We start from the raw sequence: 94135 nt of genomic DNA, 5'->3' as shown, positions 1-94135 counted from the left end.
CTATCAATGTACTCAATATTCATAACCTCACCATTAACACCCTTAACTTTAACGTCATCAAGAATCTCATAAGGATAAATGTTTGTATTTGTAAGTTTACTACACTTAATACAGGTTCTCAGTTTTGCATAATCTTCTCTAGTTATAATGTAAATTTCATTGAATTGGGCTAATTGTTCAGTTAATCCACCAAATATTTGGCAATTTTGGCATTCGATAAAAATATTGTGACTAATTTTTGTTACTACTATTAACAAAGCGAAGAAAACAATCAGGATGAACCAAGAAAAAACCACCCAAAAGACAATATCTCCTCCCACTTTTTGGATTATAAGGAGAAAGCTTGTAATACCTAAAAATTCTATAGGTAAAACAAACATAAACGGAACTAGTGTAACCAACATATTGATAAATTTTAGAAAACCAGTTAGAGACATGCTGCCATGCTTCCCTACAGATTGATTTGTTTTCCTTGGATCAACAATTGGTTTAACAAGTACGTAATATGAAATTATTGTTAATACAGTAAAAAATAAAACCGAAATGGAGTAGATGATAATAAAAAAGTCAGGCTTATTACCTGTAAGGGCAAATGATGCAAGAGAAATAAAGGCAAGCAGCCACATGTAAACTACATATCCAAAGTGCAAAAATTCTCTGACATCCTCATTGACAGAGGACATGGTTTTTTTAGAAAAATCAGCTCCAACTTTCGGTATACTAAGGAAAAAAGAAAATACATATTTATGCAATTTAGCAACAAACATCGCGTAACTCCGTATAAACCACATCAATTAAACAAACTTTACTTAAGTCAGAATTTCTCAAGATTAACAAATTAGACTGACCCCTATTTGTCAGAGGATAGGGAATTAACATGCTTAATCTTGGGTTCTTCGAAATGCACCTTACTGTTTGCCAGTTTACTATTTCCACTCGATTTACAGGGTTGTGGCTTTGGATCTTTCGGACTAGATGTTTTTGGATTGCCACTCCAATCATTTGGGCATGGGGGGCTAGACGGGTTTGGGTTGTTATCAGCAAAAACAGTACCAATACCAACACAGAAAAAAATTGCAAACAACCCTGTCCTCAGTATCATCAGCAAAAAACTTCGATCTTTACACACACCCAACCCGCCCATATTTTTCTGAAAGTTTCAAAAGTTTTAGTTTAATCTCCGGTGTGATTTGCCCCCAATCGAAACGCCACCGCCAGTTACGCCATTTTGACACACCCGGTATGTTCATTCGGTTTTCATTCCCTTCCAGTTCTAAAATATCTTGCATGGGTAAGATAACGAGTTTGGCTGGAGAAGCATACAACCTGTCAATAATTCGGTGTAAAGTATCCCGACAAGTAACATCAGTTGCAAGGTCAAGATAACGCAACATATTGATTTTTCTGGTTTGTTTTTCTAGCAGAGCAAAACGCTTTAGCCATTCCATTGTCGTTTGGCTGTCATGTGTCCCGGTATAAACAACATCAGAAGCATGGTGCTGGTGGGGATAATGAGGGTTGCCCATGTCCAAATCAAAAGCAAGTTGCAATACTTTGATCTCAGGTAAATTTGATTTTCTCAATAGAATATCTGTTTTTTCTGCATCAAGTCCTGGTGCTTGAATATTTTCTGCGACCAGAGTAGAACGTTGTCCTTGTTGGTTGTTGAGCATGGAAAACAGCAACATATCAGGAGTATCTTCCCAATGTCCCTCTTCCGTGAGACAATGGGCATAATCATCAGAACGAGGAACTGCCCAGCATTCTCTGTAGCCGCGAAAATGGGTAAGGCGAACAATATCGAATAGCCGACTCATTGTATTTAACCGCTCACGCCACCATGAAAATCCAGATTCTTGTAGAGTTTCCCAGTTGTAAAGCGGATTGCCCCAGCATTGCCCCTTGTTTGGACGGGCATAGTCATTCTGTGGTGGAGAACCTGCGACAAACTTTGCCCGTCCCTCCTCATCGGTAAGAAAATAGTCGCGTTTTGACCACATCTCCACACTGTCTTCAGCCACAAAAAAAGGCATGTCACCAAATAACTGCACACCTTTCTGACTGGCATAATCCCTAACTTCTTGCCATTGCTCAAAAAATACAAATTGCTCAAAACAATAAAATCTGATTTCCTGAGCATAATGGTCACGAGCATGTGCAATGGCATTAGATTCGTAGTTACGCAAACCTAAATTACGCCATGTCCACCATGGACCCATTTCTGCGTGGCGAATAGCACGAAACAAGGCGTAGTCATCCAACCAAAATTGGTTTTTTTCAATAAAGTCCTCGAAATTCAGCAGAACACCGTGTTTGGCAGACTGTTTGAATCCTTCAAAAGCCTCTCTAAGCGCAGATCGGCGATATTTTGCCACTTCGTTGATATATACCAATTTTTTCAGAGTCGTATAATAATACTTTTCAAATAGGAGAGAATAATGAACAAAAGATATGAAGATTTAGAAGAATTAATGTCAACAGGTGAAGCGAGAGAAGTGAAGCGAGCGATGGCAGTAAGAATGTCTTTGCTTGGTTTTGTGCGTGCGGAAGCGGCTTTAGCGTGTTGTGTCAGTGTGCAATTTGTGGATAAATGGAAAGCCATTTATTTAGCGTCAGGGGTTGAAGGATTAAAGTTAGCGTATAAAGGCTCACCAGGGTATTTAAAGCCGCGTGAACGAGAAGATGTGATTAATTGGATACAAGAAAAGAAGACAATAACAATAGAGGAACTAAAGAGATACTTAAAAGAGGAGTATGATGTTTTCTATTCTTCAAATACTTCTTATACTAAATTATTAGAAGAAGCGAATTTAAGTTATAAGAAGACACACAAAGAGAATTCGGCAAAAGATGAGGTAAAAGTGGAAGCTAAAAAAAAAGAGATTAAGGATTTAATAGATAAGGAGCGTGAACAGATAGAAAGTGGAGAGGTAATGTACTGGATGCAAGACGAAAGCCATCAGTTGTGGGGAGATATTTGTGGTTATGTTTGGTCGAAAAAAGGAGAAAGAACGTCAATAAAGATGAGTAATTATCGCACTTCTCAAACGTGGTATGGAGCGGTGAATATTTATACGGGAGAATTTATTTTAGATAGGGCAAAGAAAGCTGATACAAAATATACGATAGACTTTATTAACTGGCTCATTTACAGATATAAAGAAGCCCGTCATGTGATTATTTGGGATGGTGCAAGTTATCATCGTTCTGAAGGTTTAAGAACTTATTTAGAGAAATTAAATGGGGGACTTCCAGAATCAGAATGGAAAGTCCGTTTATTAAGATTTGCACCTAATGCCCCAGAGCAAAATCCAGTCGAGGATATTTGGCTTCAAGGTAAGAATTGGGTCAGAAAGAATTTTCATCGCCTATCAAGCTTTAAAGAAGTCACTAGTATGTTTGAGACCTTTTTGTCAGGTAAAGTGTTTAAGTTTAATAAAATTAAACAGTATCTTATACCTAATATCTAGGTAGATATTAAAACTTAATTTGTTTTTATATCTCACATAATTTTGGTATAGGATGAACTTGTATGGGAAAGTGTTTCAAGTGAATCAGGTTTTTTAGGCAAACGAGACAACCATCCCTTGCCCATTAACCACTCTAAATTAATCAGGGCAGGATTCCCTGCATGGACACACTGTGGTTGATAGGGAGAAAGGAGATTACGTTGGGGATAACCGATGGGGAGATATTGTGGAGGATGAATAGGCAACATTTGCCACACAGACAATCCACATTCTTTCATAAAATCAATGAAATCGTATGCTTCATTGTGCAAATCACCACTACCCAATGTGATTGGTAGAGAGGTAATGTGCAGCAGAACGCCTGCTCGTCGATCAGGAATAACTGGACAAGGTGGGGCTTGTCTTCTAAGTGTTTCATTGTCTTGCTCTAACCGCCGAATATAATTCCGTTGAGCAGGAGTCAAAGAGTCAAAATCTGGGCATGTTCCTCTCACTTTGGTTTCTCCACATGATTGCCAGATCAAAAATACTTTTGTGGGGGTAAAAACAAGACACATTCCCTGTTATTCAGGGATTACGATATAACTTTCTGCGATCTATTTTGTGTATCTGTTTTACGATTAGTTATAGTGTAATTAAAAATAAACCATTTGTACAGAAAATTAACAAATATAATCCATAAAAAATTAATATGGATTTTTGAAAAAAATTAAAATAACATTAATGATAACTAATTTTTAAGTTAAAAAATCTCATCCCTGAGAAGTTTTTTATTCCTTAGATAAAGGACAATGACCCCCTATAGCATTAGCATCTTTGCATTGCACATAATGCCATTGTAACCACTCGCGTTCTTTTGCTTTTAATAAGCAGTACATTTTTTCAGCTTCTCTTCTGGTAATGCCTTCTAATACCCAAGGCGTGGCTAAGGGTTTATTAGTTTCCCCATTGATGTTGTGATGCTTGATGAATTTCAACTCGAGAGTCGCACTAAAGAAACTCTTTGTTAAATGCACAGATGCCAGTTGACTCCAGTATTTATCGCTGTATTCAGAAACTTGAAAAAACGTAGAATGCAGCAAAATAGCCCGCTGAGAAGTCACTACTAAAGTCTGACTTTTCCAAAAACCATCATCCGTAATATAATCTTCCAGATTTTCGCCTTGAACCAACCAGGCTTGAATTGTGTTTTCATCCACATTGTGTCTCCAATAGTTGATAAAACCAAATTTATGACAGAGTTACTGCTGTCTTTTTGTGATCATTTGCTGCGCAAAGCCGCAATTTTAGGCCACAAAAAACATGATCCATTTCCATGCAGACCTTTATGGATCATTGGGTTAAAATTAAAGTGGAGAGTAATATTGGAATTAGTGCCTACATTGACGTACTGTTGCGGACAGTTTTTGTATGTTATTTTTTCGCAAAAATAACAAAAACCACACAATAGTCATGATTTGTAGTGTAGTTTACGTTTTTGAATTTGGCAATATTGATCTTGGAATTTGAATCACTTCATTTTGCTATAATGATTTACAATTGGCCTTTCCCAAAAAAGGACACCCCATGACCCCCCAAGCTTTCATCGAAAAATGGCAGGCCGCACAATTACGAGAGCGTGCCTCGGTACAAGAGCATTTTATTGATTTATGTCGCTTAATCGGCGAGCCGACTCCCGCCGAAGCAGACCCTGATGGCACGTGGTTTACTTTTGAACGCGGCGCAAATAAAACCACTGGCGGAAAAGGCTGGGCGGATGTCTGGCGACGCGGTTGTTTTGGTTGGGAATATAAAAGTAAAGGGAAAGATTTAACCAAAGCCTTCGCCCAATTACAACAATATGCCATTGCTTTAGAAAATCCACCTTTATTAGTCGTGTCCGATATTGATCAGATTATTATTCACACGAATTTCACCAATACCGTTGCCGAAATTCACACCCTTACTTTAGCCGATATTGCCACGGAAAAAGGGTTAAAATATCTGCGTTGGTTATTTCAAAGTCCTGAGCAATTTAAACCCGGTAAAACTTGTGAAGATGTCACGAAAGAAGTGGCCGCGCAATTTGTGGAATTAGCGTATCAATTACGTGAACGCGGTTATGAATCGCAGCGTGTGGCGCATTTTATTAATAAATTAATTTTTTGCTTATTTGCTGAAGATATTGGCATTTTACCGCCTGATTTATTTACTCGTCTTTTAACCCAAGGTGAGCGTAGGCCAGCAAGTTTTGAAAGCATGTGTGGACAATTATTTACTGCCATGCAAAAAGGGGGATTGTTTGGTTTTGAAATAATTGAATGGTTTAATGGCGGTTTATTTAATGATGCCGATGTGATTCCTTTAAAACGTCAAGAATTAAAATTAGCCGTGGATGCAACAAAACAAGATTGGAGTCATATTGAACCCGCTATTTTCGGCACTTTATTTGAACGTGGATTAGACCCCGATAAACGCTCACAATTAGGCGCGCATTATACGGATTCTCAAGCTATTATGCGGCTGATTGAACCTGTTATTTTAACGCCATTACGCACGCATTGGGATACTTTAAAAAATGAATTGGCTCATTTAATGGATAAAGCCAATCATTCCAAAAGAAAAACAGAAGCCAATAACGCAGTAAATAACGCTAAAACTTTATTTACTGAATTCTTACAAATGTTGCGTTCTTTGCGCATATTAGACCCTGCTTGTGGATCGGGAAATTTTTTATATTTGGCTTTATTAGGACTTAAAGATTTAGAACATCAAGCCTTAATTGAAGCCGAAGCATTAGGCCTGCCTAAGCAATTTCCTGATGTCGGGCCGCAGCAATTTTTAGGTATTGAATTAAGCACTTACGCCGCAGAATTAGCACGGGTTACGGTTTGGATTGGGCATATTCAATGGATGATTCAACATGGTTATAATATTAAACGCGATCCGATTTTAGAACCACTTTTTACCATTGAATGCCGCGATGCTTTATTAACCCCAACAGGAGAATGGGCGAATTGGCCAGATGCGGATTTTATTGTGGGAAATCCACCGTTTTTGGGTAATAAACGTTTATTGTCCGAATTAGGCGAGGACTATGTCACGGCATTGCGGGCGGCTTATCACGGAAAAGTGTCTGATGGGGCGGATTTGGTGATGTATTGGTTTGTGCGAGCGGGAGAGCAATTGAAAGCAGGGAAAACGCAAGCCGTCGGTTTTGTTTCGACGAATTCAATTCGCGGCGGTGCGAATCGCAAAGCCTTACAATTCGCTATAGAAGGCAATAAAATTTTCTCCGCTTGGAGTGATGAAGAATGGGTGAATGAAGGCGCGGCCGTGCGCGTATCTTTGGTGTGTTTTGGCGCGATTAAATCGCCTTTTTCTGCTGTGTTAAATGGGCAAATCGTCAGTGAAATTTATGCGGATTTAACTGCGCCTTCTAATGAGCATAATTTGGATTTAACCAAAGCCAAAAGATTAAAAGAAAATATCGGATTTGACTTTATGGGAGTGGCAAGAGTAGGCGATTTTGATATTGCTGGAGATTTGGCAAGAGAATGGCTTAAATTACCTAAAAATCCTAATGGAAAACCCAATAGCGATGTGTTAAAACCATTAACTAATGCAAAATCTATTACAGATAGAGCATTGGATAAATGGGTTATTGATTTTGTAGATATGACAGAAAGAGAAGCAGCTCTTTATGAAGCTCCTTTTGAATATATTTTTGAACGTGTTAAACCTTTTCGAGAAAAAAATAAAAGAAAGGTTTATAAAGAACTATGGTGGATACACGCAGAATCAAGACCAGCAATGAGAAAAGCCTATAAAAGTATTTCTCGTTATATTGCCACACCAAGAACAGCAAAATATCGCCTTTTTGTTTGGTTAAGCACCAGTATATTACCCGACACCGCGGTAATTTCAATTGCAAAAGATGATGATGTCACTTTTGGCATTTTACATTCTCGTTTTCATGAAATATGGTCATTGCGAATGGGAACAAGTTTGGAAGATCGTCCTCGCTACACCCACACAACGACTTTTGAAACCTTCCCTTTTCCCGAAGGATTAACGCCCAATATTCCCGCAAATGAATACGCAAATAATCCGCACGCTCAAGCGATAGCCGAAGCAGCGCGTTATTTAGACCAATTGCGTCAACAGTGGTTAAATCCCGAAGAGTTGATTACGCGGCAACCCGAAGTCGTCGCGGGCTATCCCGACCGTATTTTGCCAAAAGACGAGGCCGCCGCTCACGTTTTAAAACAACGTACTTTAACTCATCTTTATAATCAACGCCCAAAATGGCTTATTCACGCGCATCAAGAATTAGATCGTGCTGTGGCTAAAGCCTACGGTTGGGATAATCATCAATTGAGTGATGAAGAGGCGTTAATGCGGTTATTTCGCTTGAATAGGGAGCGAGAAGAGGCATAAAAAAAAACACCAAAAAAATCATATCACCCCCGTTCCGTCCGAATCCAAGCGGCTTTTTTACGGGCGGTTTGCAACACGCGGGGCAATAAAGCCAATTTCCATAAAATATAAAATGGCACTAGAGCTAAAATAAGCACATCACGCCAATTCCCCCCGCCTACCATAATTCCCGCCAACACATGAAACGCCACCAATAACAAAGCAAATAATGCATAATAAAAGGCAAAAGAAAACGGCAACAATAATAATATCAATAACAACATCGTATGCCATGCCAAAGGCAATAATAACAGCTCTAATAACGGTTCTAATAAAGCGTGTTGCTTATCTCGAATCACGGCATAAATTAAGGTCGGAATAAATTCCCGCATCATGCGAAAACGCCCCCCTTCCCAACGGGCGCGTTGTGTTTTTGCGCCGTGGCCGCCAGTGGGCATATCGCCATATACCGCGGTTTCGGCTAAAAAAATCACCCGTTTACCCGCACGCACCAACGCCAAATGGTATTCTAAATCCTCCACCACAGAGCGAGCCGTATAAGGCACAGTCTGCAAAGTGGTCATCGTCACCCCCCAACCATTTCCCGCAATCCCCACAGAACTGCCCCAAAATGCCCGCCCCCGCATACGCAACACATTAAACGCCATCAACGCCACATTCATTAAACGACTGCGCATTGAGCGTTCGGGCTGATTTACCGTATAACGACACTGCACCGCATCCGCACCCGACGCAAACGCCTGTTCACTGATCACCAAAAACTGACGATCCACCACCGTATCCGCATCGACCACCAACACCGCTTGTTGTGCGGCTTCGTGGGCTAAACGTGTAAAAGCCATCGCCAACGCATAACCTTTGCCGCGTAACTGCTCATCAGTTCGCTCCCAGACTTCAGCTCCCGCACGGCGGGCTTGTTCAGCCGTGTCATCGGTGCAATTGTCAGCAATGACAATCAAACGCCACGGCGCACGCGGCGACTCACACGCCTGTAAATGGCGCACTGTAGTTGCAATACTCGCCGATTCATTGTGTGCGGGAACGATCACGGCTAATGGCACGGCCTTATCGGTTATGGGCAAACGTCGCGCTGGAAATAATCCCCCGATAGTCCAAAACAATAAAGCCAATGTTCCCGGTAACGTTATCGCCACCAATCCGATTGCCAATATCGCCAACATTAGGCTAAACCACAGCATTTTTTACTCTCTTTTTTCTCAATTAATTCGCAGGAAAAACACCCGTCGATAAATAACGATCTCCCCGATCACAAATAATGCACACAATAATGGCATCATTCACTTCTATGGATAATTGCAACGCCGCGGCCACCGATCCTCCCGAAGAAATCCCCGCAAAAATCCCCTCCCGACGGGCCAATAAGCGCGTGGTTTCTTCTGCACTCGCTTGATCCACATCAATAATCCGATCCACCGCGCTGGGATCGTAAATTTTTGGCAAATACTCCACTGGCCAACGTCGAATGCCGGGGATACTCGCGCCTTCACTGGGTTGTACGCCAACAATTTGAATGGCTGAATTTTGCGCTTTTAAATAACGCGACGTTCCCATAATCGTTCCCGTCGTTCCCATGCTGGAGACAAAATGAGTTACTTTACCTGCGGTATCTTGCCAAATTTCCTCGCCTGTTCCACGATAATGTGCCAAGGGATTATCCATATTATCGAATTGATTCAAAACCTTACCCACACCTTCTCGCTCTAATTTAAACGCCAAATCTCGTGCGCCTTCCATGCTTTCGGCTTTGGTGACTAAGCGAATTTCCGCGCCATAAGCGGCCATCGACATGCGACGTTCTACGCTCATATTGTCGGGCATAATTAAAATTAAACGATAACCTTTGATGGCTGCGGCCATGGCTAAGGCAATTCCTGTATTTCCGCTGGTGGCTTCAATCAAAGTGTCACCGGGGCGAATGCTACCGCGTCTTTCAGCCTCAACAATCATGCTTAATGCAGGACGATCTTTGACCGATCCCGCGGGATTATTGCCTTCCAATTTGGCCAGAATAATATTACTGGTGTCGCCCGGTAAACGCTGTAAACGCACCAACGGCGTATGGCCGATAAAGGCTTCAATGGTCGGAAAATCCATATTTTTATCCTGTCACGTGAGCGGTAGTGATTGGCACAATCTCTACGCGATTAATGTGTTGAAATCCACGCGGCAATTTATGCCCACGTTGTTCCCGCTTGCTGGTAAAACTTTTTATTTCGTCTACTTTTAAAGTCAAATGACGATGTTCTGAATGCAGAATAATCTGTTCAATGTGCGTTAAGGGAAAGGCTTTTAAAATAGCCACATATTCCTCTGCATTTTTACTGGGAATATTAAGCAGTTTCACGCCTTTTCCTTTTGGCAATAACGGCAATTCATCTAATGCAACAATACTCATATAACCCGCACTGGTAATGACCAGATAATGGGTCATTTGCGGCGTTAATAATAAAGGTGGCCATAAATGGGAATCTTCAGGCAGATTAAAAATCGCTTTACCTGCTTTATTTTTCGACAATAAATCAGCCGTATTGATCATAAAACCAAAACCAGAACTACTGGCTAATAACCAATCACTATTTGCATCACTTAATAACACGTAAAGAAATTGTCGATTCGCAGGTAAAGTAAAGCGACTGGTTAAAGGCTCACCCAAACCCCGCGCCGACGGTAATAAATTGGCTAATGTGGAATAAGCCCGGCCGCTGTCATCAAGAAAAATAGCCTGTTGATTGCTATAACCGCGAGCGGCATGGCTGAGACCATCTCCTGCGCGATAATTGACGTTATTGGGATCAATATCATGTCCTTTTGCGGCACGCACCCAACCTTTATTAGACAAAATAACCGTGATCGGTTCGGCGGGCGTTAAACTTTGACTGTCTAACACTTGCGCTTGCTGGCGTTTCACCAAAGGCGAACGACGCGCATCACCAAACGTTTTCGCATCTTGTCGCAATTCATCAATAATTAAATCGCGCAAACGGTGATCAGAGTGCAAAATAGCCGTTAATGTTTCACTTTCTTGGGTTAATTGATCTTGTTCCGTGCGCAATTGCGTTTCTTCTAATTTTGCCAATTGGCGCAAACGCAATTCTAAAATCGCATCGGCTTGAATCTCACTGAGATGAAAACGCGCCATTAATTCCATTTTCGGCTTATCGGCTTCTCGAATAATGGCAATGACCGCATCAATATTGAGATAGGCAATCAGTAAGCCTTGTAAAATATGCAGCCGCTTGGTGATTTTATCCAAACGATACGATAAACGACGTTTAACCGTTTCTCGTCTAAATACCAACCATTCACTGAGTAATTGTTGTAAATTTTTAACTTGTGGCCGGCCATCTAAACCGATAATATTTAAATTCACCCGATAACTGCGTTCTAAATCAGTCGTGGCGAATAAATGCGCCATTAAGCTGTCAATTTCGACTTTATTCGAGCGCAATTCTAAAACTAAACGCACAGGATTCTCATGATCCGATTCGTCGCGTACATCTTCAACCATAGGCAATTTTTTAGCCGTCATTTGGGCAGCAATTTGCGTAATGACTTTAGCCCCTGAGGTTTGATAAGGTAATGCGGTAATAATAATGTCATTATTTTCGCTTAAATATAAAGCCCGCATCCGAATAGAACCATGACCCGTGTGATAAATTTTCTCAATGTCTTCGGCAGGCGTAATAATTTCTGCTTCGGTAGGAAAATCAGGCGCACGCAAAATCTGACACAAATCACTGACACTGGCTTCTGGGTGTTGTAATAAATAAATACACGCTTCCACCACTTCGTTGAGATGATGCGGTGGAATATCCGTTGCCATTCCCACCGCAATACCCGACGCGCCGTTGAGTAAAATATTCGGTAAACGCGCAGGTAACACTAAAGGTTCAGACAAGGTCCCGTCAAAATTCGCCCCCCAATCGACCGTACCTTGTTCCAATTCGTCTAACAAAAGTTGGCTAAATGGAGACAAACGTGCTTCAGTATAACGCATGGCCGCAAAAGATTTGGGATCGTCCAGCGATCCCCAATTGCCTTGACCATCAACCAAAGGATAGCGATAAGAAAAAGGCTGCGCCATCAATACCATCGCTTCATAACAGGCACTGTCGCCATGTGGATGATATTTACCGAGAACATCACCAATCGTTCGGGCAGATTTCTTATATTTATTGCTGGCACTTAAACCCAATTCAGACATGGCATACACAATACGCCGTTGTACAGGTTTCAAGCCATCCCCAATGTGCGGCAAAGCCCGATCAAGAATGACATACATAGCGTAATCTAAATACGCTTGTTCGGTGAAATGGTGCAGCGGTTGTCGTTCAATATCGTGTTCAAGTTCAAGTTGCATAATCGTTAGAAAATAAATCGCAATAAAAAAATAGTGTTATCGTCGGGGAGAATGAATTTATATCACAATTAAATCCACAGAAAATCAATCCATCACTTCTCACTATTCACCACACATTCTTCCTCAGTTGGATGACAAGCCACTCGATGCACGTCCACAGATGCGTCAAAACCAATAAAATCGCCAATTTTCTGAATTAAAGGCAAATCAGTAGGGTCTAATTGTAAAAATTCGCAGCCAATACAACTGAGACGAGGATTTAAATTAGGCTGTATCCAACGCACTTGAATCGTGGCTTTAATACAAAGCTGATTAAATTCATCATTCTGCGGTAAACGAATCGCAATCTCTAAGGTGTCTCCCACCTGAAAAGTCTGGAGCGCAACAAACATCATGCCTCGCGCAGAAATATCCCCCAAATGCCCCAGTAATTCGTGAGAAGGCAAAGCCAATACGTCCAAGTATAACACCAAAGGTTTACGCTGACACTGTCTGCTATACATTTTATGTCTCCCTGATGCGTGCCATGTCTATTTCATCAATGCAGCGCGTTTTTTTAAAGCACTTTTTAAAAAGCAACTTAACGAAGTTGTTCAAATAATCGCCGTTGTTCTTCACAGGTGCCCGCAATGGGTAAAGATTCGCCCGTGACGGCATTGGATAAATCGGGAGAATAGCCCGCAGGAAAAAAAGCCAAATCCACACGGCGATTACGTTGCCGATCTTCGGGACACGCATTACTCCCTGTTGGGCGTTGCTCACCAAAAGCGCGTGTGACAATACGGTGAGAAGGGATGCCTTTGCGTTGCAAGAAATCAGAAACGGTTTTCATTCGTCTTTCACTGAGACGACGATTGTAAGCGGCATCACCTGTATTATCAGCATGTCCGGTGATCAAAATATTGATGTCTGGGTAACGCTGTAGCGTATCCACAAGACCTTGTAAAGTGGGATGAAAACGTTTTTCCAAATGCGCCTTGTTGAAGGGAAACAACACCGCATCCTGCCACCCCCAACGCAAGCCTTGTGGTGGGTTGGGATAAACCTGTGTCGGATTCGTCACCGCGGGCGATGGAGTCACCACAGGTTGTACCACAGGGACAGGATTGGGCGCGCTGGAATAATTCGGATAACGTTGTACGGGTTGAGTCGTACAAGCGGAAATGCCAATAAATCCCAGTACCCAAAAAACACGATGCGATCCTTTCATAACAAGTATTCCTCTTTAGTCTTACTTAGATTGTGCGTCGGGATGGGCAAATTGTTCTGGATTGACGGCTTCGGGAATTGAGCTGGCTGCGGTGGGTAATTGCCCGCGGTGTTTTTCCGCAGAATAATGTACTAAACTGCCATTTACTTCCGCGCCCATTGCCATTTCAATTAAGTTATAATAAACATTACCTTTAATGCGCGCATTAACCGCCAATTCTAAATGTTCCATCACATAAACATCACCCACAATTTGACCATTTAAAATCGCATTGTCGGTGCGAACATTGCCTTCAATACAACCATCCACACTCAAAGTCAGAATGCACTGACACCCTTCTTTGCCCAAAACATTCCCCTTAATCCGACCATCTACGTGTAACCCACCTTCAAAGTAAATATTACCGTTCACTTCGGTTTCTTTAGCGATCAGAGAATTAATGGTTGTTTTTTTCTCTTTAGTGTTGCGTCCCCACATTATCGTCATTACTCCTAGCTAATGTTACATCATGAGGCGATTTAATTATGGCAATAATCCCACGTGATTTAAACCTGATTTTTCAGGAAAACCAAGCATAATATTCATATTTTGAATGGCTTGTCCGGCCGCGCCTTTCACCAAATTGTCGATGACACTGAGGATTACGAGTTGTTTACCTTGTTGGGGGCGATGCACGGCTAATTGACATCGGTTTGTCCCCCGAACGCTGCGTGTTTCTGGATGTCCCGCAAACGGCAATACGTCTATAAAAGCCTCGTCCGCATAACGCTGTGTGAATACTTCTTGTAATTCTTCATTGGAGACTTCTTTCACTAAAGTCGCATACAAAGTGGCGTGAATGCCGCGAATCATCGGCAATAAATGTGGCACAAAAGTCAAGTGAACAGGGCGATCCACCACACGATTCAATTCTTGACAAATTTCAGGTAAATGTCGGTGTCCATGCACGTTATAGGCCTTAAAACTTTCGCCCACTTCGCCCATCAACATGCCCACACTGGCTTTACGTCCAGCACCGCTTACGCCTGATTTGGCATCGGCGATTAGGCTGTCTGTATCGACCAAACCCGCTGACAGTAAAGGCAATAATCCCAATTGCACGGCTGTGGGATAACAGCCCGGGTTTGCCACGACACGCGCTTGGGCAATGGCTTCGCGGTGCCATTCTGGCAAGCCATACACGGCTTCGCTTAATAATTCGGGACAAGTGTGCGGTATCTCGTACCATTTTTGCCAACTATGGGGGTCTTGCAAACGAAAATCAGCCGCCAAGTCAATCACCCGCACACCCGCCGCGAGTAAATCAGGCGTTAATTGCATGGCTGTGCCGTTTGGTGTGGCAAAAAAAACCAAATCACAAGCACTTAACTGTTCTAAATTCGGCTCGGTAAAAGAAAGATCGAGGTGTCCGCGTAAATTCGGATATAAATCAGCAATGCGTGTACCCGCTTCGGCGCGAGAAGTCACCGCATGAAGCTGTACATGGGGATGTCCCACTAATAAGCGCAGCAATTCTACGCCCGTGTAACCAGTGCCACCGACAATACCTATCTTAGTCATAAAAATAATTACTCTTTACGCATTGGGTTGGGTTAAAAAAAGTTTTTACAGGGTTTTTATGCCATTGTGCATAGCAAAATCAACGTTATTCTAACATTTTTCCTTTTGTGTGAATCAGGATTCCTCTGTTCAGCGTGGTGATTGGGTATTAATATGCAGGGCTTGACTAAAAAACACCTTGTTCAAATAGTATTCAATCGCTACACTTTGAAATTTTTTCCAAGCAGTCTTTAGGGGACTGCTTTTTCAGTTTTTGGAGACTGCCGTGGCAACTTTAATGTCGAATTATTCGCGCCTGCCCGTGACGTTTACACGGGGTCAAGGCGCATGGCTGTGGGACAGCAATGATGTGCGTTATTTAGATGCGGTGTCTGGCGTGGCGGTGTGTAGTCTTGGACACGCACATCCCGCGATTGCTCAGGCTCTCTGTGAACAAGCCCATACCTTAATACATACGTCCAATTTATACGGAATCGCCCATCAGCAAACTTTAGCCGATGCGCTGATTGAACGCAGTCAAATGGACAGTGTTTTTTTCTGCAATTCGGGTGCAGAAGCCAATGAAGCCGCGATTAAAATTTCTCGTTTATACGCGAGAAAACAGGGCATTGCACAACCTAAAATCGTGGTGGCTGAAGGATCATTTCACGGCCGCACCATGGCTACATTGACGGCAACTGGTAACGCCAAAATTCGAGACGGTTTTGATCCGTTTTTACCGGGCTTTATTCGTGTGCCTTACAATGACATTGCGGCATTGCAACAATTGGCAGCGACGGAAACAGAGATTGTCGCTGTCTTACTCGAACCCGTGCAAGGGGAAGGGGGCGTTATCGTTCCTGCGTTGGATTACTTGCGTCAGGTGCGGGCTTTGTGCGATGCACAAGGCTGGTTAATGATGCTCGATGAAATTCAAACCGGAATGGGACGCACGGGCTATTGGTTTGCGCATCAAGAACAAGGCATTTTGCCCGATGTGATGACTTTAGCCAAAGCCTTGGGCAATGGAATGCCGATTGGTGCGTGTTTGGCGCGAGGCGCGGCTAATTTATTTCAACCCGGTCAACACGGTTCAACCTTCGGAGGAAATCCATTAGCCTGTCGTGTGGGATTGGCGGTGGTAGAGACCTTGAGCGAACAACGGTTGTGGGAACGCGCTGCGTATTTGGGACAGTATTTGCTCAATGGCTTTCGGGAGCGTTTAGGCCATCGGGACGGCGTGCGGGCAATTCGCGGTAAAGGGCTTATGATTGGTATTGAATTAAGCCAAGATTGCACCGCGTTGCCTAAAGCGGCATTAGCCAAACAATTGTTGATCAATGTCACTGCGGGGCGTGCGGTGCGTTTATTGCCGCCGCTCATTATTAGCGATGCTGAAGCGGATTTAATCATTGAAGGTGTCAGTGAATTAATTGATACGTTTCTCACTGCCCCTACCACATTATAATTTATTGATTAATCGATGATAAAAACATTATCAAATCGATATTTTTACACAAAGGAGCGTAAGGAATGGCATGTCGTCATTTTTTAACCCTGTTGGATTTTTCAGCCTCAGAATTACAGGCATTAATTCAACGTGCTATTGTTTTAAAAGCCAACTTAAAAGCGGGCGAATTATACGAGCCTTTGCGTGGGCGCGTATTGGGAATGATTTTTGAGAAATCATCAACGCGCACGCGAGTCTCTTTTGAAACGGCCATGTATCATTTTGGTGGCAATGCCATCTTTTTGTCACCGCGTGATACTCAATTGGGACGCGGTGAACCCATTGAAGACAGTGCGCGAGTGCTGTCTAGCATGGTGGATTGTGTGATGATTCGCACGTTTGCCCATGAGAATGTAGAGCGTTTTGCGGAATATTCCAAAGTTCCCGTGATCAATGCCTTGACCGATGAACATCATCCTTGCCAATTGTTAGCGGATATGCAGACTTTTTACGAATTACGCGGATCGATTGCGGGTAAAAAAGTCGCGTGGATTGGCGATGGGAATAATATGTGTCACTCGTATATTCATGCGGCGGCACAATTTGATTTTGAATTGGTGGTGGCTTCGCCATCGGGTTATTGCCCTTCTGCGGAATTGGTGGAAAAATTTGCAGATCGGGTACAAGTGGTGAGTGATCCTCGTGCGGCGGTGTTGGGCGCGGATTTGGTGACGACGGATGTTTGGGCGAGTATGGGACAAGAAGAAGAGCAGCGGGTGCGGGAGCGGGCATTTGCCCATTATCAAGTGAATGCGGAATTGATGAGCTTGGCGCAATCTAACGCGATTTTTCTACACTGTTTGCCTGCGCATCGCGGAGAAGAAGTGTGTGGCAGTGTTATTGACGGCCCACAAAGCGCAGTATGGCAACAAGCTGAAAATCGGCTACATTCACAAAAGGCCTTGTTAGAATTTTTATTAGTCGATACGATTGGTTAAGTATTCGGAGTGTCAAGCATGGGTTTGGCACTCTGTTTGATGTGTGGTGACTTGCTTTTGTTTCTCCGAATCCCGATCCGTAATGCCAATTATCCACCTAAGTGAGGCGTGCGCTTATCATGTTACAACTTTCATCGCAAACCAGTCATTCATGTATTCCTGCTCATCAAGCGAGTTTTATCGATTTGTTGTTGCAATTTCAACCCGTCGCACAAGATGCGCCACGTAAACGCCGACCGCTTAATTTAAGCATTGTCATTGATCGGTCGGGTTCTATGGCAGGGCAGCCGTTAAAACAAGCGGTGAATGCGGCGCGTTTATTGGTAGAACAACTGAGTGCAGAAGATATTGTTTCTGTGGTGATTTATGATGATGATGTGGAAACGATTTTTGAGCCACAAGCGGTTAAAAATAAAGATATTATTTACACGGTGTTGAGCAAAATCACGGCGGGTGGTTGTACCAATTTAAGTGGAGGTTGGCTTAAAGGTTGTGAGCATGTTCAAGCCCATTATGCCGCGGATAAGATTAATCGGGTGCTGCTGCTCACCGACGGTCAAGCCAATGTGGGCGTGACAGACAGTAAAGTGTTGATCAATACGGCACAGCAAAAGTCTCAAAATGCCCATATTAGTACGACAACGCTGGGATTCGGCAGCCATTTTAATGAAGATTTGTTGATCGGCATGGCGAAAAATGCCAACGGGAATTTTTATTTTATTCAAACACCTGAAGATTTAATTGAAGTTTTTCGGATTGAATTAGAAAGCCTCAGTTCTTTAGTCGCACAAGATTTAGTCGTGACCTTGACTCCACACCACGGCGCACAAGTGGAGCAGATTCTTAACCATTATCGACATAAAGACAAAGCCGATGGTGTGGAAATTTTGCTGGGCGATGTGTATGAAGTGGAAGCGAAACAATTGGCTTTAGTCGTGAGTATTCCTGCTCAAGCGGTGGGAACACAACCGATGTTTACCGTACATTATCGCTATCAAACGGTGGTTAATGAAGCCATTGAACAAACCACCGCCGACAGCACATTGACTATTCCCGTCGTGACTCCTGAAGCCTTTGCCAACACCTCTCCCCAACAAAGCGTATTAGATCAAACCCATCGCCTGCGCATTGCTCACGCTAAAGAAAATGCTGTGGATTTAGCCGATCAAGGCGAGCTGGATCATGCCGCGCAAACCTTGCACAACATATTGGATTTTCTCACGCAACAGCATATTGAAGAAACCTTTGAATGGGCAGAAGAATTTGAACAATTACGCTTTTTTATCAAGCAATTAGAAGCCAGACGTTACGATCCAGAAACACGTAAGGAACTTAAAGATCAGTCTTATCAATCGGCTTTGCGTAATCGTGGCGATTTAAGTTTACGTGGTGTGTCCATATCGGATGCGGTTTACGATTTGCCTGTGGTAAGTTCTGCGGATCAAGGGGTGGTGTTGCAGTGTGTGCGCGAAGGCGGAAAATTGAGAATGCGTGTAATTTCAGAAGGTTACAATCCTGATTTTAACGTTCAATTTCCGCGTCATATTCGAGAAGAAGGCGCGAGTTATTTGGTGGATGCGGTGGAATTGGCCAGCAGTGGTACGTTTTACCGTACCGTGGGAGAGATTCGTCGTCTCGTTGCGCCCGGACAAGAGCAGCATTATCAACAACGTAAGCATTCTCGTCATGTGCCGCGTTCGGGTAAACCGCCCAAAGCCGCGACTGCGCCCGCCACGGCAGCCGATTTGGAAACGACGGATTCTATTGGCACCGGCGTATTGGTGCAATGCGTGCCAGAGGGGAAAAAATTACGCGCTCGCGTGGTTTCTGATGGCTATCGCCCAGATTATAATATTCGTTTTCCCCGTAGTATCAGAGAGTTAGGGATATTATACGTGGTGGATGAAGTCATTGAACATCCACAAGGCGGGTCTTATATTGCATGTGGTAAAATTAAGCGGCTGATTCAGTGAGGAATTATTTATTTTTGTCAGAATCAGAATTTAAAGAGTAATCTGAAATTCTGATTCTGAATTTATTATTGATTAAACAAATCATTAAACGGAAAAAAAATGCTTGATTTAAGCACTTTAACAAAAGCATTAGACAGTTTAGAACGCGCTATTGAACGCTCGAAAAGCGTACCCGAAGATACGGAAATACGAGATAGTGTTATTCAACGTTTTGAATATTCCTATGAACTTTCTTGGAAAATGATGAAGCGTCAACTGGAAATAGACTCACCGACTCCGGTTGATGTGATGGGTTTTAAAGATATACCAAAATTAAGTCATTCATAAAATTTTTCTGTCAGAATCAGAATTTACAGAATTTTAGGATTTTCAGAATTAAAGAATAAAAAATCTGTTTAAAATAAATGACTTGCAAGAATAAATTTTGAAAATTATTTAATTCTGTAAATTCTGATTCTGACAAAATAAAGGTTTTATAAATCACATCATCTTGCTATATGATGAGAGCGGCGGCTGAACGCGATTTAATCAGTGATCCAGAAGCATGGTTTGAATACAGAAGACAACGCAATATTACCGCGCATACTTATGACGAAACCAAAGCCATCCAAGTTTACAAAACGGCAGTCCTATTTATTGATGATGCCAAGCAGTTATTACAAAATTTGCAGCAAAGAAATTCATGATACACTTAGATGCGAAGTATTTAGACGAAGTGCGCACCATATTGCAGCAACAAGTGCCAGAATATGAAGTCTGGGCTTTTGGTTCGCGGGTGCATCAACGTGGATTAAAACCATTTTCGGATTTAGATTTAGTATTAATCACAGAGCAACCCATAGACAGCTCTTTATATGGCTTATTAAAAGAAGCATTTAGCGAATCCGATTTACCTATTCGCGTAGATATTGCAGATTGGTCATTACTTTCTGACTCGTTTAAAAATATCATCCTGCAAGCGTATCAAAAAATTCAGTAATTATTTTTGAAATAATTAGGTTATTTAAGAACTTTATGCAAAAGGATATAAAAATGAATTTTGATTTGACAAATAAGCACAAAACCCAATCCCTATTTTTATACTGACCAAAACTCATCGCTTAATTTGTCGTAACCTCTGTATTTATAAAATTTCTCGAACTCTTGATTTTCAGTAGTAGGAAACTCTATTTTGATTTCTTGATTCAGAATATCCAAAATTTTTTCACCAAGGAGATGACTATGGACGCTGCGCAACGCTTTTTCATACCAATTGAGCAAGTCAGTTTCAGTGACAATAGCCTGTATTTTTGATTTCCAACCAATTTGATTGAGCAGTGACACAATTACTTTCTGTTCTGCACTTTTACAAACAATCACAATTCGATCTGCTGTAATAGAACCTATAATATCTTCTGCTAATTCTTCACTTAATGAAAGGTGTTTGATTTGGATAGCCAAGCCGAAATTCGCCCACATATCCAAACCCTTATCAGCCGCATTAGTTACGCCCATTCGATAAATTCTTGCCTTAGTTTTAAAACGATTTATATCCTTGCTCAAATTCAAAATATTTTCTGCAAAATCCTGAAACTCGGTTAATATGCTTACTTTTTCAGGATTATATGAAACTTCAACGCTCAATTCCATGGCTTCTGTAATGGCTGAGAACAGCGAAAAAATAACGATTTCATAAATCTTATCTATGCTTCGTCTTAAACCTGCTTCTGCCCGAAATAAAGCAAGGAATTCGCTGAGTTGAAAATTGTTTTTATTATGCTCAGTGCAATAAGCCAAAGCACTCGACATTTGTGAAAAACGCGCCGCAAAACGTCTGTAAATATAGGCCTCTACAATGCCATTCTTTTGCCTATTTTCTTGCCCTAAATAGGCCAAAACATTCGGCGGAATGGCGTTTTCATTAAAAACATCATCCTGATAACGAGCAGAAGAAGTGCTTGTTCTACCTAAAAATTGCAAACAAATGATGTCTCGCCATTTTTTAGACGGATTACGATAGGTTTCTAAATCAGTCAATGTGATGTCTTTTTGAGTTCTGTCTCGGTGCAAAATTTCGGCGATTTGTATGGGTTTATACAGATGAACCCTTGATTTATTAATTACTTTGTCTAAAGACTGCTTGGCTTGTTGTAGATTCATCTTTGGCGGTCAAACAGGAGTCAAAATAGAAAGTTGCTCAGGTTCTTGCGTGATTTTTGGGTGTTGCATCGCCTTGATCATTTGTTTGGCTACGGCTTTGAAAACAGGAACGGCTACGCTATTGCCCGCTAATTTTCGCATTGCTGCGTAATTGACATTGATGATAAAATTTTCTGGAAAACCCTGTAATCTTAACATTTCTCTTTCAGTTGGTCGGCGTTTTCCGTTGACTAACAGATAGTTATAAGACCCTCCCGCCCGCAAAGCACAAGAAAAAGGCAGTACCGAAATATTGCCTCCCTTATTTTCGTGCCAAATAGAAGGATAAAAAGGCTCACTTTTCAGATGATTAAGCCGCTTTTGGATAATATATTCTGAAGCAAAATATTTTTTATCTACTTGACAATCAGGCTCTACTATTTCAGCCAGTGAAATAAACTTACCTGTCGGTTTGGGAAATGAAAAATTAATATTTTCTTTAAAACCAACAATGATTGTTCTTTCTCTTTTTTGAGGCAGACCAAAATCCAAGGCATTAAGCACAGTATAATGTACGAAATAACCTAATGATTTTAATTGACTCAAGATAATTTTAAAAGTTCTACCATTATCATGCGTGCGAAGTTGCTTTACATTTTCTAATAAGAAAGCATAGGGCATTTTTATTCTCAAAATTTCTTCGATATTAAAAAATAAAGTCCCGCGAGTATCCGTAAAACCTTGTCTATTTCCAATAATAGAAAAAGGTTGACAAGGAAACCCTGCCAATAAAATATCATGATCGGGTATATTGTGGGGAATAATTTGTGTAATATCACCAAGTGGTTTTTCTCCAAAATTCGCCTCGTACATGGCTTGAGCATCTTTATCCCACTCAGAAGTAAACACATTTTCACATCCACAAGCCTCAAATCCCAACCGTATCCCTCCAATACCTGCAAATAAATCTATGGTTTTAAATATTTTCATTCCTGTTTTTTAAGTCAATTCGTTGATTTTATATTTTTGTTTAATAATTAAATAGGATTTTTTTAAGTTTCCTAAATCTTCGCTTTTTGTTTATCCTTTTATATTATAACAGTTTTAGTGGAAATAACGATATAATTAGTCTATACTGACAAAACTCTTTTTACCCTGTTATCGGTAAAAATACTAATATTTCAAATTATTTTATTCAGACATTGACCATGATTAAACCTGAATTACTTTCCCCTGCGGGAACATTAAAAAATATGCGTTATGCGTTTGCTTATGGTGCGGATGCGGTTTATGCGGGGCAGCCGCGTTATAGTTTGCGCGTGCGCAATAATGATTTTAATCGTTTAGAAACATTAGCCGCGGCCATTAGCGAGGCGCATCAACAAAAGAAAAAATTTTATTTAGCCACCAATATTTTACCGCATAACAGTAAAATTAAAACTTTTTTACACGATATGGCTGAAGTCATTGCATTAAAACCTGATGCACTGATTATGGCGGATCCAGGTCTTATTGATTTAATTCGAGAACGTTGGCCAGAAATGCCTGTTCATTTATCCGTTCAAGCCAATGCGGTGAATTATGCAGCGGTTAAATTTTGGCAAAAAGTGGGATTAACACGAGTGATATTGTCACGGGAATTGTCTTTAGAAGAAATTGAAGAAATTCGCCAACAATGTCCTGAAATGGAATTAGAAGTTTTTGTGCATGGTGCGCTGTGTATTGCGTATTCAGGACGATGTTTACTGTCAGGTTACATGAATCACCGCGATCCCAATCAAGGCACGTGTACCAATGCCTGTCGTTGGGATTATGCCGCGCAGCCCGCGCAGGAAACCGATAGCGGCGATATTCAAGCCCTCGCCAAGCCTTTGCCCCAATTGGGCGCGGGAGAAACCACCGATCAAATGTTTTTGCTAGCCGAACGCACGCGCCCCGATGAATGGATGCCCGCCTTTGAAGATGAACATGGCACTTATATTATGAATTCCAAAGACTTACGTGCGGTACAACATGTTCAACGTTTGGCAGAAATTGGTGTGGACAGTCTAAAAATCGAAGGACGCACGAAATCATTTTACTACGTAGCACGCACAGCCCAAGTGTATCGCCAAGCCATTGATGATGCCGTCGCAGGACGGGAGTTTAATCGAGAATTAATGTTAGAATTAGAAAAATTAGCCAGTCGCGGCTATACCGAAGGCTTTTATCGTCGCCATGTTCACGACGAATATCAGAATTATTTACAAGGCAGTTCTAGCAGTGAACAACAACAATTTGTTGGTGAAATTGTTGAGTATCAAACGGATAAAAATCGCCTTAAAATTGATGTAAAAAATCGTTTTGCGGTAGGGGATAATTTAGAATTAATGTCACCATACGGAAATGTGCGTTTTACTTTAACCCAGTTGGAAAATGAACGCGGAGAAACGATAGAAGTCGCACCGGGGTCAGGGCATTGGGTTTATTGTAAAAATCCGTTGTCTGTGGGAGAGCATGGCGTTAAAAATGCGTTATTAGTACGTTATTTTGATAAAAATTAATAATTCGCGCCAAATTCTCTATTTCCCAATACAAAAACTAGAAAATATCTCTCCCAATAAATCATCGGCTGTAAAAGCTCCTGTAATTTCGCTTAATGCCAATTGCGCTAAACGCAATTCTTCAGCCAATAACTCGCTATGGCGCAATTGCACATAATTTAAGCTATTATTTAAAGCTTCTTTTGCCGTAGATAAAGCGGTTAAATGACGGCGACGCGCCATAAAATGCCCTTCACTTTGCACACTCAAGCCCATTTGTCGCCGTAAATAATCTTTTAATTCGGCGATGCCTTCTCCCGTTTTGGCAGAAAGATATAAAACCCCTTCCGGAGTTAAACCCGCTGCATGTCCGCTTAAATCGATTTTATTACGCACCAATAACGGTTTTATTTTTAATTGTTGTAATAATTCCGTTTCGGCCACATCTTCAGGATGACGGTCGTCGAGTAAAACAATCACTAAATCCGCTTCGGACATGACGCGCCGAGTGCGTTCAATGCCTTGTTTTTCCACAATATCTTCTGTTTCGCGTAGTCCAGCGGTGTCAATAATATGCAAGGGCATCCCGTCTAACAAAATTTGATCGCGCACTAAATCCCGTGTTGTTCCTGCGATGGGCGTGACAATTGCGGTTTCTCGCCCAGCCAACCTATTTAATAAACTTGATTTGCCCACATTCGGCGCACCCACTAATACCAAGTGCATTCCTTCTTTTAATAAAAAACCTTGTTGCGCTTGAGAAAAAATAAGTTCTATTTGTTGTAATAAAGCGTTTATTTTTTGCGCAACCATTCCATCTGATAATAAATCAATTTCCTCTTCAACAAAATCAATTCCCGCTTCAATATAAGTGCGCAATTCAATTAATAATTGCACCAATTCATTAATATGTTGCGAAAAAACACCCTGCAAAGAACGCAACGCACAACGCGCCGCTTGCACCGAAGCACTGTCAATTAAATCAGCAATCGCTTCTGCTTGCGCCAAATCTAATTTGCCATTTAAAAAAGCGCGTTCGGAAAATTCGCCCGGCCGCGCCACTCGTGCGCCACATTCCAAAGTGGCTTGTAACAATTGATCCATCACCACAAGTCCACCATGTCCTTGCAATTCAAGCACATGCTCGCCTGTAAAAGAATGAGGTGCGGGAAAAAATAACGCAATCCCTTGATCCAACAATTCACCATTGCCTGCACGAAAATCGCTATACAGAGCTTGACGCGGCGGCGGCGTTTTCCCCAATAATTTCTGTGCAATCTGTGGCACTGCTGAACCCGACACCCGCACCACCCCAATTCCCCCCCGTCCCAACGGCGTAGCAATCGCGGCAATGGTATCTAATGCCGCCTCTAATTCATCCAATGTATCGCTGGTCAGTGACATATTAATTCGCCAAAGCACGCGCCCGACTACGGGCTTCCATTGTGCATTCCATATTGGACATCGCCTCACACGCCAAAGCAATTAACACCCAATTACGCACCCGCAACCATTTGTTATCACTGGCTAAAGAATTGGATTTAGCCGCTAAATTAGCCGCACGCATCCAATCTTCTTGTTGCAAACGCACACCTGCTAAATTATGCCATAAAGCTGGATTACGCGGATCAATGCGCAAAGCCCGCTCTAATGCCGCTGCGGCTTGTTCATTTTGTCCTTGTTCGTAAGCGGCCTTAGCCTCGTTGAGCAAGGTAATGACTGCGGCTCTGGAATCAGGAGCGGCTGTTTGTGCAAAAGCCAATTGCAGGGATAACAGCAATAACAAATTTATGCCTATTATGAAGAATCGCATCGTTTTTCACTCCATCGTCAATCAAATATAAACCTCAAGGACACAACGGCGCAATATTCGGTAAAGAACGACGCACCGCAGCCCAACCCATCCCCAAATTGGCTTTTTTATCCGTGATTAATACCAATAAGGCAGAAGGTTTTTCAGGAACAATCGCCATAAAATGATAAGTATTTTCAGTGGTCATTTGAATTTCTTTAATCATACGAGAGGCTTCATGACCGCGAATATTAGACAACATTTGTTCTACTGCCATAATCGTACGCCCACGAAACATATCCACCGCAGCGGCTGCCACGCTGTCTAAATACGATTGGGTTAAATAATTGACGCGGTGATGCACCCCCAGCAGTAAACCGCTTTCCAAATCCACCACGGCACAGCCTAATGCAGAAGGCACATCAGCCAATACATCCGCACAAATTTTATTAATATCCATACTAACTCCAATAAAAAACCATTTTGATAGTTACGATTTACATAGAAAAGAATTCTCTATGCTCCTCTAAACGCTTCAACGCAGATAGCTTTGACGGATTAAACCGCTAAAGTCTGACATCCGCTCGGCGTTCGTATAGCATTGATAACTCTCAATGCTTCGTTTAACACGTTTTTGCTTGCGTTTGAATCTCTATCGATTTCTAATCCGCACGCTTTGCAAGTAAAGGTTCTATCCGATGATTGGGCAGTCTAAAACTTTGAAGGCCGTCTTTAGTTTTGAATTGAGGACGACCTATTTTTTTCTTTCTATTTTTTGAAAAGTAATTCTTTTTAAAAGATTTAAAATCCATTTCTTTTTGTTGTAAAGCTGCCGCACTCACTTCACCCATCCACTCATATTTCTTTCTCAATAAAGTAGAAGTTAAAGGCGATTCTTGCTCTGTCTTGTTCTTATCAAATTTATTAAAGATTTCTACATTGTAATTCCACACCACTCGCACACAACCAAAGGTCTTATTCAACTGTATAAGCTGTTGTTTTGTCGGATATATCCGACATTTAAACGCTTTAAGAGTGATCATCATCTTTATCCAATTGCTTAATAAGTTCTTCGGTTTTACGGCGACTTCTCCGTCTTCCGTACAATCTAGCAGTAAAAGACGTGACCAATGAGACAAAATCTTGCATTAAATCCTTTTCATCATCAGCAACCTCATTAATGATAACGATCTCACCGTGCCATAAATCTTTAAAGTAGTTGAAACCAAACCGCGTTAATCTGTCTTTATGCTCTACCACTAATCGTATAATACCGTAAAATCACGTCATTTTTATCTCTATTTCATTCCCAAGCCGCTGACAGCCAACACTTGGGAATGAGAAAAGCCACCATTTATCCCTAAACCAAACGAATGCCCTCGTCATCGGTAGAATTATTTTCTTCATCTCCCGTGCTTTTGCGAAATTCATGGGGATCGATGCGGTGCTGTTTCAATAAGCTGGTAAGAGCCTCTTGATCGCAACCCGCAATGCCTGCGGCTTCTTTGACATTTCCCGCCACCATACGCAATACACGGTGCAAATAATTCCGATCAAATTCTGCCCGTGCCTCTTCTAAGGTTTGGAATTTGCTTTCAGGCTCGCGTAACGCCCGCTTAACCAAACTCAAGGGAATAATTTGTGAAATGGATAAAACACTGCACCGCTCCACCACATTTTGCAATTGACGCACATTCCCCGGCCACGGCAGAGAAGTCAAGTATTCCAAAGCCTCTGGTGCAAAACGAGGGGATTCTTCTAAACCTTCTTGTTTGGCACGTTGAGCGAGAAAATAATTGATTAATAAGGGAATATCCTCGCGGCGTTCGTTCAACGCAGGCATGTACAACGGAATGACATTGAGACGATAAAACAAATCCTCTCGAAACTCTCCCCGTTTCACCGCCAATTCCAAATCATGGTGTGTCGCACAAATAATGCGCACATCAATTGACACCGTATCCACCGCGCCTACGGGTTTCACCTGTCCTTCTTGTAAAACGCGTAACAGTTTTACTTGTAAACTCGGCGGCATATCGCCCACTTCGTCTAAGAACAAAGTGCCACCGCTGGCCGCTTGAAATAAACCCGCATGTTTACGCACTGCCCCCGTAAATGCCCCTTTTTCATGGCCAAACAGTTCCGATTCCAACAATTGTTCTGACAGCGCGCCACAATTAATCCCTAAAAAAACCGCATTCGCCCGCGGGCTGGCGCGGTGAATGGCTTGGGCTAATAATTCCTTCCCTGTTCCCGTCGCACCACCAATAAAAATACTGCTGCGACTTTTGGCCACGCGCTCGGCTTGTTTTAATAAATTGGACATTAATATACTTTGGTGAATAATCTCCGGCGCAAAACTATTGTCCATTTGTCCGCGGTGATGCCCCGCGTAAGTCAATGCAGAACGCACACAGCGCAATAATTCTTCAGGTTCAATCGGTTTGGTCAAAAATTCAAAAATACCCTGATGCGTTGCCCGCACCGCATCGGAAATCTGCGCACTGCCGCTTAACATAATGACGGGTAAGATAGAACTGTACACTTGAATTTGATTCAACAACGCAATCCCATCCATGCCCTCCATACGCAAATCAGTAATCACCACGTGCGGCAAAAATTTGGGCAATAAGGCAATCGCCGCGTCGCCACTTTCGGTTGTGCGTACTTCGTAGCCTTCGTTTTCCAGCCACGCAGACAACAGCGTTAAAATAAAGCTGTCATCATCGACAACTAAGATACGGCTGGGACATTTGTTCTCTGGCCTTGTTAATTCATCAGTGGTAGAGGGAGTCGTTGTTTTAGACATACTTGGTTCTTCTCAAAGTCAAGCGCGGTAGGGACAAGTTTCTTCAGAAACACCAACGTTAATTTTCTGATGTTAAACTCTGGCTGATTACTTTAACATAACTTGGCAGAGGCTTTAATTAATTCTATCAGTTTCTGAAGTCAGGATTGACAAAACTCTTTGTTTCGTCAGGGATTATCTCTTTTAAAATTTTCTTAGGAAATGGGTATCATGAGTACAGTGGAAAAGCCATGGAGCGGTCGTTTTACCGAGCCAACCGATGTGTTTGTCGAAGCGTTTACGGCTTCAGTGGGATTTGATCAGCGATTGTATGCGTATGATATTCAAGGTTCAATCGCGCACGCGCAAATGTTGGCGCACGTGGGAGTGTTAACCCACGAAGAATCCGCGCAAATCGTACAAGGTTTACGTGAGATTGAACAGGATATTCGTGAGGGACGCTGGCAATGGTCGATTGCTTTGGAAGATGTCCACATGAATATTGAGCATCGTTTGACGGAAAAAATAGGTCTGGTGGGTAAAAAATTACATACAGGACGCTCCCGCAATGATCAAGTGGCCACCGATATTCGTTTATATCTGCGTGATGCAATAGATGAAATTGGGCGGGAGTTGCGGCGATTTTTGGAACAATTGGCGCAATTGGCCGAAACCGAAGCCGAAACCATTTTACCGGGCTTTACCCATTTGCAAAGTGCGCAACCGGTGACTTTTGGTCATCATTTGTTGGCGTGGTGTGAAATGTTGTTGCGGGATCAGGCACGTTTACGCGAATGCCGCCGTCGGGTGAATGTCATGCCTTTGGGTGCGGCTGCTTTGGCGGGTACCAGTTATCCGATTGATCGCGCTTATACGGCGACCTTACTTGGTTTTGAGTCGGTGGCGGAAAATTCGTTGGATGCGGTGAGTGATCGGGATTTTGCCATTGAATTTGCGGCCGTTTCGGCGACGTTGATGATGCACTTATCGCGTTTTTCTGAAGAATTAATTTTGTGGTCATCAGCACAGTTTCAATTTATCGAACTCAGTGACGCATTTTGTACGGGTTCTTCTATTATGCCGCAAAAGAAAAATCCTGATGTGCCTGAATTGGTACGCGGTAAAACAGGACGGGTGTATGGGCATTTATTCAGTCTGTTGACGCTCATGAAAGCACAACCATTGGCTTACAATAAAGACAATCAGGAAGATAAAGAGCCGATTTTTGATGTGATTGATACGGTGCGCGGTTGTTTAAAAGTGTACGCGGACATGATCCCTGCGATTCGTGTTAATCGGGAAAAAATGCGCGCTGCGGCGTTGGCAGGTTTTACCACGGCGACGGATTTGGCTGATTATTTGGTGCGCAAAGGTTTGGCGTTTCGAGATGCGCATGAGGTGGTGGGGCAGGTGGTGCGTTATTGTGTGGTGAATGCCTATCATTTGGAAGCCTTACCGCTTGAGGTTTTTAAACAATTCTCGGCGGAGATTGAAGCGGATATTTATGCGGTGTTGACTTTGGAAGGCTCTGTGGCAGCACGGAATCATTTTGGCGGGACGGCACCGCAGCAAGTGCGTGAGGCAATTATTCGTTTGCGGGAACGCTGGTAGAATGAATGAGGAGGGGAAATCACGGCTTATTTTTGTTGTTAAAATTTAACAAGATAAGCGGGTCGTTTTCTCCCTCCTATACCAAAAAGATAGGGTTCTATGTGGTTTTGATTGAATCTAAGTATAGCGTGTCAGGGCAGATGTCTTGCTCATGTGGCCATACAACTGTGCCGTCTAAAACTTTGGCTTGTTTAAAATAGTTAATATCTTTCAATTCTTTGAATACACCAAAATCGAGTAGGTGTAAACAATCATAGATACCTTCTTCACCATTATTAAACTGAATTTTCAATTTATAATTTGAATTTGCGGTGACAGTTTTAACTCTTGGGTTCATCATTATTATCTTAATGGTTCAATTTTGTAAGGCTGTTCCCCAGAAACGGTAAGTTCCCAATCTGCAATGAGTTCTTCTTTGTGTAACTCTATCCATGCTTGGAGTAATTTCATTTTTGAACTGGGAATGCTTCCTTCAAGGACTGTGCCTTCTGGGATTTGTACGATTACTTCGTTGTTTTGGTATTTAACATGGATGTGAGGTAATTTGTGCTGTTTATTATCCATGAAGTACATATAAACAATCAGTCCGTAAAACATCGATATTGAAGGCATACAGTATGCTCATTAGACAGGGGAAGTTATGAGGTTGATTTTCTCACTTGAGTTTTCAATGCAACCGTTTCTCGATTGCTTACCATGCTATTATGGAGTTGTTGGCTCAAAATTCAACCGTTTTTAAAAGGCTGGGATTTTTTTATTTGTCTGAATCAGAATTTACAGAATTTTATGATTTTTTGATAGGAACAAGCCAGTATGAATAAGCTATTGTTGGGCGATAATTTGTCGATTTTACAGCAAATGGAAAGCGAATCTGTGGATTTGATTTATCTTGATCCGCCGTTTTTTTCTAATCGTAATTATGAGCTGATCTGGGGTGATGCGGGAGAAAGGCGTAGTTTTGAAGATCGCTGGTCGGGAGGTGTCGATCATTATATCGCTTGGCTAAAAGAGCGAGTTGCACAGATACACCGTATTTTAAAGCCGACGGGGTCTATTTTTCTGCATTGTGATTGGCACGCGAATGCTGAGATAAAAGTGCTTATCTTAAATCGGATTTTTGGTGAAGATAATTTTAGAGGTGAAATTATTTGGCAACGGCATAATGCCCATAATGATGCTAAAAAGAAAATAGCTGTTTTAACAGACACTATTTGGTATTATTCCAAATCAAATAAATGCACTTATAATCCAGTTTATGGCAAACATTCCGAAGCCTATACCAAAATTATGTGAGATATAAAAACAAATTAAGTTTTAATATCTACCTAGATATTAGGTATAAGATACTGTTTAATTTTATTAAACTTAAACACTTTACCTGACAAAAAGGTCTCAAACATACTAGTGACTTCTTTAAAGCTTGATAGGCGATGAAAATTCTTTCTGACCCAATTCTTACCTTGAAGCCAAATATCCTCGACTGGATTTTGCTCTGGGGCATTAGGTGCAAATCTTAATAAACGAACTTTCCATTCTGATTCTGGAAGTCCCCCATTTAATTTCTCTAAATAAGTTCTTAAACCTTCAGAACGATGATAACTTGCACCATCCCAAATAATCACATGACGGGCTTCTTTATATCTGTAAATGAGCCAGTTAATAAAGTCTATCGTATATTTTGTATCAGCTTTCTTTGCCCTATCTAAAATAAATTCTCCCGTATAAATATTCACCGCTCCATACCACGTTTGAGAAGTGCGATAATTACTCATCTTTATTGACGTTCTTTCTCCTTTTTTCGACCAAACATAACCACAAATATCTCCCCACAACTGATGGCTTTCGTCTTGCATCCAGTACATTACCTCTCCACTTTCTATCTGTTCACGCTCCTTATCTATTAAATCCTTAATCTCTTTTTTTTTAGCTTCCACTTTTACCTCATCTTTTGCCGAATTCTCTTTGTGTGTCTTCTTATAACTTAAATTCGCTTCTTCTAATAATTTAGTATAAGAAGTATTTGAAGAATAGAAAACATCATACTCCTCTTTTAAGTATCTCTTTAGTTCCTCTATTGTTATTGTCTTCTTTTCTTGTATCCAATTAATCACATCTTCTCGTTCACGCGGCTTTAAATACCCTGGTGAGCCTTTATACGCTAACTTTAATCCTTCAACCCCTGACGCTAAATAAATGGCTTTCCATTTATCCACAAATTGCACACTGACACAACACGCTAAAGCCGCTTCCGCACGCACAAAACCAAGCAAAGACATTCTTACTGCCATCGCTCGCTTCACTTCTCTCGCTTCACCTGTTGACATTAATTCTTCTAAATCTTCATATCTTTTGTTCATTATTCTCTCCTATTTGAAAAGTATTATTATACGACTCTGAAAAAATTGGTATATAAAGATAGTTTTTATAAATATGATGATAATGATGGCAGAGGAAAATATAGATTAGCAGATATGACCAGCCCAAATCCACGCCCTAATATGATGTATGAATGGATGGGTTATGGATTTCCAGAAAAAGGATGGCGTTATGAAAAAGAAACCATGCAAAAATTACATGATGAGGGAAGAATTCACTACCCAAAAAATAAAGCAGGTCATCCTGATTATTCTAAACGATTGGCTTTAAAACGTTATTTAAATGAGCAACAGGGTGAAATTTTAGGAAATTTCTGGGGAGATATTCAAAATGTCCAAGCTCATGCAAAAGAACGCATCGGCTACCCCACGCAAAAACCCGAAGCCTTATTAGAACGCATTATCAACATGGCCAGCAACGAAGGCGATACGGTGCTTGATCCTTTTGTCGGCGGTGGCACAACCGTCGCCGTTGCAGAACGCTTAAAACGAAATTGGATTGGTATTGATCAATCCGTTCAAGCGATCAAGGTTTCCGAATTGCGCCTCGAAAAACAACGCAATTTATTCTCTGCGCCGTTTATTGTCCAATTGCACAAATACGACTATGATACTTTGCGTTATTCTAATGCGTTTGAATTTGAGCAATGGATTATCCAACAATACGGCGGCATTCCCAACATCAAACAAAAGGGTGATTTAGGACTAGACGGCAAAAGCAAAGACGGTATTCCTATTCAAGTTAAACGCTCCGACGGTATCGGTCGCAATATCATCGACAATTTCTTTTCCGCCATTCAACGCTTCGATAAAACCCTATTTGAGCAAAATAAAGCCGATAATAAACCCGTTGGCGTATTAATCGCTTTTAGTTTTGGTAAAGGTGCGATTCAAGAAGTGGCGCGGTTGCGCAATCATGAAGGCGTAATTATTGAGCTATTGCCTGTGGATCAGGTGGTGCCGATGGCGAAAAAGCCGACTTTGCGCATTGAATTTACAGACTTAGGTGCAGACAAAAAAGGCTTACGTGAAATTGAGTTTCAGGCTTTTGGCGAGTCTCCAGTTGGGATTGAGTTTTATGCCTGGGATTTTAATTATGAGGCTGAACCAGGGTTTTAAAGCCTCAATTATCATTGATAAAGACGGCAAACAACGCTTTAAGTTTAAAGCAGGAACGCATCAAGTGGCTGTTAAAGTCGTCGATAATGAAGGCTTAGAAAGTGTGGAAGTGGTGAAGTTAAAGGTGAATGGGGTTGTGGCGGCGGGGTAATTTTGCGGCTATAAAAAATTATAAGTCGTTAAATAGAAATATTCCAGCGACTAAAACCATTTAGAATATCAAGATTTCTACCGCCCCCTACCTCCTCCTGCTATACCAAAAAGATATGATTCATAGAATCCTTATTTTGTCAGAATCAGAATTTACAGAATTAAAGAATTTTCAAAATTGACTCTTGCAACTCGTTTATTTTAAAACTTTTTTTATTCTTTAATTCTGAAAATCCTGAAATTCTGTAAATTCTGATTCTGACAGAAAAATTTTATGAATGGCTTAATTTGGTATAGGAGGGGCAATAATGAGTTATTTTTACTGTTAAAATCTAACAAGATAACCTCATCTCTTTCCCCTCCTAACAGGAAAGATAGGGGGCAATAGAAACAAATGCGGATAGTCCAGATTATTTTCGTTTAAATACTTAGTCACTTTTTTTATCATGACAAAAGTGGAGAAAAAATGTCATCTTTATTTGTTGCAAGTGGGATCATGCTGATAATTTTTGCCGTATTGGCCAAGATCGGCGGCAGCACTCTTAAAAGCAATTTACGCCATCTAAAAGACAGCGATCCTGATAAAATTATTGACATGATTCAACTGTGTCACAAAGCACATTTTTCTTTGGGGGAAGGAAATTTTGCCATGACTTTTGAAGGGCAAACCAAAATCACCGCAGATAAAAAATGCCTTTCTCCTCTGGGCAAAACACCTTGCATTTACTACAAAGCCCAAATTCATCGCCTTGTGGGTAAAGCAAAAATTAAGGAAAAAGTCTTTGAAAAAGAAGAATTTACTGATTTTTACATTGAAGATGATACAGGAAAGATTTTGGTACAATACCGTGATTTAAAAGAACAATTACAAAAAATGGCGAAAAGTCATTTTGATGAATTTCGCCAAAATTTTCACGAATTTGAATTGCCAATCGCACAAAATCATGAAACGGTGATCGGCTATCAATTACAAGAACACATTATTCCCGTTGGACAACCTTTATATATTTACGGACAAGCCACTGATCGCAACGGTGAATTAATGTTGGCACGATTTTTACAGGGCGATCAACCGTTTATTATTTCCGATTTATCCAAACGAGAATATGTGAGCGCGTTACAAAAAGAAGTAAAATCGATTGATTATGGTGTGCCGCTGATGTTTTTTGTGGGATTGGCTTTGGTAATTTATGGTTATTTGGGCGAATAAAAGGGCGTTAAAAAAATGATTAAATGGGCTTTATGGATTGCATTATTATTATGGGTTAATGGATTAAATGCGGCCAGTTATTCGGGCTTTACTGAACCGAATCGAGAAATTGCGTTAGCCGCGCCTGAAATGGATATTTTAGCCAGCTTAAACGTACAAGAAGGCGCACAAGTGAAACAAGGCGATGTGGTCGCCAGTTTGGACAATCGCGTATTAGAAGCCGCGTTGGAAGTGGCTAAAGCCCGAAAAAACGCCGCAGGACGTTTAAAAGCCGCACAAACCATTGCTAAACTGCATCAAGAGCGTTTAGATCGACTCACACCTTTGTTGGCCAAAGGCCATGCCCAAGCCCACGAAATCTCAGAAGCTCGCATTGCTTTAGAATCCGCCCAAGCCGAAGTACAAGCCGCCCGCGATGCCATTCAAGAAAGCAGTTTGGAGTATAATCGCTTACGCGCCCAAATTGAACGCCGTCGTTTGCGCAGTCCATTCAACGGGATGGTGACGCAAATTATCCGACAACCCGCTGAATGGGTTGGTGGGCAGCAAGCCGATATTATGCGCATTGCCAGTGTAGACCCTTTGCGTGTCACTTTACATTTACCAACAGCGGCGGCTTTGGCACTGAAAAAAGATCAAATGGTAAAAGTTCATTTTCCCGGACTTGATTTTGCCAGCCAATCGGCCAAAGTGACGTTTATCGCGCCCATTACCGATGCCAGTAGTGATACGGTAAAAATACACGTACAGTTTCCCAATCCCAAATACAGTATTCGCAGCGGTGTTAAATGTACCGTTGAGATTGACTAAGTGATTCCACTTTTACGCAGAATTCCCTATGAAAGACAACAAAAGCAACGACAACCCTTCTCCCCGTCAAGTGCGCGTGCGCTACGAGCAAACGCAAGCCTTGTATGCCTCCCAATTCGTGTTAAACGTCACGGGAGAAGAGGTGATTATTAATTTTTCTTCTGGAAGTTTGCCCGATCCAACCACGGGCGATATGCACTTGCCCATCCATTCTCGTATTGCTTTATCTCAGCAAGGGGTGCGTCAATTGGTACAACTGCTGAATCAAGCCCTCGCCAGTCAACAACAAGAAACCGCTAATACAGCGCGTTTGCCTTCTTTGCAATAAATGCCTTCACCTGAATTAACTCCCTCTGCCGTCGTCGATATTCCCACTTTGTCGCTCACGACATTGGGGGAAGAGTTGCGTGTATTATCAGAAAATCGCGCTTCATCGCAAGAAAAGCAATTACATTTATTGCGTATTCTTTTAGGATTAAGCCATGCGGCTGGGGCTGCTTTTGTAGAAAAAAATACGGTTGGACAGTTTGCGTTGGGTTTGCGTATTCTATCTGCACAAGCCTTGACGTGGCATCCTGAATTAGAAAATGTGTTACTTCAACACGCCCAACATGCCCAGCAGCAACAGCAATTAGTTTACACTCCCCTAGACGACACGCGCCAACATTGGCTATTGACAGTACCGTTATCGTCTACAGCGGCGGCATTGTGCTTAGTGTTACGCACGGGAAAACAGCCGCTAGAATTTTTTGCTACAGTATTGCAGTTGTTAGCGGGTTATGTTCCCCTGCTGGGACATGAAACGGCACAGAGCGATTGGTTATTAAACGCCCAAGCGCGTTGGTTACAGATGACTTCTGCACCTGATTTGTTGCAAAGAATCTGTGATGAATTGGCAGATTATTATGGGGGTGAACGGGTGTGGTTGGGGCGATGTCGGGGGTTTCACTGCCGTTTACAAGCGGGCGTTGATCTCAAAACGATACAACGCCAAGCCGATTGGGTACACGCCTTAGAACAATTAATGGATTTTACTCGCACCCAAGCCACTCCCCTTTATTCTTCTGAACACGCCGCTTTAAAAAAAGTTTTAATAATCAGTGGATTGAAACATATTATTAGTATTCCATTGCAATTTTCTGGACACACGCATTGGGTTTTGGTAATAGGTTGGCAAGAAAAGACCGCCCCGCCACCAGAATTATTACAACCTTTAATTCCGATCTTAACCAGTGTTTTATTATTAACGCAAGGCGGCCATCTTAGTTTATGGCAAAAAATACGTAAACGGTGGCGTGGTGGGGTTTTATTCGGTGTTCTATTGTTTATCCTGTCTCTTATTTTGACCATTCCTGTCACACACTATATCGAAGGACAAGCCACATTACAATCCAGTGTACGCCGTTTTGTCACCGCGCCTTTTCCCAGTGTGTTGAAAACGTCTCTGCGCGAACCGGGGGATGTGGTTGCCGCGGGTGACATTTTGGCTGTTTTAGACGGGCAAGAAGTGGCGTGGACGGTAGCGGGTTTAACGGCTGAAAAAAATCGCTTGTTAAAACAAAAAGATATAAGTGCAGCTTCGCGTGACACTGCCGCAGTACAAGTAGCTGAATTAGAAATTGAGCGCGTCGAAGCGCAATTGGCTTTGCAAGATTATCGTATGGAACACTTAGATATTCGCAGTCCAATAAGTGGTGTCATATTAAGCGGTGATTTAAAGCGCGTACAAGGCAGTCCTTTGGATGCGGGACAGAGTTTATTCGAGATTGCGCCGTTAGCAGAAATGGTGGTGGAAGTGGCTGTGCCAGTGACGGAATGGGCTTATATTGCGTTGAATTTACCGATGACCGTCAAATTGACTGCTTATCCCAATGAAACGTGGTCGTTGCACGTGCAACGTATTCACCCCAAAATCACTGTACAAGACGGTGCGACGGTGGTGATTGTTGAGGGGAAATTATCCAATCAAAACAATCAATTGCGCCCTGGAATGCGCGGCAAAGCACAAATAGAGATCGGTCAACGGGCATTGGCGTGGGTGTTATTCTATCGGGCGTGGGCAGATGTGCGACGTTGGTTGATGTTTTGATGCGTTTCTAAGACGGAGTCGTGTTCACTTACACGCCTTAGAAACGCCAAACCTATTACGGTTGACGTGGCGGTTTAACGAGTCCGCGTGGGTGAGGGGTGCGTTCGGTGTTGTTTGATCTGTCCTCTTGAGACATGGGCAAAATAGTTGAGATGGAGTGTTTATAAATCATTTGGCGATTGTTGTTGCTTTCCAAAATCACGACGTATTGGTCGAATCCCCCTACATAGCCGTTTAAGCGAATTCCATTGATGAGATATATCGACACCATGGTCTGTTTGTTTTAATATTCTTGCAGATTTTGATCTTGTAGTGACATGGTAATAACCGTTGGTCTAAGCGATTTATTTTTGTTATCCAATGCCTGAGTGAGAGTATTGACTGTGGCATTGTATAGTCCTTGTGATGCCAACCGTTTAAACGGTCTGATCGATTCCAGCACTTTATCTGGTTGTGTCCTATCTTACCAGAGCCATTTGTTAAAAATGATGAATCGGCTTTTAAAAAATGCAACCTTCTCCGCATGGTTCTCACCTCGTTTATCTCGTTCCCACAGGTCGAGGCTGTAAAAGCACCCAATCCCAGCTACCCTGTACAATACAAAAAAAATAGGGTTCGTAGAATCCTTATTTTGTCAGAATCAGAATTTACAGACACAAGAATTTTCAAAATTTATTCTTGCAAATCATTTATTTTAAACAAATTTTTTATTCTTTAATTCTGTAAATCCTAAAATTCTGTAAATTCTGATTCTGACAGATTGAACATCAAATCACTTTCATCACCGCAGGCAGGGTAAAATAAAATAAACTGCCCTGTCCTTCTTGACTTTCTATCCCCGTTTGACCGTGCAGCTTATCAATAATTTGCCGCACAATCGATAAACCTAAACCATGTCCTTCAATGCCACCTTGTTGATTTAGACGAGTAAACGGCGTAAATAACTGCGCACAAGCCTCTGGCGATAATCCCGCCCCATTATCGCGCACCCAAAAACGCACCATACTCTCTTGCTCAATCACCTCAGCCCCCAATGTCACCTCTGGCGGTTGGCCGCCGTATTTGATGGCGTTACTGAGATAATTCACCCACACTTCTTCCACCCACGGCGCGTAACCGCTGGCATCTGGCCACGTTTCGGGTAAATTTACCTTAACTTGATGCCGATCAATCATGCTCGCCAAACGCTCGCTTAATGACGTATGAATAATATCCGTCATATCTAGCGGACTCATTGGCACTTTATCGCGTTGTGCGACACCAGAAAGCAACAACAAGGCATCAATAATACTTAACATTTTCTGACTGGCTTGTCCCACTTGAGCGACTGTTTCAAGTACATCTGGTTTTGGTGGCTCGTGAGGAGATAATTCCAACAACAACATTTCTGTATAACCCATAATCACGTTCAGCGGATTTTTTAAATCATGCGCCACCGTGCGCGCAAACGCATCTAATTCGATATTGCGCTGTTCTAATTCTTTGCTTCTTTGTTCTAATTCGGTTTGGAGGCGGCGCACTTGTAAATGGGTGTGAATTCGCGCCAACACTTCATCATGTTGAAATGGTTTAGTAATATAATCCACCGCGCCCAAAGAAAAACCTTTGACTTTGTCCACGGTATCTGCCAACGCGGTCATGAAAATAACGGGAATATCTTTGGTGTCTTGAGCTTCTTTTAACCGCTGGCAGGCTTCAAAACCGTCCATCTCAGGCATCATAATGTCTAATAAAATCAAATCAGGATGTGCATGTCCTGCTTTTTGAATGGCACCCTTGCCATTTTTAGCCACTAAAACCTTGAATCCCTCATCAGTGAGGAAATCAAATAAAACACTAATGTTGGCGGGCGTATCATCGACAATCAGTAGTGTGCCTTGTTTGTGTTCAGGATTCATTCCCATGTCATCACATTAGAAAAAATAACGGTAAAATCAGGTAAAATAGCCAAACCACCGTGCAGCATGACTGCACAGCATCTGTGTGCTGGATGAGGTAACAAATACCCATCATCCCGTGTTAAGCAGAGTAGTATAATGAAAAAAAATTATTTTGGGGCATTTCTTTAACGTAGTTTTAAACATGATGATAACGTTGGCCGAACAGAATTTTTTACGACGATTTTTTTTACAACAGTTTGATAAAGATGAAATTAAAGGTTTTTATTTTGCTTTACAAATAGAAATTGATCATTTAGAAGCCAGTAGTCGTGAAAAATTAATGGCCGATTTACTCCACCATTTACAACGACAATCTCGTTTACCCGAATTATTGACGCAAGCCATGCTTCTGCGGCCAAATGCAGCGGCGGTGCTGCGGCCGTTTTTAGAACGTTTAGACAATTTACCAATAAACGCAGAAACGGAGACATTACCGCCGCCGACATTATTTAATGCCGCTTCTGCTGACGAAACCACGAGCGAATCCTTAATTTTCATCAGTTACAGCTCTCGAGATGTGGCATGGTGTCAGCGTTTACAAACTCACCTTGAGCGATGGTTATCGCGCAATCGTCTCAGTGCTTGGGACGATCACACAGAACACAGTCACACCTATCAGACCATGCAGCACGCCATGCAGCGCAGTCATGTGGCTATTTTACTGATTTCATCTCATTTTTTAAGTTCAGACTTTATTTTGACAGAACACATTCCACCCTTATTCTCGCTGCAAAGTCGCGGCCAACTGCGTTTATATCCAATGATTATTAAACCGTGTACGTGGCAATTGGTGGAATGGTTACAAGGCCTTGAGGTGTATCCTGCACATCAACAAGCCTTGTCCATGCACAGCGACAGTCAAATTGATACGCTTTTGGTTCAAATCGCTTCGGAAATTATTCAACATTTACCATAGGATAACTTTGCTATGCAACAGCCGTTACGCATTATTGTCACTGGGGGAGCGGGATTTATTGGCTCTGCTGTGATTCGTTATTTGATTGAACACACGGATGCACAGGTGTGTAATGTGGATAAATTGACTTATGCGGGTAATTTAGACTCTTTACTGACGGTGTCAAATTCACCGCGTTACCATTTTGCCCAACATGACATTGGCGATGTGGAAGCCATGCGCCACGTCATGGCCGATTTTCGCCCTAATGCCATCATGCACTTAGCCGCGGAGTCGCATGTGGATCGTTCCATTGATGGCCCGAAGCCGTTTATTGACACCAATATTGTGGGGACTTATCACTTGTTAGAAGTGACGCGAGCGTATTGGAACAGTTTAGAGGCGACGCAACAGGCACAATTCCGTTTTCACCATATTTCCACCGATGAAGTCTATGGCAGTTTGGGCGAAACGGGATTGTTTACCGAAACCACCGCGTATCAACCCAATTCGCCGTATTCAGCCAGTAAAGCGGCTTCTGATCACTTAGTGCGGGCGTGGCATCATACGTTTAAATTACCTGTGGTCACCACCAATTGTTCTAATAATTATGGCCCGTATCAATTCCCTGAAAAACTCATTCCTTTAATGATTTTAAATGGTTTAGCGGGCAAGCCATTACCGATTTATGGTCGTGGGGAAAATATTCGAGATTGGTTATTTGTCGATGATCATGCGCGTGCTTTATACTGCGTTTTAACGCAAGGGCAATTGGGCGAAACTTATAATATTGGTGGCCATAATGAGAAAACCAATTTACAAGTGGTTCATGCTTTATGCGATATTTTAGATGAATTATTGCCAAATTCTCCGCACCGTCCGCACCGTCAATTAATCCATTATGTCACGGATCGGCCGGGGCATGATTTGCGTTATGCCATTGATGCCAGCAAGATTCAACGGGAATTAGGCTGGAAACCACAAGAAACTTTTGAAACAGGATTGCGCAAAACAGTACAGTGGTATTTAACGCATCAAGAATGGTGGCAACGCATTCAAAATGGCAGTTATCAAGGGCAACGATTAGGAATGTTATAAATGAAAGGAATTATTCTTGCGGGGGGATCTGGGACTCGTTTGCATCCGATTACTCAAGCGATGTCTAAGCAATTATTACCCATTTACGATAAACCGATGATTTATTATCCGTTGACCACATTAATGTTAGCGGGCATTCGGGATATTTTAATTATTTCTACGCCTCACGATACGCCTCGTTTTCAAGAGCTATTAAAGACGGGGGAACAATGGGGCATTCAATTGAGTTATGCGGTGCAACCGTCGCCTGATGGATTAGCACAAGCGTTTATTATTGGAAAATCATTTATTGGCGCGGATCATTGTGCGTTAATTCTGGGTGATAATATTTTTTACGGCCAATCATTCCAACGCCAATTACAAGCCGCCGCGGAACAGCGCACAGGCGCAACGGTTTTCGCCTATCCGGTGCGCGATCCGGAGCGTTATGGTGTGGTGGAATTTGATAAAGAAGGGCGTGCATTAAGTCTGGCTGAAAAACCCGCACAACCTAAGTCACATTATGCCGTGACGGGCTTATATTTTTATGACAATCAAGTGGTCGATATTGCGCATAATATTAAGCCATCGGCACGCGGTGAATTAGAAATTACGGATGTGAATATTGCTTATCTCCATCGTCAGCAATTAACGGTGGAGCGTTTAGGGCGTGGTTTTGCGTGGTTGGATACGGGAACACATGAATCTTTATTAGAAGCGGCGTTGTTTGTGCAGACGGTAGAAAAACGTCAGGGTTTAAAAATCGCTTGTCCTGAAGAAATTGCGTGGCGTAAAGGTTTTATTACCAATGAACAATTGCTGGCTTTAGCGCAGCCATTAAGTAAAAGCGGATATGGTGAATATTTAAAATATTTACTGGATTATGAGCAATCTTTTTAAGATTATTTTGAGTATAAGAGTATTATCATGAAAGTGATTTCTACCCCGCTACCGGGTGTCGTATTAATTCAACCCAAAGTATTTGGGGATGAGCGCGGTTTTTTCTTAGAAAATTACCAAGCGCAACGTTACCGTGAATACGGTTTGCCTGATCAATTCGTGCAAGACAATCATTCGCGTTCGGCTAAAAATGTATTGCGTGGTTTACATTTTCAGAAAAATTACCCGCAAGGCAAATTGGTGTATGTCACCAGTGGTATTGTGTTTGATGTGGCAGTAGATATTCGTGTGGGATCAGCCACTTATGGGCGTTGGGTGGGAGTCACGTTGACGGCGGAGAGTCATCAACAATTTTATGTGCCACCGGGGTTTGCGCATGGTTTTTGTGTTTTATCTGATGTGGCTGATTTTCATTACAAATGCACAGAATATTACCATCCTGAAGATGAAGGATGTTTACGTTGGGATGATCCCGATGTGGGGATTACTTGGCCTATCGCTCAACCGATTTTGTCGGCTAAAGATGCGGCGGCAGGGAGTTTGGCTGCATTAAAAAATGACCCCCAGCGTCCTTCTTAAACAAAGAAATACATTTTTAAGGCTTGAAAACCTCTCGACAGTCCTTACAAAGTAGACGTTAATTTGACCCATAAAGAATACTTTTTATGGGTTTATTTTTTCATACCCAGAGAGAAAACAGACACAATGCACACCCTTATAGAAATACAAAAACTGCGAAAACAGTTTGGAAACTTAGTGGCAGTGGATGACATTTCCTTCCAAGTTGATCGGGGCGAGGTGTTAGGATTTCTCGGCCCTAATGGTGCGGGAAAATCGACCACCATGAAAATGATCACGGGATTTTTAACGCCTAGCGCGGGAAAAATTCGCATTGCAGGCGATGATATTACTGCGAATCCGCTGGCGGCCAAGCGTCGTTTAGGCTATTTACCCGAAGGCGCGCCCGCGTATCCTGACATGACCGTGTGGGAATTTTTGCGGTTTATTGCCGACGTGCGTGAGTTGAAAGGCACACTGCGACAACAGCGTTTGGATTACGTTATTCAACGAGTCAACCTTGCTCAAGTGTTACATCAGCCGATTGACACCTTATCCAAAGGCTTTAAACGTCGTGTGGGTTTAGCCCAAGCAATATTACACGATCCAGAAGTGCTGATTTTAGACGAGCCAACGGATGGCTTAGACCCTAATCAGAAATACGAAGTACGTGGCTTAATTCGAGAAATGGCGCAGGAGAAAGTTATTGTATTATCCACGCACATTTTAGAGGAAGTTCATGCGGTTTGTTCGCGTGCCATTATTATCGCACAAGGGCGTTTGGTGGCTGATGGAACACCCAGTGAATTAGAAGCGCAATCGGCAGATTATAATGCCATCACGTTAACCGTCGATGCACCCAGCGAACAAGCAGAAAACATTCGCCAAACATTAACCGCAATTCATGGTGTAGAAAAGCTGATTATTTTAGAAGAACAAGCGCATCAATTGCGTTATCAATTACTGCCAAAACAACGACAAACCATTGTTGCAGAAGTGAGTCAGACTCTACGGGAAAAACAATGGTCAGTCAGTGAGTTACATGTAGATCGCGGTCAATTAGATAGCGTGTTTCGTCAATTAACCACAGCGCATTAATTCACAGCTACTTTGGAGTTTGTTATGAATCCAGCGATTGGTGTTATTTTTCGGCGAGAATTATACAGTTATTTTTCTACGCCGATAGCTTATGTATTTATTGTTATTTTTCTGCTATTAAGTGGAATATTTACTTTTTATTTAGGGAATTTTTTCCTGCGCGGGCAAGCTGATCTAATGCCGTTTTTTATGTTCCATCCTTGGCTTTATTTATTTCTTATTCCGGCCTTGTCGATGCGTTTATGGGCAGAGGAAAGAAAAAGCGGTTCTATTGAATTACTGCTGACTTTGCCGATTACAGTCACCTCGGCCGTGATTGGGAAATACCTCGCGGCATGGGCATTTACGGCGATTGCGCTATTTTTAACCTTTCCCATTTGGATCACTGTTAATTATTTAGGCAATCCCGACAATATGATTATATTAGCGGGTTATTTTGGCAGTTTATTAATGGCAGGCGCGTTTTTAGCGATTGGCTCTTGCATCTCTGCCATCACGAAAAATCAAGTGATTGCCTTTATTATCACTGTCGTGGTTTGCTTGGCTTTTATCCTGAGTGGTTATCCTTTGGTATTGGATTTTTTTAGCAGTTGGACACCGGCAATCATTGTCGATACCATTAGCTCTTTTAGTTTCTTGACCCATTTCGATGCCATTGGTAAAGGTGTTATTGATGTACGTAATTTGATTTATTTTGCGTCATTAATTGCATTTTGGTTATTTGCCACTGTGGTCTTAATTGAAATGAAGAAAGCCGATTAACATTCATGAATAATTTGGATTTAACCGCTTATGAATAAACTACTGACTAGCACGGGTTTAATAGTGGGTGTGGTTTTATTATTGGCCATTAATATTGTCAGTAATGCCAGCTTAAAAACCGCCCGCTTAGATTTAACCGAAAATCGTATTTATACCTTATCTCAAGGTTCTAAAAATATTTTACAGAACCTGCCAGAACCAGTCACATTGCGCTTATATTTATCAGAGCAATTAGTGCGTGATTTTCCTGCTATTAGCACTTATGCGTTACGGGTTAAAGAATTGCTGCACGAATATCAGCGATTGGCTGGAGATAAACTGGAATTGCAGATTATTGATCCAGAGCCTTTCTCAGAAGCCGAAGATCGCGCTGTGGGCTATGGTTTACAAGGCGTTCCGATTGATGCCAGCAATACCATGTTTTATTTTGGTTTGGCAGGAACGAATCGAATTGGGGAAAAAGAAATTATTACTTTTTTCCAACCCGATAAAGAAGAATCATTGGAATATGATGTCACGCAATTAATTTATCGTTTAGCTCATCCTAAACAGAAAAAAATAGGCATTATTAGCACATTGCCTGTACAGGGAGAAACAGCAATGCCCGCTTTAGGGCGTGCCAATACATCGGCATGGGTTTTTATGGAGCAATTAAAACCCTTATTTGATGTGCAAAATTTGGATAAAGCCGTTAAAGAAATTCCTAATGATTTAGCGGTATTAATGCTGATTCATCCTAAAGAATTGACGGATCAAACATGGTATGCGATTGATCAATTTGTATTAAAAGGCGGGCGTGTGCTGGCTTTTATTGATCCCTTTTCTGAAGCGGATCGCCCTGACAGCAGTAATCCAGCCGCTGCGGCCGCGCATGTACGTCATTCTGATTTAGGGCCATTGGCGGCGACTTGGGGCGTTGAACTGGTGGCGGATAAAGTGGTGGGCGATTTGAAGGGCGCAAAACAGGTGCAAATTGAGCGACAAGGGCGCGCAGTGGTATCCCCCTACCCTGTTTGGATTGACATCGACACAAGCGGTTTTAACACGCAAGACGTGATTACCAACGGCTTAGACACCGTCACTTTTGCCTCTGTCGGCTCGCTGTCGCCCAAAGCAGACGCGGGAACGGAGTTTGTGCCGTTAATCCAAAGTAGCACAGAAGCGATGTTGTTGGAAGCCAACCAGTTATTGGGTTTGACTGATCCGCAGACTTTATTAAAGGATTTTAAAGGGGAAAATCAATTTACATTAGCAGCTAGAATTAGCGGCCAATTTAAAACAGCATTTCCCAATGGCGCACCTGTTTCTGAGGAAGAAAACGCGGAAACCCCGCGTGATCCCTCACCTGAACATGTGAATCAAGCCAGTGAACCCGTGACCGTTATTGTGTTTGCGGATACTGATTTATTAGCGGATCAATTTTGGGTGCGGATACAGAGCTTTTTAGGACAACGCATTGCGATGCCTATTGCAGCCAATGGCACGTTAGTCACTAATGCCGTTGATAATTTAACGGGCAGTAATGACTTAATTAGCGTGCGTAATCGAGGCACTTTTGCACGGCCTTTTACACGGGTTGAAGATATTCGCCGCGAAGCAGAACAACGTTTTCGTGAACAAGAGCAACGTTTGCAAGCGCAGTTAGAAGAAACTGAGTCAAAAATCAATCAGTTACAACAACAACGCCAAGATGCGGCTAATTTAAATTTAACGCCAGAACAAGAACAAGCGTTAGAACAATTCCGTCAAGAGCAGGTTAATATTCGTCAAGAATTGCGTCAAGTACAGCATCAATTGCAAAAGGATATTGACCAGTTAGAAAGCCGTTTAAAATTCCTGAATATTGGTTTAATGCCATTATTAGTGGGTTTTGGTGGCTTGGCGTTGGGCTTGTATCGCGGTCGTCGCCGTCGTACTTTTAAGCAAAACGTCGCACAATAAGGGTTCGATGACATTCTGCGATGTCATGATTATTTTTAATGTGTGACATCGCAGTTGAGTTTTAGAGGATTGACTTTATGAATGTTAAAACGTTATCTATTTTGATTTTAATTGCAGGCCTATTGGGATTTGCGGCTTTTACGCTAACACAACCTGATTCACCACACGACAAAACGACAGAAAGAGAACGCTTATTTCCCTATTTTTCTAGCCAATTAGACACTGCCCAAAGTATTGTTATTACCACCGCGACAGAAACCTTTACTTTGTCTAAACAAGACAATGGTCAATGGGGATTATTAGAGCGGCAAAACTATCCTGTTTCTACGGCTAAAATTAATCCGTTATTATTGGGATTGGCGGATGTGGTTAAGCTGGAATTGGGAACAAGCAACCCTGAATTATATTCCCGTATTGGCGTGGAATCGGTGACGGAATCTGAAGCGAAATCTGTTTTAGTGCAAGTGAAGGCTACCGAAGAAAAGCCTTTGATTTCTCTACTGATTGGCAATCAAGAAGTCTCTGCAATTGATCCAAAACAGAAAGAAATTTATGTGAGAGAGCCAGAATCTAGTCAAAGTTGGCGGGTTTTGGGACAGTTATCTTTTCCCCAAGTGGCTTTAAATTGGTTGGATAAAGAAATTGCTAATTTTCCAACGGATAATTGGCAAACGATTCGAGTTAATTCTAATTCAGAAACAGCCATTGAATTGTTTAAGGAAAACAAACAACAGGCTGATTATCAATTACGCGATTTGCCTGAAGGTGCAACATTAAACAGTAATTCTGTTTATGGCTTGACGGGATTTTTAAATTTCTTAGATTTTGAAGATGTGCAAGCAGTAAATGGACTGACTTTTGAAGAAACCCCAGAAGCCCAAGCCACATTTAAGCAATTCGATGGTTTAACCATTGAATTAACCGTGAAAAAAGCAGGCGAACAACGTTATTTGTTATTAACAGCGCACGCGCCCAGTGAATCTGCTGAATCTACTGAATCTACTGAATCTACTGAATCCAGCGAATCTGAAGCGACAACGGAAACACAAGAACAAGCCGACAGCGCAGAAAATGCGGAAAAAACGCCATCGGCTCAAGTGCGTGCGGCTGAATTGAATCAACGTTGGGAAAATTGGGCATATCAAATTCCTAGCTGGAAATGGGATCGTGTGTTGGTCAAATTTGATCAATTGTACGAAATGCCCGCAGCGGAAAATACGGCAGAAAACACAGAAAATACTGAAGAACCCACAGACGATCTGGAATAATTTCCAGACTATCTTTACCTTAAAACCTGATCGTATTAAATGCGATCAGGTTTTTTTATTGTCCTGCTAAATAAATCGATAATTGTTCCAGTGCATTTTCATCAGGATAATGATAAAAAACGCCATAATCTGCTCCCCATTCAGGACGCATTCCACGCAAAAATAAATAATAAATACCACCAAAATTTTCTCGATACGAATAATGAGGTAATCTCAGTGTTAAATAACGATGTAATGCCACGCTATATAAACAGGATTGTAAAAAATAATCATGTTGTGCCATTGCTTGGCTTAAATAAGAAACATGATAAGCATTTTTTTGCCGTCCTAAATAGTTCGATTTATAATCTACTAAATAAAACTTTCCTTGATATTCAAATACCAAATCAATATAGCCTTTCATAAACCCTTGCAATGGCATAAATTGTAATGTTTCAATTCGCTCTGGTAAAGGAGAAGCTAAATTTTTCACTAAAGGGCGCAAATAGTTTTTTAAACTATCGGCTTTAATGGCTTGTAAAGGATAACGAAATTCTAATTCATTTAGCCGCTGCCCACGCCCAATTGCAGCTAATTTAAAATCAGTTTGATTCGGCATTAAAGGCGTGTGCAATATATTGCCTAATAAATCAGCAATAACAGGTGTCCAATATTCGGCATCATAACCTGCACTTTTTAATTGTTTTTGAATATATTTTTCTTCAATAGGCGCGGTAAAATCTAAATATTGCAATAAAGTGTGCATTAAATTCCCCGCATGTTGTCCGCGAGGAAAATCGAAAATCGTTTTTTGTTCTGGTGCTAAAGTCGGCGTTAATTCCAAATGATCTGTTACATTTTCTTGATCATAATCAGGCATATCTAATAATAGATGGTTGTATCGAGCTGATTGCGCCGTTAATGCAGAAAAACTAGACACCCGCCAATTTCTATTAATTTTTCCTTTAAAGTTTCTCGCAGTCAATTCTAAGGTATCATCAATGGGTTTTTGATAATGTACAGGCTCTTGAGGCAAGGCACGAATGGCAATGGTATTGTTACTGTTTTCGCGCAATTGTTGTAATTGTTGTGCTAATGTCGCATCGTCTAATTTAATAAAATCTTCCGCGCTCCATTGCGAATATAATAAATGCGCTAAAGGAGAAAATTCAGCAGTCTTAATATTGCCCCAAGTCAAATAACAACGGTGTTTAGCGCGAGTAATGGCGACGTAAAATAAGCGTAAATTTTCGGCTTGTTCTTCTAAAATGGCATTGGCTCTAAAATTCTCTTGTTGGGCTGAACCAATGTCTAAAATTAAACGGGATTGTTCGTCATGAAAAGTGAATTGTTGGGCTTTTTTTATCTGTGAATTGCCATCCCATAATAGCGGACAGAAAATAATAGGATATTCTAAACCTTTACTTTTATGAATAGTAATAATTTTAATGCGTTTCTCATCACTTTCTAAACGCAATTGATGCACTTCATTTTGTGCAGTCGTTGCATCTTGTTTTTGATAATTTAACCAACGACATAAAGCAGCCATACCTAATTTCTCTGTCACCACTGCTTGTTGCAATAATTCTCCCGCGTGCAGCACATTGGTTAAACGACGTTCACCATCAATATAAGCCAATAATCGCTCTGGAATTTGCTCATTATTTAATAATGAACGGTACATTTGAATAAACCCACGTTCTTGCCATAATTGATGATAAATTTGAAAGCGTTTTAAATATTGCTGCCATTTTTGATCATTATTCGTTAAATCAAATAAATCATTGCCATTAAAACCTAATAAATCAGTGGTTAAAGCGGCTTTGACTAAAGATTCTTGTGCGGGATTGGCAATGGCAAGTAAAATACGTTCAATATCTGTCATTTCTGGAGCTGAAAATAAACTTTCGTGGCTGTAAATGACACTGGGAATGTGTTGTGCAATTAAGGTTTTTTGCATCTCTTGCGCTTGGCGATTGGTGCGCACTAAAATGGCAATATCTGCGGCGATAATAGGTCTATTTTCTAATAAGGCTTTACCATCTTGCCCTAAGGTTAATAAATGCGCTATTTCATAGCCCACTGCGGTAAAAATTCGTTGTTGCGTGTCGCCTTTATTTAATTGTTTTTCTGGGTTATTGCTGCGCGATAGAAACCAGAAAATTAACGGTTCTTCATAACGCCCTGCAATCATTAATTCGCCACTCTCCGGTGATTTTTCCTCTGGTGCAGAAACCGCATTAAAACGAATGTCATCGAATAAAAAAGGCGATGCGGTTTGGCTAAATAAGGCATTAACTGCATTAATTAATGGCGCATCAGAACGGTAATTAATCGGTAAAGTATAGCGTTGGTGTGCGGTGCGACTGGCTTTAATATAGGCAAAAATATCTGCACCACGAAAACTGTAAATCGCTTGTTTAGGATCGCCGATCATGAATAATAAAGCCGCATTTTCTTCTTCTTTTTCTTGACGGTAAATGTTGCGAAAAATTTCATATTGTAAGGGATCGGTGTCTTGGAATTCATCGATTAAAGCCGCAGGAAATTTTTTACGTAATGATTTTGCTAAAAAATCACCTTGATCACCGTTGAGTGCAGCATGTAAATTTTTTAATAAATCATCAAAAAACTGCACGTTATATTGCTGTTTTTTATACCGCAAATGGGCTTCGACTTCGGCAAAAAGGCGAATTTTTAAAGCCAGTAAACGATTATGATAATGTTCGACTAATTCAGCTTTAATATCGATTAATTTCTGCATCTCAGTGAACAAAGGATTGGCTTTTAATGTTTTTCCTTTTTTTAATTTAACCGAATTTTTGGCAAAACGCTCAAACTCTTCTGGAAAGTGAAGCGAATTTCTTCCACTCAGTAAAAATGAATCAATGGCTTTTTGCCATGCTAAAATTTTCTCTTTTTTATAAGTTTGACGATTTAAATCATCGCAGTGAATTAAATAATCACACACCTCTGCTTGTTCTTTTGCCCACACGTGGCGCACAGTGGCTAGTTGTTGTTGAAATTGTTGCGCTAATAACGGCTTTTCTTCTTCGTTTATTTGATTGGGTTGTAGAATTAAAAAAGGCTGCCCTAAATAACGATCTCCACCGATTTGTTTTAAAAAATCCATCGGCTCAGTTATTTTTTCTTGTAATAGCCAATCAACAAATAATGGCGGCGCAAAATAAAGCTGTTGTCGCCAAAAATCTTCCACCGTTAAACGCAATAAATAACGGTGATCCGCCACTAATTCCGTATCAAATAACACACCGCTTTCAAAGGCATGATCACGCAACATTTGTTTGCAAAAACCATGAATAGTAAAAATTGCCGCTTCGTCAAAACCACGAATGGCCATTTTTAAATGTTCTAAAGATTGCGATATAGAAACGGCTTTTTTTAATAAATCAGCCAATACCACATCTTCACTTTCTCCTTGTTGAAAAGCCAATAACGCATCTTGCAAACGTTGTCTTAATCTATCACGTAATTCTTCTGTGGCTGCTTCGGTAAATGTCACCACTAAGATTTTTTCAATCGATAGCTTTTTTTCTAAAATTAAACGCAGAAATAAACTCGTAATAGTATAAGTTTTTCCTGTGCCTGCGCTGGCTTCAATTAAATTAATTCCTGTTAAGGGAACATCTAGGGCATTTAATTTTTTAATGTGATTCATCATGTCTCCGTTTCGGTACGAAACAAAAAGGATTGTGTCTGTGACAAACACAATCCTTAATGTCTCAATTAATCACTTATTTTTTTATGGCTTGAAGCTAAACGAAAAGCAACCCAACTAATCCCTAAAGAAAAAAGAAATGTCACTGTATTAGCCGTCTTAATTACGCTGAGTGCCACCAAATGCGGATCAACACCGTGATGATCGCCCACTGCCTCATGAGAAGCCGCACAAAGCCCCATTAATTCTGGATTAATATAACGCATCAATAACGGCATAATAATCGCCACAATTAAAAATTGACCACTCAATAAGTAATAAATCCGAGCATCTGCCCCCGTGTTTTCTTTTAACCACAGATAAGCAAAACTGGCCATCAATGTCCAAATCAGCAATAACACATAACTTTCTACATTTAACCAACGTTCTATAAAAAATCCCGCCACGCTGGCCGTAATAATCACCAAACTAAACCAACCCCCATCCCCTAATGTCCCCCCACATTTGCGCCAATTGATGTAAAAATAAGCGGTAAAAACAAACCAAATGGTGAGCGTAATCATTGTCCAAACGCCCATTAAAGCCTCAACATAATAACCCATCATGGTAAAGCCAAGCATTGCCATTAAAAATTGGGAAGGACTACCATAATCAGTTTCTTTTTGCGCCAATTCACTCATCATTATCACTCCTTTATTTCAGATGGTTATGTTATTACAAAAATAATTGTTGTGCCATCGTTTCTGTGGCAGTAATTAAAGCCCGTTGCATTTCAGGATAATGGGCTAAATGGCCGCTATTGGGAAGGCAATGAAACGTGCTATTTTTCCACGATTGATGCAATTGCCATGCGCCATTCAGTGGACAAATTAAATCCTGTTGTCCATGAATAATCATACTGGGAATAGATTGTAAAGATTCCATATTTCGCAAAATCTGATTTTCTTGCAAAAAACAGCGATTCATCATGTAATGACTCTCTATTTTCGCCGCCATTAACAATTCGGGTTCAAATTCATTTGGCGGCAAAAAAGTGCCAAAACTCACCACACACGCCCCCCACGCCGACCATTGTAAAGCCGCTTGTTGTGCCAACGCGATATCATCACCCGTTAAACAATGGTAGTAATAGGGTAACGGGTCTTGGCGTGCGGCTTTTGGCAGCCACGCCGTGAAATCTTGCCATTGTTGCGGAAAAAATTCCAGTAATGCCGTCGGCCGATACACCCAATCTATATCTTGTTGCCGCGCTAAAAAAATACCCCGCAGAATTAAACCCAATACCCGATGCGGATAATCTTGGGCATAAAGTAAGGCTAATGTTGATCCCCACGATCCACCAAATAACACCCATTGAGAAATACCTAAATATTCCCGAATCTTTTCTAAATCTTGAATTAATTCAGAGGTGTTATTGTGTCTTAATTCGCCTTGTGGTTGTGCAGTACCACTGCCGCGTTGATCGAATAAAATAATGCGATAATAAAGCGGATTAAAAAAACAACGGTGATAGGCTTTACAATGCGACCCCGGACCACCATGTAAAAACACAATGGGAATGCCTTGCGCATTGCCCGATTCTTCCACTCGCAAACGATGTGGCGCAGTCGTGCTGATGTCGTGAATGGCATAAGGACTGATTTCGGGAAATAAAAGGGTTTCTACATCATCCATGGGCATATTCCTATGTCCTGCTTTTCGTTGAAAACAAAGAAAAGGGACAACCTCGCTTGTAACGAAGTTATCCCTTTGGGTCAAAGTCGCAGGATTTTACAACAATGATAAAGTTAAGATGCCAAGATAAGCATTTATTCGGTAGAATTAGAAGCGTCTGCCGACACCTAAACCCAATACCCAAGGATTGATGTCCACATCGACTTCTACGTTGCCCAAAGCTCCTGATTTGAAGGAAGCGGTGGTGTTGATGTCGATATATTTAACGTCGGCATTTAAGAACCAGTCGTTGCCCATGTCAAAGTCAACACCGGCTTGCGCTGCCCAACCCACAGAAGAGTCTAATTCTAAATCTTTAACACCGCCTAAACCGGTGTTTAATGAGGCTGTCGATTCTTCATCAAAGAAAAGCGTATAGTTCGCACCAAAACCAACGTAAGGACGAATTTGTCCTTGCGGCAGGAAGTGGTACTGTAACAATAAGGACGGCGGCAACACACGTGCGCTTAAAATTTCGCCGGGGGCTAAACTTTTTAATGTAGCACCTTTAGAAGATACGCTGTGCTTGGTGGGAATGTCTAACAACAATTCCACGCCAAAATTTGACGTGATCATGTAGGTAATATCTAAATCTAAAGTAAACGCGCTATCCACACTGACATCCGTGGCAGGAACAGGCGTACCATTTGATGTGGCATTAGAACTCTCGTCATCGGGAGAAATATTGATGATACGTCCGCGCACCAACCAATCTCCTTCTTCTAAGGCCATCACCGGCGCAGCCGCTGCACCTAAAGCCCCAGCCACCATCACGGGTAATGCGAATTGAGCAAACATGTTAGACATCTTAACGATTCTCCTTTATTTGAGATTTAAAGTTTTGGTACAACTGCGTTGTTTTTACTGACCTCATTTTAAGCCCTGTGTTGTCGTCTTGCTTTTGGCCTGCGCCTATTTTATGGAAATACAACAAAGCACCCAAAATCAGGATAAAAAAATCCGTCCGAGTGATAAATGACACGCATTTGAAATAAAAACCCGGTCTGTGTCATTATCATATCCTTTTGATGCGAAAATTAAAACGGCTGTCGCGCTTGTCGGTGAAAATAGTTTTAGATTCGTCTGACAATATCGACCACCAAAGGAGAAAACATCAACCGTTGAGTCTAACATGGATTAACAGATCGATTGAGAGCGTTTTATTCTTGCTAAAATACACTAAACTGTTAGAGTGCCACATTAACCTAAGTTAATCTTGAGTTTTTTTATCGGATATGGCTAATCATTTAAAGAAAACAAATACTATTTCTTGTTCGGTCTGTCCCGTGCGACAACTGAGCATGTATCAAGCGATTCCAGACATTCAACTGGATATTGTACAACAATATCGAGCGGAACAACGTGTGGTGTCGGTAAAAACTCACCTCTACCACCAAGGAGAAAAACACACCAATACTTATACGCTGTTTAGCGGCTGGGTCATGCTGTACAAAACACTGAGTAATGGCAGTCGCCAAGTCTTACGCTATGCGTTGCCGGGGGATTTTCTAAGTTTTCAACCCGATATGGCGGGGCCAATGAATCATTCCGCACAGGCTTTGACGGACTGTGTGGTTTGTGTATTTCCACGCCAGAATTTACTGGAAATGTTTCACAAACACCCAGAATTAGCGGTGCAAGTGGCGTGGATTACAGCGCGAGACATGGCGTTGGGACACGAATATTTGGTGAGTATTGGGCGGAAAAACGCCCGCGAACGCTTGGCGTTTTTATTTTTAGAACTGTTTCATCGGATGCGGATGCACGTGCCTTCGTTGGGAAATACAATACCTTTTCCGATGACGCAAGAAGATATTGCTGACACCATTGGTCTGACATTAGTCCACGTGAATCGCACATTGCGCAGTTTACGGCAAGAAGGGTTAATTAAATTAGCGCATCATTCTTTAACCATTTTAGATTATGCGGCCTTATCCGAATTAGCAGGTTATAATGCGGAAAATTTAGTGAATCAACCCTTGTTATAAAACGAGGAATTAGTGTGTTTCTTTGGCGTAATTTAAAGTATAGCGGGGGATTTCGATGAGCAAATCTTCATTACCGATTAAGGCTTGGCAAGCCAGTCGAGATTCTGCTTCTAATCCCCAGGCTTTATCTAACAAATCTTCTTCTTGTTCAGTGGCGGTGGTGAGGGAATCGAATCCTTCGCGCACAATGACATGACATGTCGTACATGCACAAGACAATTCGCAGGCATGTTCTAACTCAATGCCGTTGTCCAGTGCGGCACGGCAAATGCTAGTGCCTGTTTTTACTTGAATTTCCGCGCCGTTGGGGCAGATGTCTTGGTGGGGTAAAAAGGTTATTTTAGGCATGTTCAGAATCCTTGAGAAAATCACTGACGCGCTGTCCGGTCATCGCGCTACGAATGGCATTATCCATACGACGTGCGGCGAAGGATTGCGTGACGGCATCCAAGCGTTCAATGGCTTGGCGAATGGCTTGAGGGTTTTGACCTTGTGCGACTTTTAACAAGGCGTTTAAGGCCGCATCAATGGCTTCAAATTCGCTTTGTTTCAGTAAGCGGCGGTCTGTTTGTAGTGCTGAACGTAGCGCATTAACCACGCGGTCGGCTTCTACCTGCTGTTCGCGTAATTCACGAAGTCGGGCATCTTCATTGGCTTTGTTGTACGCATCGCTCAACATTTTTTCAATATCACCGTCGGTTAAGCCATAAGAAGGTTTAACAGTAATCTCACTGTAACGTCCTGTGGTCTGTTCTTGTGCGGTGACGCTTAATAATCCATCGGCATCGACTTGAAAAGTCACACGAATTCGCGCCGCGCCTGCCACCATCGGTGGAATTCCACGCAATTCAAAACGCGCTAATGAACGACAAGCCGTCACTAAATCCCGTTCCCCTTGTAAAACATGAATCGCCATTGCGGTCTGCCCGTCTTTAAATGTCGTAAACTCTTGAGCGCGTGCGACGGGTAAGGTGGTGTTTCGGGGAATAATTTTTTCTACCAATCCGCCCATCGTTTCAATGCCCAATGACAAGGGAATGACATCTAACAATAACATTTCATTATCAGGTTTATTACCGACTAAAATATCCGCTTGAATGGCTGCACCAATTGCCACAACTTTATCGGGATCAATATCGATATGGGGATCGCGCTGAAAGAAATCGCGGACTTTTTCTCTTACTCTGGGCATTCGCGTAGACCCCCCGACCAATACCACTTCTTTAATATCCGCAATGGTTATTTTGGCATCGCGTAAAGCACGGTGACAAGGGGCTAATGTTTTTTGAATGAAAGGGTCTATTAATTGATGTAATTGTTCACGAGAAAGTTCGCCTTGCCATTCTTTATCTTGCGTTAAAGGAATGGCTAAAGACACGCAATTTTCCTGACTCAGAGCTTCTTTAGCGGCGCGTGCAATGGATTGAATTTGACGGGCTTGCTGTCGATCTGCGCTGTGGGTTAAATTGGCTTGCTCCATAATCCAACGACTAATGGCTTGATCAAAATCGTCGCCACCTAACGCCGAATCGCCTCCTGTTGCCATGACTTCAAAAACACCTTTTTGCAGGCGTAAAATAGAAATATCAAACGTACCGCCGCCCAAGTCATAAATGGCATAAATGCCTTCGGCTTGTTTGTCCAAACCGTAAGCGATAGCGGCAGCAGTGGGTTCATTGAGTAAACGTAAAACATGGAGTCCAGCCAAACGAGCAGCGTCTTTAGTGGCTTGTCGCTGGGCATCATCGAAATACGCAGGAACGGTAATGACAGCTCCGCTGAGTTCATCGCCGAGCGTTTCTTCAGCGCGTTGCTTGAGGGTGCGCAATATGTCGGCTGAAATTTGGACGGGGCTTAATTCTCCCGCGGCGGTATTGAGTGATAACCTATTGTTATCATTAGTGAATTCGTAAGGAAACTCTTTACCAATACGTTGTATATCTTCGATTCCGCGTCCCATTAAACGTTTTACTGATGCAATAGTATTATGTGGATCAGATACAGCGTATTCAAAAGCAGCATACCCGACCAGAGGCGGTTGTTGTGCGTTGTAATGCACAACGGAAGGCAAGAGATGTTGACCGTTGGCATCAGGCAAGGTTTCAGCCATGCCGCTACGCACGGTGGCGACAAGCGAATGGGTCGTTCCCAAATCAATGCCCACCGCAAGTCGATGTTCATGCGGCGCAGGGCTTTGTCCGGGTTCACTGATTTGTAACAGGGGCATGGGGAGTCCTTGGGGTTAGAGTAGTGTCAACTGTTTTCCTCGTTCCCACACGGCAAGCCTGTAAAATAACTCCTAAAACACCATTTTTTCATTCGTAATTTATTGATTTTTCGTTGTCAAATACTGAAAAAATGAGGTTCTTTTACAAAACCAGAATGTGGGAACGAGATAAAAATCATTATAAACTTAGTTTTTGCACAGATTCTAAAATTTTTTTCAAAACAACAACTCCTCCTCCAATCGCAGAGCTTCCTCCCGTAATTTTTTAAAAAATTGCATTTGGCGGGTGGTTTTTTTAGCACTTGGCCAATCTTGTTGCGAAAATTGTTGTGATAATTGATGGGTTAAATCTGTTAATGCCTGTTCAATTTGCGCGAGAAAAGAAGCCATCGCCATTAAGGGAGCGGCTTGGTGTTTTAACTCTGCCAATTGCTCACGCAATTCTAATTGCTGCATTAAAAAAATCGCATCCATACTCGTATCGGTTTCATCTACGGGAAAACCCATTAATTGCAATAAATATTGACTGCGCGAAATCGGATTTTTTAACGTCTCAAAAGCGTCATTGATTTGCGTGGCCTTTTCAATCGCCAAACGTCGATCTCTATCGCTGGCATTCACGTATTTATCGGGGTGAATGGTGCGTTGCAATTCTCGATAATGCACTGACAATTTATCCGTATCAATATCGAATTGAACGGGCAAATTAAAAACATCAAAATAGCTTGTCATAATTAAAATTAAACGCTAAAACTTTCACCACAACCACATTCATTTTTAACATTGGGATTATTGAATTCAAAGCCTTCGTTTAAACCTTGCCGCACATAATCCAATTCTGTCCCATCTAAATAAGCTAAACTCTTGGGATCGACCACGATTTTAACGCCGTACGATTCAAAAACTTGGTCTTGTTCTTCCACTTGATCCACAAATTCCAATACATAAGCCATTCCTGAGCAGCCCGTTGTTTTTACACCCAAACGTAAGCCTATGCCTTTACCGCGTTTCTCAATGGCTTTCTGCACGTGTTTAGCGGCTTTATCGGTCATTGTTAATGCCATCTTTAAATCACCTTATTTTAGATAATTGAATCAACACCAACGCCGCAAATATTTTTTTATAATAATATTCGCGGCATTATTTCACTAACAGCATATTAACCTAACGATGCCACCGCCGATTCATTCACAGAATCAGCCACTTTAGGTCGCTGTTTTTCTTCGTAATCTTTAATTGCGGCTTTAATCGCTGATTCTGCCAAAACAGAGCAGTGAATTTTAACAGGCGGTAAAGCCAATTCCTCAGCAATTTCTGTGTTTTTAATGGCTGCGGCTTGTGCCAATGTTTTGCCTTTGACCCATTCGGTTAATAACGAGCTAGAAGCAATCGCAGAACCACAACCATAAGTCTTAAATTTAGCGTCTTCAATAATGCCATCTTGTCCGACTTTAATTTGTAAACGCATCACGTCACCACACGCAGGCGCGCCCACCAAGCCCGTTCCTACCGAGTCATCGGCTTGATCAAAATTGCCCACATTACGGGGATTTTCATAATGGTCAATCACTTTTTCACTGTAGGCCATTTTAAGGTTCTCCTGTGTCTCAAATTAAAAAATTAATGCGCTGCCCATTGCACCGACTTTAAATCAATACCCGCTTTGTACATATCCCATAAAGGCGACAATTCCCGTAATTTACCAATTCTACTGCGAATTAAGGGAATGGCATAATCAATTTCTGCTTCTGTGGTAAAGCGACCAAAACTAAAACGAATAGAACTGTGCGCTAATTCGTCGTCGCGTCCCAATGCCCGCAACACATAAGACGGTTCTAAGCTCGCTGAAGTGCAAGCAGAACCTGATGAAACCGCTAAATCTTTTAACGCCATAATTAACGATTCGCCTTCCACATAATTAAAGCTAATATTCAAATTACCCGGTACGCGATGTTCTAAATCGCCATTCAAGTAAATTTCTTCAATATCACGAATGCCTTCTAAAAAACGATTCCGCAAATGCAATAAACGCGCTGATTCGCTTTCCATTTCCGCTGCAGCTAAATGAAACGCCTCGCCCATACCAACAATTTGATGCGTCGCCAGCGTGCCAGAGCGCAGCCCGCGTTCATGACCGCCGCCATGCAATTGCGCTTCTAAACGCACCCGTGGTTTACGCCGCACATATAAAGCCCCAATGCCTTTTGGCCCGTAAATTTTATGCGCGCTAAATGACATTAAATCCACTTTCATTTGCGCCAAATCAATAGGTATTTTACCTGCACTTTGCGCTGCGTCAACATGAAATAAAATGCCTCTCGCCCGCGTCATTTCTCCAATTGCCGCAATATCAGAAATCACACCAATCTCATTATTCACGTGCATTAAGCTGACTAATATCGTGTCAGGACGCATAGCTGATTCCAGTTTCTTTAAATCCAATAAACCATTGGGTTCTGGGTCTAAATAAGTGACTTCAAAGCCTTCACGTTCTAATTGGCGACAAGTGTCTAATACCGCTTTATGTTCGGTTTTACAAGTAATTAAATGGCGGCCTTGTTTTTGATAAAAATGGGCTGCGCCTTTAATGGCTAAATTATTGGATTCTGTTGCGCCTGATGTCCACACAATTTCTTTGGGATCGGCATGAATTAATGCGGCGACTTTCTCACGGGATTCTTCCACTAATTTCTCGGCCGACCAACCAAAAGAATGAGAACGCGATGCAGGATTGCCAAAATGACCTTTTAATGTTAAACATTGCATCATTTTTTCGGCCACTCGTGGATCAACGGGTGTGGTGGCTGAATAATCCATGTAAATGGGAAGGCTAATGTCCATGATAAACTCCTTCGCAATAAGGCGAAAATAAAACAGTTAATTATTTATAAGTAACGGGGGTAAATTATCTAATAATTCCGTGAATGCAGCGAGAAAATACTGCACTTCTTCTACCGTGTTTTGTTGACCAAAACTGATACGAATGGCGGTATCGGCTTGTTCGTCGGCAATGCCCATCGCAAGCAATACATGACTGGGTTCTGAGTATTCGCTGTGACAGGCTGAACCACTGGAGAGAGCAACGCCTCTGCGATCCAATTCCATCACGCTGGTTTCACCTCGTAAGCCTTTGATTGTAATTAAAATGGTATTGAGCAAACGGGGCGAATTGATTCCGATAGTCTGCACACGATCTTGTTGTGCTAGAGCGGTTTCTAATTTTTGACGTAAAACATGCCAATGTGATTGACGTGCGCTTAATTCTTGTCTGGCGTAGTCGCAAGCACTGCCAAATCCCACAATAGCGGCTACATTTTCTGTGCCTGCCCGCATTCCTTTTTCTTGTCCACCGCCTTGTAATAAAGGCGTTAGTTCTTGACTTTTATTGATAATTAACGCACCCACACCTTGCGGCCCATGAAATTTATGCGCCGATAAGGTCATAAAATGTACACCCAATCGGGAAAAATCAACGACAATTTTACCCGCCGCTTGCGTGGCATCGGTGTGAATTAAAATACCTTGTTGTCGCGCCGAAAGCGCGATTTCACTGACATTTTGTAAAACACCAGTCTCATTATTCGCCAACATCACGGAGACCAAACGAGTCTGATCTGGCCACTTTTCTGGTACTTGGGTTTGCCCGTGGGAATCGGCTGGGAGTCTGTAAACGTCCCAATTGCGCGCTGCCAGAGCCGTCGCAGGCTGTAAAATGGAGGGATGCTCCAACGGACTGATGGCCACTGTAGCCGATTCAAATTGCGTCGCTAATCCTTTTAAAATTGTATTATTTGCTTCCGTGCCGCCGCTGGTAAAAATCACTTGGCTGGGTTGTACATTGACCAACGCCGCTACCTGTTGTCTCGCTAAATCAATGGCTTGGCGCGCACGACGACCCGCTTGATGCACACTAGACGCATTGCCATGACCATTTTTTAAAAACGGCAACATGGCTTCCAGTACTCGCTCATCAAGCGGAGTCGTCGCATTATTGTCAAAATAAACCCGTCTCATTTGCAATTAGTCAATGATAGAAAAACAAAATAAATAACTTAAATCGCTTCAATACGTCGCTCAATACTGCGCATAGAATCCCGACGAAAATTAAAACAATGCGAAGGCAATTCTTTGGCGCGTTTTTCTACCACTTGAGCCAGCGTAATGTTGCTTAAAAAATGGCGAATCTCTTGGCTTAAATCAGACCATAATTGATGGGTTAAGCAAGTGTCTTGTTCTTGGCAATTTTTCAACCCTTTGCAACGGGTGGCATCGACGTGTTCATCCACTGCGCTGATCACTTCAGCCACGGTAATTAAGCCCGCAGAGCGACTTAAACGGTAGCCGCCGCCGGGTCCACGTGCGCTTTCGACCAAACCTTGTTTACGTAACTTGGAAAATAACTGCTCTAAGTACGACAAAGAAATGCCTTGTCGCTTGGAAATGTCAGACAACGTGATAGATCCTTGATCGTGGTGAATGGTCAAGTCTAACATCGCGGTGACGGCATAGCGTCCTTTTGTAGTCAGTCTCATGGGCTTGCTCCTCAAATGAGTGTGGGAATGGCTAGGGATTGTGTGGAGTAAGCATGACATAGTTTAGTAAAATAGTCAAGATTTAATCCGACTGTTTTTATCAAGTATGACACTCTTGAAATCTACCTGCCTTTGTCCCATTTAGACTATAATTAACACAAATCACGTGAATAAGGTCGCGGAATGACTTACGATTTTTCTTTTAAAGAAATCGGTAACATGCGTCTTAATGTATTGTCTTTTAAAATGAAATGGTGTTTAATAACACCTGCGATGTGCAGAAAAAATAACAGGTAAAATAAATAAGCTCCGTAAATATGTATTGCCAACGCAAATAATTCTAATTCTTTACTACGTGCAATAGCAACCCTAGGAAAAACGTCAAATAAGCCAAAAAAATTGGTTTTATAGCCCCCACCATAAGAATCTAATAAGCCAGAAATGGGCATGATAATCATGACCGCGTAAAGACCTAAATGCACCCCGTGTGCAAGCCATCTTTCATAGCGGTTTAGGGTCTCTGGTAATAACGGTGTTGGATTAACCCACCGCCAAATAATGCGGATAATAATCAGTACAAAAACCAGCATTCCTAATGATTTATGTAGGCTATATAATTCCCATTTTTCGGGACTATCTTCCATCGCAGTCATGATTAATCCTAAAGGAATTAACGCTGCGAATAATAAAACAATACTCCAATGTAAAAAAATGGCAATTTGACCATAACGTTGTGTGGTATTGCGAATGGGAATCATGGTGTCACTCCTTTGCTTTGATTGTGGAGAATTAAAAATGCGTTTATTGCAAAAAATAGGCTTATTATTTAAGCAAAAATCACAGCAATATCAGGATAATATGAATCCGATCTTGTTGAATCAAGCGGCAAATATGCCTTGTGTAGCAGAAGAAATTACTGTTGATAACGGTGGCCTTTCTCTGGCATTGGCGCAGGAATTAAAACGTGCCAGCCATTTATTTTCTCAATTAGAACAAGTGCGAGAAGAAGCCCAACATTTAAGCCAATGGGTTTATGAACATCACGAAGATTGGTTATTGCAACAACACGCATTAAAACAGCAATTACAATCTTATGAAAAAATATTAGAACAAACCACATTGGAATTTCAAGCCACAGAATCTCGCTTATTGAAAATAATGCACAAATAGCCGTTTATTATTGCGGCTAAATGCTGAGTCATTTTTTTTCATTCCTCATCCTCTGGCCGCGTCAAATTGGCGCGGGGTTCTCTTAATGCCCGCAACAATTGGCGATGCTTTTCTTCCATCGCCATTATCTCGTTTAAATGCCGATCATAATCGCCTAGCAACGTATTTAATTGCGCACTCATTTCGCCTAAACGGGTTAAATCCATTCCCAATTCATTTAATTCGGGTAATTGTTGCAATGCCTGATGAATATTTTGATTCGCTTGGTAATGGGCTTGATAATGGTGTGCATTTTCCTTAATAACCGTCATTAACTCCAGCCAATCACGCAATAAAGTTTGCAGGGCTTGCATAGATTCTTGTGTCGCTTGTTGGCGTAACTGGGCGATCTGCTCGGGAGCGCGCTGCGCCTGTTGTTGCTGCTGTTCCAATTGGGCGATGTATCGACGCAAATGGTGCAATTCTTCCTCTTGAGCGGCGTAATGGGCTTGCTGTTGTTGCAATTCTGTACTAAGTTGTTGCAACGGCAAAATGGCTTGTTGTAATTGTTGGTTTTTATTTAAAAAATCCTGCAATTCTTGCTGTAGTCGATGCAATTGTTGTTCAAAATCTTGTCCTTGATAGCTTGGGTCTAAAAACGGCAATCCTTCGCGTAAAAAATCGGCCGTTATTTTGCCAATGCCTTGATATTCTAAGAATAAATCCGTTAAATCATCGTGGTCTAATTGGGATATTTCTGTCGGGCTACATTGACTTTGTTCTAACAGTAAACGTATAAATTCCAGCAGTTGACGCTGTTGATCGGTTGGATCGGTGTTTTTTTGCAATTGTTGCCATAAATCGTTCTCTTGGGTAAATGCAGTTTTCATGGCGATAACACTAAATGGTTAATGGAGTGAAACAGTGATTTTTAGTTTTTAATAATGGCATTAAATATGCTGTGTTAGTTTGTATTAAATAGGATTTATTAGGAAATAACGTTTATGGCATTTGATTGGTCGGCAAATATTTTTTTTCAACATAATCCTGCATTATCTTGTGTGCTTGAGGCCAGTGGTGAATTATTAGCGGTGAATTTGCGTTGGCAATTATTGGGTTATCCGTCGTTAGAATTAATTGATTCTTGGTTGGGTTTATTTCATCCTGCCGATCAAACGCTTGCTGCCCAGACATTACAACAGGTGATAGAAACACAACACGTTCAATCTTTTCATGGGCGTTTGCGTCGTGCCTCGGGAGATTATCAAAGCGTTTTATGGCAAGTCAATTGGCAAGAAGAAATCGCGCATATTTTATGTGTGGGATTTGAGCAAAATGATGTGATTAAAACAGGAAATCATTTGCTTGCGGTTGAAAATTTAAATACGCAATTAAAACTATTTAAAACCATTGTCGATATTTCTAAAATAGCAGTCGAAATTTGGTATATAGAAGGACAATATGTTTATACCAATGCCGCACATCAACTATTATTTAAATATAATGCCGATGATTTAGCCCATTTAAATCAAAATAGCTATTATTCCCCAGAGGCTTATCGTTGTTTATTAGAAGAGATTTTGCCTTGCTTATCTGAACATATATTTTGGGAAGGTGAGTTGTTAATGCAAGAGCCATCGGGGCGTTTATTTAATACCCGTGCGCGTTTTGAATTAGTTACTGATGATGAGCATCGTCAAAGCAGTTTTGTGGTGGGAATGATGCGCGATATTTCCGAGCATCAAGCCTTACAAGATGCTTTGCGGTATGAACATCATCAGTATGAAACCATTTTTCATGCCGCACCTTTGGCTATTTTATATAAAGATGATCAAAATCGCATTATTCGGGCAAATCGTTATGCGGCTGAATTGTTGGAAACCACGCCTGATCGTTTGATGGGAATGTCGATGTATGATTTATCACCCGATCAAGGTGAATTGCATTATGAAGAAGATTTATCGGTGATTCATACGGGACAGTCTATTTTGTCACGAGTAGAAGAGTTTTATGAACGGCAATGGTCGGTGAGTAAAATTCCTTATTATGATTCGGATAATAAAATTATTGGGGTGATTTCATTTGCCATCGATTTGACTGAGCAAGTCTCTAAAGAACACCAATTAAAATATGAATTAGATAAGTATAAAACTGTTTTTCAAGCAGCACCTGTTGCCATTATGTTTAAAGACAAACAAGGCAAAATTGAATCTGCGAATTATCAGGCTTCTGCAATGATTAGCCGTGCTTTAGGACAACCGTTATCTCCAGAAATGTTGATCGGACGCTATGACTATGATTTATTTCCAAAATATACCGAGCAATATCGTGCCGATGACTTAATTTCTATTAATTCAGGACAACCCCGTTTAGGCACAATAGGCGAATATCCTCGCGGCTATTTACAAAATGATCGCATTCCTTATCGAGACGAAAAAAATCATGTGATTGGCGTGATTAGTTTTGCACAAGATATTACACGACAAGTGCGGGCGCAACATGCTTTGCAAGAACGGGCAGAAAGTTTGCGCGTGTCTTTGGAATGTTTACCCATTATGTTATGCGTATTTGATGATCAAGGCCAAGTGGTTTTGTGGAATAAAGAATGTGAAAGAGTCACGGGTTATTCGGCGGCTACTGTTTTGCATAATGCCAGTGCTTTTGATTTATTATTTCCTGATGCCGCGTATCGAGATGAAGTGATTCAAACGGCTCGCTTAATGATTGAGCGTTATGATGGTTTTAGAAATTGGGAATGTATCATGACTTGCCGCGATGGCAGTGAGAAAACCATTGCGTGGTCGGTTTCTACAGAGGTTAAATTAGCCGATTTCGCGCTGTGGTTAGTCGGACAGGATGTCACAGAGCATCAACATACTTTAGAGCAAGTGTTGTTAAATGAGGAGCGTTTTCGTGCGGTGGTCGAAAATATGCCCATTATGCTCAATGCTTATAATGCGTCGGGAGAATTTGTGGTATGGAATCGGGAATGTGAAAAAGTAACGGGTTATCTTTCGGCCGATATTGTTCGGCGTAAAGATGCGTTAATGTTGCTTTATCCAAAAATGGAATATCGAGAAGAAGTGCGGCGACGATTATTTAATGAAGATACGTGTGTGCATTATGAAACGGAAGTGACGTGTAAAGATGGTACGCATCGCATTATTTCTTGGTCTAATGTCTCGCGGCATTATCCTATTTTCGGTTGGTATGGTTGGATGATTGGGGAAGATGTCACGTCTTTAAAGAAAATAGAAAAGATTTTTAATAGTCACGATTCTTTATTGTCTCGTGCCTTAGATGGGGTGAAAACCAGCATTGCGATTACTGATGGCAGTGGGCGATTTATTTATGTCAATCGGGCGTGGGCAAAATTGTTTGATTATGCGGTTGAAGATTTGTTAGATCGTCATTTTAATACGATTTTACCCAGTCATTTACATGGTGTTTTTTTAAGTCATTATTTCAGTTTCTTTCTTAATTTAAATAGTAATAATCACTTCTCTAAATTAGATCAAGCCATTACGGTGAATAAAAAAATATTAGCGACTATTTTCACAGGATCATTAGTTAAAATGCAAGACACTGCCCAAGCCTATGTGGCTTGGACTTTGGAATTGCAGCCATAATAAAGATTGACAGAAATTCATGTCGCCATTAGCCTATCTCTATAAGTGTTTATTACAAATCGAATCCATTCGCTACAAAGAGAATCAAAGTCATGCCGCAACTTTTACTTTTAGGCACCACGGGACAAGTGGGGTGGGAATTACAACGCTGTTTGAGTACGTTGGGTGAATTAACGGTGGCCAATCGTCAACCCAGTGCAGGTCAACAGTATGCCGATTTAGCCGATATTGATTCTTTGTATCGCTTGATTCGGCAGGTCAAGCCAGAGGTGATTGTCAATGCCGCCGCTTATACTGCGGTGGATAAAGCCGAAGAAGAAAGTGATCTCGCTCATGTGATCAATGGCACGGCACCAGGCGTTTTGGCCGAAGAAGCACAACGTTTAAATGCTCTTTTGATTCATTATTCGACGGATTATGTTTTTTCTGGTGAAAAACAAACACCTTATGTGGAAACAGACCCTGTGAATCCATTGGGTGCGTATGGTGAAAGCAAATTGGCCGGTGAGCGGGCTATCATGGACACGGAAGCCACCGCGTTGATTTTTCGCACCGCTTGGGTGTATGGGATGCGCGGTAAAAATTTTTTATTGACCATGCAACGCTTGGCACGGGAACGGGACGAACTACGTGTGGTCGCCGATCAGTGGGGCGCGCCCACGTGGAGCCGTAGTATTGCCGAGGCGACTGCGCAGGTGTTGAGTCAGTTGCTTGCGCCGTCTATGAAAAATACGCTTAAAAATTACCGGGGTGTTTATCACCTCACTTGTGCCGGCGAAACGAATTGGCATGGATTCGCCCAATCAATTGTGCAACACGGCGAAAGACAAGTGACCGTTCATCCAATTACCACGGCCGATTATCCCACTCCAGTGCGTCGCCCCGCTTATTCGGTGTTGTCGAATGAGAAATTAACGGCAACTTTTGGCTTAAAATTACCCGCATGGGACACGGCATTGCGTTTGTGTTTGGAAAAATAACAATTGAACCAAGCCATGTCGCAAATTCAGATAAAAATCAATATCCCATTTGCTGAATCTGTTGCAAACGCGCTTGAGCAAGGCGCGCCGTGCTGCTGTTGGGGTATTCGCTGATCACTTGTTCTAAAGTGGCACGAGCCGACAAATAATTGCGTTGTTCGTAATAAGTGTAACCAATTTTTAATAACGCATGAGAGCGTTTGGTGCTGGTGGGATATTGGGTTAATAAGCCCGTAAAAGCCACTAACGCCTGATCAAGTTGACGCAACGCATAATGAGATTCGGCTATCCAATATTGTGCATTATCGGCGTAATTGCCTTTGGGATAAGTGTCTAATAATTGTTTAAATACGGTAATAGCCGAATTAAACTGTTCGGTTTGCACAAAATTAAAACCCTGTTGATACAATTCCACTTCGCCCATGTTGCTTAAATTGGCACTGCTCGGCTCACTGGGCGCGGGCGTTGTTGGCACAGTCGCAGGTGGCGCAGGCGGCGGAGAAGCCACAACCGACGATTCAGGTGGCGTTTGAACGGGAGGAGGGGCTGATGACGTATTATCAGTCTCGGTCAAACCCGTCAAATCAGTCACTGTTTCGCTGTGGGTGTTGTTTGCCGCCGAATTGTCGCCCGACAATTGGCGCAAACGGGTGTCTAAATCTAAGTAAATCACCTGTTGTTGTTGTTTTACCTGCTGAATGTCAAAGGCTAATACTTCATTGTCTCCTCGCAACAATTGTAATTCATGCTGTAACTGGCTGATCAGGCGATCTTGATCCAAGAGCATGGTGCGCAGGGATTGCACTTGTTGTTCTAAACGTTGTGTTTCTGTTTGGGGAAGAGAGGGTGGCACTTGGGCGGCCACGGGGCTTGTTTCCAGCCCATATAAACCAGTTGTCATCACGGCAATCAATGCCATTGAAGTAGGACGCAGCATCACCTATCACGCTCCACAATAAATTGAACCGATTGAAAATTAAAGAATTAGCTTAATTCGGTAAATACATAGCAGGTATTTTTACCGTTTTCTTTCGCCATAAACATCGCCATATCGGCTTGTTGAATAAACACTTCTACCCCATCAGGTTGATCGGCTTGAATGCTGTCTGAAGGGAAAAAACTTACACCTATATTACAATCGATGGTAAAGGTGTGTTGTTCTACGGTAATGGGTTTTTGCAACTCGGCAAAAATTTGATCCGTAATCACCCGCGTATCATATTTTTGATGAATCGGCGACATCACAATCGCAAATTCGTCGCTGTCCAAACGGGCGACTTGATCGCCTTCTCGAAGACAACGCCGCAGCCGTGTTGCCACTTCCTTTAAACACGCATCGCCCACGTCGTAATTAAACAGGTCATTAATGCGTTTAAAACCATCAATATCTAAGTACAATAAAGCCACTCGTTCTTCTTGACGACAAGCCCGTGTTAATAATTCGTGAAATAATAAGCGATTGGGTAATTCTGTCAATGGATCGTAATGGGATAATAAGCGCATTCGTTCATCATTTTCTTTCAATGAAGAAATATCAGAATAAACGGCCACATAATGCGTCACTTGATTATGTTCGCCGCGTACTGCGCTAATGGATAACCAAACTGAAAAAATATCCCCATTTTGACGACGATTCCAAATTTGTCCGCGCCACCGTCCAGTGTTACGCACTTGCATCCATAAGTTGTCGAAAAAAGCGCGATCATGATGTCCTGATTGTAAAAAGCGTGGATTCTGATCCAGCACGGCTTCGTAACTGTAACCCGTCATCAACAAAAAGGCTTGATTGACATCAATAATTCGTCCCTCTGCATTGGTGATCATGATTCCATCGGAGGTGGTTTCAAACACTTTTGCGGCTAACCGTTGTTTGGTTTGGGCGCGTTTGCGTTCGGTAATATCTTCCACCATCTGCACGTAGAAAACGGGCTGATCGGCTTCGTTTTTAACCAAAGAAGTGGTTAAACGTCCCCAAGCAATGGCACTTTCTTTACGAAAAAAATATTTCTCCATTTGATAATGGGAAATTTGCTGGGTTAATAATTTGTGATGAAATTCTTTTTCTACCACGCTGTCTGAGGGATAAAATAATTTATCAAAAGGACGATCTAATAAATCCCCTATATCACGCCCTAAAATTTGTTGTAAACCGGGGTTGGCTTGAAAACAACGCCCCTGCATATCCACCAAACCAATGCCCACCGCCGCTTGTTCAAATAATCCACGAAAACGGGCTTCACTCTTACGCATAGCCGCTTGGGCTTGCCTTGCGTCTAAAATCACTTTAACCCGATGTCGTAACACTGCCCAATGCACCGGTTTAGTAATGTATTCTACTGCGCCCGCACTAAACGCCTTATCCACAGATTCTTCGTCATCCAAAGCAGTGATCATAATCACCGGAACATCAAAACTGACTTCGATTTTTTTCAATTCCGCACACGCCGTAAAACCATCCATGACCGGCATCGCCGCATCCAGCAGAACTAAATCTGGGGTTTGCTGACGAAACACAGACAGTGCCTTGAGTCCATCTTCGGCTTGAATCACCTGATAACCTTGTGTTTCCAGCAGGTTATGTAGCATTCCGCGCATGAAAACATCATCATCGACCACCAATACCCGTGGTTGTTCTACATCATCATTAAACATCTTTTACTTTCTCCGCTGAATGTTTACAAATCAAACACTGCTTTATGGTTTTCTGTTAAAAGTGGACAGAGCAGATGGGTTAGCCGCTTAGAATAGCTGAGAATTTTACTCGTCTGTGCATTTAAACGCTAATCTGTTTCACTCATCAGATAAGCGTGTTGCAAGCGAGTCAGAGCCTCTTGCAAGCGCAAACGAGAACAGCCAAAATTCAAGCGAAGAAACCCCTCATATCCCATGCCAAAAGATTGACCTTCATTCCCCGCCACACGGGCTTTTTCTAAACAAAATAGGTAGGGATCAGCCACCCACGCCCGGCAATCCAACCAGGTTAAAAAAGTGGCTTCAGGACGAGTCAGGCGTATTTTCGGCATATTTTCTACGACAAAATCAAAGAGATAATCTCGATTTCCACGCAGATAAATCAATAAATCTTGTAACCAGCTTTCGCCATGTTGATAGCCTGCCAATGCGGCTTCTATGCCTAATACATTGATTTCTGGCATAATTCCCATTGCGGCGCGCTGTAATATTTTGCGCAAACGGGGATTTTGTACAATGGCAAAACTACACGCCAACCCTGCGATATTAAAAGTTTTACTGGGTGCCATGAGAGTAATGCACGAGGCGGCGATTTCTGGAGACAAACTGGCTAGGGGAACATGCGGCATTGTTTCTGCGTCTAACAGGAGATCGCAATGGATTTCATCAGAACAGATCACTGTCCCATTTTCCATACACAATTCCGCTAAGGCCAACAACTCATGGCGAGAAAAAACACGCCCAACCGGATTATGTGGGTGGCAGAGTAAGAATAAAGCTGTTTTAGAAGACAACTTAGCTTTAAAAGTAGTCAAATCTAGCCCATAATAGAGTTGTTGAGAAGTGCTGTCATGAACACAGAGATCGACAGTTTGTAACTGTCGCTGTTGCAGCGTAGGCGCGCTGAGAAAAGGCGGATAAACGGGCGTTTGAACTAAAACCTCATCCCCCACTTCCCCCACAGCGCGACAGACCCAGTTTAATCCAGCAACCAACCCCGGTAATCTCATCGGGACTCACTGGCCACTGATAACGCTGGGCGACACGTTCACAAATACACTGTGCCAATTCAGCACTGCGCCCGCCGTAGCCGAAAACGCCATGTTGTACCCGTTTTTGTAGCGCATCAATAATCCCAGGTGGCGCGGTAAAATCCATATCCGCTACCCACAACGGCAAAACATCAGACGGATAACGTCGCCATTTTATGCTGTCTGTGTCGGCACGTGAAACGTCTACATCAAAGTCGTGTTGCATGAAGGGTCGCCTTAATTGGAAGTGAAAGAAAGAATGAGATTTAGCAAGTTTTTGTTCATTTTTTCTAAAAATGCGTTAGAATGATCGGTCTGTGTCATCAGATGAATGGTACAGCCTTGATGCAGTCAGTCGCATTTTTTGGTATGGACTCTGCTTAATTCGCCAGAACCATGCAACGATACGGCGTATCTACTTTTTTACCGAAGGTGTTTAAGGAACTAACCGATTATGAATATCACCGAACTCAAACGCTTTGAACGCTATGATCGCACCGTACCCCGTTGCGATCCGCCCATCAGTATGCGTCCTCCGCAAAGCATTCTCAGCGAAATCGACAACATCGCCACCACCACTGAAAGCCGCCGCACTGACGTGATTGTTAGTTTACTGCGCTTCGCGTTAGAGCGGTATCAAGAGTGTCAAGACAAAAAAATCGAAGAACTCTACTTGTTGTTGTGGGAAATTCGCCAGAAATACCAAGACGCAAGCCACAAAGATGAATTGGAAATGCGCCGTATGCTGCACCGCTTAGAGGAAATGGTGTTGGATCATTTCCGCGCAACAAGCAAAAGCGATCCCGCATAAGCACTCGATTTAAGACGTAGGAATAAGCTTTGCGCCACTGAATTTCGGTGGCGTTTTTATTTTGGCTACAGGTATATTTAATCTTAATATTTTCTTTCATGTCGGGAATTTATCACAAATTTTCTGGGGGCGTAACGTGAATTAACGACAAAACCAATTGTTCATCTACATCAAATAAAGATGCAATTTGTGATGGCGTTAAAACGCCTTGTTGCAATGCGATTTGAATCCGTTGGTGTTTTTCTTGTTCTTTTCCGATTTCAACTCCGATTCCAACCCCCTGCTCTTTTCCGATTTCAATACCGCGCTTTTCTCCGATTTCGATACCGCGTTTTTCTCCAATTTCAATACCGCGTTCTTCTGCTTCTGAAGCGGCGGTATCAATGACATTTTTTAAATCACGATAGTATTTAAGAGAGTTTTCATATTCTTCGAGTTGTTGGGAATTAAAACAAGCAATTTCTGCCACTGCAAACGCTTGCTCAAAAATACTTTCTCTTAAATCCTGAGGAATATCATCAAAATTTTCTAAATGCTTAATAAAATATAACCATTTGTCAAAATGGCTATTTAATTCATCCAGTTTCTTTTTAAATCGCGGCATTTCAATGAAAATAAACGTTAATTTATCATAAAATACCTCACACACTTCATTTCTCAATTGAACTTGTTGTAAATAACGCTCAGAATAGGTTTCTTCAAATACAAAATCCAATAAAGCAATGCAATAAACAGGCTGTAATTGATAATTCCATTCACCACGTTCCGCTTGTTCTCGGATCGGAAAAGTCGCGTAGAAAACACTCCGATCTTTAAAAAAGTTTTGCTTGGCTTTTTGCAATTCAACAATAAATTTATGACCCTCTTGGCTTTCACAATATAAATCAAAAATTGCCTTGCGGTCTAATTCACGAGAACCCAATTGTTCTGTTTTCTTATAAAATAAATCATGAATTTGATGCTGTGGTGGTAGTAATTGATTGAGAAAATCAATTAGTAAATGTTTATTCGCTTCCTCACCAAATAATTTTTTAAATCCAAAATCGGTAAAGGGATTCACATATTTTGATTTCATAATATTTAACGCCTAATGTTAAATGTCTTGTTTTAACGACAAAACCAATTGTTCATCCACATCAAATAAAGATGCAATTTGTGATGGCGTTAAAACGCCTTGTTGCAATGCGATTTGAATCCGTTGGTGTTTTTCTTGTTCTTTTCCAATTTCAATACCGCGTTTTTCTCCAATTTCAATACCGCGTTCTTCTGCTTCTGAAGCGGCGGTATCAATGACATTTTTTAAATCACGATAGTATTTAAGAGAGTTTTCATATTCTTCGAGTTGTTGGGAATTAAAACAAGCAATTTCTGCCACTGCAAAGGCTTGCTCAAAAATACTTTCTCTTAAATCCTGAGGAATATCATCAAAATTTTCTAAATGCTTAATAAAATATAACCATTTGTCAAAATGGCTGTTTAATTCATCCAGTTTCTTTTGAAATCGCGGCATTTCAATGAAAATAAACGTTAATTTATCATAAAATACCTCACACACTTCATTTCGTAATTGAACGTGTTGTAAATAACGCTCAGAATGGGTTTCTTCAAATACAAAATCCAATAAAGCAATGCAATAAACAGGCTGTAATTGATAATTCCATTCGCCACGTTCCGCTTGTTCTCGGATCGGAAAAGTCGCGTAGAAAACACTCCGATCTTTAAAAAAGTTTTGCTTGGCTTTTTGCAATTCAACAATAAATTTATGACCCTCTTGGCTTTCACAATATAAATCAAAAATCGCCTTGCGATCCAATTCACGAGAACCTAATTGTTCTGTTTTCTTATAAAATAAATCATGGATTTGATGCTGTGGTGGTAGTAATTGATTGAGAAAATCAATTAGTAAATGTTTATTCGCTTCCTCACCAAATAATTTTTTAAATCCAAAATCGGTAAAGGGATTAACATATTTTGATTTCATAATATTTAACGCCTAATCTTAAATGTCTTGTTTTAACGACAAAACCAATTGTTCATCCACATCAAATAAAGATGCAATTTGTGATGGCGTTAAAACGCCTTGTTGCAATGCGATTTGAATCCGTTGGTGTTTTTCTTGTTCTTTTCCGATTTCGATACCACGTTCTTCTGCTTCTAAAGCGGCGGTATCAATGACATTTTTTAAATCACGATAGTATTTAAGAGAGTTTTCATATTCTTCGAGTTGCTGGGAATTAAAACAAGCAATTTCTGCCACTGCAAACGCTTGCTCAAAAATACTTTCTCTTAAATCCTGAGGAATGTCATCAAAATTTTCTAAATGCTTAATAAAATATAACCATTTATCAAAATGGCTGTTTAATTCATCCAGTTTCTTTTTAAATCGCGGCATTTCAATGAAAATAAACGTTAATTTATCATAAAATACCTCACACACTTCATTTCGTAATTGAACATGTTGTAAATAACACTCAGAATAGGTTTCTTCAAATACAAAATCCAATAAAGCAATGCAATAAACAGGCTGTAATTGATAATTCCATTCACCACGTTCCGCTTGTTCTCGAATCGGAAAAGTCGCGTAGAAAACACTCCGATCTTTAAAAAAGTTTTGCTTGGCTTTTTGCAATTCAACAATAAATTTATGACCCTCTTGGCTTTCACAATATAAATCAAAAATCGCCTTGCGATCCAATTCACGAGAACCTAATTGTTCTGTTTTCTTATAAAATAAATCATGAATTTGATGCTGTGGTGGCAGCAATTGATTGAGAAAATCAATTAGTAAATGTTTATTCGCTTCTTCACCAAATAATTTCTTAAATCCAAAATCAGTAAAGGGATTAACATATTTTGATTTCATAATATTTAACGCCTAATGTTAAATGTCTTGTTTTAACGACAAAACCAATTGTTCATCCACATCAAATAAAGATGCAATTTGTGATGGCGTTAAAACGCCTTGTTGTAATGCGATTTGAATCCGCTGGTGTTTTTCTTGTTCTTTTCCGATTTCAACTCCAATTCCAATACCGCGTTCTTCTGCTTCTGAAGCGGCGGTATCAATGACATTTTTTAAATCACGATAGTATTTAAGTGAGTTTTCATATTCTTCGAGTTGTTGGGAATTAAAACAAGCAATTTCTGCCACTGCAAACGCTTGCTCAAAAATACTTTCTCTTAAATTCTGAGGAATATCATCAAAATTTTCTAAATGCTTAATAAAATATAACCATTTGTCAAAATGGCTATTTAATTCATCCAGTTTCTTTTTAAATCGCGGCATTTCAATGAAAATAAACGTTAATTTATCATAAAATACCTCACACACTTCATTTCTCAATTGAACTTGTTGTAAATAACGCTCAGAATAGGTTTCTTCAAATACAAAATCCAATAAAGCAATGCAATAAACAGGCTGTAATTGATAATTCCATTCACCACGTTCCGCTTGTTCTCGAATCGGAAAAGTCGCGTAGAAAACACTCCGATCTTTAAAAAAGTTTTGCTTGGCTTTTTGCAATTCAACAATAAATTTATGACCCTCTTGGCTTTCACAATATAAATCAAAAATCGCCTTGCGATCCAATTCACGAGAACCTAATTGTTCTGTTTTCTTATAAAATAAATCATGAATTTGATGCTGTGGTGGCAGCAATTGATTGAGAAAATCAATTAGTAAATGTTTATTCGCTTCTTCACCAAATAATTTCTTAAATCCAAAATCAGTAAAGGGATTAACATATTTTGATTTCATGGCTTTCTACTTGTGACTTGTTTTAGATAGTTTGGCATAAAAATGGACGGGTTAAAACCAACGATGCGCTGCCATCGTGGCCAGCGCATCAATGATTCTGTTTCTATTAACAGATTGAATCGGTTTAGAAATTCCCACGAAACCAATTGCTCATCCGTCCAAAAATCGATTTTAAACCGCCGCCCGCCATGTTCATTTCACTGACCCGCTCATGACGGTGGCGATGTCCGAATAACAGCAAACCCACGCCCGTCGCATGAATTGGATTACGCACCACGTCCACCAATCCCGTGACATATTTGGGATAACCTAAACGCACCGGCACATTAAACACTTTCTCCGCCAATTCCAACACGCCATCCATTTTAGAACTGCCTCCCGTTAAAACCACACCCGCCGCGATTAAATCTTCATAACCACTGCGACGCAGCACCGCTTGCACCAGACCCAATAACTCTTCATAACGCGGTTCTACCACATCAGCCAGCGTTTGGCGCGATAAATAACGCGGTGGCCGTGCGCCCACGCTTGGCACTTCGATCATTTCTTCAGGACTGGCCAAATGCGGCAAAGCACAGGCGTATTTAATCTTAATATCTTCAGCATATTGTGTGGGTGTACGCATGGCTACGGCGATGTCGTTGGTGACTTGGTCGCCCGCTATCGGAATCACTGCGGTATAACGAATAGCTCCCTCAGTAAAAATGGCAATATCTGTCGTACCGCCACCAATATCGACCAAACACACGCCTAATTCTTTCTCATCTTGGGTCAAAGCCGCTTCACTGGAAGCCAATTGTTCCAAAATAATATCATCGACCTCTAAACCACATAACCGTACACATTTGATAATATTTTGCGCCGCACTCACCGCCCCCGTGACTAAATGCACTTTGGCTTCCAAACGCACTCCCGACATACCAATGGGTTCACGAATACCTTCTTGATTATCAATCACATATTCTTGCGGCAAAATATGCAAAATTTTCTGATCGGCAGGAATCGCTACCGCACGCGCTGCATCTAATACGCGATCTAAATCATCTTGTGTGACTTCTTTATCTCGAATCGCCACAATACCATGCGAATTCATGCTGCGAATGTGACTGCCGGCAATGCCCGTGTAAACGGAATGAATCTCACAGCCTGACATTAACTCCGCTTCTTCAACGGCACGTTGAATGGAATGCACTGTGGATTCAATATTCACCACCACGCCTTTTTTTAACCCCCGCGAAGGATGTTGGCCGATGCCGATAATTTCGACATCATTACTGTCGGGTGCCACCTCGCCTACGATAGCAACGACTTTGGACGTGCCAATGTCCAAACCCACAATCAAATTTTTATCTTTGGCCATAATAACCCTCACTCTGCCCGCTGCACCGCGAAACCATGAGCATAGCGCAGATCAATCTGTTGAATTGGTGGCCGATCTTGTCCATCCACAAGGTGGCGGTAAACACGGAGAAAACGTTGTAAAGTCTGATCATGTTGTTCACGTCCTAATACGAGAATCAAACCATCCGCTAAAGTTAAGCGACAGGTTGGGTCACAACGCAATTGTCGCGCCGACAAGCCCTTGTGCTGTAATTCGTTTTGTGCGCGTTGGTAGCGTTGCAGCAAATCAACGGGGTCTTGCCCAATAAGAAGCGGCAATTGTGCCATATCTTGTGTCAATGTGTGTATTGGGATAATGGGGAGTGCGGTCGCAGAAAGCAGCATTAACCCTTCAGCAGACTCCCAGCGCGCCACCGCTTGATGTTCTGTTATACGAATCCACAAGATGTCCGGCCAACGGCGCGATATTTCTACTTCAGCCACCCACGGTAAGGCTAATAATGCCGTTTTTATTGTGCTAAGGTTGGGAAATCGCTCACTGTGATCAAGCGCGTCAGAAAGAATGGATTGTAAAGTGTCTGGTGACGTTTGCCTATTGCCTTCGATTTGAATTCGCTGAATGGTAATGAGATGAATCAGTCCCCCACCCAATACGCCCAAAATAACGAGTAGTATGCCAAGAATCAGCGACTTTTTTAAGTGATTTATTGACTTTGTTTTGGAATTTATTGATTGGCGGGCGTTTTTCTTCCCTTGAGGGAGGGAAGAAGGACTGATTTTCAGACTCATGTTGATGAGGGATTGGGTAGTGTGTCACTTAAAATCCGTAAAACTAACTCGTCAAAGCTTAATCCTGCCTCTCTTGCGGCCATGGGAATTAGGCTACGATTGGTCATGCCGGGCGAGGTGTTGATTTCTAATAACCAAGGTTGCTGTTGTGCGTCGCAAATCAGGTCAATTCGTCCCCAACCCGACGCGCCCACCGTGTCAAAAGCCTGCAAAACTAATTGTTGCCATTGTTTTTCTAATTCGGGAGCGATTCCGCAAGGGCAATGGTAATGGGTTTGGGTGTTTTCGCTGTATTTGGCTTCGTAATCGTAAAAAGTGCGTGGGGTTTCTAAGCGGATTAAGGGCAGGGGGTCTGTGCCTAAGATGCCTGCGGTGTATTCAGTTCCTGTAATGAAACATTCGGCAATCACGGGGGATTGATACTGTGCGGCGCGCTGGTAGGCGGGTTGTAATTCTTCTAAGGTATTGACTTTGCTAATGCCCACGCTAGAGCCTTCTAACACAGGTTTTACCATGAGAGGCAAACCTAATTGTGAGACAACGCTTGTCCAATCGCTATTTTCGTTTAACACCATAAAGTCGGGTGTGGGCAGTCCCACGCTACGCCAGAGCCATTTGCAGCGCAGTTTATCCATACCCAGTGCCGATCCCAATACGCCACTGCCGGTATAAGGTAAGTTAAGGTGTTCTAATAAGCCTTGAATGGTGCCATCTTCGCCTCCGCGTCCGTGCAGCGCGATGAATGCTCTGTCAAAACGAGTGTCCATCAATTGGGGTAAAAAAGCGTGTGCGGTGTCAATCCCAACCGCTTCAACGCCTTGTCGTAGCAATGCGGCTAACACGGCTTGTCCCGAACGCAAGGAAACATCTCGTTCAGCCGAGTTTCCGCCCATTAAAACGGCAACTTTGCCAAAAATACTTGGGTGCATAGTTGGGGTCTCTGGTGTGTTTGGTTTTGGAGTGTTTTATTCAGGTAGGAGGCAATTTGTGCAAATTATATTACTGATTGTTACGTTTAAGTGCGCCTCAAGCAGTTTCTGATTTGCTAAAGATTTAAAGGATTAAAGTATCTTGCATCAGCGGAATCAATAATCTATTTTCTTGACGGAATCAATCGTTATCAAACTCAGTTTTTCGTCTTCGCAAAAAAACGCAGTCCCTATACCGTCTAAGTGATCTGATATTTTTTGCATAATGTCACTGGAGTCTGTCGAAACCTCTATAATAAAAAAGCATTCATCTGGAAATAGCTCAATTTGTCTAAGCAAATATCCCCATTTTTTTTGCATTTTCAAAGGTATCTGTAAAATATTTTCCTTCAACAGAACAAGGCGCGATAGCTAGTTTTTTAGTCAAAGCAATTTGTTCTGCTTCAGCCACAGAAATGGCACGAAAAAATTTCATATTTTTTCCTCATATACCAGAGAACTGGATCGAGGCGCATCTAATTATCTTATTATCAACGAATCCACGCAACTTTTTTATGTCCTTCATATAAATCAATGGGACGCAGTTTTAATAATTGTTCAAAAGGTGCATTTGGCGACAAAAAATGGGCTTCTGCGTGGCAATCGTAACCTTGCTGGGCTGGATATTCAGTAAAATCCAATACCACTGTCCATGCAATACTGTCTGCATTAGGAGGCTGATCTAGGTAAGTCACTGCCATGTAACGGCCACCGTTAGGTAAGGCACGCCGTCCGCCTTCTTCAGGACGCAGCCAATGGACATTAACAGCGACTGCTTTATTCGGATTATTAATGATTTGTTGCACGTTCATGGTGTTATTTCTCATGCAAATTGTGTTGTTATCTAACAGTGGATAATGAGCCAACAAATAGGATTTGTAAATTAACCCCTCACCACGGCTGCCCGGAGGGCATTTCTTGACTGTGATAAGCGTCTAATTGGAATTGTTGCTGTAACAAAACACCGGGATCATCAAGTAATTGATTCAACAACGCATCAGCCATTAAATCTTGTTCTTGGGGTAAATTTGCAGTGGTTTTTGTGGTGTCTGTTGTTTCGCCGGTGGGAATGGCTTCTGTTTGGGTGATTTGACCATTTTCTCCAGCAGACTCAGACGCAGAAGGGGAAACGTTCTGTTTTTCTTCACTGGTTTGAGTGGATGGCTGGTTATCTTGTGCTTGTTGTTGGGCTTCGGCTAGGGCTTGTTCTAATTGTTCTTGTAAGGCTTGCTGACCGTTTTTATTCGCTTCGGATGGAGAAGACTCAGGCTGCGGCATGGCGGTAGGATCAGGCGAGTTTTGGCCGTTTTCGGAAGATTCAGCCGATGAAGATGGCTCGTTGGAATCTTTAGCCTGTTGATTTTTCGGCGAATCACCCGCTTGCGTTTGATTGGGATCATTTTGGCCGTTTTGATTATTCTTATCGGAATTGTCTCCGCTGTCGCTATTCTCCTCATTTTTCTTATTTTCATCTGAGTCAGAATCTGAATGAGCGGCTTTTTGTTCTTGTTCTTTTAATTTGGCTTTGGCTAATTCTAAATTATGTTGAGCTTTGCTGTGATGAGGGTCTTGAGTTAAAACAGATTCATAATGCGCAATGGCTTTAGCGAATTCGTTTTGTTTAAATTCGGCATTAGCGAGATTATATTGAGCATTTAGACGTTGTTCTGGGTCGTCAATTTGCGAGAAGATTTCAGCGGCTTCTTTGTATTTACCCGCGCGATACAGAGCAGTTGCCTTTTGGTAAGGTTGCGTAAAGAGTTCACTGGCTTGCTCATAATCTCCTTGTTTAAAAGCCCGATCTGCTTGCTGATCTCGATTAAGAAACCAATTTTCCCAAGCAGTCGCCGCAGCTAAAGAAGATTGAGCCGTTAATGCAATAAATAAGGTAAAATGCAGTAATTTTGAATTAGAAAAAGACGGGATAGACATTTTTTTAAAATCCGTCTGTTGGGGTTTCTGGATTAAAATTTACAATAAAAGTAATTTTATAAAAAAACAAAAGAAGTGCAGAAAGACAAAAACGCCTCATAGCGCATAAAACTTTTTTAAAGTGACAATGAAAACTAAGAGAAAGACGACATCCTTGTCTTGCCCAAAATTATAAGGGTATATCCTGAAATCGGTTTAACTGAATCTGTAAGCGGATAAGGGCTAAACAATTCCTGTTCTGTCGCTTTATCCGCTTAGAATAACATAAAATTAGCTAGGAATCACGCGCACTTGCACATAACTGCCCGGTGCATCTTCTAGCGGCGGTAATTGCGCACTGCCGGGTTGACGAGCTGGCACGGATTCGCCGGCATATTCGCGTACCCATTCCGCCCAATCTGGCCACCAAGAGCCTTCTTGCTTCTTAGCACTTTTTAACCATGTTTCTGGGTTTTTAGTGGATTTGGTTTTGGGATTGGTTAAATAAAAATATTTATTCTTATTCGGTGGATTAATAATCCCCGCAATATGCCCAGAACCACCTAACACAAATTTAACAGGACCATCAAACAATTGCGTCCCTTGATAAGTCCCTTCCCATGGCGCAATATGATCTTCTTGGGTTGAAACGAAATAAGCAGGCGTTTTCACTTTGCTTAAATCAATCCCGACACCATTTAAAGTAATGCCATTGGGTTGCTTTAACAAGTTCTTTTGATACATGTTACGCAAATAAAAACTGTGCATTTTCGCGGGCATTCGGGTTGCGTCCGAATTCCAGTAGAGTAAATCAAACGCACTGGCTTCTTTACCCATTAAATAATTATTCACGTGGAACGACCAAATTAAATCATTCGCACGCAATAAGGTAAAAGTCGTGGCCATTTTACTGCCGTCTAAATAGCCTTTCTCATTCATGGTGGCTTCTAAGGCAGATAATTGTTCATCATCGATGAAAATATCTAACTCACCCGAATGGGTAAAATCTAATAAAGTCGTGAAAAAAGTCGCACTGACAATGCGTTGATCCTGCTTGGCAGCCATGTAAGCTAAAGTCGTCGCCAATAGCGTTCCACCTAAGCAATAACCCACCGCATTCACTTCTTTAATCCCTGTCGCCCATTCAATGGCATCTAATGCCGCCATTGGCCCTTCTAACAGGTAATTCTCAAAACCTTTATCGCTTAAACGCTCATCTGGATTCACCCAAGAAATCACAAACACCGTGTGACCTTGATCCACCGCCCATTTAATAAACGAATTATTTTCGCGTAAATCCAGAATATAATATTTATTAATCCAAGGTGGCACGATTAATAACGGACGTTGATGCACCGTTTCTGTCGTGGGCGTGTATTGAATTAACTGCATCAATTCGTTTTGATAAATCACTTTACCCGCAGTGACCGCAATATTTTTACCGGGTTGAAACGCTGCTAAATCGGTCATCTTAATATTCAATTGACCTTGACCGCGTTCCAAATCGGCTAAAAAGTTTTTTAAGCCGCTTAATAAGTTTGCCCCGCCACTTTTAATCGTGACATATAACACTTCGGGATTGGTGGCCACAAAATTACTGGGAGCGAGTGCGTCTAATAACTGGCGCGTGTAAAATTCGACTTTCTTCGCATTTTTTGCGTGCTGTTCTTCAAATTCAACACTGGACACAATTTCTTGTATCCATAAAGTATTCATTAAATAAAATTGCTTGATAAAATCAAACAACGGCACATTATCCCACGCTTCGTGACTAAAACGACGGTCTGATTTTGCGGGCTTAAACAAAGGCGCAACATCTTGTTGCAGCGTGCGCTGCCAGATATTCTCCCATAATTTAAAATACTCTTCCCACCACACCAAACCCGCTTGTAATAACTGGGAGGGATTAGCCAATAACTTTTGATTCAACTGCACAAAGGCTTCTTGAACGTTTAACGGGTCTGTTTCCACGGTCAAGCGATCCATTTTCTCAGCTTGTTGGCTTAACAGATGTTGGGCAACTCGGTGACTGGTTTGAAAAATATCCTGTAATGTCGTCAATAAGACTTGCGGATCAACGAGTTCAGGGACAAGTGGCTGTGTATTCGCCATAGATCAGCTCCTGTGAGATAGACCAAAGGGTTATTCTGCATTTTGTGCGATGCACAAATAGTAGCTGAAAATAAGCATCAGGTAAAGTTTTAAATTTACGCCCGCCTCACTCGTCTAACAATAACTCCTGATGAAGTAAATACTGGTATGGCTGCATTCGGCGTAATCCTTCTTTTTTCCAACGATCTCCCTCATGCTTTTCTTGCAGGGAAACCAGACGCGCATGACTTAAAATTTGTATTAAAGCAGGCCAACAGCCGCTTTGAGTGAGAATCCACTCCACATCTTCTGCGGGAAACGGCAACGGAGAACTGGCCATTAAATCCCGCGCCTCTTTTTCTAATAACGGCCCCAACGACAACACGTGACCAAAAATATTAAAAAAAGGCGACGGTTTACCATCATCTAATATTAATTCTTCGGGTGGCCGATGCGTGGTTAAAACAAATCCCAATTTACCATTGGCATAATGGCTGCCTAAAGTACGCAATGCCCACCAAAACTGCTCATTTAAATCCGTGGCTAATAAGCCTGCACTAATCTCGTCTAATAAAATTAAAGTAGGAATTTCTAAATACTGCTGCATAATCTCCATAAAATCTACCAATTGACAGGGTTCTGGCACGGGCAAATTTAATTCGATCAAAATATGTCGCAACAGACTTTCTTGGTGACACATACGCGGGTCTTGAAAATCAACAAATACCCATTGATAACCCGGCATTAACCAATCATTACGCTGTCCCGGACGCAAATCAGATGGCGGTGTATCTATAATACGACGTAAATAATGCAATAACGACGTTTTGCCACTGCGTTTTGCGCCGACAATGGCAATGTGTTGTAAGGGTAAATATTTCCACACATCAAAAATACGATGCAATAAGTAATCGCGGCCAAAAAATTGACGCGGCTCAGTGATCGGCGGCCCAATCACAAAAGGACTCGGACACATTTGCCCAAGATGAATCGACAAACGAGGCGGTATGGGAGTTGGCATAGCAGCTATCGGGGACGATAAACGAGGTGAAGCAGTAAAACCAGCAGCCATCAATAAGGCTTCTTGTTCTTGAGGAGCTAAACTTAAATAAGTCGCACAACGCAGCACATCCCCTCGTTGGCGCGGACGACGAACTTCTCCATTCATCCAACGTTGGACAGTGCTGCGATGCACCGAAAGACGCAAAGCAAGCTCATCAACACTCACTTGATGACGCTGCATAAATAAACACAGCAATTGGGAAAAAGACGGTAAACGTTTTTTTGTGTCAATCGTCAACGTGGGCAGCAGACTGGACATAAGCGTTTTAGACCCATTAGTCAAAAGTCGAAAAGTGAGTAAAAAGACGGGTTAAATGACATCAAACAGCGAACTTTTGCTAGAATTAAAGCAATCGACTAGAAAAAACCTTGAATAAAACACACGATTCAAGCATTCATTAGCGTAAACTTATCCCATTTCAACGGAAACAGGAGCATTTATCATGACGATTAAAAAATGGTTGCTCGCCGCATGGTTACTGGTAACGACGGGTTACGTGTCTGCGAGCGATATGATCATTATCCACGCCAACGACGCAGCACATCCGCTGGCGACCGGTGCCATTCTACCGGCAACCACCGTGCTGACTCTACATAAAGACGCAGAAATTACGGTTATTTTTGCCAATGGTGGTGTGAATACTGTGCGTGCGCCGTGGCAGGGAACAATATCCAATCCCGTGACTTTGAACGATGATCCACAATTGATCGCCGGATTAAGTCATCTACTCAGCGAATCTAGTTTAACACATCGGGCGCGTGAACAGGTGCCAGACGATATTTTATGGGTGGATATTAGCACGAATAAGCGTCATTATTGTGTCGCGGATCATGTGACGCTGTGGCGACCCCAAGCGGATCAAAGTGCCAGCACCTTAGCCATTAAGCACAAGGAAACTGGTAACGAAACCTCGGTCATGTGGCCAGCCAATCAGGCTACGCTGGCTTGGCCGAATCAATTACCTGTTGTTTATGGGGAAACTTACACGGTTGAACTCACCACGCGGCGCGGCAGTTCTAATTTTAAAAAGTTAGTGTTGTACCAACTTCCAGAGAGCCTACCCACCCAATCTCATAAAGTGGTGTGGATGGTAGGACGTGGGTGTATTCCTCAAGCCAATCAGTTACTGGCCAGTTTACGTTAGAAAAACAGTCGTTTCCCCTCATTATTCCCCTCTCCGAAGTGAGAGGGGTTGAGTATATTGCTTATTTCCTTGGGGCGGGTTGCCTCTCGCCGCTTCACATTCCCCGCCAAAATCCACACAATCACTCACTGTTATTTTGCGAATTTAACGTGAATTTATTCCAGTAATAATTGCCGCAATTCCTCATAAGCACGACGTAACGCGACATCTTCACTTTGCAATTTTTTAAAGGTTTTGCAATTGTGAATGACGGTAGAATGATCGCGCCCACTAAATGCCACACCAATTTCTGGATAACTGCATCGTGTTAATTCTTTAATTAACATCATTGCTAATTGCCGCGGGCGTGTTAAATGTCGATGCCGACGACGTGAGCATAAATCAGCCACGCTAATTTTAAAATAATCAGCCACGCGATGTTGAATGAATTCCAACGTTAATGCAGGCTTTTCTAAACCTAACATGTCTTGTAAGGCTTGTTGGGTATTAGCCAGCGTAATGGGTTGTGCGGTAAAGCGCGCAATGGCAATCACACGATGTAAAGCCCCTTCTAATTCTCGCACACTATTGGGAATGTGGTGGGCAATAAAATGACACACTTCTTCGTTAAAAGTCATGCCTTGTGCTTGGGCTTTGGTTTTGAGAATGGCCACGCGAGTGGCATAGTCCGGCGCATCAATGCCCACTGCTAAACCACAACCAAAACGAGAGGTTAAACGCGCTTCTATTCCCTCTAATTGTTGCGGCGGCCGATCTCCAACCAAAACAATCCGTTTTCCCATTTCAAACAAATGATTAAATGTATGCAATAATTCTTCTTGCGATTGTTGTTTATGTGCAAAAAATTGAATATCGTCAATGAGTAGGGTATCTAATGAACGATAATGCTGTTTAAAAGCGGCCACATTTTTTTCGCGTAAAGCCTTAATTAATTCGCCCACAAAACGTTCAGCATGAACATAGCTAATTCGGCTATTGGGTTCTTTTTGGGCGAGATGATTACCGATGGCGTGTAATAGATGGGTTTTTCCCAAGCCAACGCCGCCGTAAATGTAAAGTAAACGGTAAGCCGGCGGATGCGAATCTGCCAATTGGTAAGCGGCGGAGCGTGCCAATTGATTGGATTCTCCCGCAATAAAATGGGCAAAGGTGAGTTGTGGATTCAAGCCCGCCGCCAAAGGCGCACTGGCAGGAATCTCAGCCGTTACGGACGGTTTAACGCTCTGCATGAGCCGTTCGGCCGCTTGTCCTAATGAAGAGCGAGGCGTATTAGGACGGGACGCGGCGGTGGGGCTGCGGCGGCTGCCAATTTGTAGAATAAGCGACGGGGCTTGTTCAGGGCGCAGATGTTGTAACATGCCGTTAATTTTTTGATAATAATGATCGCGTACCCAATTTAATACGAATTGATTGGGGGCAAGCAGGCATAAGCTGTCGTTGGCTTCTACGGCTTGCAAGGGACGAATCCATGTGTTGAAATCGACACCTGCCAGCTCGTGTTCAAGCGTCCTTAAACATTGATTCCACAGATGGGTAGTCACCAGATTTGACCTCCGATGAGAAACAGTATGAGTTATGGTCATGATGTGCTTTATTGTTTACAATTCTTTTAATAAAGAAGGGTGGCAGTGAATGGGTCATGTTGGACGTGTCCGCTACCCCAGACTCTCTAGTTTATACCTGATAGCCATTGGTATCTAGCCATTGGATAATGCGGCGATTTTTTGGTATAACTCTATGATTATATGGAGTAAAATTAGGAATACTAATCAGGCGAAAAACGGTATTTTAGTTGTCACATCAATGTCATATCAGCTTTTTTGCGCCTAAAAAATATTTTTTGTATTCATTAAATACATTCAAGGGAAAGAAATGACAGGATTAAAAATTTATGAGCATTTATAATTTTTGATAAAAAGGATAAATAAACCATGATTCAGCCGTTATTATTACAAAAAGCAGTGGATTGTTTACAAAAAGGGCAGGTTATCGCTTATCCTACCGAAGCCATTTATGGGCTTGGTTGTGATCCAGATGATGAAGATGCGCTGCGGGAGATTTTGCGCTTAAAACGGCGGCCGTGGCAGAAGGGATTGATTTTATTGGCGGCGGATTTTGCGCAGTTAACTCCTTACGTCCAACCGCTCTCTGACGAATTACAAAAAACCATTTTTGCCACATGGCCGGGGCCTGTGACATGGTTATTGCCTGCGGCGGCGGGGGTGAGTCGCTATTTGCGCGGCGATTCGAGTGATTTAGCGGTTCGTGTAACGGCTCACCCATTGAGTGCGGCTTTGGCGCGGCAATTTGGCAAGCCGATTGTTTCCACCAGTGCCAATCCCAGTCAAGCGCAGCCCGCAAAAAACGCCAGACGAGTGCGCGCCTATTTTGGCAATGAACTGGGTTACATTCTTAACGGAGCTTTGGGCGGGCGCGACCGTCCCAGTGAAATTCGCCACGCGCTCACGGGACAATGTCGCCGCAGTTAATGTATTATGCGAAACCTGCGCGGTAATTGGCGCGCAGGGAGCGACGAAAGGGCTTGGCGGTTTTCGCTTCAGAAAGGTATTCTCGTACACGCCTGCTAGTGCTACGCTCCATGGTGGAAAACCCCGTGCGTTCTTGTTGCACATAATGTAAACAAGCCCGCAGCAAATCATGATCTAAACCCAATAAGTGAGATTCATAATTTCCTTCGTTAATATTGAGCGGTTCGCTGAATAAAACAAAATGTAACCGCTCTAAAGCCGCCACATCGGCAGGACGTTCTTCGTAATATTTCAATAAACGCCCCACCAAAAATTTTTCCCCTGCGTTACTTAACACTTCTAAGGCATTGCCTTGATTGGCTTTATTGTTGGACAACAGACCGCGGCTGACCCGCTGAAAAAAATCTAAACTCTGTTCTGAAGCGTAGGTGATGATCGTCAAAATGTGCAGCAAATGCGTTTCCAAAATTTCATGCAGAATTTTTGACACCAGATCATGCACTTTAGTTTTACGTTCCACACTTTCATGTAAACGCAGCAAGGCATTGACTTGTACGAATTTTTTTAAAGAATCATCCGCACCTTTGCGTAAGCGTTGCCGTTGTTGATCTGACATTCGGGCGTAAATCAATGACAGAATTTCAAAACGCTCTTGTGTGGACACACTCTCAGAAAAAACGCGAATCATTAATGCCGATTTGCAATGACTTAAACTTAAACGCAACAATTCCTTACTTTCATTAACCAAAATCCGATCTTTTGCTCCCAATAGGCGAATAACGGGAGTCCAATTCTCCAAAGGTTGGCATTCTTTTAACGCCTGCAATGCGGCGACTTTCACTTCTTTAAGCGGAGAATTTAAAGAATCAACCAATAATTTTTTATGCGGTTCAAATTGTCCTTCTAGCATATTAATATAAGCCATAAATGCCGATAAACTAATATCAGGATCATCCGATTGAATATGTGCTAATACATATTCACTATAATTGGCTTGTTTTAATTGACCTAAGGCATAAAGGTATAGAGGTAAATTCTGAGATAAATTTTCACCTTTTAAGCGATTCACCAATAAGGTTTCTACATATTTTTTATCCGAATAAAGCGGATGGTGATATAAACACAAGCAGGCCTGAACAAAAACTTCTGGTGAACGATGATCCAGCATTTTCTCAAATAAACTGTTCAAATTCACTGTTTTAAACTGCGATAAATTGCGTAAAATTAATTTTAAAATCGCAGGGTCTTGATCCATTCTCGACGCTTCAATTAAATAGGTCACAATGGTATTATTTTGTGGCAATTCGGCCAGCGTATTGATGCAACGTTCTTTAACTTGTGTGTCTTTAGTTTTTAATAATAAATTACCAATTTGTGTGGTGAAATAATTTAAATGTGTCACCCGTATGGTTTCTAAAGCGGCAATCACATGATGAGGGTCTTGGCTGCGCAATTTTTCCTCTATCATTTGCCGTAAAGAATTACTTTTATTGCCGCTGCTTAAATGATTGCTGGCACGCCGATCAAATAAATCTCGCGTTAATAGACCAAATACGCCATTGTTATAAGCTCCCCATTGCGGAATCGCCACAATAACGCCTAATATTGAAGCAATAACTGCAATAAAAGGCAAAGCATAACTTAATGATTCTTTAGTGATAATAAAAGAAAAGAAAAGAAAATCAGATTGAGCCGTTGTTCCCGTGATCCAAATCAAGAAAGTACTGGCCACAAAAGTAGAAAATGGAAACACAATTCCATTTAAAAATGCCTTATTACTTCCCCATTGATTCGGCGGAATGGCATTGAATAATAAATTGTTCGCAGGCGTTCGCAAAGCCAAGCGCATTTCTTGATTAATAAATTGCGTAATAATCGCCAATAATAACATCACCGATTCACTAGAAACTAACTCTCCCGTTGAAGTTAAATAAAAGTAAGAAACCAACGCCACTCCCGCAAGCCCCGATAAAACAGGATACAGCAAATTGCTGCCCCCCACACCAAATGTGGTCATTAAGCGCGAGGTTAATAATACTTGAATTAATAACCAAACAAAATTAGCCACCATTTCATAGCGGGCAAAAAATTGAGCGCGTTCAGTAGAATCAGGATAAATTTGAGGATAAATAATGGCTTGATATTGATATTCCAACAACTTATTGGCAATGACAAAAAAGAAAAATCCCAATGCCATAAAAATCATAAGATGAGAACGAATAATATATTTAAAAGCCGCTATCAATTCATCTAAAGGAGATTGGTGAGAATTGCGGGTCACTGAAATGCTGGCACGAACAGGACTTAAATTACGACTCACTGATTTTAATAAATAAAATGCACCCAAACAAGCCACGCTAATCACTAAGATTAAATGCTGTGGCTCAACTTGATTTAATAACAACATTAATGCGCCCCCGCCCAAAATCCCTCCAATAGGCAAACCCGCATTAATCAACGGCGTAACGCGCTTAACTTGCACCGCGTTAAAATAAGAAGCCACCACAGAACCAAAATGAATAGAAATAAGAATATAAAAAAATGAGAATCCAACAAAAAATATACCATAAACCCAATCTAAATAGTTGGAAGATACTTCTTCACCCACATTTGCTCTAAATAAGAAAACTGTTTGCATAATGAGCGCGAAAACAGCCGTCGAAATAAAGAAAAAACTTAAAATCGCTGCGCCAGTAAATCGCTTGGTATAATGGGCATAAATAATCGAGCCAATCATCACGGCTAAATCAATTAAAATAAAAATATAAGGCAAATGACTACCACCTAAGCGTTCAATTAACAACGCCATGCCAATGCTGCGCGCAAAACTTGCACCAAATGAAAATATTAATGAAATCAGAAAAAAATACAGGACTCCATCCCATTCATTTGTTTTAATAGATAACAAATTACTGAGAAAACGAACCATTCAATATGCCTCATTTCTTGTTATTAATCATGCCACGCATACGACTCATTAACGCTTTAATAAAGCCAAATGCAATTGCGGGATATTCATGTGCTAATTGCTCAATATCGTTGCGCTCAATGACTAGGAAAGTGCAAGGGCCAGTGCAACGGGCTGTTGCCGTGCGAGTCTCTGCATCAAATAAAGCCAATTCCCCTAAAATTTCATTTTCTTTTAACGTAATTAATGGAACTTCAACGCCATCTTTATTTTTTAAAATAGTCACCGCCCCAGAGACAATAATAAATAATTTATCGCCAATATCTCCTTCATAAAAAAGCACATGCCCCCCCTCATACGCTTCTTCTGTGGCGATGGTTGAGATCATGTGCAAATCTTCTGTTTTCAACATAGCAAACAGCGGCACTTTATTTAAAACAATAATTTTCTCAAGTGGAATCATTAGTAGGGCAGCAGAATAAATAAAACTGTTTATAATCAAACGGGTCATTACTTAATGCACATCTTGTATGCCGTTTAATTCAACGGCATCGCTCCGATAAACGGACGAGATTTGCGGTTCATCTCCCCGTCATCATGCCAAATACTTGCCAGTTTGTATAGTTTAATGGAACTTTGGTGATAAAAAACGCCTATTTTTTTAAAATTAGGCAAAAAATCATCGTGAGATGAACAAAACTTTTAGTGTATCTCCTCACACTGCGGCTTGCCATACGACGAGAAGTAAAAAAATCCCTTTTTGGTGCGCAGCAACAGAATAAATCTATGCGAGAGGTTTTGCTATAATAGGGACTTTATTTCTAAAAATCTATCGTTAAAATTAAAAGCAAACTGCACCACAGAATAACATGATAACGACGTGTCAAAATACTTTAAAACAACTCATTTTAGCGCGTTTATTTTGCCTGCCAAATAGTCTACTCGTCGCTAAAAAACAAGAAATCGCACAAAAACGCATTTATGAACAAATTAAGCGGGATTTGTTAAAACTTTTTGAACAACCTGATCCTTATTTTGTGGCGCAATTTCAGATTTTATTACAAGAAAGTGTCGCGCAGTACTTTCAATTTTCAGGGACAGCCTTGCAATTATTGCCCGCTGCCAAGAAAGAAGCCATTGATTTCTTAGGGTTATCAGGGCAGCGCAACACAGATAATCTCACGTGGGAAGAAGTGCGTACGATTCACTTGATCGCTTTCATTTTAGAATTACCGCCCAAGCAACGCGACCGCGTGAAAAACGAGGGCAAATTGCAAGCCTCCATCTTGGTACGTTTTCATTCGCATCTTGAACAACATGCCCTGACTCAAGGATCGCTGGCACAAGTTGCCCGCGAGTTGTCGCGTTTAGCGATTGGTGCGCCCAGTAGCCGCATGGGAGATTTAAAAAAGACATTACTGGCACAATGGACACATCAATTAATGATTAATTTTTTAGCAGAAAACCCGCCTATTTCCACCGATTTCGCGGCGATGATTCACCCCATCAATGTTACTGTATCCCGTGCCATTTCTCCTATTCCTTCCCTTGAATCTTCTCAGGTCATTTCAGATTTATCCAGTAAAGAAAAAAATCCAAACGCCAATGAATTAATCACCCAATTTGTGGAACAGATTAAAATTATTTTACAAACCATGCCTGAGCATTCTTTATTAATTTCTGATGTTTGGCAGAAATGGAAAAACCAATATGAACCCCATTCAGATTTAACCACTTTTAAACAACTGTTAATGGAAGCCTATCGCAGAAATTTATTGCAATTAATAACACTCCCCTCCAGTGTTACTCCCTCACCTTCAATAAAAAATTCGGAATTGCTTTATCGCGGACAAATTTATCACAGCATTCAATCTGTGCTTTGATCCTCTTCGATATGGGCATTGGGATTGTTGTAAAAAATATAGCCTTTACCGCGAGAGGTACAAATATAAATAGGTTTGCTGGGATCAGGTTCAATTTTACAGCGTAAATGGCGAATATGCACATCAATGCTACGACTTAATGTCTCCTGTCCGTATTTTAACACGGCTAATAAATCATCTCTGGATTGCACTCGATTGGGACTTTGTACCAAAGTGAGTAATAAATTATACTCAATATTGGTTAAAGGAATTTCTTTTTTACCGCGTAATAATTTACGGGTATCATTATTAAGAAAATAATCACCAAATTGATAATGCAACCCACTTTTCATATCAGGATGATGCAACTCACAACGCCGCAAAACTGCACGAATCCTTGCCAATAATTCGCGTAAATCGACTGGTTTTAATAAATAATCATCCGCCCCCACTTCCAACCCCACCACCCGCTCTACCGTATGTCCATTGGCCGACATCATAATTACAGGATAATAAACGCCTTTTTCCCGCAAACGCCGCAAAATCGTTAAACCATCATCATCCACTAACATTAAATCTAATAAAATTAAATCAACACGGTGATGCAGCAAATAAGGGTCTAATTCATCACTGTCAGAAATGCCATCCACTTTAAAGCCTTTATCAGACAAATAATTTTTTAGCAATTCAATGAGCGATAAATCATCATCAATCACTAAAATATATTTGTCATTATTTGTCGTCATTTTTAATTACCTATTCTGTGGGGGTATTATTTTGGATAAAGTGGCTCAATCATCAGCGAAAAGAAATTTTTAATGTATTGCGCGCCTCTGGGGTTTCTAAGCGGAAAAATTCCGCCTCGCGGAAGCCAAAATTTTGAGCAAATAACGCCTGTGGGAATTGCTCCCGGTAGCTATTATAAATCATCACTGAATCA

The 94135-nt window shown here is 41.6% G+C and carries 92 protein-coding genes and 1 pseudogene (1 of these 93 cut by a window edge); 33 read left to right on the top strand and 60 right to left on the bottom strand.

Features of this window, described 5'->3' with window-relative positions; all coding sequences use genetic code 11:
- Together TPSD3_RS12135 and malQ are read right to left on the bottom strand one after the other, a co-directional pair.
- A partial coding sequence (locus TPSD3_RS12135; protein ID WP_140048549.1) for a hypothetical protein occupies positions 1-767 on the bottom strand: 767 nt, incomplete at its 3' end.
- Positions 768-1121: 354 nt separating this feature from the next.
- The gene (gene malQ / locus TPSD3_RS12130) at positions 1122-2393 is read right to left on the bottom strand and encodes a 4-alpha-glucanotransferase (RefSeq protein ID WP_280938402.1); all 1272 of its coding nucleotides are present in this window, start codon (positions 2391-2393) and stop codon (positions 1122-1124) included.
- Positions 2394-2438: 45 nt separating this feature from the next.
- Here malQ and TPSD3_RS12125 point away from each other — a divergent pair, with 45 nt between their 5' ends.
- Entirely contained in the window at positions 2439-3470 is a 1032-nt protein-coding gene (locus TPSD3_RS12125; RefSeq protein ID WP_086486662.1) for an IS630 family transposase, read from the top strand.
- A 32-nt stretch (positions 3471-3502) separates the two neighbouring features.
- Here the strand turns inward: TPSD3_RS12125 and TPSD3_RS12120 are convergent, their stop codons facing one another.
- Together TPSD3_RS12120 and TPSD3_RS12115 are read right to left on the bottom strand one after the other, a co-directional pair.
- The gene (locus TPSD3_RS12120; RefSeq protein WP_245391592.1) at positions 3503-3964 is read right to left on the bottom strand and encodes a 4-alpha-glucanotransferase; all 462 of its coding nucleotides are present in this window, start codon (positions 3962-3964) and stop codon (positions 3503-3505) included.
- A 276-nt stretch (positions 3965-4240) separates the two neighbouring features.
- The gene (locus TPSD3_RS12115; protein ID WP_176329862.1) at positions 4241-4669 is read right to left on the bottom strand and encodes a PH domain-containing protein; all 429 of its coding nucleotides are present in this window, start codon (positions 4667-4669) and stop codon (positions 4241-4243) included.
- Between the two features lie 367 nt (positions 4670-5036).
- Here TPSD3_RS12115 and TPSD3_RS12110 point away from each other — a divergent pair, with 367 nt between their 5' ends.
- Positions 5037-7889: a class I SAM-dependent DNA methyltransferase gene (locus TPSD3_RS12110; RefSeq protein WP_086488791.1), complete on the top strand. Its 2853-nt coding sequence runs from the start codon at positions 5037-5039 to the stop codon at positions 7887-7889.
- Positions 7890-7912: 23 nt separating this feature from the next.
- On the opposite strand, the gene TPSD3_RS12105 is transcribed toward TPSD3_RS12110, so the two are convergent.
- The 7 genes from TPSD3_RS12105 to argC form a co-directional block, all read right to left on the bottom strand.
- Positions 7913-9088, bottom strand: a complete 1176-nt coding sequence (locus TPSD3_RS12105; RefSeq protein WP_176329861.1) for a glycosyltransferase family 2 protein — start codon at positions 9086-9088, stop codon at positions 7913-7915.
- A 22-nt stretch (positions 9089-9110) separates the two neighbouring features.
- On the bottom strand, positions 9111-10004 hold the full coding sequence (gene cysM / locus TPSD3_RS12100; protein WP_086488789.1) for a cysteine synthase CysM: 894 nt from the start codon (positions 10002-10004) through the stop codon (positions 9111-9113).
- A 4-nt stretch (positions 10005-10008) separates the two neighbouring features.
- Positions 10009-12270 (bottom strand): DNA topoisomerase IV subunit A, encoded by a 2262-nt coding sequence (parC, locus tag TPSD3_RS12095; protein ID WP_086488788.1) that lies wholly within the window; start codon positions 12268-12270, stop codon positions 10009-10011.
- Positions 12271-12362: 92 nt separating this feature from the next.
- Positions 12363-12773, bottom strand: a complete 411-nt coding sequence (locus tag TPSD3_RS12090) for a PilZ domain-containing protein (RefSeq protein ID WP_086488787.1) — start codon at positions 12771-12773, stop codon at positions 12363-12365.
- Between the two features lie 77 nt (positions 12774-12850).
- Positions 12851-13480, bottom strand: a complete 630-nt coding sequence (locus TPSD3_RS12085; protein WP_086488786.1) for an OmpA family protein — start codon at positions 13478-13480, stop codon at positions 12851-12853.
- A gap of 21 nt (positions 13481-13501) precedes the next feature.
- Positions 13502-13957: a bactofilin family protein gene (locus TPSD3_RS12080; RefSeq protein WP_245391591.1), complete on the bottom strand. Its 456-nt coding sequence runs from the start codon at positions 13955-13957 to the stop codon at positions 13502-13504.
- A gap of 45 nt (positions 13958-14002) precedes the next feature.
- Entirely contained in the window at positions 14003-15040 is a 1038-nt protein-coding gene (gene argC / locus TPSD3_RS12075) for an N-acetyl-gamma-glutamyl-phosphate reductase (protein WP_086488785.1), read from the bottom strand.
- 265 nt (positions 15041-15305) lie between these two features.
- Between argC and TPSD3_RS12070 the strand changes: the two genes are divergently transcribed.
- The 6 genes from TPSD3_RS12070 to TPSD3_RS12045 all read left to right on the top strand — a co-directional run bounded on the left by TPSD3_RS12070 (position 15306) and on the right by TPSD3_RS12045 (position 20419).
- Positions 15306-16487 carry an aspartate aminotransferase family protein gene (locus TPSD3_RS12070; RefSeq protein WP_245391590.1) on the top strand — a complete coding sequence of 394 codons (1182 nt, stop codon included), beginning with the start codon at positions 15306-15308 and terminating at the stop codon, positions 16485-16487.
- Between the two features lie 65 nt (positions 16488-16552).
- Positions 16553-17467, top strand: a complete 915-nt coding sequence (gene argF / locus TPSD3_RS12065) for an ornithine carbamoyltransferase (protein WP_086488784.1) — start codon at positions 16553-16555, stop codon at positions 17465-17467.
- A 119-nt stretch (positions 17468-17586) separates the two neighbouring features.
- Complete coding sequence (locus TPSD3_RS12060; protein WP_086488783.1) at positions 17587-19440, top strand: vWA domain-containing protein; 1854 nt, start codon at positions 17587-17589, stop codon at positions 19438-19440.
- A gap of 99 nt (positions 19441-19539) precedes the next feature.
- On the top strand, positions 19540-19767 hold the full coding sequence (locus tag TPSD3_RS12055; protein WP_086488782.1) for a nucleotidyltransferase substrate binding protein: 228 nt from the start codon (positions 19540-19542) through the stop codon (positions 19765-19767).
- 170 nt (positions 19768-19937) lie between these two features.
- Positions 19938-20126 carry a nucleotidyltransferase substrate binding protein gene (locus tag TPSD3_RS12050; protein ID WP_086488781.1) on the top strand — a complete coding sequence of 63 codons (189 nt, stop codon included), beginning with the start codon at positions 19938-19940 and terminating at the stop codon, positions 20124-20126.
- On the top strand, positions 20123-20419 hold the full coding sequence (locus tag TPSD3_RS12045) for a nucleotidyltransferase family protein (protein ID WP_086488780.1): 297 nt from the start codon (positions 20123-20125) through the stop codon (positions 20417-20419). Before TPSD3_RS12050 ends, TPSD3_RS12045 begins: the two co-directional genes overlap by 4 nt.
- Before the next feature lie 98 nt (positions 20420-20517).
- Here the strand turns inward: TPSD3_RS12045 and TPSD3_RS12040 are convergent, their stop codons facing one another.
- A complete protein-coding gene (locus TPSD3_RS12040) occupies positions 20518-21579 on the bottom strand; it encodes a HaeII family restriction endonuclease (RefSeq protein ID WP_086488779.1) in 1062 nt (353 codons plus the stop codon).
- A 9-nt stretch (positions 21580-21588) separates the two neighbouring features.
- Complete coding sequence (gene dcm, locus TPSD3_RS12035; protein ID WP_086488778.1) at positions 21589-22548, bottom strand: DNA (cytosine-5-)-methyltransferase; 960 nt, start codon at positions 22546-22548, stop codon at positions 21589-21591.
- A 218-nt stretch (positions 22549-22766) separates the two neighbouring features.
- Between dcm and trhP the strand changes: the two genes are divergently transcribed.
- Positions 22767-24101 carry a prephenate-dependent tRNA uridine(34) hydroxylase TrhP gene (trhP, locus tag TPSD3_RS12030; protein ID WP_086488777.1) on the top strand — a complete coding sequence of 445 codons (1335 nt, stop codon included), beginning with the start codon at positions 22767-22769 and terminating at the stop codon, positions 24099-24101.
- Positions 24102-24119: 18 nt separating this feature from the next.
- On the opposite strand, the gene mnmE is transcribed toward trhP, so the two are convergent.
- The 7 genes and pseudogenes from mnmE to TPSD3_RS11995 form a co-directional block, all read right to left on the bottom strand.
- Positions 24120-25484, bottom strand: a complete 1365-nt coding sequence (gene mnmE / locus TPSD3_RS12025; protein WP_086488776.1) for a tRNA uridine-5-carboxymethylaminomethyl(34) synthesis GTPase MnmE — start codon at positions 25482-25484, stop codon at positions 24120-24122.
- Position 25485: 1 nt separating this feature from the next.
- Positions 25486-25893 (bottom strand): tetratricopeptide repeat protein, encoded by a 408-nt coding sequence (locus TPSD3_RS12020; protein ID WP_086488775.1) that lies wholly within the window; start codon positions 25891-25893, stop codon positions 25486-25488.
- A gap of 34 nt (positions 25894-25927) precedes the next feature.
- Positions 25928-26332, bottom strand: coding sequence for a roadblock/LC7 domain-containing protein (locus TPSD3_RS12015; protein WP_086488774.1), 405 nt, complete (start codon positions 26330-26332; stop codon positions 25928-25930).
- A gap of 98 nt (positions 26333-26430) precedes the next feature.
- Positions 26431-26538, bottom strand: a pseudogene (locus tag TPSD3_RS18370) (hypothetical protein); the annotation flags it as partial.
- The gene (locus TPSD3_RS12005) at positions 26535-26915 is read right to left on the bottom strand and encodes a helix-turn-helix domain-containing protein (RefSeq protein ID WP_425353091.1); all 381 of its coding nucleotides are present in this window, start codon (positions 26913-26915) and stop codon (positions 26535-26537) included. The gene TPSD3_RS12005 and the pseudogene TPSD3_RS18370, both read right to left, overlap by 4 nt.
- The gene (locus TPSD3_RS17795; protein WP_086488772.1) at positions 26902-27132 is read right to left on the bottom strand and encodes a hypothetical protein; all 231 of its coding nucleotides are present in this window, start codon (positions 27130-27132) and stop codon (positions 26902-26904) included. Before TPSD3_RS17795 ends, TPSD3_RS12005 begins: the two co-directional genes overlap by 14 nt.
- Positions 27133-27232: 100 nt before the next feature.
- On the bottom strand, positions 27233-28681 hold the full coding sequence (locus TPSD3_RS11995) for a sigma-54-dependent transcriptional regulator (protein WP_086488771.1): 1449 nt from the start codon (positions 28679-28681) through the stop codon (positions 27233-27235).
- Positions 28682-28891: 210 nt separating this feature from the next.
- On the opposite strand from TPSD3_RS11995, the gene argH reads away from it, so the two are divergent.
- Positions 28892-30271 carry an argininosuccinate lyase gene (gene argH / locus TPSD3_RS11990; protein ID WP_086488770.1) on the top strand — a complete coding sequence of 460 codons (1380 nt, stop codon included), beginning with the start codon at positions 28892-28894 and terminating at the stop codon, positions 30269-30271.
- A 97-nt stretch (positions 30272-30368) separates the two neighbouring features.
- Here argH and TPSD3_RS11985 read toward each other — a convergent pair whose 3' ends face one another.
- Both TPSD3_RS11985 and TPSD3_RS11980 read right to left on the bottom strand, forming a co-directional pair.
- Positions 30369-30611, bottom strand: coding sequence for a DUF2442 domain-containing protein (locus tag TPSD3_RS11985; protein ID WP_217884448.1), 243 nt, complete (start codon positions 30609-30611; stop codon positions 30369-30371).
- 2 nt (positions 30612-30613) lie between these two features.
- Positions 30614-30868: a DUF4160 domain-containing protein gene (locus TPSD3_RS11980; RefSeq protein WP_280938421.1), complete on the bottom strand. Its 255-nt coding sequence runs from the start codon at positions 30866-30868 to the stop codon at positions 30614-30616.
- 216 nt (positions 30869-31084) lie between these two features.
- Here TPSD3_RS11980 and TPSD3_RS11975 point away from each other — a divergent pair, with 216 nt between their 5' ends.
- Positions 31085-31564 carry a DNA-methyltransferase gene (locus TPSD3_RS11975; protein ID WP_086488768.1) on the top strand — a complete coding sequence of 160 codons (480 nt, stop codon included), beginning with the start codon at positions 31085-31087 and terminating at the stop codon, positions 31562-31564.
- A gap of 32 nt (positions 31565-31596) precedes the next feature.
- On the opposite strand, the gene TPSD3_RS11970 is transcribed toward TPSD3_RS11975, so the two are convergent.
- A complete protein-coding gene (locus tag TPSD3_RS11970) occupies positions 31597-32628 on the bottom strand; it encodes an IS630 family transposase (RefSeq protein ID WP_086486662.1) in 1032 nt (343 codons plus the stop codon).
- A 114-nt stretch (positions 32629-32742) separates the two neighbouring features.
- Here TPSD3_RS11970 and TPSD3_RS11965 point away from each other — a divergent pair, with 114 nt between their 5' ends.
- The 6 genes from TPSD3_RS11965 to TPSD3_RS11945 all read left to right on the top strand — a co-directional run bounded on the left by TPSD3_RS11965 (position 32743) and on the right by TPSD3_RS11945 (position 38024).
- Positions 32743-33765: a DNA methyltransferase gene (locus TPSD3_RS11965; protein ID WP_086488767.1), complete on the top strand. Its 1023-nt coding sequence runs from the start codon at positions 32743-32745 to the stop codon at positions 33763-33765.
- A complete protein-coding gene (locus TPSD3_RS17605; RefSeq protein ID WP_176329860.1) occupies positions 33743-33916 on the top strand; it encodes a hypothetical protein in 174 nt (57 codons plus the stop codon). The genes TPSD3_RS11965 and TPSD3_RS17605 overlap by 23 nt, the downstream gene beginning before the upstream one ends.
- 465 nt (positions 33917-34381) lie before the next feature.
- Positions 34382-35125, top strand: a complete 744-nt coding sequence (locus TPSD3_RS11960; RefSeq protein ID WP_086488766.1) for a GIDE domain-containing protein — start codon at positions 34382-34384, stop codon at positions 35123-35125.
- Positions 35126-35140: 15 nt separating this feature from the next.
- Complete coding sequence (locus tag TPSD3_RS11955; protein ID WP_086488765.1) at positions 35141-35935, top strand: efflux RND transporter periplasmic adaptor subunit; 795 nt, start codon at positions 35141-35143, stop codon at positions 35933-35935.
- A 28-nt stretch (positions 35936-35963) separates the two neighbouring features.
- Positions 35964-36263, top strand: a complete 300-nt coding sequence (locus TPSD3_RS11950) for a DUF3467 domain-containing protein (protein WP_086488764.1) — start codon at positions 35964-35966, stop codon at positions 36261-36263.
- Positions 36264-38024 carry an efflux RND transporter periplasmic adaptor subunit gene (locus TPSD3_RS11945; protein WP_086488763.1) on the top strand — a complete coding sequence of 587 codons (1761 nt, stop codon included), beginning with the start codon at positions 36264-36266 and terminating at the stop codon, positions 38022-38024.
- A 55-nt stretch (positions 38025-38079) separates the two neighbouring features.
- Here the strand turns inward: TPSD3_RS11945 and hfq are convergent, their stop codons facing one another.
- Together hfq and TPSD3_RS11935 are read right to left on the bottom strand one after the other, a co-directional pair.
- A complete protein-coding gene (gene hfq, locus TPSD3_RS11940; protein WP_086488762.1) occupies positions 38080-38295 on the bottom strand; it encodes an RNA chaperone Hfq in 216 nt (71 codons plus the stop codon).
- A gap of 496 nt (positions 38296-38791) precedes the next feature.
- The gene (locus TPSD3_RS11935) at positions 38792-39922 is read right to left on the bottom strand and encodes an ATP-binding response regulator (protein WP_086488761.1); all 1131 of its coding nucleotides are present in this window, start codon (positions 39920-39922) and stop codon (positions 38792-38794) included.
- Positions 39923-40106: 184 nt separating this feature from the next.
- Here TPSD3_RS11935 and TPSD3_RS11930 point away from each other — a divergent pair, with 184 nt between their 5' ends.
- The 8 genes from TPSD3_RS11930 to TPSD3_RS11900 all read left to right on the top strand — a co-directional run bounded on the left by TPSD3_RS11930 (position 40107) and on the right by TPSD3_RS11900 (position 48463).
- Positions 40107-40880: a TIR domain-containing protein gene (locus tag TPSD3_RS11930; protein ID WP_086488760.1), complete on the top strand. Its 774-nt coding sequence runs from the start codon at positions 40107-40109 to the stop codon at positions 40878-40880.
- Positions 40881-40892: 12 nt separating this feature from the next.
- Positions 40893-41957 carry a dTDP-glucose 4,6-dehydratase gene (rfbB, locus tag TPSD3_RS17600; protein WP_176329859.1) on the top strand — a complete coding sequence of 355 codons (1065 nt, stop codon included), beginning with the start codon at positions 40893-40895 and terminating at the stop codon, positions 41955-41957.
- Complete coding sequence (gene rfbA / locus TPSD3_RS17595; RefSeq protein ID WP_176329858.1) at positions 41958-42836, top strand: glucose-1-phosphate thymidylyltransferase RfbA; 879 nt, start codon at positions 41958-41960, stop codon at positions 42834-42836.
- Between the two features lie 27 nt (positions 42837-42863).
- Positions 42864-43415 (top strand): dTDP-4-dehydrorhamnose 3,5-epimerase, encoded by a 552-nt coding sequence (gene rfbC, locus TPSD3_RS11920; protein WP_086488759.1) that lies wholly within the window; start codon positions 42864-42866, stop codon positions 43413-43415.
- 126 nt (positions 43416-43541) lie between these two features.
- Positions 43542-44492, top strand: a complete 951-nt coding sequence (locus TPSD3_RS11915; protein WP_086488758.1) for an ABC transporter ATP-binding protein — start codon at positions 43542-43544, stop codon at positions 44490-44492.
- 24 nt (positions 44493-44516) lie between these two features.
- Positions 44517-45254 carry an ABC transporter permease subunit gene (locus tag TPSD3_RS11910; RefSeq protein WP_086488757.1) on the top strand — a complete coding sequence of 246 codons (738 nt, stop codon included), beginning with the start codon at positions 44517-44519 and terminating at the stop codon, positions 45252-45254.
- Positions 45255-45284: 30 nt separating this feature from the next.
- Positions 45285-47195 (top strand): GldG family protein, encoded by a 1911-nt coding sequence (locus tag TPSD3_RS11905; RefSeq protein ID WP_086488756.1) that lies wholly within the window; start codon positions 45285-45287, stop codon positions 47193-47195.
- A 77-nt stretch (positions 47196-47272) separates the two neighbouring features.
- On the top strand, positions 47273-48463 hold the full coding sequence (locus tag TPSD3_RS11900) for a DUF4340 domain-containing protein (RefSeq protein ID WP_086488755.1): 1191 nt from the start codon (positions 47273-47275) through the stop codon (positions 48461-48463).
- Between the two features lie 55 nt (positions 48464-48518).
- On the opposite strand, the gene recB is transcribed toward TPSD3_RS11900, so the two are convergent.
- The 4 genes from recB to TPSD3_RS11880 all read right to left on the bottom strand — a co-directional run bounded on the left by recB (position 48519) and on the right by TPSD3_RS11880 (position 54641).
- Positions 48519-52124, bottom strand: coding sequence for an exodeoxyribonuclease V subunit beta (recB, locus tag TPSD3_RS11895; RefSeq protein ID WP_086488754.1), 3606 nt, complete (start codon positions 52122-52124; stop codon positions 48519-48521).
- 65 nt (positions 52125-52189) lie between these two features.
- Positions 52190-52804 (bottom strand): hypothetical protein, encoded by a 615-nt coding sequence (locus TPSD3_RS11890; RefSeq protein WP_140048547.1) that lies wholly within the window; start codon positions 52802-52804, stop codon positions 52190-52192.
- Between the two features lie 31 nt (positions 52805-52835).
- Entirely contained in the window at positions 52836-53795 is a 960-nt protein-coding gene (gene pip / locus TPSD3_RS11885; RefSeq protein WP_176329857.1) for a prolyl aminopeptidase, read from the bottom strand.
- Positions 53796-53942: 147 nt separating this feature from the next.
- Complete coding sequence (locus TPSD3_RS11880; RefSeq protein ID WP_245391588.1) at positions 53943-54641, bottom strand: OmpW/AlkL family protein; 699 nt, start codon at positions 54639-54641, stop codon at positions 53943-53945.
- Positions 54642-55069: 428 nt separating this feature from the next.
- Between TPSD3_RS11880 and TPSD3_RS11875 the strand changes: the two genes are divergently transcribed.
- Complete coding sequence (locus TPSD3_RS11875; RefSeq protein WP_086488751.1) at positions 55070-55822, top strand: Crp/Fnr family transcriptional regulator; 753 nt, start codon at positions 55070-55072, stop codon at positions 55820-55822.
- A gap of 9 nt (positions 55823-55831) precedes the next feature.
- Here TPSD3_RS11875 and fdx read toward each other — a convergent pair whose 3' ends face one another.
- The 9 genes from fdx to TPSD3_RS11830 all read right to left on the bottom strand — a co-directional run bounded on the left by fdx (position 55832) and on the right by TPSD3_RS11830 (position 63339).
- Positions 55832-56170 carry an ISC system 2Fe-2S type ferredoxin gene (gene fdx, locus TPSD3_RS11870; protein WP_086488750.1) on the bottom strand — a complete coding sequence of 113 codons (339 nt, stop codon included), beginning with the start codon at positions 56168-56170 and terminating at the stop codon, positions 55832-55834.
- Positions 56163-58049: a Fe-S protein assembly chaperone HscA gene (hscA, locus tag TPSD3_RS11865; RefSeq protein WP_086488749.1), complete on the bottom strand. Its 1887-nt coding sequence runs from the start codon at positions 58047-58049 to the stop codon at positions 56163-56165. The genes fdx and hscA overlap by 8 nt, the downstream gene beginning before the upstream one ends.
- 216 nt (positions 58050-58265) lie before the next feature.
- Positions 58266-58781: a Fe-S protein assembly co-chaperone HscB gene (gene hscB, locus TPSD3_RS11860; RefSeq protein WP_086488748.1), complete on the bottom strand. Its 516-nt coding sequence runs from the start codon at positions 58779-58781 to the stop codon at positions 58266-58268.
- Positions 58782-58789: 8 nt separating this feature from the next.
- Positions 58790-59113: an iron-sulfur cluster assembly protein IscA gene (iscA, locus tag TPSD3_RS11855; protein WP_086488747.1), complete on the bottom strand. Its 324-nt coding sequence runs from the start codon at positions 59111-59113 to the stop codon at positions 58790-58792.
- Between the two features lie 95 nt (positions 59114-59208).
- A complete protein-coding gene (iscU, locus tag TPSD3_RS11850) occupies positions 59209-59637 on the bottom strand; it encodes a Fe-S cluster assembly scaffold IscU (protein WP_086488746.1) in 429 nt (142 codons plus the stop codon).
- Positions 59638-59669: 32 nt separating this feature from the next.
- The gene (locus tag TPSD3_RS11845) at positions 59670-60890 is read right to left on the bottom strand and encodes an IscS subfamily cysteine desulfurase (protein ID WP_280938419.1); all 1221 of its coding nucleotides are present in this window, start codon (positions 60888-60890) and stop codon (positions 59670-59672) included.
- 36 nt (positions 60891-60926) lie between these two features.
- Entirely contained in the window at positions 60927-62063 is a 1137-nt protein-coding gene (locus tag TPSD3_RS11840) for a cysteine desulfurase family protein (RefSeq protein ID WP_086488745.1), read from the bottom strand.
- A gap of 38 nt (positions 62064-62101) precedes the next feature.
- A complete protein-coding gene (gene iscR / locus TPSD3_RS11835; protein WP_086488744.1) occupies positions 62102-62581 on the bottom strand; it encodes a Fe-S cluster assembly transcriptional regulator IscR in 480 nt (159 codons plus the stop codon).
- A gap of 188 nt (positions 62582-62769) precedes the next feature.
- The gene (locus tag TPSD3_RS11830; protein WP_086488743.1) at positions 62770-63339 is read right to left on the bottom strand and encodes a cytochrome b; all 570 of its coding nucleotides are present in this window, start codon (positions 63337-63339) and stop codon (positions 62770-62772) included.
- A gap of 37 nt (positions 63340-63376) precedes the next feature.
- On the opposite strand from TPSD3_RS11830, the gene TPSD3_RS11825 reads away from it, so the two are divergent.
- Positions 63377-63751 carry a hypothetical protein gene (locus TPSD3_RS11825; protein ID WP_086488742.1) on the top strand — a complete coding sequence of 125 codons (375 nt, stop codon included), beginning with the start codon at positions 63377-63379 and terminating at the stop codon, positions 63749-63751.
- Between the two features lie 38 nt (positions 63752-63789).
- Here TPSD3_RS11825 and TPSD3_RS11820 read toward each other — a convergent pair whose 3' ends face one another.
- Positions 63790-64620 (bottom strand): hypothetical protein, encoded by an 831-nt coding sequence (locus tag TPSD3_RS11820; RefSeq protein WP_086488741.1) that lies wholly within the window; start codon positions 64618-64620, stop codon positions 63790-63792.
- Positions 64621-64734: 114 nt separating this feature from the next.
- Here TPSD3_RS11820 and TPSD3_RS11815 point away from each other — a divergent pair, with 114 nt between their 5' ends.
- Together TPSD3_RS11815 and rfbD are read left to right on the top strand one after the other, a co-directional pair.
- Positions 64735-67359 carry a PAS domain S-box protein gene (locus TPSD3_RS11815; protein ID WP_086488740.1) on the top strand — a complete coding sequence of 875 codons (2625 nt, stop codon included), beginning with the start codon at positions 64735-64737 and terminating at the stop codon, positions 67357-67359.
- Positions 67360-67451: 92 nt separating this feature from the next.
- Positions 67452-68339, top strand: coding sequence for a dTDP-4-dehydrorhamnose reductase (gene rfbD / locus TPSD3_RS11810; protein WP_086488739.1), 888 nt, complete (start codon positions 67452-67454; stop codon positions 68337-68339).
- 37 nt (positions 68340-68376) lie between these two features.
- On the opposite strand, the gene ybgF is transcribed toward rfbD, so the two are convergent.
- From ybgF to TPSD3_RS17790, 4 genes are all read right to left on the bottom strand, one after another.
- A complete protein-coding gene (ybgF, locus tag TPSD3_RS11805) occupies positions 68377-69276 on the bottom strand; it encodes a tol-pal system protein YbgF (RefSeq protein WP_086488738.1) in 900 nt (299 codons plus the stop codon).
- Positions 69277-69323: 47 nt separating this feature from the next.
- Positions 69324-70991 (bottom strand): PAS domain S-box protein, encoded by a 1668-nt coding sequence (locus tag TPSD3_RS11800; protein WP_086488737.1) that lies wholly within the window; start codon positions 70989-70991, stop codon positions 69324-69326.
- Positions 70992-71119: 128 nt separating this feature from the next.
- Positions 71120-72025 (bottom strand): MalY/PatB family protein, encoded by a 906-nt coding sequence (locus TPSD3_RS11795; protein WP_217884446.1) that lies wholly within the window; start codon positions 72023-72025, stop codon positions 71120-71122.
- Positions 71973-72287, bottom strand: coding sequence for a beta C-S lyase family protein (locus TPSD3_RS17790; protein WP_217884445.1), 315 nt, complete (start codon positions 72285-72287; stop codon positions 71973-71975). The genes TPSD3_RS11795 and TPSD3_RS17790 overlap by 53 nt, the downstream gene beginning before the upstream one ends.
- A 228-nt stretch (positions 72288-72515) precedes the next feature.
- Here TPSD3_RS17790 and TPSD3_RS11790 point away from each other — a divergent pair, with 228 nt between their 5' ends.
- Positions 72516-72872 (top strand): hypothetical protein, encoded by a 357-nt coding sequence (locus TPSD3_RS11790; protein ID WP_086488736.1) that lies wholly within the window; start codon positions 72516-72518, stop codon positions 72870-72872.
- A 112-nt stretch (positions 72873-72984) separates the two neighbouring features.
- Here the strand turns inward: TPSD3_RS11790 and TPSD3_RS11785 are convergent, their stop codons facing one another.
- From TPSD3_RS11785 to TPSD3_RS11730, 12 genes are all read right to left on the bottom strand, one after another.
- A complete protein-coding gene (locus TPSD3_RS11785) occupies positions 72985-73947 on the bottom strand; it encodes an Rpn family recombination-promoting nuclease/putative transposase (protein WP_086488735.1) in 963 nt (320 codons plus the stop codon).
- An 18-nt stretch (positions 73948-73965) separates the two neighbouring features.
- Positions 73966-74853, bottom strand: a complete 888-nt coding sequence (locus TPSD3_RS11780; RefSeq protein WP_086488734.1) for an Rpn family recombination-promoting nuclease/putative transposase — start codon at positions 74851-74853, stop codon at positions 73966-73968.
- Between the two features lie 18 nt (positions 74854-74871).
- Positions 74872-75735, bottom strand: a complete 864-nt coding sequence (locus TPSD3_RS11775; protein WP_086488733.1) for an Rpn family recombination-promoting nuclease/putative transposase — start codon at positions 75733-75735, stop codon at positions 74872-74874.
- Between the two features lie 18 nt (positions 75736-75753).
- Positions 75754-76629 (bottom strand): Rpn family recombination-promoting nuclease/putative transposase, encoded by an 876-nt coding sequence (locus tag TPSD3_RS11770; protein ID WP_086488732.1) that lies wholly within the window; start codon positions 76627-76629, stop codon positions 75754-75756.
- A gap of 124 nt (positions 76630-76753) precedes the next feature.
- Entirely contained in the window at positions 76754-77989 is a 1236-nt protein-coding gene (ftsA, locus tag TPSD3_RS11765; RefSeq protein ID WP_086488731.1) for a cell division protein FtsA, read from the bottom strand.
- Positions 77990-77997: 8 nt separating this feature from the next.
- The gene (locus tag TPSD3_RS11760) at positions 77998-78759 is read right to left on the bottom strand and encodes a cell division protein FtsQ/DivIB (RefSeq protein WP_086488730.1); all 762 of its coding nucleotides are present in this window, start codon (positions 78757-78759) and stop codon (positions 77998-78000) included.
- Positions 78756-79688: a D-alanine--D-alanine ligase gene (locus TPSD3_RS11755; protein ID WP_086488729.1), complete on the bottom strand. Its 933-nt coding sequence runs from the start codon at positions 79686-79688 to the stop codon at positions 78756-78758. The genes TPSD3_RS11760 and TPSD3_RS11755 overlap by 4 nt, the downstream gene beginning before the upstream one ends.
- 331 nt (positions 79689-80019) lie before the next feature.
- Positions 80020-80163, bottom strand: coding sequence for a hypothetical protein (locus tag TPSD3_RS17590; protein WP_176329856.1), 144 nt, complete (start codon positions 80161-80163; stop codon positions 80020-80022).
- 55 nt (positions 80164-80218) lie between these two features.
- The gene (locus TPSD3_RS11745; RefSeq protein WP_086488727.1) at positions 80219-80539 is read right to left on the bottom strand and encodes a hypothetical protein; all 321 of its coding nucleotides are present in this window, start codon (positions 80537-80539) and stop codon (positions 80219-80221) included.
- A gap of 79 nt (positions 80540-80618) precedes the next feature.
- Positions 80619-81659 carry a tetratricopeptide repeat protein gene (locus TPSD3_RS11740; RefSeq protein ID WP_086488726.1) on the bottom strand — a complete coding sequence of 347 codons (1041 nt, stop codon included), beginning with the start codon at positions 81657-81659 and terminating at the stop codon, positions 80619-80621.
- A gap of 270 nt (positions 81660-81929) precedes the next feature.
- Entirely contained in the window at positions 81930-83750 is a 1821-nt protein-coding gene (phaC, locus tag TPSD3_RS11735) for a class I poly(R)-hydroxyalkanoic acid synthase (RefSeq protein ID WP_086488725.1), read from the bottom strand.
- A gap of 106 nt (positions 83751-83856) precedes the next feature.
- On the bottom strand, positions 83857-85050 hold the full coding sequence (locus tag TPSD3_RS11730; protein ID WP_086488724.1) for a helix-turn-helix domain-containing protein: 1194 nt from the start codon (positions 85048-85050) through the stop codon (positions 83857-83859).
- Between the two features lie 184 nt (positions 85051-85234).
- Between TPSD3_RS11730 and TPSD3_RS11725 the strand changes: the two genes are divergently transcribed.
- Positions 85235-85936, top strand: coding sequence for a hypothetical protein (locus tag TPSD3_RS11725; protein ID WP_086488723.1), 702 nt, complete (start codon positions 85235-85237; stop codon positions 85934-85936).
- 155 nt (positions 85937-86091) lie between these two features.
- Here TPSD3_RS11725 and dnaA read toward each other — a convergent pair whose 3' ends face one another.
- A complete protein-coding gene (dnaA, locus tag TPSD3_RS11720) occupies positions 86092-87477 on the bottom strand; it encodes a chromosomal replication initiator protein DnaA (protein WP_086488722.1) in 1386 nt (461 codons plus the stop codon).
- 390 nt (positions 87478-87867) lie between these two features.
- Here dnaA and tsaC point away from each other — a divergent pair, with 390 nt between their 5' ends.
- Positions 87868-88425 carry an L-threonylcarbamoyladenylate synthase type 1 TsaC gene (gene tsaC / locus TPSD3_RS11715; RefSeq protein WP_086488721.1) on the top strand — a complete coding sequence of 186 codons (558 nt, stop codon included), beginning with the start codon at positions 87868-87870 and terminating at the stop codon, positions 88423-88425.
- 4 nt (positions 88426-88429) lie between these two features.
- Here the strand turns inward: tsaC and TPSD3_RS11710 are convergent, their stop codons facing one another.
- Together TPSD3_RS11710 and TPSD3_RS11705 are read right to left on the bottom strand one after the other, a co-directional pair.
- On the bottom strand, positions 88430-91354 hold the full coding sequence (locus tag TPSD3_RS11710) for an NTP/NDP exchange transporter (RefSeq protein ID WP_086488720.1): 2925 nt from the start codon (positions 91352-91354) through the stop codon (positions 88430-88432).
- Between the two features lie 10 nt (positions 91355-91364).
- Positions 91365-91844, bottom strand: coding sequence for a cyclic nucleotide-binding domain-containing protein (locus tag TPSD3_RS11705; RefSeq protein ID WP_086488719.1), 480 nt, complete (start codon positions 91842-91844; stop codon positions 91365-91367).
- A 358-nt stretch (positions 91845-92202) separates the two neighbouring features.
- Here TPSD3_RS11705 and TPSD3_RS11700 point away from each other — a divergent pair, with 358 nt between their 5' ends.
- A complete protein-coding gene (locus tag TPSD3_RS11700) occupies positions 92203-93216 on the top strand; it encodes a hypothetical protein (protein ID WP_086488718.1) in 1014 nt (337 codons plus the stop codon).
- Here the strand turns inward: TPSD3_RS11700 and TPSD3_RS11695 are convergent.
- Together TPSD3_RS11695 and TPSD3_RS11690 are read right to left on the bottom strand one after the other, a co-directional pair.
- Entirely contained in the window at positions 93201-93941 is a 741-nt protein-coding gene (locus tag TPSD3_RS11695; protein ID WP_086488717.1) for a response regulator, read from the bottom strand. The two genes, TPSD3_RS11700 and TPSD3_RS11695, sit on opposite strands and share 16 nt — an antisense overlap.
- 52 nt (positions 93942-93993) lie before the next feature.
- A protein-coding gene (locus TPSD3_RS11690; protein WP_086488716.1) for a LemA family protein crosses the window boundary here: on the bottom strand, positions 93994-94135 show its end. Its footprint extends 449 nt past the window's final position; 142 of the gene's 591 nt are visible here — the last part of the coding sequence; the start codon falls outside the window, past its right edge; the stop codon is at positions 93994-93996.

The organism is Thioflexithrix psekupsensis (assembly GCF_002149925.1).
In the GTDB taxonomy this organism is placed as follows: domain Bacteria; phylum Pseudomonadota; class Gammaproteobacteria; order Beggiatoales; family Beggiatoaceae; genus Thioflexithrix; species Thioflexithrix psekupsensis.
This window is presented reverse-complemented; position numbering and strand designations above follow the sequence as displayed.

Bases quoted from the DNA above. Each gene is read 5' to 3' on its own strand.
- TPSD3_RS11915 (WP_086488758.1), top strand. From the start codon at position 43,542: ATGCACACCCTTATAGAAATACAAAAACTGCGAAAACAGTTTGGAAAC.
- TPSD3_RS11875 (WP_086488751.1), top strand. From the start codon at position 55,070: ATGGCTAATCATTTAAAGAAAACAAATACTATTTCTTGTTCGGTCTGT.
- ftsA (WP_086488731.1), bottom strand. From the start codon at position 77,989: ATGGCCAAAGATAAAAATTTGATTGTGGGTTTGGACATTGGCACGTCC.
- rfbB (WP_176329859.1), top strand. From the start codon at position 40,893: ATGCAACAGCCGTTACGCATTATTGTCACTGGGGGAGCGGGATTTATT.
- TPSD3_RS11730 (WP_086488724.1), bottom strand. From the start codon at position 85,050: ATGTCCAGTCTGCTGCCCACGTTGACGATTGACACAAAAAAACGTTTA.
- TPSD3_RS11780 (WP_086488734.1), bottom strand. From the start codon at position 74,853: ATGAAATCAAAATATGTTAATCCCTTTACCGATTTTGGATTTAAAAAA.
- TPSD3_RS11845 (WP_280938419.1), bottom strand. From the start codon at position 60,890: ATGGACATTAGCCTTCCCATTTACATGGATTATTCAGCCACCACACCC.
- TPSD3_RS11890 (WP_140048547.1), bottom strand. From the start codon at position 52,804: ATGATGAGTGAATTGGCGCAAAAAGAAACTGATTATGGTAGTCCTTCC.
- ybgF (WP_086488738.1), bottom strand. From the start codon at position 69,276: ATGCTGCGTCCTACTTCAATGGCATTGATTGCCGTGATGACAACTGGT.
- parC (WP_086488788.1), bottom strand. From the start codon at position 12,270: ATGCAACTTGAACTTGAACACGATATTGAACGACAACCGCTGCACCAT.
- TPSD3_RS11975 (WP_086488768.1), top strand. From the start codon at position 31,085: ATGAATAAGCTATTGTTGGGCGATAATTTGTCGATTTTACAGCAAATG.
- dcm (WP_086488778.1), bottom strand. From the start codon at position 22,548: ATGAAAATATTTAAAACCATAGATTTATTTGCAGGTATTGGAGGGATA.
- rfbC (WP_086488759.1), top strand. From the start codon at position 42,864: ATGAAAGTGATTTCTACCCCGCTACCGGGTGTCGTATTAATTCAACCC.
- TPSD3_RS12105 (WP_176329861.1), bottom strand. From the start codon at position 9,088: ATGCTGTGGTTTAGCCTAATGTTGGCGATATTGGCAATCGGATTGGTG.
- TPSD3_RS11970 (WP_086486662.1), bottom strand. From the start codon at position 32,628: ATGAACAAAAGATATGAAGATTTAGAAGAATTAATGTCAACAGGTGAA.
- trhP (WP_086488777.1), top strand. From the start codon at position 22,767: ATGATTAAACCTGAATTACTTTCCCCTGCGGGAACATTAAAAAATATG.
- hscB (WP_086488748.1), bottom strand. From the start codon at position 58,781: ATGACAAGCTATTTTGATGTTTTTAATTTGCCCGTTCAATTCGATATT.
- TPSD3_RS11755 (WP_086488729.1), bottom strand. From the start codon at position 79,688: ATGCACCCAAGTATTTTTGGCAAAGTTGCCGTTTTAATGGGCGGAAAC.
- TPSD3_RS11955 (WP_086488765.1), top strand. From the start codon at position 35,141: ATGATTAAATGGGCTTTATGGATTGCATTATTATTATGGGTTAATGGA.
- TPSD3_RS11760 (WP_086488730.1), bottom strand. From the start codon at position 78,759: ATGAGTCTGAAAATCAGTCCTTCTTCCCTCCCTCAAGGGAAGAAAAAC.
- recB (WP_086488754.1), bottom strand. From the start codon at position 52,124: ATGATGAATCACATTAAAAAATTAAATGCCCTAGATGTTCCCTTAACA.
- TPSD3_RS12110 (WP_086488791.1), top strand. From the start codon at position 5,037: ATGACCCCCCAAGCTTTCATCGAAAAATGGCAGGCCGCACAATTACGA.
- TPSD3_RS11935 (WP_086488761.1), bottom strand. From the start codon at position 39,922: ATGAATCCTGAACACAAACAAGGCACACTACTGATTGTCGATGATACG.
- TPSD3_RS11980 (WP_280938421.1), bottom strand. From the start codon at position 30,868: ATGTTTTACGGACTGATTGTTTATATGTACTTCATGGATAATAAACAG.
- TPSD3_RS11705 (WP_086488719.1), bottom strand. From the start codon at position 91,844: ATGACCCGTTTGATTATAAACAGTTTTATTTATTCTGCTGCCCTACTA.
- TPSD3_RS11815 (WP_086488740.1), top strand. From the start codon at position 64,735: ATGGCATTTGATTGGTCGGCAAATATTTTTTTTCAACATAATCCTGCA.
- TPSD3_RS11840 (WP_086488745.1), bottom strand. From the start codon at position 62,063: ATGAGACGGGTTTATTTTGACAATAATGCGACGACTCCGCTTGATGAG.
- TPSD3_RS12050 (WP_086488781.1), top strand. From the start codon at position 19,938: ATGATGAGAGCGGCGGCTGAACGCGATTTAATCAGTGATCCAGAAGCA.
- TPSD3_RS11820 (WP_086488741.1), bottom strand. From the start codon at position 64,620: ATGAAAACTGCATTTACCCAAGAGAACGATTTATGGCAACAATTGCAA.
- TPSD3_RS11930 (WP_086488760.1), top strand. From the start codon at position 40,107: ATGATGATAACGTTGGCCGAACAGAATTTTTTACGACGATTTTTTTTA.
- TPSD3_RS11745 (WP_086488727.1), bottom strand. From the start codon at position 80,539: ATGAACGTGCAACAAATCATTAATAATCCGAATAAAGCAGTCGCTGTT.
- TPSD3_RS11775 (WP_086488733.1), bottom strand. From the start codon at position 75,735: ATGAAATCAAAATATGTTAATCCCTTTACTGATTTTGGATTTAAGAAA.
- TPSD3_RS17605 (WP_176329860.1), top strand. From the start codon at position 33,743: ATGAGGCTGAACCAGGGTTTTAAAGCCTCAATTATCATTGATAAAGAC.
- hfq (WP_086488762.1), bottom strand. From the start codon at position 38,295: ATGGTGTCGATATATCTCATCAATGGAATTCGCTTAAACGGCTATGTA.
- fdx (WP_086488750.1), bottom strand. From the start codon at position 56,170: ATGCCTAAAATAACCTTTTTACCCCACCAAGACATCTGCCCCAACGGC.
- phaC (WP_086488725.1), bottom strand. From the start codon at position 83,750: ATGGCGAATACACAGCCACTTGTCCCTGAACTCGTTGATCCGCAAGTC.
- TPSD3_RS11880 (WP_245391588.1), bottom strand. From the start codon at position 54,641: ATGTCTAACATGTTTGCTCAATTCGCATTACCCGTGATGGTGGCTGGG.
- TPSD3_RS12020 (WP_086488775.1), bottom strand. From the start codon at position 25,893: ATGCGATTCTTCATAATAGGCATAAATTTGTTATTGCTGTTATCCCTG.
- argF (WP_086488784.1), top strand. From the start codon at position 16,553: ATGGCATGTCGTCATTTTTTAACCCTGTTGGATTTTTCAGCCTCAGAA.
- TPSD3_RS11695 (WP_086488717.1), bottom strand. From the start codon at position 93,941: ATGACGACAAATAATGACAAATATATTTTAGTGATTGATGATGATTTA.
- TPSD3_RS17790 (WP_217884445.1), bottom strand. From the start codon at position 72,287: ATGCAACACGACTTTGATGTAGACGTTTCACGTGCCGACACAGACAGC.
- TPSD3_RS11830 (WP_086488743.1), bottom strand. From the start codon at position 63,339: ATGATTCCCATTCGCAATACCACACAACGTTATGGTCAAATTGCCATT.
- TPSD3_RS17590 (WP_176329856.1), bottom strand. From the start codon at position 80,163: ATGAAATTTTTTCGTGCCATTTCTGTGGCTGAAGCAGAACAAATTGCT.
- rfbD (WP_086488739.1), top strand. From the start codon at position 67,452: ATGCCGCAACTTTTACTTTTAGGCACCACGGGACAAGTGGGGTGGGAA.
- TPSD3_RS11965 (WP_086488767.1), top strand. From the start codon at position 32,743: ATGACCAGCCCAAATCCACGCCCTAATATGATGTATGAATGGATGGGT.
- TPSD3_RS11910 (WP_086488757.1), top strand. From the start codon at position 44,517: ATGAATCCAGCGATTGGTGTTATTTTTCGGCGAGAATTATACAGTTAT.
- TPSD3_RS11725 (WP_086488723.1), top strand. From the start codon at position 85,235: ATGACGATTAAAAAATGGTTGCTCGCCGCATGGTTACTGGTAACGACG.
- TPSD3_RS11790 (WP_086488736.1), top strand. From the start codon at position 72,516: ATGAATATCACCGAACTCAAACGCTTTGAACGCTATGATCGCACCGTA.
- TPSD3_RS11800 (WP_086488737.1), bottom strand. From the start codon at position 70,991: ATGTTTAATGATGATGTAGAACAACCACGGGTATTGGTGGTCGATGAT.
- TPSD3_RS11950 (WP_086488764.1), top strand. From the start codon at position 35,964: ATGAAAGACAACAAAAGCAACGACAACCCTTCTCCCCGTCAAGTGCGC.
- TPSD3_RS11710 (WP_086488720.1), bottom strand. From the start codon at position 91,354: ATGGTTCGTTTTCTCAGTAATTTGTTATCTATTAAAACAAATGAATGG.
- argH (WP_086488770.1), top strand. From the start codon at position 28,892: ATGAGTACAGTGGAAAAGCCATGGAGCGGTCGTTTTACCGAGCCAACC.
- TPSD3_RS11825 (WP_086488742.1), top strand. From the start codon at position 63,377: ATGCGTTTATTGCAAAAAATAGGCTTATTATTTAAGCAAAAATCACAG.
- TPSD3_RS11900 (WP_086488755.1), top strand. From the start codon at position 47,273: ATGAATGTTAAAACGTTATCTATTTTGATTTTAATTGCAGGCCTATTG.
- TPSD3_RS11740 (WP_086488726.1), bottom strand. From the start codon at position 81,659: ATGTCTATCCCGTCTTTTTCTAATTCAAAATTACTGCATTTTACCTTA.
- TPSD3_RS12060 (WP_086488783.1), top strand. From the start codon at position 17,587: ATGTTACAACTTTCATCGCAAACCAGTCATTCATGTATTCCTGCTCAT.
- TPSD3_RS11785 (WP_086488735.1), bottom strand. From the start codon at position 73,947: ATGAAATCAAAATATGTGAATCCCTTTACCGATTTTGGATTTAAAAAA.
- tsaC (WP_086488721.1), top strand. From the start codon at position 87,868: ATGATTCAGCCGTTATTATTACAAAAAGCAGTGGATTGTTTACAAAAA.
- TPSD3_RS11905 (WP_086488756.1), top strand. From the start codon at position 45,285: ATGAATAAACTACTGACTAGCACGGGTTTAATAGTGGGTGTGGTTTTA.
- TPSD3_RS12040 (WP_086488779.1), bottom strand. From the start codon at position 21,579: ATGAATCTACAACAAGCCAAGCAGTCTTTAGACAAAGTAATTAATAAA.
- hscA (WP_086488749.1), bottom strand. From the start codon at position 58,049: ATGCCCCTGTTACAAATCAGTGAACCCGGACAAAGCCCTGCGCCGCAT.
- pip (WP_176329857.1), bottom strand. From the start codon at position 53,795: ATGGATGATGTAGAAACCCTTTTATTTCCCGAAATCAGTCCTTATGCC.
- TPSD3_RS12080 (WP_245391591.1), bottom strand. From the start codon at position 13,957: ATGTGGGGACGCAACACTAAAGAGAAAAAAACAACCATTAATTCTCTG.
- TPSD3_RS11995 (WP_086488771.1), bottom strand. From the start codon at position 28,681: ATGTCTAAAACAACGACTCCCTCTACCACTGATGAATTAACAAGGCCA.
- TPSD3_RS12125 (WP_086486662.1), top strand. From the start codon at position 2,439: ATGAACAAAAGATATGAAGATTTAGAAGAATTAATGTCAACAGGTGAA.
- mnmE (WP_086488776.1), bottom strand. From the start codon at position 25,484: ATGTCACTGACCAGCGATACATTGGATGAATTAGAGGCGGCATTAGAT.
- argC (WP_086488785.1), bottom strand. From the start codon at position 15,040: ATGACTAAGATAGGTATTGTCGGTGGCACTGGTTACACGGGCGTAGAA.
- TPSD3_RS12005 (WP_425353091.1), bottom strand. From the start codon at position 26,915: ATGATCACTCTTAAAGCGTTTAAATGTCGGATATATCCGACAAAACAA.
- TPSD3_RS11960 (WP_086488766.1), top strand. From the start codon at position 34,382: ATGTCATCTTTATTTGTTGCAAGTGGGATCATGCTGATAATTTTTGCC.
- iscA (WP_086488747.1), bottom strand. From the start codon at position 59,113: ATGGCATTAACAATGACCGATAAAGCCGCTAAACACGTGCAGAAAGCC.
- TPSD3_RS12085 (WP_086488786.1), bottom strand. From the start codon at position 13,480: ATGAAAGGATCGCATCGTGTTTTTTGGGTACTGGGATTTATTGGCATT.
- TPSD3_RS11945 (WP_086488763.1), top strand. From the start codon at position 36,264: ATGCCTTCACCTGAATTAACTCCCTCTGCCGTCGTCGATATTCCCACT.
- TPSD3_RS12015 (WP_086488774.1), bottom strand. From the start codon at position 26,332: ATGGATATTAATAAAATTTGTGCGGATGTATTGGCTGATGTGCCTTCT.
- TPSD3_RS12045 (WP_086488780.1), top strand. From the start codon at position 20,123: ATGATACACTTAGATGCGAAGTATTTAGACGAAGTGCGCACCATATTG.
- iscU (WP_086488746.1), bottom strand. From the start codon at position 59,637: ATGGCCTACAGTGAAAAAGTGATTGACCATTATGAAAATCCCCGTAAT.
- cysM (WP_086488789.1), bottom strand. From the start codon at position 10,004: ATGGATTTTCCGACCATTGAAGCCTTTATCGGCCATACGCCGTTGGTG.
- iscR (WP_086488744.1), bottom strand. From the start codon at position 62,581: ATGAGACTGACTACAAAAGGACGCTATGCCGTCACCGCGATGTTAGAC.
- TPSD3_RS11985 (WP_217884448.1), bottom strand. From the start codon at position 30,611: ATGATGAACCCAAGAGTTAAAACTGTCACCGCAAATTCAAATTATAAA.
- TPSD3_RS12090 (WP_086488787.1), bottom strand. From the start codon at position 12,773: ATGTATAGCAGACAGTGTCAGCGTAAACCTTTGGTGTTATACTTGGAC.
- TPSD3_RS11770 (WP_086488732.1), bottom strand. From the start codon at position 76,629: ATGAAATCAAAATATGTTAATCCCTTTACTGATTTTGGATTTAAGAAA.
- TPSD3_RS12055 (WP_086488782.1), top strand. From the start codon at position 19,540: ATGCTTGATTTAAGCACTTTAACAAAAGCATTAGACAGTTTAGAACGC.
- rfbA (WP_176329858.1), top strand. From the start codon at position 41,958: ATGAAAGGAATTATTCTTGCGGGGGGATCTGGGACTCGTTTGCATCCG.
- TPSD3_RS11700 (WP_086488718.1), top strand. From the start codon at position 92,203: ATGATAACGACGTGTCAAAATACTTTAAAACAACTCATTTTAGCGCGT.